Genomic DNA, 106,967 nt, shown 5'->3' with positions numbered 1-106,967 from the left:
CACGATCGTCCTGCAGCGCCGCGCCGCCCTGCGCGGCATCCCGACCGAGACCGTGAACCTCCGCTCGGACGAGCCCGTCCCCGCCGACGGCGACATCTACCTGCTCGGCGGCGGCGAGGACCGCCCGCAGATCCTCGCGGCGCAGCGCCTCGCGGGCGACGGCGGCCTCGCCCGCGCGGTCGAGTCCGGTGCCGTCGTGTTCGGCGTCTGCGCGGGCTACCAGATCCTCGGCCGCGAGTTCGGCGGCGAGGAGGGCCAGCTCCTTCCCGGTCTCGGTCTCCTCGACATCCGCTCGGGCCGCGGCGAGCAACGCGCCGTCGGCGAGATCGTCGGCGACGTCGCGGGTGAGTTGAACGTCCCCCGCATCACCGGCTTCGAGAACCACCAGGGCGTCACCCACCTCGGCCCGAACGCCCAGCCGTTCGCGCAGGTCGTGCACGGCGTCGGCAACGGCGACGGCTTCGAGGGCGCCTACAGCGGCCGCGTCCTCGGGACGTACATGCACGGCCCGGCGCTCGTCCGGAACCCGGGCCTCGCCGACCTCCTGCTCCGCTGGGCGACCGGTACCGAGCTGCAGCCGCTGGACGACTCCTGGGCGGGCCGCCTCCGCGAGGAGCGACTCAAGGCCGTCGTGGGCTGAGCGAGGTCCCCGCGGATTCGTCCCCGGCGACCGTTTTCTTTGGGTCTGGCCGTCCGGCCGTGCCGGTGCCACCGTAACGGCCATGATCTGCTGCCGGCCCAGCCGCCGAGACGTCATGCGCTGGAGCGCCGTCGTCGCGAGCGCCTCCCTCGTGCCCGCCCTCGACGGGACGTCCGCCCGCGCGGCCGACGACGTCCGGCCGGTGAACCTGGAACTGGTCACCGTCACCGAGACGACGGCCGTCCTCACCTGGTACACCGGCATTCCCGGCACGGACGACGGCCTGGGCCGGATGGAACCCGCCCCGTCCGACGCCGAGGTGGTCTACGGGACGCACCCGTCCCGCCTGACGTCCACGGCCCACGGCCCCTCGGGCACCCCGTACCACTACGTGGAACTGACGGACCTGGAACCGGGCCGGACGTACTACTACAAAGCCCTCTCCCGAGGCCGCGCCGCCACCCCCACATTTCTCGCCTTCGGCCAATCGGCAGGAACCCCTCACGGCGACGTCTTCGCCTTCACGGCCCCGCAGCCGCCCCCGGGCCGTCACCTCTTCTCAGTCGCCCTGTGCAACGACCTTCACCTCGGTGAAACGGTCGCCGGACTGGTCGGCCAACTCCCCTGGATCGAAGGCATCGAGCAACTTCCGGGCCACCCGCCCTACCCGGAAGTCATGGCAAAGGCCCTGATCGCCGACGCCCGGGCCCGAGGCGCGCAATACCTCCTGGCCGCAGGTGACATAACGAGCGAAGCGGCCCCCGCCGACCTCCAGAGCGCGAAGAACATCCTCGACACGTTCGGCACCTTGGGCAGCGACTATCTGGTGGCCCGAGGCAACCACGACCGAGCCCACTCCGGCGAGCCCTACGCCTCCTGCACGCCGGGCGAGCACCAGGGGAACGACTGTTTCAAGGACGCCTTCTCCACGTCCGACGAGACGTACTTCACCCGCGACCTCAACGGCCTCCGCGTCATCGGCCTCGACACCTACGACAAGCCCGGAAACGGCGGCGACGCAGGTGGGCTGTCCCCCTCCCAGCAGGCATGGTTCGAGGCCGAACTCAAGAAGGACCCGGACCGTCCCACGCTCATCTTCGGCCACCATCCCCTCTTCGTGGAGAACGACCCGCTCGCCATAACCGGAACCCGCTCCCTGGACGCGGGCCAATCCCTGAGAATCCTCACGGCCTACAACCGGGCGCCCGGAGTCTTCCTTCACCACGCGGGCCATACCCACCGCAACCAACGCTCGGTCTTCCCCTTGGCACCGCGCGTCGTCCAGCAGGAAATAGGCGCCGTCAAGGAGTACCCGGGCGGCTTCACACTCCTGCGCGTTCACACCGGCGGCTATGCGCTGAACTTCTACAAGACGCGCAGTTCCGAAGCCCGAGCGTGGAGCGAACGCAGCCGCCAGGAACTGGCCGGCCAATGGCCCCAACTCTCCCTGGGCAACCGCCACACAGACCGCAACACCGTCGTCCCCCGAGACCTCTCCGGCCTTTCGCCCCTGAGGTAGCCCCGGACATCAGGCACCCCCACGTCGGCGGTCTTTTTTGGAGTACACAGCCGAATGCGGCCATGTCCTGACCGCCTTCGTTCGTAGCGTGCCAGGAAACGTCACAGGCACAGGGGGACACCACAATGACCATCGTCGTCACCACTCCGACCGGACACGTTGGATCCCGCGTGGTCCGGTTGCTGCTGCAGGCCGGCGTCCGGCCAAGGGTCCTGGTCCGCGACCCGGCGCGGCTGGACGCGGCGACCCGCGAGCGCGTCGACGTGCGGCGCGGCGACCTGACCGACGCCGCGTTCGTCCGCGAGGCGACGTCCGGCGCGCGGACGGTCTTCTGGGTCGACCCGACCCCGCACACGGCCGAGGACCCGATCGAGACCTCGGAGCGGACGGCCTCCGGCATCGTCGACGCCGCCCGCGCCGGCGAGGTCGCGCGGGTCGTTCTGCTGAGCAGCATCGGCGCCGAGAAGCGCGGCGGAGCCGGCCACATCGACGGACTGGCCCGGATCGAGGAGCGACTCGACGCCACCGGCGCCGACACGCTCCACCTGCGCTGCGGCTACTTCTTCACCAACCTGCTGCTGGATCTCGACGGCCTGGCCCGCGGCGTGCTGACCACGTCGGCCCGGCCCGGCATGCCCCTGCCGTGGGTCGCCCCGCGCGACATCGGTGAGATCGTGGCCGCACGGCTGCTGAACGACGAGTGGAAGGGCCGTGTGGTGCAGGCCGTCCACGGGCCCGAGGATCTCACCTACGAACGGATCGCGGAGATCCTCACCGGGGCGCTGGACCGGCCGATCCGGCTCGAGACCGTCGGCGACGACGACGTCCGCGCCGCGCTGCACTCGGCCGGCCTGCCTTCCAGCGCCGTGGAGGGCATCGTCGGCATGACCGCCGGAACACGCGACCTGATCCCCGAACAGCCGCGCGACCTGCTGACCACGACCCCCACCACCCTCGCAGCCTGGGCCTACACCCACCTGCGTCCGCTCCTCAGAGCCTGACCGGCTCCACGCTCCGCCACCTTGGCCCCACCGGGGACGTTTGGGAGGACCCCTCAACCCGGTGGGGCGTGAGCATCAGGACTTCGGGGGGACGCACTACTCGAACCAGTGCCCCCGGACGTGCTCTGCGGCGGTGTGAAACGGGTGCCTCTGGTCCGTCATCTGCCGGAACAGGAACTCCGTGGCCGTGCACTCGAACCGGCCGCCCTCGTCGAGGCTGTCCACGGCGTAGACGGGCCACCGGTCGGGGTCGGGCCCCTCGGTGATCCAGAAGTAGTTCTCCTCGTGCTCGTTGTTCGACCAGGGGATCAGCCCGCCCGGGGCCGGGAACGGCGGATGCTCGTCGCCGAACCTCATGTCGTGGCCGGCGTGGTATTCGGTGTGCCAGATGAGCTCCTCTGGGTGGAAGACCACGAAGAACCCGTTGAACATGCCGTCGCAGCCGAACGTCTCGACGAGCCGCTTGTAGTCGCTCGGCAGGGACGTGCCGAGCCGCGACTCGACCGCTGCCCAGTCGGGCGCGGGGACGGGCGACGACGGCCCGCCCGTGACCGCGACGAGCCGCTCCACCCACGACATCTCCGCGGGCGGATCGACCGGTTCCGGGATGGTCCGCTCCGCGACGGCGACGACCAGGCGCCCGGCCTCGTCCTCCCCGACCGCGACCGCCCGCATGCCGTGTGCCCAGGCGTGGTCCCAGACGTGCTTTTCCGGGACGGCCATCGGCGGCTCGCCCCTCCAGTACACACCGGGGTATCGACGCTTGAACGCCTTCGTTGGAGCGGTGCCGTCGTCGGAGACCAGCACGCATGTGTGCCCGTCCGGATGCCCGGGCTGTTCGCACGTCAGTGGACCGGCCTCCACCTCCATGAGGCGGGACACGGTCGCCATCAGTTCCTCGCGGTCCATAGGAAGACACCCAAACACCCGCCACCGACACCACGCCACGTAGGACACGTTTCGCCATCCAGCAGCTGTCACTTCATCACCGACCCGCTCTACGAGTGGACGGCGACCTGCGAAGAGCGGCTCGGTACGCATTCTTCGCGCACTGCGACGATGAGGTCGCCCGCATCCTGGCCGACGCATGACCCGCACCTACGCCACCGACGGGCAGTACGAACGCTGGTACATGGCCGAGTACTGGCCACTGGGGCCGCTGCCCGCACGAGGCCCCAGTACTTGGCCGGACGGACTCGTCTGCCGGACCTGCTCAGACCGCGCCGTCCGCACACGGGGCGCCTGCGCGGGATGCGGCCAGGACCGTGCCCTTCCCCGGCTCCGTCCCGGTGGCGCGGCGAAGGCACCGGCCACATCCGCCCCGCGCTGGTTCCGCTGTTCGACCTGCCGGTTGCGATGGACAAGCTCAGGAGCGGGCTGGCCTCGCTGAAAATGCGCCGCAATCAGCCGGGACACGCCTCACAGATCGAAGGCCCATTAGCAAGAACGTGCTGGTGAGCAGACGGATAGGCTCTCAGCGGGCCTGCGGATAACCAATTTCGGAGATGTCTTGGGCCAGGTCCGCCAGGGTTACCTCTGCGTTCAACGACGACACGAGTTCCGGGTCCAGCGGCCTCAAGGCATACACGTCACTCACCGCTTTCAGATCCACAGAGACCTCGTAATAGTCCTCGGCGAACCGCTGAAACGCTTTTGGTGAGCGGTCGACCAGTAGCTGGAACAGACCCGTCGTCCCATCAGGGTCGGCATCCCCCGAGGGGAAGTCGATCGTGCCATGGTGCCACTGATCGTCCTCCGCCTCCCGCCACAGGCAGGCCGTCACGGCGGGCACGCCGTCCTCGTCGGTGAACGCCGGCTCTTCGACGAAGGGCTTGAAGACATCGGGAACCTCGTCGATCACTCCCGGCCAAGGCTCCCAGTCATGGCCATATGGGCTCATCGGCGATTCGTGGCAGAAGCCGCGGACATAGACCCCGGCCGCCGAGAACACGATGGAGTACTCGTCTCCCGACCCGTTGCGCATCGAGGCCATCTCCTCGCCTTCAGCCCAAGCGACGTCGAAGGAGTAGTACCGGCTTTCCCAGTCCGGGCTCAGGATCGCGTCGAGCATCGCAAGTGAGCGGCACAGGTCCCGCAGGTCACCGATGGTGGGAAGCTTTCGGGCTACGTCATAGACGGTCACGGGCTCATCCAATCGGATTCCTCTGACATCAACCTCGCCCTGCCAGACGTCACGATCAGTAGCGCTCCAGAGTCGGACAGGCCCGCACGCGATAGTTGAATACGCGAGCCCACCAGTACGGTACGCCGTCTACGGTGGGGCGGATGAAAATGGGGATCGGTGAGGTCGAGGGGTGGCTGCGGGAGCGGCTGCCCGGGCTGGCGGAGGAGCACGGGGTGCCGGGGGTCGCGGTCGCCGTCGGCGCCGGGGAGCGGGTGGTCGAGGCGGCGGCGGGGGTGCTGAGCACGGCGACGGGGGTGGAGGCGACGGTCGACTCGGTGTTCCAGATCGGGTCGGTCACCAAGGTGCTGACGGCGACGCTGGTGATGGGGCTCGTCGCGGAGGGGCTGGTGGAGCTCGACGCCCCGGTGGACAGCTACCTTCCCGGGTTCCGGAAGGCGACCGTCCGGCAACTGCTGTGCCACACAGCCGGGTTCGAGGGGGACGTCTTCACCGACACGGGCAAGGGGGACGACTGCCTGGAAAGGTACGTGGAACTGCTGGCCGACGTGCCGCAGATCTTCGAGCCCGGGGAGATGTTCTCCTACAACAACGCGGGCTACAGCGTGCTCGGTCGGATCGTCGAGGTCGTGCGGGGCGAGCCGTTCGACCGCTGCATGCGGGACCACCTGTTCACGCCCCTGGGCATGACGCACGCGGCGAACGATCCGTACGAGGCGATCCTCCATCGCGCGGCGGTGGGGCACCTCAACGGGAGGCCCGTTCCGGTCTGGGCGATGGCGCGTTCGAACGCACCCGCCGGGTCGATGCTCGCCATGACCCCGCGCGACCTGCTCGCCTTCGCCCGGGCGCATCTCGCCGACGAGGGGCTGCGGGCCATGCGGGAGCCGCAGGTCGTCCTGCCGGACATCGGCTGGGGGACGGCCTGGGGCCTCGGCTGGGAGCTCTACGACCTGCCGGGCGGCCCGGTGTTCGGCCACAACGGCAACACCATCGGGCAGTCGGCCGTCCTGCGCGTCGACCCCGGCCGCGACGTGTCCGTGGCGGTCTTCACCAACGGCGGCGACCGCAAGCCGCTGATGAAGGAGATCCTCGGCAAGGTCGTCGAGTCGCCCGCTGAGCCCGTCCCGGATCCCGCGGTGCGCCCGGACGCCGGGCGCTGCGCGGGCGTCTACCTGTCGAGCACGAGCGAGACCACGGTGAGCGGGGACGAACGGGGACGGCTGTGGCTTGAGCATGTCCCCCTGGGCCTCGCCGCGGACGCCGGCGACGAGTCGTACCGGACGGAGCTGCTCGGCTGGCGGGGGAACTCCCTGCTGCCCGCGGAGCCCGGCCACGGCCCAGTCGCGTTTCTGGGAGACGACGGCGAGGGCCGCGCGCGCTACCTGCACACGGGCCGGGCCGACATGCGCACGGCCGGACGAGTCGAAGCCTGAACTCGCCGTGCCAGATGCACAGGCCGGGGAAGGCGCGGCGCAGTTCGTCGAGGGCGCGATCGATGTCGAGGTCCCGTTCCAGGCGGTCGGCAGGAAGAGACGCCGGCGGCGTGCGGGTGGAGTCGTGCGGGGTGCCGGGGTGGTGGATGTTCACGGCGGCTACCAGGTGGCGGGGTACATGCGGTGCTTGAGCAGCCCGTCGACCTGGTCGGCGGCGTACTTGGTGTCGCCGCACGGCGCGAGGTAGCCGTGCCTGCCGCGTCCGGCCCGGTGGTAGGCCCAGTCGCCGCCGGTGATGGCGCGGGCGGTGATGGCGACGCGGACGTGGTCGGCCGGGCTGAACGCGAACACCCACAGGACCGGCGAACGGGTGGGCAGGTCGTCGGCCTGGTAGAGCTTGACGCACTTGTAGCCCTTGGCCTGGACGGCGACGGCGAGCAGGTCCAGGTAGCGGATCGCGGTGGCGCGTCCGTGCCGGGTGCGCCACCGCAGCGTGCAGCGCCGGGTCCAGGCGGTCAGCGGACGCAGCGAGCCCATGTGATCTTTCCTTCCTCGTTGAGCGGGCGGACGCCCCAGTCGTGGACGAGCTGAGCCATGAGAAGAAGGCCGCGCCCGCCGATGGCGTCGTGGTCCTCGGACCCGACGACGGGCAGCCCCGGGCCCTGATCCCAGACCTCGATGAGGGTGAGGGACTCGGCCGGGTCGGGCAGGATCCGGACCACGATGTGCCCGAACCCCACGTGCCGGTAGCTGTTGGTGACCAGCTCGGTGACCACGAGACGGCCGATGTAGTCATCGGCGTGCCCGAGCTCGGCGAACCGCTCGGTCAGGTACCGACGCGCCCGCGCGGGCGCCCGCTCGGTCGGCTCCAGAACAAGCGCCGGCGCCTCGGGCACGAGCAGTACTGCTGGCATCGGTGAACCCCCTGTCTGAATGGCGGCTGACCTCAAGCGGGCCCTTCACGCAAAACGGAAGATCCCGCCCGATATCACGCTGTGTTGTCGAACGAACACCATCCAGCCATGAGGCCGATTACGATATCTGGGAACTACATATGTACTAACAGAAGACTAACGATCACTGCCCTAGTCATACCGTCAGCCGGGAGACGTCATGTCGATGCGCAATAGGGTGAAGCCCGAGTTCCTGAGCTTCGGCGCGGAGGTCAGGCGTCTCCGCAAGGCCGCAGGACTCAACCAACAAGAACTCGCTGACCTGGTTAACGTGACGCGCAGTTACATCACACAGATCGAGTCCGGTCGGACGCGCTGTCGCCGGGACTTCGCCCTGCGGCTGGACCGGGCGCTCAAGTCCGGCACCACCATCGTCGAGGCGTGGGACGAGCTACTAGAATCCATCAAGTCCGACAAGTACCCCGAGTTCTTCGCCAACTTCCCGAAGGCCGAGCAGTCCGCGAGCATGCTCCGTGCTTTTGAGGAGCGAATAGTTTACGGATTGTTTCAAACGGAGGCGTACGCTCGCGTACTTTTGGGTGACGACGACGCTCTAAAGAACCGAATGAGGCGACAGGAGATCCTACGTCACAACCCTTGCCCCACCGTCTCGGTCGTCATGGACGAGACCGTCCTCTATCGCGAAGTGGGAGGCAAGGAGACGATGAAGGAGCAGCTAGAGCATCTCATCGAGCTTTCCCAGAGAGACAAGATCAACTTGCAAATAGCGCCGATTTGCTACATACGCAACGTATGGACTCCCTTTGTTATCGCCACGCTCCCCGACCAGCGTCAGGTCGTGTACACCGACAATGCATACGGTGGCGAGACTACGACCAGCCCGAGGCACGTGGCGCTGGTGAGCGAGACATTTGTTATGTTGCAGGGAGAGGCGTTGAACGTGCGGGATACACGGGCGCTCATCAGGAAGGTTGTTGAGGAAAGATGGACGTAAGCAGAGCGGTGTGGCACAAGTCGTCTCGAAGCAAAGAAGACGGCTCCAACTGCGTAGAGTTGGCCTTCGCTTCAAATTTTGTCGCAGTGCGTGACAGTAAGGATCCGGGTGGCCCGAAACTCATCATGAGTCGTGACGACTTTCGGCGCTTCGCTGAGACCCTCAAGGATCTCTGAGTAGAAACTTTCTCTGCGGACACACACAGGAGGAGTTGCCTCGATGGGCCGGCCGCAAGGGCGTCAGGGCGAAGGTCGGCGGTGGCTGCGGGGAGCCGGGCCGCAAGCGGGCGCCTGCGGCACCTCCGAGCTCGCTCGGATTGGCGTTTGAGGGCGGTGCCGGATCAATAGACGAAGGGGTGATCGGCGAGAGTGCGCCACAGCAGGCTCCAGCTGAACGTGACGATAACGAGGCCGGTGTAGATCGGGTGCCGGACGAGAGCGAGGATGCCGTCTTGCCCAGCATGCTGCCCTCCACGGGCTTGGGGAACGGAGACAGATTGATGCCAAGCCGTTCGGATCCGCGGATGATGAATGCCGCCCCGGTCGCGCCCAGCAGTTCGGCCTGGCGCAAGGCGTCCAAGAGCCATGAAGACGGAGACCAGTGTGTCGAGATCGCGCATGCTCATAATGCCATTTTCGTCCGCGATAGCAAGGACCCGGAAGGTTCCAAACTCATCATGAGTCGTGACGACTTTCGGTGCTTCGCGGAGATCCTCAAGGATTTTTAAGTAGGGACTTTCTCTGCAGGGCTGATGCGTTTTCATATCGCGAGCCCGAGTAGTTGAAGGGCGTGGTTGGTCCAGCCGATGGCTGTGGTGCAGGGCTTCCAGCCGCCAATGGCCGCGGATGTGCACGGCGAGTGGGGCGGGCTGGGCGTGTTCGGCGGTCAGGCTGGTGACGGTGTACACGGTGGTGATCGTGGGACTCCCCCGCTCAGCCGCCTGGCGCTGTCGAGGGTGAACACGCCGTCACGGTCCAGCGGGTCCAGGGATAGTCGGCTGATTATGGCTCGGCCGTCAAGGGATGCTGCCGCGATGTCCTTCTTGGTGGCATCGCCGGAAATGTAATTGTGTCACGCTGTTGAAATGTGCCGACATCTCACATTATTGATTTTCTGGATACGGCGGGTGAGTTATCCTGGCCATGGAAATGCGTGGTGGTGGGCCCCGCCGTCAATCGTGACGTCGACTCCGTCGAAGGTCCCTGCCCTTCGACAGCGGGAGAACAGTGTGCGAACCACCGAGTACGACTTGGCCGTCCGATTGACGATCTTTGTTCTGCAGACCGACCAATACCGTCGCCGGCCGGTGTACTGCGAGATCGTGCGCCGGGCGCACCGGAGGGGACTGGCCGGGGCGAGCGTGTTCCGTGGCCTGGAGGGCTTCGGCGCCTCCGCGCGGATCCGCACCCCCCGGCTTTTCTCGCTCAGCAGCGATCTGCCGGTCGCGATCGTCATAGTCGATACCGAGGAGAAAATCCACGAATTCCTTCCAGAGGTCGACGAACTAGTCAGCGAGGGACTGGTCACCCTGGATCAGGTCCAGGTCTACCGGTGCACCCGCGGACGAACACCAGAACTCGGCCGGTCGCGTTCTCTGATCGAGTGAAACATCAAGCACCTCGACACGGAGTCTCGTCAAAGTTCTGTTCAAGCTCCCCTTCACGCACTGTTAGATCATAATTACATAGCGTAGTTTCTCAGGGTGCACTAGTCGAGTCTCACCCGTAGCGGTGGACAACGCCTGCCCTCCACCGGAGGTAAGCCATGTCCCTGGAAGTCGGCGAAGTAGCCCGGATCCTGACCGTGCTGGCGATCTTCCTGTCGGCCGCTCACCTCGGCGCGGCCCTGTTCGTCAAGCTGCGCCAGCCCCCGGTGATCGGCGAGATCGCCGGCGGACTGCTCCTCGGCCCCAGCGTCCTTGCCCTGGTCGCCCCGTCGGTCAGCGGATGGCTCGCCCCGACAGGCACCCCGACTGGGCACATGCTGGGCGTGGTCTACCAGCTCGGCACGATCCTGATGGTGTTCCTGGCGGGGTTGGAGATGCGACCGGGCGACGAGGGCGCCGCGCGCCGGACCGTCGCCTACACGAGCGTGCTGGGACTGGTGATCCCCTTCGCCGGCGGCCTGGCCATCGCTCAGGTAATAGACCCCGGCGCGCTGGCCGGGCCGCACGGCTCGGCCGCCACGATCTCTCTGGTGCTGGGGTTGGCGATCGCGGTGACCAGCATCCCGGTCATCTCCCGGATCATGATGGACCTGGGCATCATGGACACCCTGTTCGCCCGCACGGTCCTCACCGTCGCCGTGATCGAGGACATCCTGCTGTACGTGGTCCTAGCGGTGATCCTCGGCCTCGCCAATGTTCAGGCCGACTCGACCCACGGCCTGCCCGCACTGATCGGAGCCGAGGGAATCGGGTGGTACGTGGCCTATTACGTGGCCGCGTCGGTGCTGTTCTTCGCGGTCTTCCTCGCTGCGGGACGGGCGCTGTTCCGGTGGCTGTCGCACCATCTGCTGGGCGTGCTGGAGCGGCGCAGCCCGGTGGCGCTGCGGCTGCTGTTCCTGTTCGCGCTGTGCCTGTGCTGCATGGGGCTGGGCATCGACCCGATCTTCGGTGCCCTGCTGGCCGGCATCGCCATGGCCGAGGCGAGGACGGAGAGCATGGACGTGCCGACGGGGGTGGCGGCAGGGCCCTCTGCGGCGTCGCCGGGGCTCGGCCCACTGCGGGGATTCTCCTTGGCCTTCTTCGTCCCGATCTACTTCGCGCTCGTCGGATTCCGCCTCGACGTGGTGCACAACCTGGATTTGGTGTTCTTCGCCTGGCTGTTCGTCGTGGCCTGCCTGGTCAAGTTCGGCGGCGTGTGGGCGGGAGCTCGGCTGGCCGGCAACAGCCCGGCGTGGTCGACCGATTTCGCGGTGGCCATGAACGCCCGCGGCGGCCCCGGCATCGTGCTGGCCTCGGTGACCTTCGCCGCAGGCGTCATCAACGCCACGTTCTTCGTCGCGATGGTGCTGCTGTCCATCTTCACATCGCAGCTCGCCGGTGTGTGGCTGCGGCGGACACAGGCCCGGGACAACACGTTCACCTCACCCGAACCGGGCGTGCCGCAGGTGTCAGAAGGCGTCGTCCAGGGAGAGGCGGTGCCGGAGACGGTGCGGTGAGCGCCGCCGGTCAGCCGGCGAGAGTTGGCCAGTGGACTGGACTCGTGGACGGGGTCCGTGGCTCTTGCCGACAGGGCTGTCAGGGCGGGATGGTCACGATGTCTCGAAGGCCTGGGCGAGGGCCATGCCGCAGTAGGCGGCGCCCAATCCGGCCACCACCGAGGCGACTGCGTTGAGCAGGGCGTAGGTGCGGGCGCCGTCCTCGGCCAGGCGCAACGTCTCGTACCCGAAAGTGGAGTAGGTCGTCAGCGCACCGCAGAACCCGGTGCCGGCCAGCGCCATGACGCCGTGACCGGCGGGCAGAGCGGCCAGCAAGCCCAGCAGTCCCGACCCGGTGACGTTGACGGTGAACGTGCCCCAGGGGAACACGCTGTCGTGGCGTGCCTGCACCATCCGGTCGGCCAGGTACCGCAGCGGCGCGCCCACCGCCGCCCCGAGCGCGACCAGTAGCACGGTCGGCACGCTCACCGCGTGTCCTGCCCGGGGCCGTGGCGGCCGGCGTGGCGGATCACCTCGACGGGGTCGATCATGACCAGGCCTTTGGTGACCAGCTCGTCCAGTTGCGGCAGGAACGCGCGGATCTTGTCCTCGGCGTCGATGATGACGATGGCCAAGGGAAGATCCTCCGACAGCGACAAGATCCGGGTGGTGTGGATGCGGCTGGAGGCGCCGTAGCCTTCGATGCCGCGGATCACGCTGGCGCCGGCCAGCCCGGCGCGGTGGGCGCGGTGCACGATCTCGTGGTACAGCGGTTTGTGGTGCCAGGTGTCGCTCTCCCCGACGAAGATCGTCAACCGCAGCGCGGAGCCTTCCAGTTTCATCGGTGTCCTCCGTCGTCGCCGTGATGGGTCCGTGCACGGGCCAGGAGCCTCGTCAACTCGGCCCCCGCGTACACCGCCGCCAAGGCCCCCACCAGGGTGGCCGCCAGATACGCCAGCGCGGTACGCGGCGCGCCCGCCTCCACGGCCTGCTGGGCATCGACGATGTAGGTGGAGAAGGTGGTGAAGCCGCCGAGCACTCCGACTCCCAGGAAGGGGCGCACGAGGAGGTGCGGCTGCCACAGCTCGATGATCGCTGCCATCAGCATCCCGATCAGCAGGCATCCGGACACGTTGATGGTCAAGGTCGCCCACCCGAACGCGCTGGGCGGGCGGGGGTACGCCACGCCGATGCCATAGCGGGCCAAGGCCCCGAGCACACCACCGGCCGAGATGGCTGCCAAGGTCGCCCACGGGGCACGCCGCAATTGCTCGCGCAATCTGAACCGCTGTTGGGGGACACGCGGATCAACATTGGAATCAACCGCGTGGGATGCGCCATGGGCGTTGCTGTCGGGCATGGGTGCCTCCTACCGAGATGACGATGTCATCGGCAGGGACCGTTGTCGGCTAGCTGACCCGCCTTAAAGGCGAGCGCCGCGGTTACTCCGCTCGCGAGCGGAGGCGGTGGGCCCCACCACCGCAGTCCCAGGAGACAGGAACCTGCCCAAGTGTACCGGTGCCGCGTATCCTTCTCCGGCGCGCCGGGAGCCCGTTCTGGGCCGAAGGGACGGGATCTGCGCGATGATCATAGGTCCTTTGGCCTGGGGGAGGTCGCGTCGCCTTGGACGTAGCGGATCTGCGCCATGGTGACCGGCAAGTGGCCGGCGGGAACGAGAACTCTTGGGTGGTGAGTGTGGTGCTGGCACGGCTTCCATCCCAATTCTGGGGTGTCAAGTATGTCGGAGCCCGGTATCCGGGGTCACGGGCCGTGGCTGAAGAACCCGGTATCGCCGGTGGCGCCAACTGCCAGTTGTTCGCGTATGAGGTGCTCAGGTACTTCGGGCTCGATGCGCCTCCGCTGCGTTCAAGTGAGTTGTGGGCCGACGCGGAGAAGACGACATGCGTGTCGGTCGCCCGGCCGCTGGACCTGATCCTCTTCAACGCCGCCAACGATGCCTGGGGTGCTCATGTCGGCGTCTGGGGTGGCGATGACCAGGTTCTTCATCTCAGTTCTGAAGTCGGGTATCCGGCTGTGTGGTCAATGGACGAATTTGCGGCACGGGACCGGTACCGAACCGTCATCGGCGTCAAGCGCGTCATCGCCAGGCTCCCCGCACAGGCGACCGACTGACCGACTCGGGCCTGAGAAGGACCTTGTTGCGGGTACTGGAGTGTGCGCCTTGGCGGGGAGCCGGCCGTTCGCGTGGTTTAGAAGCCGATGGCTTCTCGGAGTAGTAGGACGGTGCCGCGGCCCGGGTGGGGTTCCGCGTTGAGGATGAGAAGGCGGTTGATGGCGCTGGGCCATCCGTGGACCGCCTGGGTTCGGGCGCTTTCCAGCGGGAGGCAGTGCTCTTCGACGCGGCGCAGCGCGGTGCTCAGGTCGGGTACCACCTTCTGCGCCCCGACGATCCAGATGGCGCGGGCGGCGCCGCCGGAGTAGCCGGGTATTTGGGTTCCGCTGCCCGAGGCGGCCACGATGGAGCCGGTTTCGGTGACCGCGGCGACGCTTCCCACGACGACGTCGGGGCCGGCGAGCAGCCGCCGGATCTCGTCCATTTGGGTGGCGCGGTCCATGGCCAGGACGCGTGGCTTGATGGCCTGGTACCGCCCGCTGGCGTTGATGTCCTCATCGATGCCGGACAGGCGGAGGGTTTCGCTGGCCCCGGTGAATACGCCGGCGCCTTCAGGTATCAGCTCTTTGACGCGGGTGCGCGCGGCGGCGGCGTCGTCGAGGATTTCCACGGTGAAACCGTGTGCGGTCAGGGCGGTGGCCGCCCGCTCCAGGGGCTGCGCGGGCGCCGGGTCGGTGAACGGTGTCGTCGGCATTGGGGTAGTCATGACGTCTCTGAGCTTCCTGTTCGCTGGATGATGTGTCCGTCTCAGCGGTTCGACAACACAGCCCCCCGGAATGTGAGGCGACGCATCGGCCGCACGTTTCAGTGCGCTGTCTTGTCGAACTGGTGAGGGCACATGCGACCGAGGGAGCCGCCGCACCATGACCAGCCAATCCGGGCCAGGGCAGGGCCGGGCCGATCCGGGCCTGGACGCGATCATGAGCGAGCGGAGTCAGCTGATCAATCTCGCGTACCGGCTTCTGGGCTCCCTGGCCGAGGCCGAGGACGCCGTCCAGGAGACGTACACCCGCTGGTACGCCATGTCCCGGCAGCAGCGGGACGCCATCGAGGTCCCCGGCGCCTGGCTGACGACGGTCGCCAGCCGCATTTGCCTCAACGTGCTCAGCTCGGCACGGGTCCGACGAGAGACCTACGTGGGCGAATGGATCCCCGAGCCGCTGCCCGCACGTACGGAGTGGATCAGCGGGCGGACGGGCGGTGCGGCCGCCGACCCGGCCGACCGGGTCACCCTGGACGAGTCGGTCAACCTGGCCTTCCTGGTCGTGCTCGAATCGATGACCCCGGCCGAGCGCGTCGCGTTCATCCTGCACGACGTCTTCCGGTACTCCTTTGCCGAAGTTGCCGAGATCGTCGGCCGTACTCCGGCGGCGTGCCGCCGGCTGGCCTCCTCGGCCCGCCGCCGCGTCCGGGCCTCGCAGCCTTCCGCGACTCCGGTGGCCCAGCGCGCCGGCATCGTCAGGGACTTCAAGCAGGCGTGGGAGGCCAAGGACATCGACGCCCTCATCGGCCTGCTCGACCCCGACGCCACGGCGACCGCCGACGGCGGCGGCCTCGCCACCACCTTCCTGGACCCCATCGAAGGCGGTGAGCAGATCGCGCGCGCCTGGGTCGAACTCGCCCGCCGGAGGCCCGGCAACATGACGCTCCTGGAAACCACGGTCAACGGTCAGCCCGGTCTGAAGGCTCGGCAGGACGGCGTCACCGTGACGGTGTTCGCGTTCGAGGTCGCGGGCGACCGGATCAAACACATCTGGGTGGTGCTCAACCCCGAGAAACTGCGCCGCTGGACGACGGATTGAAGCGTTTGCTCCGCTGCCGCAGGACGAAGATCAGCATCGTCACGACCATCGAGACCGCGAGTCCGGCAAGGAGCGCGACGTATTGGAGCATGTCGAAGAGCATTCCCTGGCCGCGCTCCCGGCTGGGTGCCACGGCCACCTCGACGTCGTTGCCGTCGGCGTCGCACAACACGGTGTACCGGCCAGGTGGCTGCGGGTCCGAGTCTCGTAGGCGGGATACCACTCCGTCCCCTGGAAAGTGACTTCCTGCGTGGTGTTGCCGTAGGTCAGCGGGACCCGTTCGCCGTCCGCGTCGTGCACCGAGCAGCGAACGCTGACGCCCGCTTTCCATCCCTTGCCGAAAAGGACCGTCAAGCCCTCTTCGGCCAGGTCGACGTCAACGCGCTCGCCTGTGCGAAAGGTCTCCACCGGCTCGGGGGCGACACCGGCCATCATGCCGATCGCGACGGACGCGGCGATGCCGATGGCCAGCGGCAGCAATCCGGCCAAGTACCACAGGGCCGATGGCCGAAGTTTGTTCGGGCGAGCGGGCTTTGTCGGGATCTGATCCCATCGATGAACCATCAGGGCGGCCGGGGGTCAGGGCGACAGTTGCTGCTCGGCGGTGCCCTGCCGCCGGACGACCCGGACGTCGGCGGGGCCGAACCGCCGCACCGCGGTCACCAGGTCGGCGGGGACGACTTTCCGGGCCGGTATCTCCACCGGGACCGGTTCATGGTCTTGTGCCGGCGCGTCAGCGCGGCGGCGTACCTCGATCGTGACGGCGGCTGCGCCCTTGCTGAGCACGAGGCGGTCGACCGACCGCCACAGCGTCGGGACGCCGCCTAGCTTGACGCCTCGGGCATTGACCTGAAGGGCCGTGCGCATCTCCAGGTAGTACCGCAGGACCAGCAGTCCGCCGGGCACGATCAGCGCGACCGCGGGCACGCGCACCCCCAGGACCTCGTCCAGGACGATGACGAACAGGTACGCCCCGGCGACGATCGCGGCGGTCACGCCGATGGCCGCGAGCAGCAGGCCCGGCGACCGGCGTCGCGTCACGCGGTACACCGTCCGGTTCCAGGCCCGGCGCACCAGCAGGTAGCTGGGCACGGTGAGCGCGGCGCCGATCCCGAGGATGACGAGTCCGGGCGTCCGGCCGTTGGTGGAGAACGTCGCGATCAGCGTGCCGATCAGCAGCGCGGCGATGCCGAGCGTCAGGACCAGGCCGCTGAACGGCATGGTCGGCTGGGCGGGAGGGGGGTGTGACATGGCCACCTTCCTTTGATCCTGTCTCGCGTCGCCTGGCATCGGCGCGAATTTTCACGTTAGTGTGATTAACATGAATTCGCCAAGGCCCTACACGATGCGGGTGCGCGCGGAGCGCGCCGAGCGCAATCGGCGGGCGATCCTGGCGGCGGCGGTGACGCACCTGAAAGGGCGGTTGCGGTCGGACATCCGGCTGGACGACATCGCTGCACAGGCCGGGGTGACGGTGCAGACGGTGCTGCGGGTGTTCGGGTCCAAGTCCCGGCTGTTCCAGGTCGCGATGGACGAAGTGATCACCGAGATGCGGCGGAACTTCGAACAGGCCGAGCCCGGCGACGTCGCCGAGGCGGTGCGGACGTGGTTCGACCACTACGAGGAGTTCGGCGATGTGGTGATCGCCAACCTGGCCGACGAACACGATCCCGCGGTCGCCCCGGTCGTGCGGATCGGCCGCGAGAAGCACCGTGAGCGGGTCGAGACGGCGCTGGCGCCGCAGTTGGCGCGGTTCGACGGCGCCCGCCGGGACCAGGTGATCGACGCTCTGGTCTGCATCTGCGACGTCTACACGTGGAAACTGCTCCGCCGGGACATGCGGCGGCCCCGCGAGGAGGCCGAGGCGACCATGCACATGATGATCAGCTCAGTACTGGGGGTGGAGTGACCTATGGCTCGTTTCCTGTTCGTCTCCTGGGGCGGAGCGGGCAACCAGACGCCGGTGTTCGGTCTCGCGGCCGCGCTGGCGGCCCGCGGCCACGACATCACCGTCGCCGGATACCCCGAGCAGCGCGACCGGTTCGAACTGCTCGGGTTCGAGTTCCTTGCCTTGCCGCGTGCCCAGCACGCCTGGCCGTCGACACCGCCGGACGACTGGATGCCGGCGCTGGTCGACGCGGTCTGGGCATGCCCGGCGCACCTGGAGGACATCCCCGGCCTCATGGCCGGTGAGCGCTACGACCTGCTGGTGATCGACTGCTTGATGTTCGCCGCGCTGGCCGCGGCGGAAACCGCCGGGATCCCGGCCGTGGCACTGGTGCACAGCGCCCCCGGCGCCATGGCGCCACCAGGCGGAGGTCTCGATCATCTCGCTCTGCCGCAGGTCAACGCGGTGCGGGCCCGCGCCGGCCTCACGCCGTTGCCCACGCTGTGGGACGCCTGGCGGCCCTTCACCGCGCTCGTCACCAGCGTCCCGGACCTCGACCCGTACGACGGCGGCCTCCCGGACGGATTCGCGTTCGTGGGACCGGTGTTCGAGCCGCCCCGAAAGCCGCAGTGGACGTCGCCGTGGGCCACCGGCGACCACCGCCCGCTCGTGGTCGCGAGCTTCTCCACAGGGCAGGCATGGGACCAGACCAGCCGCATCCGACGTACCCGGGACGCCCTGTCGGACGGCCGGTACCGCGTGCTGATCACCACCGGCGTGTTCACCGTCGACCCCATGCCCGGCTCGCCTGATGTGTCGCTGGCGCCGTATGTGCCGCACCATGCCGTCCTGCCCGAAGCGTCCGTCATGATCAGCCACGCGGGCCACGGGACCGTCGCCGCGGCCTTGTCCCACGGCGTCCCCATGGTCTGCCTGCCCAACTTGGCGGCCGACCAGCCCGCGCTGGCCCACCGGCTCGCCGAACTCGGCGCCGGGATCGTCCTCGACGGCGACGCCGCGACACCGTCCGACATCGCGGGAGCCGTCAGCACCGTGCTCGGCGACGCCGCTTACCGCGACAACGCCCGCCGCCTCGCCGAGGTGATCAAGGCCGCCCCCGGGACGGAGGGAATCGCGTCGCGGCTCACCGGCCTCCTGGCCGTGAGGTGACGCACCGCGAGAATGGGCCGGGCGAGGCTCAGCCGTCGTAGGGGACGTGCGGCGTCCACGTGGCGTCGGGCCTGCTGACGGCCTGCCACATGGCGTCCGCGATGGGAGCCGGTGAGAACGGCCCGTCCTTGCCGAGCAGGCCGTTGACCTGGACCGCGACCGCGCGGATCCCGTCCGGCGCCAGCGTCGCGTCCAGGCTCGTGACGAGGTTCCGCACGGCCGCCTTCTGGACGCCCAGCGACGCGGCGCCATGCCACGGTGCGTCCGCCGCGGCGGACCCGGTGACCAGCAGACGGGCACCGGACGGCAGGAACGGCCGCGCCGCCTGGACGGCGGGGAGCAGGGCGCCGGCCCCCAGGGCGACGTCCTCGAGCAGTTCGGGGACGCTGAGGTGCAGCGGATCCTTCTCGCGCCACGCGCTGGGATTGAAGTGCAGGACGTCGATCCGGCCGTGGCGTTCTCCGATTCCGCGGATCACGCCGGAGACGTCCTCCGGATCGTTTAGGTCCACGCCCACGCCTTCTGCGCCGTGCCCCTCGTCCAGGAGGGGCGCGGCCAAGGACTCGGCCTGCTCGGCCTTTCGCGCGGCCAGCACCGCGAAATACCCCTCGACGGCGAAGCGGCGGGCGACGGCGAGTCCCAGACCGGGACCGGCGCCGAGGACGACGCAGACGGGCGTGGTCATACCGTGAACTCTCCTCAACCATCGATCCGGCCCGTGAACCGGTACCTGAGAGTCTGCCCTGGTGAGGGGCCCAGGGGGTGGACGCCTGGCCGGTCTCGTCCGCATCGACCCAGGCCGCAGAGGCTTTAAACGGCGCAGCGCACAAGGCTTACCCTGGCTCGATCCAAAATTTGCCCCGATTTGAACGCATTCTCCGCTAAAGGCATGTTCTGTCCCACTGGTTTCCGCGTAGCGTGACGGAATGCCGAACGTCATCGCACATCAGCGCGTCATCGACTGCGCCACCAGGTTGTTCGGGGAGCTCGGCTACGACGGTACGTCTCTCCAGCTCATCTCCGACTCCCTCGGCGTGGACACCTCGGCGATCATCGAGGTCGCCGGGGACAAGTGCGCCCTCTACAGGGAGGTCATGGAGCAGGCTTTCGAAGCGGAACGGGCGATGTTGGAGGCGTCCGTGGCGCGGGCCGGCCCCGGGCGGTCGGCCGTCCACGACATCGTGGACGGCTACCTGGATTTCCACGTGGCGAACCCGCAGAACCGCGCGCTCTGGGCACAGCGCTCGGTCGCCGACGCCGCCGACATCTCCGAGCTCGAGGACCGCTACGTGCGGCCCCTCTTCAGACTCGTCGCCCGCAGGATCAGGGACGTGGTGCCCCCGGACGTCGACACCTACTACCTGCTCGGCACCATGGTCTGGTGCGTGCACGGCTTCCTGGGGTCGGGACTCTTCAACCGCTCCCGGGGGATGAGGAAGGCCGACGACCCGGCGGCCGTCGAATCCTTCCGGGCGCACCTGCACGTCCTGATGGAGCGCCTCCTCGTCCCCCAGGCCCCGCCCCCGCTCGACGCGACCATGATCAACGCCTCGGTATGACCCCGGCGAAGGTCGTGCGGGCGAGCCGAGTCCGGTTCGGCCTAGCGCAGGGCGGCGAGGCCCTTCCGCATGTCCTCTACATTCATCACCGGTTGGATTTCGATTTTCGCGCCCAGTTCCTGGAACAGGGGCTCGGCGATGCTCGGCAGCGTTGAACTGTCCTGCATGTCGAAGACGATGGTGCAGGACCGTCCACCCTCGGTGGGGCCGAAGTAGGCCGCCTCGGGACTGAGCTGTTGCAGCAGAGACTCCATGACCTCCGCCAGCCTGCCGTTCTTGAGCACCTCATTGGCAGCCTGGGTGTCCATTTTTGCCCTCAGCATGACTCTCATAATGCTTCCCCCGTCCATCCGGGCCGGCGCGGCCCCGTCCGCGCCTGCTGGAACCCGGCGTTCTGCCGAGCACCCTTCCCCCGGTGCTCTGCGTAAACAGCCGATCACCCGTTCGTGTCCGCGGCTACGACGGTGAATAGACGGACCGTCGTTCCGCTTCGTCCGGAACAGCATCGCTCGGGGGGCCACCAGCGGGAGAGGAATTCGCGTCCGGCCTGGTCAGGTCCACTGGTTGCGCTGTCGAAGGGCCGGAGGGCATGGCATTGGCGGGGAACAGCCAGGTCGCCTTCGGCTCGATGAGGCGGCGGGTGACCTTGGTGACCGGCGGGGTGCACAGCAGGGTGGCCACCACAGCGGCCCCGGTGACGCTGATCAGCATCCCGGGAGTGGTCTGCATGAAGGCGGTCTGGTGCAGGCCGGTGTAGACGATCGTCATCGTGCCGAAGCCGTGCAGCAGGTAGGCGTACATGGTCTTGGTGCCGAATGCGGTGAACCAGGTCTGCCGGCGGGGTACGAGGGTCAGCACTGCGGCGGCGAGGGCCGTGGCGAGCAGCAGTACGCCCACGTGGATGAACACACCCGGGAACAGCCCGACGTCCAGCCATGCGTAGCCCCGGTCCCAGTAGGTCCAGTACTCGGGGACGTACCGACCGCCGGTGTAGTAGAAAGTGGCGCCACCGGCCAATACCACGACACCTGCGGCGGCCATTGAAGGTTTCTTCAGGATTTGGAAGTGCTTTCGCTCCAAACACACTCCCAGGACGAAGAAGGGAAGGAGGGAGAACAGGCGGCGGAGCGTGAGTTCGTGCGGCATCGCGTGGGTGTAGGAGATGACGGTGAGCGCCACGGCGATCGCCAGAGGCCACCGGACGTTCCGCCAGAACGGCACGGTCAGGCGCCAAATGAACACCGACATCAGAAACCACATCAGATAGGTCGGCATGAGGAACTGCAAATTGAATGCCGCGACACCCGTGTGCCAGGCGTAGAGCGAGTAGAACGTTTCGAAGATCACGTACGGCAGTGCGATCCGGGTGATCAGACCGCGCACCTTCTCGTCGCTGAAGACGAAGTTGCGGGCCAGGTGGCCGGTGACGATGATCAGCAATGGCATCCGGAAGGTCTGGAGCAGCAGCACCGCCGGGTGTGTCGCATTGGTCGGCGGAAGCAGGGTCACCGTGTGCCCGATGACGACCAGGACCACCGCGAGGAACCGCGCGTTATCAAAGAAGGGATCCCGGGTCTTCTGGTTTTCCGCGATCTCGACCGACCTCACGAACATAAACATAGTGTGCCATGGGACGGCAAATGGATGGTCCCGGGCGGCGACGCTCGCATCCGAAGTTATCCCGCACCCGCATTTATTGTGGCGGCCGTCACACCTCCCGGCGGTCGGCCGGCTCGGCGCCGGGCCGGTACCGGTGGGTGTGCAGAAGTGATGGCGGCCGCACCTCGGCGTTGCCGCTGTTCGTCATGTATCCGATTCCGTGGCAATTCAGGCCGGGAAGTGGCCGGGCACCGGCATTTTCCTGCGTTTCACCACCCCCGACCTCGGCGACGAGCAGGCCGGGCTGCGGCCGGCGGCCGGCGAGCTGTGCCGGGGCGGCCGAAGCGCGCGGCGTTCGCGCGGTCAGAGCCGGACGGCGGCGCGGATCAGGCCGGCCAGGGCGCGGGAGCGGCTGTGCGGCGGCCACGCGATCACCGTCGTCACCGTCGGCGCGTCCAGCAGCGGCACGGTGGCGATGCCGGGGTCCCGGTGAGACCGGCACGACTCGGGCAGGACCGCCGAGGCGCGGCCGAGCGCGATCAGCTGGTACAGCTGCGCATGGTCGCGGACCGGGGGACCGGGGCCGTCCGGGTACGTGCCGTCGGGGCCGGGCCAGCGCGGCAGCGGCAGGCCGGGCAGCGCGGTGACGTCGGCCATCCGCAGGTGGGCCCGGCCGGTCAGGGGGTGCGCGGCAGGCAGGACCGCGACCTGCCCCTCCGTGGACAGCTCCTCGGTGTCGAACCCGGCCGTCGAGTCGTAGGGCCGGTGCAGCAGTGCCACGTCGGCCCGCCCGTCGCGCAGCAGGCGCTCCTGTTCGCCGGGCCCGCACAGGAGCACGTCGACGGTGGCCGCGCCGGGTTCGGCGGCGTAGGCGTCGAGCAGTTTCGCCAGCAGTTCGCTGGACGCTCCGGCCTTCGTGACCAGGACCAGCCCCGGGTTGCCGGTCGCGGCGAGGGCGGCGCGGCGGGTGCGGCGGTCGGCGGCGTCGACCGCGTCGAGGGCCGCCCGGCCCTCGCGCAGCAGCACCGACCCGGCCTCGGTCAGCGTGACCGTGCGACTGTTGCGTTCCAGGAGCGTCGCCCCAAGCCGCCGTTCGAGCTGCCGGATCGCCCGCGACAGCGGCGGCTGCGCGATCCCGAGCCGCTGCGCGGCCCGCCCGAAGTGCAGTTCCTCCGCGACGGCGACGAAGTACCGCAGCTCCCGCGTCTCCATGCCGCCACGGTACCGGCGGGCCGCCCGATTCTGAATCGATACCCGGGAGGTATCGCTGCCCACCCAGACGGTGTTGGAGGTCCCGTCCGGACTCGGGACAGGATTGACCGCATGAGCGAACAGACGATCGCGCTGATCACCGGCGCGAACAAGGGGATCGGGTACGAGATCGCGGCCGGTCTGGGCACGCTCGGCTGGAGCGTCGGCGTCGGCGCCCGGGACGAGCGGCGCCGGGAAGCCGCCGTGGACAAGCTGCGCGCGGCCGGCGTCGACGCGTTCGGCGTGCCGCTCGACGTGACCGACGACGCGAGCGCGGCCGCCGCCGCGGGGCTGGTCGAGGAGCGCGCCGGCCGCCTCGACGTGCTGGTCAATAACGCCGGCGTGACCGGCGGCGGGGCGCAGGAGCCCACCCGGGCCGACCTCGCGGCCGTGCGGACGGCGGTCGAGATCAACGTCGTCGGCGTCATCCGCGTCACCAACGCGATGCTGCCGCTGCTGCGCCGCTCGGCGTCGCCGCGGATCGTGAACATGTCCAGCACCGTCGGCTCCCTCACCCGGCAGTCCACTCCCGGCGCCGAGACGGGGCCGATCGGCGTCGCGTACGCGCCGTCGAAGACGTTCCTCAACGCCGTCACCGTCCAGTACGCCAAGGAACTGGCCGACACGAGCATCCTGATCAACGCCGGATGCCCCGGCTTCTGCGCGACCGACCTCAACGGATTCCGCGGCGTCCGGACCCCGGAACAGGGCGCGGCGATCGCGATCCGGCTCGCGACCCTGCCCGACGACGGACCGACCGGCGGGTTCTTCGACGACGACGGGGTGGTGCCCTGGTGACGGACGGACGAGGCCCGGCCGATCACCGCTTCGGACCACATGTTCGTGATGCCTCGTCGATTCAGGTCAGGAACTGGCCGCTACCGCCCCTAGCGTGATGGTCGTCCGACGGAGAACGAACCGACCGAAGGTGGGGACCATGACCGCTGACGACCCGATCACCGAAGTGCCCGTCACCGGCGAGCGCGCCGACCTGCTGGCGATGCTGGCCAAGCACCGGCATTTCCTGCGCTTCACCACCCGCGACCTCAGCGACGAGCAGGCCGGGCTGCGGCCGACGGCCAGCGAGCTGTGCCTGGGCGGCCTCATCAAGCACGTCGCCACGGTCGAGCGGAACTGGGCGAACTTCATCGTGGACGGCCCGTCCGCGATGGGGAACTTCGACGAGATGACCGAGGACGACTTCGCGCAGCGGGCCGCCGAGTTCCGCATGCTGCCCGGCGAGACGCTGGCCGGTGTGCTGGACGCCTACGCCCAGGTCGCCCGCCGCACCGACGAACTGGTCGCCACCCTGCCCGATCTGGACGCGGCCCAGCCGCTGCCGAAGGCGCCGTGGTTCGAGGACACGCAGTGGTCGGCCCGCCGGGCGCTCATGCACATCATCGCCGAGACGGCCCAGCACGCCGGGCACGCCGACATCATCCGCGAGTCCCTGGACGGCGCCAAGAGCATGGGCTGACCGGGGGAGACGAGCCGCGGCCGGGCGATCGCGCCGCGCCGCACGCCGGCGGCGACGCGTCCCGGCGGCGTCCTCGCCCGAGGTTGCCGGGGCGGCGGACCGCTCTCGACGACCTCACGATCATGGTGGAGTGTGGTCGATGCCGGACGTGGGCGTGAGAGGTGCGGTTTGACGCAGGTGCATTCGGTGCTGGTGCGGGTCGGGGACGAGCGGTGCGCGACCGTCGCCCGGCGGGCGGCGCCGGGGCTGCGGCCGTACGTCGCCGGATACGGGGCCTTTCGCGCCGGGACGCCCGGTGACGCGCAGCGCAGGGTGCTGCCGCTGAACCTCATCACCTTGATCGTCGACCTGGACGGGCCGGAACCGCTGCTCTTCGGGGCGCGGGCCGCGCCGATGGTGTACGGGGAGGCGCGGTGGCGGCGGGGCGTCACGGTCGGGCTGACGGTCGCCGGGGCGCGGGCCCTGCTGGGGGCGCCGATGCACGCGATGACCGGTGCGGCCGTCCCGTTGAGCGACATCCTCGGCCGCCGTGCCGGGGAACTGGCGGAGCGGCTCGCCGCCGTACCGGGCCCGGCGGCGCGGTTCGCCGTGCTGGACGATCTGTTCACCGCGTGGCTGCGTCCGGACGTGCGGCCGGACGGCCCCGCGACCCGCGGGTGGTGGCGGCTTCAGGAGACCGCCGGCCGGATCGCGGTGGGGAGCCTGGCCGCGGAACTCGGCGTCAGCCGGCGCAGGCTGGAGACCGGGTTCCGGCGGGAGATCGGGCTGAGCCCCAAGACGGTGGGGCGGGTCGCGCGGTTCCAGCGGGCCGCGCAGGTGCTCAGCGCGCCGGCGGGCACCTTCCAGGACGCCGTCGCCTGCGGGTACGCCGACCAGCCGCACTTCAACCGCGAGGTCCGTGCGATGGCGGGGATCACGCCGACCGAGCTGTGCGCATTCCTTCAATACGCCGAGCGGCTCACCGGCTAGCGTTCGGAGCCATGACGCTCAACGGTAAGACGGCCCTGGTGACGGGCGGTTCACGGGGCATCGGCCAGGCCATCGTCCGGCGTCTCGCCCGGGACGGCGCGCGGGTGGTGTTCAGCTACCGGGACGACGAGGCCGCCGCCGACGCGCTCGTCCGGGACGTCGCGGGCACGGTCGCGGTCCGTGCCGACCAGGAGGACCCCGCCAATGTGGAGACGCTGTTCGAGCCGGTCGCCGACGGGCTCGACATCCTCGTCAACAACGCCGCCGTCAACCCGCCCACCCCGATCCGCGACATCACCGCCGAGCTGTTCGACCGGGTGATGACGGTGAACGCGAAGTTCCCGCTGCTGGCCATCCGCCGGGCCGAGCCGCTGCTGCGCGACGGCGGCCGCATCGTCAACGTCTCGACGCTCAACACGGCGCTGCCCGTCCCGGGCCTGGCGCTGTACTCCGCGAGCAAGGCGGCGCTGGAACAGGTCACCGCCGTCGCCGCACGCGAGTTCGGGGCGCGGGGCATAACGGTCAACACCGTCTCGCCGGGTCCGACCGACACGGACCTGCTGCGCGCCACCAACCCGCCGGAGGCGCTGGAGCAGACCACGGCGTTCACCGCCCTCGGCCGGCTGGGACGGCCCGCCGACGTCGCCGACGTGGTCGCGTTCCTCGCCGGCCCCGACGCCCGCTGGATCACCGGCCAGAACATCCGCGCCACCGGCGGCCTCCTCCTCTAGCCGGCTTCGGCCCGGCCGGCGGGTCAGCGGGAGGCGCGCTCCTCTTCCTCACGCTTCTTGCGTTTGCGGAGGGAACCGGGCTTGGCCTTCTCCTCCGGGTGGGCGCGGACGCGGACCAGGCTGGCGACGGTGGTGACCACCAGGATCAGCAGGATCACGACCAGGGAGAGCGGCGTCGGGATCTCGGGGATCGACTCCGAGACGTCCTCGTGCAGGAACAGCATGATCAGCTTGACGCCGATGAAGATGAGGATCGCCGAGAGGCCGATCGTCAGGTAGACCAGGCGCTCCAGCAGCCCCTCGATGAGGAAGTAGAGGGCGCGCAGGCCGAGCAGGGCGAACGCGTTGGCGGCGAAGACGAGGAACGCGCTCTGGGTGATGCCGTACACCGCGGGGATGGAGTCCAGGGCGAACAGGACGTCGGTGCTGCCGATGGCGACGAACACCAGCAGCAGCGGCGTCGCGACGCGCTGGCCGTTCTCGTGGGCGAGCATCCGGCCGCCGTGGTAGTCGTCGCTCAGCGGGAAGAGCTTGCGGGCCCGGCGGACCAGGAAGGTGTCCTCGACGTCGGGTTCCTCGTCGCGGTGCCGGATGAGCTGGACCGCCGTCCAGATCAGCACCAGGCCGAAGATCAGGAACGTGAAGGAGAACAGGCTGATCGCCGCGCCGCCGATCGCGATGAGGATGGCGCGGAGGATCAGCGCGGCCGCGATGCCGAACAGCAGCGTCTTCTGCTGGTACTCGGCGGGGACCTCGAACCGCGCCATGATGATCACGAAGACGAAGAGGTTGTCGACCGACAGGCTCTTCTCGACGATGTAGCCGGAGTAGTACTCCGTGCCGGCCGTCGACCCGATGAACGCCCACACACCGAGGCCGAACAGCAGCGCGACGGCGATGTAGAAGATCGACCAGAAGGTCGCCTCCTTGATCCCGACCGCGTGCGGGCGCCGGACGGCGACGACGAGATCGAGGACGAAGAGCGCGACGACCAGAGCGATCGTCGCGACCCAGGCCCCCGCGGATATTTCGACCATCCAGCGGCTCCAGTCGGTGCGAGGCGTCGGCTCTCCTATATCCGTTCTGGGCCTCTTCTACCGTAGATCCGGTCGTCCGCGCGGCGGTGACACTCAGGTGAACCTGAGTACCTGCGCCGATGTGCGGCACCCTTCGGGCGGCGAGGCTGCGGGCATGGATACTTCGCGCTGGCGTCCCCTCGCGCTCTTCGCCAAGGCCGCCCTGGCCGTCCTCCTCGCGCTCGCCGTGGTGTTCCCCGAGTGGGACCGGTTCGCGGACAAGGCGATGGGCGCCCGCGTGGCCGCCTATCCGGCCGCCGTCATGCTCGTCACCCTGATCTGGGCGCTGCGCGGCCGGGGCAGGGCGTTCCCGTGGGACATCGACCTTCTCGTGACGGCGCCGTTCCTCATCGACGTCGCGGGCAACGCCGCCGACCTGTACGACACCGTGACGTGGTTCGACGACGCCTGCCACTTCGGGAACTGGGCGCTGCTCTGCGCCGCGGGCGGCCTGGCCCTGCGGCGCTGGGGCGGCGTCAGGTCGTGGACGCTGGCGTTGTGCTGCGCCGGCATGGGCGCCGCGGCAGCGATTCTCTGGGAGTTCTTCGAGTACGGCGTCTTCATCCTCGACACCCCGGAGAGCGTGTCCATCTACCGCGACACGATCGGGGACCTCATGCTCGGCCTGGCCGGCGCCGCCACGGCGGGCCTGGCCCTCGGTGCCGCGTCCGCCCGCAGGACGCTGGCGACGTCCGGGAACGAGCGCCCATCGGCAGACCCGCGCCCTTCAGTGGACGGGCGGCCTTCGGCAGGCGGGCGGCCTTCAGTAGACGAGCGCCTGGACGTCGTCCATGGTGATCTCCTCGACGAAGGTGGGCGCCCCCGCGATGCGGATGCCGGGCAGGACGTCGTCCGGTCCGATGTCGCGGCGGGCCGCGCACTGGGTGCAGAGCGTGACGCGCCCGGCGGTGAGGATCACGGTCAGGAGATCGTCCAGGGGAGTGGCGTGGGGTAGCGAGAACCCGGCGGCCCGCCCCGGCAGGGAGAACCACGCGGCCTCGCCGGTCAGCCAGAGGGAGACGGGAACGCCGCTCGCCGCGGCGGCGGCGGCCACCGTGAACGCCTGGTTGCAGCGCTCGGGAGCGTCCGCGCCCGCCGTCACCTTGATCACCAGTGGTCTCGCCATAGTCGCACTCTAACCCCGGCGTCCCGCGTAGCATCTCGCGGTATGGGTGGGATGGTGAACGCGGGGATCCTCGTCCTCGTCCTCGGGCTCATGGCGGTCGCCGCCGTCCTCCTGGCGATCCGCCTCGGGCGGCTGAGGTAGGGCCCGCGGGGCGCCTCAGTCGTCTTCCATGGCGTCGAGGACGACCGCCACGGCGCTGAAGACCAGCATGAGCGCGCCACCGCCGTAGCCGATGGCCGTGAACAGCAGGGCGCGCCGGGCGAACTGGCGGCGGGTCCGCGTGCTGATGCTGTACTGGCCGGTCTCCTTGTCCTTGCCGATCGACGTGCCCGTCGCGGTGCCGAGGACGTACAGAGGCTCACCGGGCGGCAGGATCCATTCCTCGTAGTGGTAGTGCTTGACCTGGTCGGTTTTGCCCGGGAGGCCCGGCAGGTCCCCGTTCGTGGGTCTGCGTTCGTCCATCGTCTGGACGGCGGCGTCGACGGCCGCGTCCTCTGGATCGACGGTGAAGTATCCCGTCTCGTCTTGCAGGTAGAAGGGCGCCTTGGACTTCTCGTCCATGAAGACGCTCTTGCCCGTCGTGGTCTTGGCGGTGGCGCGGACCCGGTACCAGACGCAGGGCGTGCCGGAGAACGGTGCGGAATGGACGGCCTGGGCCGTCCCGGTGACCTGGCACGGCACGCCGTTCAGGGCGGCCACACCGGCGCAGCTCGTCGTGATCGCGCGGCGCAGGTTCCTGAAGCGGATGCGCCAGACCCAGCCGACGACGAAGAAGCCGGCGGCGATGATCCCGAAGAAGAGAAAGAACACGAATCCAATGATTGGACCGGGACAAGCCCCCGGACAGGGACATCCGTCCCGCTTCGGGTGGGATCACCCGCGGGACGCGGAGGCGCGCGCGCCGCTACGCTCGGTGTCCATGGATCCTGAGCTGCACCCGGACCTCGAGCCGCTGAAGTTCCTCCTCGGCACCTGGGAGGGCGCCGGCGTCGGCGGCTATCCCACGATCGAGTCGTTCAACTTCGGGCAGGAGCTGTCCTTCACCCATATCGGGAAGCCCTTCCTCATCTACGCGAGCCGGACCTGGCTGATCGAGGAGGACGGCACGCTCGGGCGGCGGCTGGCCACGGAGACCGGTTACTGGAGGCCCGGTCCCGGCAACGGGGTGGAGGTCACGCTGGCGCACCCGACGGGCATCGTCGAGATCTACGTCGGAACCGTCGCGTTCAGCCGGGTGGAGCTGGAGACGGACGTCGTCGCCCGCACGGAGACGGCCAAGGAGGTGACGGCCGGGCACCGCCTGTACGGCATGATCGGCGAGGACCTCGGCTGGGCCTACGACATGGCGGCCATGGGCCAGAAGCTCCAGTCCCACCTGTCGGCCCAGCTCAAGCGGGTCGCCTGACGCTCCCGCCGCGATGGCGGCCCGCCGTGTCCCCGGGCCGGCCACGCCTCCGGGCCGGCCGCGTCACCCCGGACATGAACGATCCCCGGACCTTCCCGCTTACGGCGGGCGATGGACAGGACGGGTCCATCGGTCCGGGGACCGGGTAACTGCCTGGAATTCGCCGGTCACCGTCGCGACCGGTTGCCACCGCCCGGAGGCGGCGGCGCCGAGGCGGAACGGCGACTAGCGGACAGCCACCTCGCGAGCCCTAGAATCAATCATTTCCTGGACCACCTCCTTTCGCGCGTACTCGCACGCTATGCGAGCGCCGCGCGGAGAGGCAAGCCGGTTTCCCGCGACGGGAGCCCGGCCCGGGATCGGAACGCCGGTACGGGTTCTAGACTCGGGTACATGGTCGAGTCGTGGCAGGAGGAGCTGCGGGCGAAGGGGTACCGCGTCACCCCCCAGCGCCAGCTGGTCCTCGAGGCGGTCACCAACCTGGAGCACGGGACCCCCGAGGAGATCTGCACCGAGGTGCAGCGCACCGCCCGCGGCGTCAACATCTCCACCGTGTACCGGACGCTTGAGCTGCTCGAAGAGCTCGGGCTGGTCAAGCACGCACATCTCGGGCACGGGCCGCCGAACTACCACATCGCCGCCGAGGCCGAGCACATCCACCTGGTGTGCCGCGGCTGCCACAACGTGGAGGACGTCGACCCCCGCGCGGCGTCCGGGCTGGCGGACGTCCTGGAGCGCGACTTCGGCTTCGCGACCGACGTGCACCACCTCACGGTCTACGGGCGGTGCAAGGACTGCCGCGCGACGTAGCCTGGTCACCATGAAGAGCCCGCTGTTGCAGACGCACGGAGCCGTCGCCGCCGACGCGCCCGACCAGGAGGTCGCCGCCCACTACGGGGAGCCCTCCCAGGAACAACGCGCCCTGGTCGACGGGACGGCGTTCGTCGACCGGAGCAACCGGGGCGTCGTCAAGGTCTCCGGACCGGACCGGCTGAGCTGGCTGCACAGCCTGCTGAGCCAGCACCTGGACGGGCTGAAGCCGTTCGAGCCGACCGAGGCGCTGCTGCTCGGCCCCAACGGGCACATCGAACATCATCTTTTCCTGATCGACGACGGCGAGGCCGTCTGGGCCCATGTGGAGCCGGGCGCCGCGGCGCCGCTGGCGGAGTTCCTCGACCGGATGCGGTTCATGCTCCGCGTCGAGGTCGAGGACGTGTCCGACGCCTACGCCGTGATCACCGGGCCCGGCACGCCGGACGAGCCGGACGGGCTCGCCTGGCCGGACGTCGCCGGCACCGTCACCCGCGTCGTCCCCCGGGGCGAGTTCCCGGAGGGGCTCCGCCCGGCGGGGATGTGGGCGTACGAGGCGCTCCGCATCGCCGAGCACCGCCCGCGTTCGGGTGTGGACACCGACCACCGGACGATCCCGCACGAAGCGGGGTACGTGGAGACCGCCGTCCACCTGAACAAGGGCTGCTACCGGGGGCAGGAGACGGTCGCCCGCGTCCACAACCTCGGGCGGCCGCCGCGCCGCCTGGTGTTCCTGCACCTGGACGGGAGCGTCGACCGGCTGCCCGCGCCGGGCGACCCGGTGGAGATCCCGGGTGGCAGGCAGGTCGGGTTCGTCGGGTCGGCGGCACGGCATCACGAGCTGGGGCCGGTCGCGCTCGCGCTGGTCAAGCGGAACGTCCCGGTGGACGCCGAGCTGCTGGCGGGCGGCGTCGCGGCGGCGCAGGAGGTCGTCGTGTCACCGGACACCGGAGCGAACGCGCAGATCCAGCTTCGCCGCCGGCCCGCGAAACACGGGTAGATCGCCGACCCCGGGGGCAATATCGTCTGATAGGACGATTTCTAACTGGCCGCCGCCCGGGGAAGGTGAATTCCTACCGATGGTCCCGAACCTGGGGAATGAGGAGCCGCCGGCGGCCAGGAAGGGCGCCCGGCGGCTCCCTCGCCGGGAGTCCGCGCTGCTGTGGTGGGCCCTGTTCGCCGCGTTCGCCGGGACGGCTTGGTGGCTCCAGTCGTGGCGGGTCGCGCTGCTCGGACTGCTGACCTGGTGCCTGTACGAGTTCCTGCTCGTCCCGACGCTGTGCCGGGTCCTGAAACGCCAGGGGCATCCCTGCACCAAACGCGTCCGCGGCCGGCTGTTCGCCTGCGGGTCCGGCCACCAGCGGCTGAAGAACGACGCGCTGTGGCGGCTCGCCGGGCTGCGCAACCCGTTCCAGAAGAACGACGAGGAAGCGGACCCCGAGACCGGCGTCGTCGTGCACTCGCCGGACGTGCGAGGCCGCCTCACCCCCGTCGACCGCTCCCTCATCCTGCTCGCCGCCCTCGGCACGATCGCCGCCCTCATCGGCACCATCTACGGCTTCGGCTGACCCGTCCGGGGGCCGGGCCGAGGGGGCGTCAGATGTCGACGATCAGGGTGATGGGGCCGTCGTTGACGAGGGCTACCTTCATGTCGGCGCCGAACTCGCCCGTCTCGACCTTGGCGCCGAGGGCCTTCAGTTCGTGGACGACCGCCTCTACGAGGGGTTCGGCCACCGCGCCTGGCGCGGCGGCCGTCCAGGTGGGGCGGCGGCCCTTCCGGGCGTCCCCGTAGAGAGTGAATTGGCTCACCACGAGGAGCGGCGCGTTCACGTCGGAGCACGACTTCTCGTCCTGCAGGATCCGCAGCCCCCATAGCTTCGAGGCCAGCCTGCGGGCCTTTCCGGGGTCGTCGTCGTGGGTCACGCCGACGAGGACCATCAGTCCCGGCCCGTCGATCGCGCCCACGACGCGTCCGTCCACCGACACGCTGGCCTGGCTCACCCTCTGGACTACGGCACGCATGACCATGCATTCTGCCGCGTATGGGAGCAACGACGCTCATCACGGTGGCGCCCACGGGCGCGGAGTCCGCCAAGGCGGACGTTCCGGCCCTGCCCGTCACCCTTGAGGAACTGGTTCAGACGGCCAAGGAGTGCGAGGCCGCGGGCGCGGCCGTGATCCACGTGCACATCCGCGACGACGACGCGCGGCCGACGCTCGACCCGTCCCGGCTGCGGGACACGGTGCGGGCGCTGCGGGAGAGCACGGGACTGATCGTGCAGCTGTCCACGGGCGGCGCCGTCACCGACCCGTACGAGGACCGGCTGCGGGTCCTGGACGCCGAGCCCGACATGTGCTCGCTGACCTGCGGGACGGTCAACTTCGGCGACGACGTGTTCATGAACCCGTGGCCGTTCATGGCGGAGCTCTACCAGCGCACCCAGGCCATGGAGGTCGTCCCCGAGTTCGAGCTGTTCGACCTCGGCCAGGTCGCGGCGCTGCGCCGGCTGCTGGACAAGCACGGGCTCCCTTACGGCGGGCACGTCCACTGCGACCTGGTGATGGGCGTGCCGGGCGGCATGCCGGGGGACGCGCGGACGCTCGTCGCGGCCGTCGAGGCGCTCCCGGACGGGGCGACGTGGTCGGCGACCGGCATCGGCCGGACGTCCCTGCCGGTGCTGTTCGCCGCGCTGTCGGCGGGCGGGCACCTGCGGGTCGGCATGGAGGACACGGTCACGTTCGCGAAGGGGCGGCCGGTGACGGCGAACGTCCAGCTCGTGGAACGCGCCGCGCAGGCCGCCGAGCTGGCGCAGCGCCCCCCGATGGCCTCCGCGGACGCCCGCGCGCTGCTAGGCATCAAGCCCCGTTGACCGGGGAAGACGCAGGCATGATCAATCCTGTGCTGGTCGAGGTGGAACGGTCGGGGTTCGTGGAGTCGCGGCATCGCGGCGCGGCGGTCGGGCTCGCCGCCGACGGGACGGTCGCCGTCCGGGCCGGGGACCCCGGCGTGGCGATCTTCCCGCGTTCGGCGAACAAGCCGATGCAGGCGGTCGCGATGCTGCGGTCCGGGCTCGACCTGGACGGCGAGCTCCTCGCGGTCGCCGCGGGCAGCCACTCGGGCGAGGACTTCCACCTCGAAGGGGTGGAGAAGATCCTCGCCGGGGCCGGGCTCGGAGCCGCCGACCTGCGCTGCCCCGAGAGCTGGCCGCTCGACCCGGCGACGCAGCAGGACGTCGCGCGGTCCGGCGGCGGGGCGTCGCGGCTGCGCATGAACTGCTCCGGCAAGCACGCCGCGATGCTCGCGACGTGCGTCACCGCCGGGTGGCCCACGGCGTCGTACCTGGACGCCGATCATCCGCTGCAGCTCGCCGTCCGGGAGACGGTCGGGGAGATGGCGGGGGAACCGGTCGCGGCGGTCGGCGTCGACGGCTGCGGCGCGCCGCTGTTCGCCGTCTCCACGGTGGGGGTGGCGCGGGCGTTCCGCGCGCTCGTCGTGGCCGGGCCGGGCACGCCCGAACGGCGCGTCGCGGACGCGATGCGGACGCACCCGCAGTGGACGTCCGGCACGCGGCGCGAGGAACGGCAGCTCATGGACGCCGTCCCCGGGCTGCTGGTCAAGTGCGGCGCGGAGGGCGTGGACGCGTTCGCGTCCGCCGACGGGCGCGCCGGCGCCGTCAAGATCGACGACGGTGCGATGCGGGCCCGGACGCCGGTCACGGTCGCGCTGTTGCGCGCCCTCGGCGTCCATCAGGGGGGCGGCGTGGACGGGGAGGACGGCGTGGACCATGCGATGCTGGACGAGCTGGCGGTGGTCGAGGTGCGCGGCGGTGACGGCGTCGTGGGCGCCGTCCGCCCGACTCCGGGGGCCTTCACGCCCGGCTAGCGCCCCGCTTGGGCTTGAGTTCCTCGAACTCCTCCTTGAAGACGGTCTGCTCGTACAGGACGCCGTCCGGCCACGGGCTCTTCGGCTCCCGTCCGGGCTGCGGGTTGTCGTGCCGGAACTCCTCGGCCTGCGACTCCTTGGCCGGCGGGTAGCTGTGGGAGAACATGCCGGGCCGGTAGGTGTACAGGCCGCCCTGCTCCATGCCGCGGTGGTTGTCCTGGTCGTTCCTGCGGTCGGGGTGGATCGTCCGGGACGACGCCGAGACCGTCATGAAGAGCCGGGCGGACAGCGCGACCACGGCCACCACGGGAATGATCCACGCCCAGAACCAGTTGCCGGTCGGCGCCGTTTCGGCCAGGGTCGGTTCAGCCAGGATCGTGGCGAGCATTTCGGTCCACCTCCCGGTGGGGGTAACGGCCTCGCACGGGGTCAATTAGGGGTGTGTCCGCTAATTTCCGTCCTAATCGTCCCGGGAGGTGGTTCGGCGGGCGCCCCCACCGAGCGGTTGCGTCCCGCCGCCAGGCCGGGCACCGTCATGACGGCGCAGACGACCAGCACACCGGCCATCGGAACGCTCCATCCACCGGTGGCGTCGTTCAGCGCGCCGACGGCGAGCGGGCCGACCGCGGCGATGAGGTAGCCGATGCCCTGCGCCATCCCCGACAGCTGCGTCGCGACGTGCGCGTTGTGGGCGCGCAGGCCGATGAACGACAGCGCGGTCGCGAACCCCACGCCCTGGCCGAGGCCGAGCACGACCGCCCACAACCACACCGACTCGATCGGCGCCCAGGTGACCCCGATGAACCCCACGCTGCTCAGCGTCGCCGTGGTGAGCACCAGAGGACGCTGGTCACGCGTCCGCCTCGCGAGCACCGGGACGGTCAGCGACCCCACCGCCTGGATCGCCGCCGACAGGGCCAGCACGTATCCGGCGGGCGCCTCGTCCATCCCGCGGTCCTGGCAGATCGTGGGGAGCCAGCCGAGCACGACGTAGGCCAGCAGCGACTGCAGGCCCATGAACACCGTGACGTGCCAGGCCAGCCGGGACCGCCACACCTGCGCCGCCAACCCGCGCGGGGCGGCGGCGGGCGGCGCCGACCGCGCCGCGTGCGCCGCCCGGCGCGCCCTCGGCACCCACAGCAGCCCCGCGAGCGCCGCCGGGATCACCAGCAGGCCCAGCGGCAGCCGCCACGTGGAGTCGAAGACGTGCTCCACCGGCACGACCAGCCCGGACGAGATCGACGCGCCGGCCGTCACGGCGACCGTGTAGACGGCCGTCACCGTGGTGATCCTGGTCGGATGGTCCCGCTTGATGATCCCGGGCATCGCGATGTTGCCGATGCTGATCGCGATCCCGGCGACCAGCGACCCGGCGAACAGCGGGAACGGCGCGTCCAGCAGCCGCAGAGCCATCCCCGCGACGAGCAGCGCCATCGCGCTGACCAGGAGCGTCTCGCCGCGCGGGGCGCGGCGCAGGAACGCCGCCATCAGCCCGTAGGCGCCGAAGAACACCAGCGGCACCGTCGTCAGCGCGCCCGCCGCCGCCCCCGACAGCCGGAACTCGTCGCTGATCTCGGTCAGCACCGGCCCGATCGCCGCGATCGCCGGCCGCAGGTTGACCGCAACCAGGACGATCATCAGCAGCGATCCGGCGAGCCCGGCCCGCCGCCCCGTCACCGCTGCACCCCGTCACGCGAGGCGAGGGTCTCCAGGACGGCGAGGGTCGGCTCGACGACCGCGGCGGCCGCCGACGCCGCCGCCCCCGGGTCGCCCGCCGCGATCGCGTCCAGCACGGCGCGGTGGGCGGCGGGACCGGCCTCGGGGACCTCGCGGTCGAGCCTGATGTCGCGCATCGACTCGCGCAGCCGGTCGATGAAGAAGCGCATCGCCTCGATCAGCACGGGGTTGCGGGATGCCTCCGCGACGCCCAGGTGGAAGGCGGCGTCCGCGGCACCGAACTCGTCCGCCTCGGTGGCCTCGTCGCGGGCGCGGAGCAGCTCCTCCAGCCGCGCGAGGTCGGCCCCGGTGCGGCGCCGCGCGGCGAGGCGCGCCGCCTGGACGTCGTAGGCGAGCTGCACCTCGAAGAAGTCCCTGATGGACGCGCGGGCCACCCGGCGCAGCAGCGGGCGCGGGTCGGCGGAGCTGCGGACGTACGTCCCGTCCCCACGCCGCACCTCCAGTACCCCGACGTGCGTCAGCGCCCGGATCGCCTCCCGGACGGCGGGACGGCTCACGCCGAGCTGCGCGGCCAGGTCGTGCTCGGCCGGGATGCGTTCGCCGACCGGCCACGAGCCGCCGCTGACCTGCGCCTGAAGCTGGTCGAGCACGGCGTCCACGGTCGACCCGCCGGCCACGGGACTCAAACCCACGAAACCCCCCTTGAGTAAGACGTCAGACATCTTACGGCGCTTTGTGACGGTTAAGCCCCTGACGTCGGGTAGAGGCGTCGGCGAGGAGGTGTCTCCATGCTCGCCAACGCCGACAACCTGGGCGACACCGCCTTCTTCGTCATCGGTCCGATCGCCATCTTCTTCGCGCTCGCCGCCTGGATCACGATCACGCTGATGACCTCCCGCAAGCCGCGGCGTCCCCGGGGCGGGAACACCGGCCTTCCGCACCGCGGGCCCGTCCAGGGCGGCGTCATCCAGGGCAGCCCGTCCCAGCGGACGCGCCGCGACCCGGCCCCGTCGGTCACCCACCGGCAGGTCGTCCAGCACATCGAGGAAGCCCGTGAACGCGAGGGCGCCCGTGAACGCGAGGACGCCCGTGAACGCGAGGGCGCCCGTGAGCGCGAGGTTGCACGTGCAGCGCGGGAAGCCGGGGAGGGCGGGCCGCGCCCCCGCGGCCTCGGCGGCAGGCGGCGCAAGCGCGGCAGGCGCGGCAAGCCACGCGAACGGGGGAAGGGACGCTTACACGGACATCAGTGCACGCCGCCGCGAAACACCGGAACGCGACGCCCGCCGGAGCCGGCCCCCATGCCCCGCACCCCACCCGGCGGGCGTCGTCCGAGCCCGCGGTGACCGCCGAGACCCCTCCCGGCGGTCACCGCGGGTCCGCCGCGCGCCGCCGGACGCGGCCCGTCACATGCCGCGCGACTGCGAGATCGAACCCGAGGTGGCGAGGGTGAACGTCCGCATCGACTCGGCGAACTTCGACAGGTCCCATTCGGCCGGGCCCTCGTACCAGTAGAGGTTGTCCGCGCCCTCGGCCCGCTCGCCCGCGTCCTTCACCGTCTCGGCCCACTTCGCGACGGTGTCGAACACGACCGCGTACGGCAGGAAACGCGAGAACAACGCGATCCGCTGCCGGGACGCCGTCTCGTCGCCGTCCGGGACGGCGCCGCGTTCCAGGAACGCGCGGAAACCGATGGTGTGCGCGAGGACGGTCGCGCCGCGCGCGGTTTTGGCGGGCATGTACTGGCCGCCGTACGCCAGCGCCGCACCCGCGATGATCAGCGCAAGCCCGGCGAGGGCCCATTCGGTCGTGAGCGCCAGCGCGACGGTTCCGGCGATGCCGAGGACCGTGACGAGGATCCCCGCGACCGTCCACCGGGACCGGACCGTGTCGGGACGGCGCGCGAACCAGCCCTGCTTCACCACGTCGTCGTACATCGCGGATCGCACCTGGGAGAGCTTCGTGGCGAACGTCCCGCCGAGCTCCGACAGCTTGACCGCGTCGCGTCCGGTGCCGTCCGGGGCGGTCAGCAGCGCGTCCAGCAGGATCCGCTCGTAGGGCAGCAGGTCGGCGACGGGACGGTCCAGCCGGCGCAGCGTCCAGTCGAGGCGTCCGGTCCGGGCCCGGTCCTCCTCCTCGATCAGCAGGTACCCGCGGACCGCGAGGTCGACGATCGTCGCCGTCACGTCGATCACGTCGGCCTGCTCGTCGATCAGCGTGCCGATCTGCCCGGGACGCACGCCGTCCGGCGGCTCGAACTCCGTCCCGGAGACGGGCGGGTGGTCGCCCTCGGCGGCCTTCTTGCCCACGACCCGCGCGTCGCGTCCGCGCAGCAGGTAGAGGCCCGCGAGGCCGGCGCCGAGCAGCACCAGCAGCCCCACCAGCGCGGCGCCGGTGACGGCGTTGACGGAGAACGCCGTCGCGACCGTGTGGCGCCGCTCGTAGATGGCCTGCCCGCCGGTCGTGCCCACGGGGAGGCCCGCGACGACCGTGAGGTACTCGCCCGGCAGCATCCCCTGCTGCGCGTAGACGCCCTGCGTGTGCGTGTGGTTCATGTAGTACTGCGTGCAGCCGACGGTGCTGCCGATCGGCCCGAAGAAGCAGTTGACGTTGCGGATCGCCGCGCCGGCGTCCACGGTCGCGCGCGCGTGGTCCACGGGGACCTTCCAGCCGCCGATGACCGGCCAGCGCAGCTCCTCCGCCTGCCCCATCCGCGTGATCGCGCCGCGCACGTCGTACTCCAGGACGACCGTGCGGTCGCCGGTCAGCTTCTCCCCGCCGGTCACCTTGACGGTCGTCCGGGTGTCCTCGACGGACGTGGTGACCGCCGTGGGCCCGCCGTCGGGGCTGCTCGCCCGCAGGTTCGACAGCCGGTGGACGCGGTCCTCGCTGAGACTTTCGTGGCTCCGAGTCGGGAACGTCCGCTCGAAGCCCTTGTGCCCGGCGAACCGGTAGACGATCGTCTCCTTGACCCGGATCACACCGCCCTGCTCCGCGGTGAGGACGGCCTGGTCCTTCAGCACCCGCTCCGCCGCGGCCCGCTCCGGCGCGGCGGCCCGTTCCGGCCCGGCCTCCGGCGCCCGCGCGACCTCCGCCGCGGCCGCGGAAGTGCAGGTCAACACCGGCAGAAGCGACATGGCCGACAACGCCAAAACGACCGACCGCATCCGGAACAACCCCGCAAGAGCAGACATGGCCGCAAATGCTATCGGCAATGCATGCGATGATTCCCTGCTATGGCTGGTCAGTACCCCCCGCCGCCTCCGCAGCGGCCGCCGGCGCCGCCGTACGGCCGTCCCGGATACGGTCCTCCCGGCGTGCCCGGATACGGTCCGCCCGGGTACGGCCCGCCTCCCTATGGCCCGCCCGGCCGGCCGCCCGGTCCGCCGCATCAGTACAGGTACGCGCCGATGCGTCCGCCGCCGCGGCGCAGCGCCGGCGGGACGATCGCGGGCATCTTCGGCGCGCTCACGTCCCTGGCCGTCCTGGCGATCCTCGGGCTGGCGGTGCTCGCCGGGCCGGACGGCGCCGCCGGCACCCGGCCGCCCGCCTCGTCCGGCGGCGGTGGGGGGACCGCGCGTGAGAAGGCCGAGGCCAGCGAGCTCTACAAGACGGGTGCGCTGACGCCGGTGAGCTGCCGGGTGCCGCAGATCCAGCCGAGCGACGCGTCCATGCGCCGCTTCATGAACGTGCTGAGCGACTGCCTGGACACCTCGTGGTCCCAGCAGTTCGGCAAGGCCGGGATTCCGTTCGACGAGCCCGACCGCGTGTTCTGGTCGGAGCCGGGACGCAGCCCGTGCGGCACCTACCCGGCGCCGGGGGCGTCCGCGTTCTACTGCCCGGCCAACAACACGATGTACGTGGGGGTCCGGCACGTCGTGGAGACCTCGGGCGGCGAGCCGCTGTCGCACTACTCGGTGTTCGCGCGGGTGATCGCGCACGAGTACGGCCACCACGTCCAGGACCGCGCGGGAATCCTGCTCTACGGGGACCGGCTGATGGACACCGGCGACATCGGCGAGCGCAACGAGGCGAGCCGCCGCATCGAGTTGCAGGCGCAGTGCTTCGCCGGCGCGTTCCTCGGCACCGAGCGCATCACGCTCCCGATGACGCAGGAGCAGTTCAACGCGATGATCCGGGACGTCCGGGGCCGCGGCGACGAGCGGCTTCCGCCGGAGAAGCGCGACCACGGCTCGGGACGGCACTACGCGGGCTGGGTCATCACGGGCTTCGAGGGACGCCGCCTGGCCGTCTGCAACACCTGGACGGTCCCGTCCTCCAAGGTCAGCTGATCGCCGCCTCCGGCAGCCCCGCCGGAGGCGGCGGGGGCGCGTCAGGCGACGGCCGTTCCTTCGAGTTCGACCATCAGGGTGGGGATCGCCAGCCGTGTCACCCCGAGCATCGTGGTGGACGGTGCCACCCCCGCGGCGCCCAGCCGCGACGCCAGCACGCCGTAGTGCTCGAAGAGCCGGTCGACGTCGGTGGTGTAGACGTTGAGCCGGACGAGGTTCGCAAGGGACATGCCGCCCTCGCCGAGCACGGCCTCCAGGTTGTCGAGGCTCAGCGCCAGCTGCGCCGCCATGTCATCGTCATGCCGGGGCTTGCCGTCGCCGCTCATCGCGGTCTGCCCGGCGCAGTACAGGGTCCGGGTGTGCCCGGAGACGATCTCGCCCTGGTTGTAGCCCATCTCCACCGACCACGCCCACGGGTTGACCGCCGTTCGCTCCATCGCCACATCAGCTCCATTCGATTCGTCGGGCACTGCTTCGTCGGGCACTGCGCACGTCCATCGGCTCGGTGGCCGCCGTGACGTGTTGATGAGCCTCCCAACAAATCACGACATCTTCTGTCGTGTATTTCGGTAACGTTCGCTTATGCGCGCCGACCGGCTGGTCTCCCTGGTGCTGCTTCTGCGGCAGCACGGCCGGCTGCCGGCGGCGGCGCTGGCCCGGGAGCTGGAGGTGTCCACCCGCACCGTGCTGCGCGACATCGAGGCGCTGTCGGCGGCCGGCGTCCCGGTTTATGCCGAACGCGGCCGGCACGGCGGTTTCGCGTTGCTGCCCGGTTTCCGGACCGAGCTCACCGGACTGAACCACGACGAGGCGCTCGCCCTGCTGGTCGCCGGATCGCGGCGCGGCGCGCAGGCGTTCGGCCTCGGCTCGGCGCTCGCCTCGGCGATGCTCAAGGTGGTCGACGCGCTGCCCGAGAGCTACCGGGACACCGCGGCCGGCGCGGCCCAGCGACTGCTCATCGACCCGGAGACCGACCTCCTCTCGCGCCGGCTGGTCGCTGACGAGGTGCCCGACGCCGTAGTGGCCGAGGTCCGGCGCGCGGTGTTCGCCGGACACAGGCTGCGCATCCACTACGCGGCCGTGGGCCAGGACCCGAAGTGGCGCACGGTGGACCCGATCGGCCTGGTCACCGTCCGTGATCAGGGCTACTTGCTGGCCACGAGGTCCGGTGCGGACCGCACCTACCGGCTGTCCCGCGTCCTGGCCGCCGAGGAACTCGCCGAACCCGCGCAGCGACCGGACCGGGTCGATCTGGACCGGGCCTGGCAGGAGCGCAGCACGCGGTTCCGGACCGGCGGCGACCAGGTGAGCGTGCTGGTGCGGGTGAACCCGGCGCGGCGGGAGGACCTGGCGGGCACCGCGCTGGCCGTCCGCGCCGAAGAAGCCGACGCGGACGGCTGGCTGCGGCTGGAGGTGACCTTCCAAGATCCGAGACACGCCGAGTGGGCGCTGTGGCAGCTCGCCACGCACGCGGAGGCCCTGGCCCCGCAGTGGCTGCGCGACTCCCTGCGCGACCGCGCCACCGCGATCGCCGCCCGCTACGGAGTGTCACCTTGAGCGTTGTCGCCTTCTGTGGGCGGTGAGTCACGGTTCGTGTGAGCGGACTCACGGGTGAGTGCTAGCTACCATGCTTGCAATTGCAAGCACTATGACGCAAGGTGGAGACATGGCAAGTTCGAAGGTCGGCTCCATCGGGGAGTACATCCGTGAGCAGCGGACGCGGGCGAAGATCTCGCTGCGTCAGCTCGCGGACGTGTCCGGGATATCCAACCCGTACCTGAGCCAGATCGAGCGTGGGCTGCGCAAGCCGAGCGCGGAGATACTGCAGCAGATCGCCAAGGGGCTGCGGATCTCCGCCGAGGTGCTGTACGTGCAGGCCGGAATCCTCGAAGACCGCGAGGCCGACACGGACGTGCAGGCCGCGGTCCGGGACGACCTGCTCCTCACAGAGCGGCAGAAGCAGGTCCTGCTCGACATCTACGCCTCGTTCCTCAAGGAGAACGAGGCGACCGGAGTGTTCCCGGCGGGGCACACCGGGGAAGAGGACGCGGTGCCCGAGGACGCGGCGCCCGAGCAAGCCATGCCGGTGAACGACATGCCGGTAAGAGACATGCCGCTGAAAGACAAGCCAGTACGAGCCATGCCAGAGCAAGACGGAAGGGAAGAGGTCGGATGACGCTGGCCAGCAATCTCCGAGAGAACAAGGCCGTGTACGCCGTGGCCGGCGCCGGCGACTTCGCGGTGGAGAAGATCCGTGAGGTCCCCGAGCAGGTGACCAGGTACCAGGGCCGGGCCCGCGAGACCGCGACGAAGTACCAGGGCGAGGTCCGCGAGCAGGTCGGCCGCTACCGCGGGCAGGTCCGCGAGACCGTGGACCGCTACCGCGGCGAGGTCACCAGGTACCAGGAGCGCGTCGACGCCAAGGACCTGCCCGGTGCCGCCGTCGCCTACGCGACGCACTTCGGCACCCGGGCGTTCGAGTTCATCGACGAGCTCGCCGAGCGCGGCAAGAAGGTCGTGCACCGCGAGGCCGACGACGCCGCCGAGATCACCGAGGCCGAGGCGAAGCCGGCCGTGCGGGCACGCACCGCGCAGCCGAGGAAGCCCGCGCAGCCGAGGACCGGAGCGCAGACGCGGTCCACCACGAAGAAGAACGGCGCCTGAGCGCTGGTTGGGAGCCCGGCCGGGGAACACCCGGCCGGGCTCTTTCGTCTTCCCAGAGGCGGCTTCGTCTTCGCCGGTGAGGGCGGGCTACCGGTTTGCGCTGGACGGCGCGCATAGGGTTGGGGTAGTCAGACACCCCGTGTGCGCGACGTGGAGTCGCCGTCCGAGACGAGCAGGAGCGCTGATCGCCGATGTCGGGCTTCAATGTGCTGGACTATTTCTTCTGGCTGCTGCTGATCATCGCGTTCGTGATGGAGGCGTGGGCGCTGGTCGACTCGCTGACCGTCCCCGAGGGCGCGTTCTCCGCGGCGGGCAAGTGGCGCAAGAAGATGTGGATGATCGTCCTGATCGTCGCCGCGGTCGTGGGCTTCGCCTACGCGGTGGCGCCGGCCGCGCTCGGGGCGAGCCCGATCGCCCTGCTGATCGGCATCCTCCCGGTCGCGGCGTTCATCGCCGCCGCCGTCTACCTGGCCGACGTCCGCCCGGCGGTCGCCCCGTACAAGAAGAAGAACGGCCGCGGCGACTCCCGATCGGGCCCGTACGGTCCCTGGTGATCCTAGAGTGAGCGCATGAGCAGCGAGGTTCACGGACGCACGACCCGGCTGGAACTGGACGACCAGGCGCTCCGCGAGTGGGAGGCCGTCGTCCTCGACGCGGGCCCGGACGGGATCGTCCTGGACCGGTCGGCGTTCTATCCGGGCGGCGGCGGGCAGCCGCCGGACCACGGGGTCCTGCTCTGGCAGGGCGTGCAGACGCGGATCGCCGGGGTGCGCAAGGGCGATGACCTGGTGCTGATCCCGGTCGAGGACGACCCGCTCCCGCCCGTCGGCACAGTCGTGCGGGGCGCCGTCGAGGACGATCGCCGCAGCGCGCTGATGCGCACCCATTCCGGGCTGCACCTGCTCTGCGGGGTGGTCTTCCGCGACTACGGCTGCCTCGTGACGGGCGGCAACATGGAACCGCTGTCCGCCCGCATGGATTTCGACCTGCGCGAGGTCCCGGCCGGGTTCAAGCAGGCGGTCGAGGACGCCTGCAACACCGAAGTCCAGGCCGACCGCCGCATCGACGTCAGGACGCTGCCGCGCACCGAGGCGTTCGAGATCCCCGACATCATCCGGACCGCCACCAACCTCGTCCCGCCCGAGGTGCAGGACGTCCGCATCGTCGACATCGTCGGCCTCGACACCCAGGCCGACGGCGGCACCCACGTCGGCTCGACCAAGCAGATCGGCCGCATCACGGTCGCGAAGGTCGAGAACAAGGGCCGCGGCTTCCGCCGCATCCGCATCAAGATCGAGGACTAGCCCCGGGCCGGGCACCGGCCGCCGGGCGCCTCCGCCGGCCGGTGCCCGGGGTCAGGGGGACGGGCGGGTCAGCGCCTCGACCGACACCAGGCCGTGCTCGACGATGTCGACCGCGCGGTCAAGGGCGGTGCGCATCGAGAGCGGGTCGTAGCCCTCGCGGCGGCAGTGCGCGACGACCGCCTGCATGCCGCCGATCGCCACGCCCGACGCGGCGACGGCGTCGATCTCCGCGATGCCGGGGCACAGGTCGCGCAGCAGCGCCTCGATCTTCTCCTGCGTGTCCGTCATCCGCTGGAGCGCCCGCGCCTGCAGGCCGGGGCGCTGCAGGATCAGGGAGATCTGGACGGCCCCGTACTCGCCGTGTTCGGAGACGATCGCCTCCAGGACATCCATGACGCTGCGCCGGATCGTCTGCATGGGCGTCTCGCCGGGGGTGCGGCGCAGCTGTTCGGACACTTCGGCGAGACGGTCGTCGATCTCGGCGAAGACCACGTCCTCCTTGGACGGGAAGTAGCTGAAGAACGTGCGGGGGGCGACGTCGGCCGCGGCGGCGATGTCGGCGATCGTCGTCTCCTCGTAGCCGCGTTCGGCGAACAGGCGCAGCGCGGCGTTCGCGATGGCCTGGCGGGTGCGGCGCTTCTTGCGCTCCCGCAGGCTCGTCCGCGCGGTGTCCTGACCGCCGTTCACGCCGGTCCTGCCGTCCATGTGACGGACGTTACCATGACTGCAAAGTTGCATCTATTGCAAAACTGCACGCAATGGGTGTTCTCTGCGAACATGGCGCGGTTTTCTGCGGGCGGTGCGGGCCCCTCCGGCGAGGCGGCGGGACGGTCGGGCGACCCCGGGAGAATCGCGCGGTTCCTGGAGGCGCTCGGGCGGCTCTGCGTGCGGCGGCGGCGCGCCGTCTTCGAGCTGTGGTTCGTCGTGATGCTCGGCGCGGGCGTCCTCGGCATCCTGCACGGCGGCATGTTCGTCCAGCAGAGCACGCTGCCCGGCACCGAGACCCAGCGCGCCATCGACACGCTCGCCCAGGACTTCCCGGCGATGACCGGGCCGACCGCGACCGTCGTCTTCCACGAGACCCGCCAGGCCAGTCCGGTGGACTGGCGCGTCGCGCTCACCATCGGCGAGTCGATCGAGAACATCTCCAAGCTCGACCGGGTCGCGTTCACCGAGAACCCCTACGTGCAGGGCATGGGCGGGTTGAAGTCCGACGACGCGGTCGTCGTCCGGCTCAACTTCACCGGGACGATGAGCGACGTCAGCGCCGCCGACCTCGACGAGCTGAACCGGGCCGTCGCGCCCGCGCGGCTGGCCGGGGTGGACGTGAAGTTCGGCGGCATCGTCGCGATGATCCTCAACCAGCCGAAGGGCGGCCCGCAGGAGGGCGTCGGGATCTTCCTGGCCATGGGCGTGCTGCTGCTGGCGTTCGGGTCGTACTTCGCGGCGGGCATCCCGATCCTGGTGTCGCTCTGCGCCCTGGCCGTCTCGTACTCGCTGATCCATTTCCTGGCGTCGCTGTTCCAGATCGCGCCGACGGCGCCGATGGTGGCGGCGATGCTCGGCATCGGCGCCGGAATCGACTACGCGCTGTTCATCGTCACCCGCTACCGGCAGCAGCTCGCCGAGGGCGACGACGTCGAGACCGCGGTCGGACGCGCCATGGCCCATTCGGGGCACGCCGTCGTCTTCGCGGGCGGCACCGTCGTGTTCGCGATCTGCGGGCTGTTCCTGTCCGGGATCGAGTTCATCGGCCGGATCGGGATCACCACCGCTCTCGCGGTCGCCATCATGGTCGCCGCCGCGCTGACCCTGCTGCCCGCCATCCTCGGGGCGCTCGGGGAGCGCATCGACCGCTACAAGCTGCCGCGCGTCCGCCCGGACCGGAGTTCGCACCGCTGGATGAGGTGGGGACGGCACGTGGACCGGCATGCCTGGCCCTACGCGATCGTGGCGACGCTCGTCCTGCTGGCGCTCTCCGTCCCGACGCTGAGCCTGCGGTTCGGTGTGATGGCGGACAGCATGTCCTCGTCGGAAATGGAGAGCCGCCAAGCCTACGACATCGTCGCCGAGGAGTTCGGCGCCGGGCATTACAGCCCGTTCGTGGTCGTCGCGAAGGTGCCCGGGGAGGGCGAGCGCGACAAACCCGAACGGACGGTGCCCACGGTCGACGGGATGCAAGGCCTGACCGGTCTCACCGGGCCCGCGGTCCCGGAACCGAGCCCGTCGCCCACCGGGCAGTCCCGTCCCAAGGGCGCACCCGACACGAGCAAGAAGCCCGACAAGCGCGCGGTCCTGCTCGCTCAGGAGTTGAGGCGGGCCCTGTCCGAGGCGCCCGGCGTCGTCTTCGCAGGCGAGCCCATCGTGACCGGGACGACCGCGATCGTGCGGGTCACACCGCGGGACGCGCCCCATGCCGAGACGACCACCGACCTCGTCCACCGGCTCCGGACCGTGGAGATCCCCGCGGTGCGGGACGAGCATCCGGGGGCGGAGATCTACCTCGGCGGCGAGAACCCCGCGATCATCGACCTGGCCGAGACGGTCGGGGACCGCATGCTCACCGTCGTCATCGCGGTCGTGGGCGTCGCGCTGCTGCTCCTCGTCATCGCGTTCCGGTCGATCGTCGTCCCGGTGAAGGCGGCGCTGATGAACCTGCTGTCGATCGGCGCCTCCTTCGGCGTCGTCACTGCCGTCTTCCAGTGGGGCTGGGGCATCGGCCTGCTCGGCCTCGACCAGGCCATCCCGATCATGTCGTTCATCCCGCTGTTCATGTTCGCGCTGATCTTCGGGCTGTCCATGGACTACGAGGTGTTCCTGCTGTCGCGGATCAAGGAGGAGTACGAGCGGACGGGCGACCCGCACGAGTCCGTCGTGATCGGGATCGGCGCCACCGCCCGGCTCATCACCTCGGCCGCGCTCATCATGATCTTCGTGTTCGCCAGCTTCGTCCCGCAGCCCGACCCGATGGTCAAGATGATGGCCCTCGGCCTCGCGGTCGCCGTCGCGGTCGACGCCACGATCGTCCGGCTCGTCCTCGTCCCGGCGCTGATGAGCCTGCTCGGCCACGCCAACTGGTGGTGGCCGGGCCGGGGCCGTCCCGCCGTCCCGTCCTCCCCGCCGCCGTCGCCGGAACCGGCCGGCGAGCAACTGGAGCTGGAGCTAACGCGCTGACGCGCCGTCCGGGGCGGGGTCGTCGAGCAGCTGGGTGCGGAGTGTGTCGTACGCCCACCGCTCCCACCGGTCCGGCGGCCACGCGCGGTCGCGGGTCAGGACGAGGAAGAGTTCCGGGCTGAGCAGGGCGTAGAGGACGTCCGCCGCCTCGCCCGCGGAGACGGCCGGCCGGACGCCGGGCTTCTCGACGAGGGATTTCGCCGCCGTCGAGATCACCGTGTACCGGGGGTCGTCCTGGTCCGGCCACAGTTCCTTGATCTCCGGGTTCGTCGCCGCGGCGGCCTTGGCCATCTCGTTGATGGCCGCGACCCGTTCCAGCGTCCCGCGGGTGCCGGCGATCAGCGCGGCCAGTGCGGCCTCGGCGGTCGGGGCCCCCGTGACCTCCGCGAACCACGGCCGGCCCATCGTCGGGACGGGGTCGTCGTCGCCCGCGATCGCGACGTCGACCAGCGCCTTGAGCAGCGCGGGCTTGTTCCGGAAGACGAAGTAGATCGTCTGCACCGCCACGCCCGCCCGGTCGGCGATCTCCTGCAGCTTCGTCGCCCCGTACCCCTGCTCGACGAAGAGCGCCCCGGCCGCGTCGATGATCCGCCGCCGTGTCTCCCGCGACTTCTCGTCCCGGCTCCGCTTGACCTCAGCCATGGTTGGAGCTTATATCTAGAGTTGAACTCTAGAGCTGGACTCTAGTCAGATGAGGGAGAAGTCATGGACGTCGCCAACCGTCAGCAGGCAGAGGCATGGAACGGCTGGGAGGGCATGATCTGGGCCGGGAACCCCGAGCCCTACAACGCGATGATGGGAGAGTTCAACGCGCCGCTGTTCGCCGCCGCCGGCATCACGTCCCGCGACCGGATCCTTGACGTCGGCTGCGGAACCGGCCAGACGACGCTCCTCGCCGCGCGGCGAGCCCACGGCGGAAACGCCGTCGGAATCGACATCTCGGCGCCCATGCTGGAGCGCGCCCGCCGTGACGCCGACGCGGAAGGCATCGGCAACGTCACCTTCGAACAGGGCGACGCGCAGGTGCACCCGTTCCCCGCCAGGGGGTTCGACGTCGTCCTCAGCCGCGGCGGCGTCATGTTCTTCGCCGACCACGTCGCGGCCTTCGCCAATCTCCGTCGGGCGCTCGCGCCGGGCGGCCGGCTCGCGTTCCTCGGCCCGCAGCCCGGCGGCCCGGACAGCGCCTACGCCCGTGCGACCGCCGCGCTCTCACCGTTCCTGCGCGAGGCGTCCCCCGCCGCGACGGGCATGGGATCCCTGCTCGACCCCGCCCGCATCCGGGAGGTCCTCGCCGCCGCAGGATTCACCGACATCGACGTGGCCCCCGTCGAGGCCTCCATGACGTTCGGCGCCGACGCAGAAAGCGCCACCGACTTCCTCTTCTCCATGGGCCCGACGCGCCACAACCTGCGCAATGTGGACGACGCGACCATCGCCCGCATTCGCGCCGAAGTCCGAGCCGCGCTCACGGAATTCGAGACCGCCGAGGGCGTCCGCATTCCGGGCTCCGTCTGGGTCGTCACCGCGTCCCCGGCCGGTCCACTCCGACGCTGATGGGACTCAGCGGCGACCCGTGATACCTCGCGCTGCCCTACGGCGTGCCGGCTCCCCGAAACGGGTCTGGAGGGATGCTGGCGAACTTTGCCCTGAACGCCGCCTTTGACCTGAAATGATGCTCGCCATGGATCTTCAGGCCATCGAGATGGTGACCGGTCGCCTCGCCGCGCAGTTCTCCATCCGGCCTCCCAAAGTCACCTCCGGCTGGGTGCCGCGGTCGATGCGGCTCGGCGTCCGAGCGAAAATGTGGAGGAGAAGACTCGTGCTCGTGATCGGTCCGGCGTCGGAGCGGCTCGAGCCGGACGAACTGGAGGGGGAACTGGCGTCCGGGATGGCCGGTTTCACACTCCGCCGCGGTTTCCTCGCACGGGCTTTCCTGAGCGTGGTAGCAGTAAATATCTGCGGATTCGTCATCCAGGGGTTCAGCGTGGGCGCCCCCGCCTGGTGGCGAGAACTCATTGTGTACGGATTCCCGGCCATCACGGTGGCAGTGATCATCGTGCACTACCGGGGCTGGCTCTACCGGGCGGATCGCAAGGTCGCGGAAGTGCTCGGCGCCCGCACCCTCTTCGCCGTCCTTGAAGCCGAGCGCCGGCTCGGAGCGAACGGCCTGGCTTACCTCTGGGCCGCGCCCACCGCGGACCGTCGCGCCGAACGCGTCGCGCCCACGATCGAACGCGTAAGGGCAGATGACGCACCCCACGGTTGATGGCTGATCTTTCGGCGACCTGAGCCGACGTGAGTCCGCGTCGGCGCCCCGCCTAGGCTCGGCGGCGGGCCAGGGCCCTCCTGACGGCGTACGCCCACCCGGCCACTCCGGCGGCCCCGAGGAGCAGGAACAGGACACCGAGGCCATAGGACTGCCAGCCGGCGTCCATCTGGTTCTTGGGGCCGTCCAGGCGGGACGCGTAGTCCGGGTCGACGAGCAGGACGACCCCGGCGAAGAGGATGGTGGCGGGCAGCGTCCACGCCAGGGCCCCGCACAGGTCGGCGAACCACCCGTTGAAGAGCAGCCCGCCGAGCAGCAGCGGAACGCCCATGCCGGCCCACAGCACGGCCGACCGCCAGTCGCCGAAGCCGCTCACCGCCCGTCCGACGGCCAGGACACCGCAGCCGAGGAGGATGAACCCGAGCACGCGCATCCCCGTGTCCGGCCGCTCCGCGTCCGTCACCTGATCCTCCGGTGGATGCTTCGGCCTTCAGGCCGGAGAGGAATCCGGACTCGGTCAGGAGCGGCCCGACGCAGCCGGGACGGTCCGGAAACCGAGCCCTCTGACAACCGAGAGTCCCCACTCGCACACAATCGGTGGGTAAAGTGGCGGTCATGCGGACCGCGTACAAGTGCCGGGCCTACCCCGACCCCGAGCAGGCGGCCCTCTTCGGCCGCACGTTCGGCTGCGTCCGCCTGGTGTGGAACAAGACCCTCGCCGAACGCCGCCGCGCCTGGCACACCGACCGCAAGCGGACCTCCTACAAGCAGACCGACGCCGCGCTGACCGCCTGGAAGAAGACCCCGGAACTGGCGTTCCTGAACGAGGTCTCCTCGGTCCCGCTGCAGCAGGCGCTGCGGCACCAGCACGCCGCGTTCGCCCACTTCTTCGCCGGACGCGCCCGCTACCCACGCTTCAAAACCCGCACATCCCGGCAGTCCGCGCACTGCACCCGCTCGGCGTTCCGCATGCGCGACGGTGAGCTGCGGATGGCCAAGACCACCGCGCCGCTGGTATTCGTGTGGTCGTTCGAGGACGTGGATCTGGCCGCGCTGAACCCGACGATGGTGGTGATCTCGCGGGACCCCGACGGCCGCTGGTACGTCACCTTCGCCGTCGACACCGGCACCGGCACCGGCACCGGCGAGCCCGAGCCGCTGCCGGCCGCCGGGCACGCCATCGGCATCGACCTGGGCGTCAAGGACTTCGCGGTGACCTCCGATGGGAACCGCATCGCCAACCCCCGCCACCTGGACCAGAAGCAGCGCAACCTGGCCCGGTACCAGCGGCGCATGGCCCGCAAACGGCCCGGCTCGGCCAACCGCCGCAAGGCCAAGACCAAGGTCGCCGCCGCCTGCCGCAAAGTCCGCAACGCCCGTGCCGATTTCCTGCACCGCACCAGCACCACCCTCGTCCGCCAAGCGGACGTGATCGTGATCGAAGACCTCGCGGTCGCCAACATGGTCAAGAATCGCAGCCTGGCCCGCGCCATCTCCGACTGCGGGTGGGCGAGTTCCGGCGCATGCTGGAGTACAAGGCCGAACGCGCCGCACGGACCCTGGTGGTCATCGACCGCTGGTATCCCTCGTCCAAGACCTGCTCGCACTGCGGGCATCTGCTCGCGCAGTTGAGCTTGTCGACCCGGCACTGGACGTGTCCGGGCTGCCGCACCCGGCACGACCGGGACATCAACGCGGCCAAGAACATCCTTGCGGCTGGTCGAGCCGTAGCCCGGGGCGACCCGGGCGAGGTCTGTGGAGCTGATGTCAGACGGCAAGGGCCCTCCCTTCCGCAGTCGGCCGCGAAGCAGAAACACCCACGGCGCGAGCCGTAGGAATCCCCTCCCTTCACTTCTGGGAGAGGAGGAAGTCAAGGTATCTGCTCGACTCGGACGCCCGGCACGCCTTCGTACACGTCGGGTTCCGCGGTGATCAGCGGCCAGCGCCGCCAGCGCGCGGACCAGGCGGCCTGCGCCGCGTCCATCCCGAGGCTGGGGATCGTGGTGACGAGCAGCCCCGTCTGCTGGGCGATCACGTCGTCGAGGTCGTCCACGTGCACCACCTGCATGCCGGGCAGCCGTTCGAGGACGGCGCGGCCGTGGTCGGGGACGAGCTGCCAGGCACGCGCCAGCGACGTGGCGGGGATGACGATCGTGGCGTGCTGGGCGATGGAGGCGCGCAGCCGGGCACGGACATAGATCGTCTTGCCGGTGGCCAGGTCGAGTAGAGCGGTCGCGTCGAAGACGTGACCGGTGATCACGCGACGTCCCGGCGGTCCGGGACGCCACGTTCGACGAGCCGGTCCACCATGGCCTGCTCGTCCGGGCTCGGCGGGCCGAACAGGTCGTCGATGGTGGACGCGTCCCGCAGGAAGGCCAGTTTGAGCCGCGCCCCGTCAGCGAGGAACCCGGACACCGAGGCGATCTTCTTCTCCTCGGCGAGCCCCTGCAACGTGGCGGCAAGCTCATCAGGGAGCGTGATGTTGAGTCTCGCCATGGGCCACACAATACACACTCAAGGCCCCCGCAGTGTGTATCCGCTGTGGTTCAGGTCACGAAATCATCACGCCGCCCTTCCGTCGTCGACACCCACTTGTGCTTCCTCTTTCTGAAGTTAAGACTTCATATAGAAGTAGCTACGAGGGGAGTTCGGGATGACCGCAGCGCTCTACACGGCGGAGGCGCACGTCACCGGGGGCAGGAACGGCCACGGGCGCACGCTCGACGGACGGCTCGACCTCGACCTGCGCCTGCCGAAGGAACTCGGCGGCGACGGCGAGGGCGCCAACCCCGAACAACTCTTCGCTGTCGGCTACGCCGCCTGCTTCGGCACCACCCTGGCCCTCGTCGGCCAACGTGAGAACCTCAAGGCGGACGACGCAGAGATCGACGCCTCCGTCTCACTCGTCCCCGCCGACGGCGGCCGTTTCCAGCTATCGGTCGAGCTGCGGATCTCCCTACCCTCCCTCACCCCCGAGCAGGCGGCCGAACTGGTCAAGACCGCACACCAGACGTGCCCCTACTCCAACGCCACTCGCGACAACATCGACGTAGCCCTGGTGCTCGCCGGCACCCGCCTGTGACGCCGCCGCCATCACCAGACGTCCCGCCGAGACGAGTGCGGCGCTGAGCGAGGCGCTCCTCTAGCCGCCCGTGTGTGCCTGCTTCTCCTCCATCCCTGTGGACATGCAGTGGCTATGCTTGGATGCGGGTTTCCTGCAAACTTGAGGCTGTAACCCCGCTGGACCGGAGGTCACCGAGCCGATGCTGCTGAGTTTCCGTGCGGCGAATCACCGCTCGTTGCGTTCTGAGCAACAGTTGCTGCTCACGCCCGTCTACGCGTCCGACCAGCCTGACGACGCCCCGTGGGAGGCGTTGACGGTCACGGGAATCTTCGGTGCGAACGCCTCGGGCAAGTCCAACGTGCTCGACGCGTTCCAGTACATGGCCAACCTGGTGCGCTGGTCCTTCAGGGAGAACGAACCGGGCGGCGGGATCGAGCGCCATCCATTTGCGTTGGACGAAGGAATGCTCGCGGAACCGTCCACCTTCGTGGTAGATGTGGAAATCGATGGGGTGCGCCACACCTATGGGTTCGCCCTCGACGACGTACGAATCATCGAAGAGTGGATGTACAGCTATCCGCTCAAGAAGAGACGAACCGTCTTCCATCGACGCGGCGACGTCTACGAGTATGGCGAGCATTCACCCAAGGGGCTACGGCAGGCTGAACAGCTTACCGAACCTAATGTCCTCTTCCTCTCTGTGGCCGCGCGATCCAAACAGCAAATTCTCCGTCCGATTTATGAGTGGTTCCAAAGGATTGCATGGCGAACGTCGAGCAGAGAGTACGGTCCGCTGACCTCGGGGCCCGTCGTTCAGGCCACCGAACGCATAACTGATCTGCTGCGTGCAGCGGACACGGGAATCGTCGACGCCGTGATGCTCGACGAAAGCGATGATGAATACGCGGCTCGCATAAACGCGACATGGGCCGGTGAGGGAAAGCCGCCGCCGCGCCGGAAGCGCCTGCACTTTCAGCATCAAGGCGCGGACGGCGAGGCGACCTTGAGCTTGTCGGAGCAGTCGACGGGAACCAAGTTCCTGTACCGGCTGGGCCGCTCGGCATTCAGGGCCCTGGATCTGGGGACCCCGTTCGTGGTCGACGAGCTGGATTCAAGCCTGCATCCGTTTCTGGCGGCACAGGTGATCAAGTTGTTCCGTGACCCGCAGATCAACACTCGGGGAGCGCAACTGATCTTCACCAGCCATGACGCAACGCTTCTCGGGCGCATACGGGGCGAGGACGTCCTGCTGCGTGACCACATCTGGTTCACGGAGAAGGACGAGTGCGGAGCGACCGAACTCTTCCCCGTATCCGAGTTCAAGCCACGAAGTGAGGAGAACCGCGAGCGCCGGTACCTCGCGGGCCGCTACGGGGCAGTGCCTCAGATCAATGACGAGCTGTTCGCTGCGGCCCTGGCCGCAAGGGAGGACTCCGGCGATGTCTCCGAGGAGTCGTAAGCCGGCCGGGCGTCCTGCTCGAGCGTTCAGCACACAAACCGACCTGCGCCGCCGGCCTGGCGGGACACGGGCAGAGCGGCGGAGCCTGCTCATCCTGTGCGAGGCAAGACCGAGAAGCAATACTTCGCCGGTATGCGGACACGCCTGGGGCCACAGCTCTCCATCGATGCGCCCGGCTGCGATCATGTCGCCCTGGTGTGGGAGGCCAGGCGCCGCAGTGGGGACGAGTACGACGAGATCTGGTGTGTCCTCGACACCGAGTTGGACGACGGGCTCGTCAACGAGGTGATCAAGGAAGCGCAGGGCTCCGACATCAGCCTGGCGTTCTCGTCTCCGTCCTTTGAACTGTGGCTGATCTTGCACTCTAAAGATCACACCGGTCCCTTCCAGTCGGCGAGGGAGGCGGAGAAGATGTTGAAGGCACTGCGTCCCGGGTGGTCGAAGGCGGCAACGAGATTCGAGGATTTCGAGGGTGGCGTCGGGGACGCATGTGAAAGGGCACGCAGGTTGCATGACGGCGACGGATTGCCGCCCAACCCTTCGAGCGCCGTATGGCGGCTGGTGGAGAAGATCCGCGAAACCTCCGGAAAGTGACCGCCGTGGACTCCGAGCGTCCGCCGTGCCGTCGCGCCCGCCCGGTCCACCTACCTGGACGGCGCCCAAGATCCGCGGGGGTTACGGGGATGTCAGGGCTGAGGTGGGGGGTAGTCGGGACGCGCGTGCGGCGGGGTAGAGGCCGGCGAGCGCGCCGACGAGGAGGGTGGCGGCCGGTGCGGCGGCGAGGGTCCACTCGGGGATCACGGGCGGCCAGTTCCTGAGCATCGCGTAGCCGGTGGTGACCAGGGAACCGGCGGCCAGGCCCGCGGCGCCGCCGAGCCCCGACAGCAGCAGTGACTCGGCGAGGAACTGCGTGCGGATCTGCCCGCGGGTGGCGCCGAGGGCACGGCGCAGCCCGATCTCGCGGCGCCGCTCCAGCACCGAGATGATCATCGTGTTGGCGATGCCGACCGCGCCGACCAGGAGGGCGACCGCGCCCAGGCCGAGCAGGAGGCCGGTGAAGGCGCCCGCGGTGGCGGCGCGGGCGGCCAGCGCGTCCGAAGGGTTGGAGACTGCGACGTTCTCCGGGGTCTCCGGGTCGATCGTGCGGGGCAGGACCTCGCGGACGGCCGCCACGGATTCCTCGGTGGACCGCTCGTAGAGCGTGGTCGGGTGCCCGTCGAAGCCGAGATGCCGCTGGGCGGCGGGGAAGCCGATCAGTGCCGACCGGTCGATCTCCGGGGCCAGGGGAAGGGGGTGCAGGATGCCGGTCACGGTGAACCACCGGCCGCCGATGAACACCTGGACGCCGGTGCGGTCGATGCCGAGCCGCTGCGCGGCGACCGAGCCGAGGACGACGGCCGGGTACCGGGCGGTCCCCTCGTTGAGCCAGACACCCGCACGCGTCCCGCCGTCCAGCGTGCGCAGCAGGTCGAGGTCGGCCGCCTGCACGAGGATCCCGCCGGTCTCCACCGGGGGGACGCGATCGGTGCGGCGGACGGTGGCGTCGAGTTCGCCGGTCGCGCTCGCCGTGCCGACCGGCCCGATCCTGCGCACCCGGGCCGCGGCGTCGGACGGCAGCCGGGCCGGCTCCCCGGTGATCGAGTCGGCGGGCCGGACCCGCAGCAGGTTCGTGCCCAGCGCGTCCAGCGTGCGCAGCAGCCCCGCCTGGCTGGACGCGGAGATCCCGATCACCGAGACCATCGTGGCGATCCCGAGGGCGATGCCGAGCGCCGACAGCACGGTGCGGGCGCGGCGGGCGCGCAGCCCGGCGAGGCCGACCCGGACGATGTCCCGTGGGCGCAGCCGGGCGGGGCGCAGCGGCCGGGCGGCCCCGGCGGACGCGGCCGTTTCGTGTTTCCGGGTCATCGGGCGTCTCCTCGCAGGTCGGTGAGCACGGCGCCGTCGCGTATGCGGACCCGCCGCGGGCATCTGCCGGCGATCTCGGCGTCATGGGTGACCACGACGACGGTGGTGCCGGCGGTGTGCAGGTCGCGGAGCAGGCCGAGCACCTCGGCGCCGGCGGCCGAGTCGAGGTTGCCGGTCGGCTCGTCGGCCAGCAGGAGCGGCGGGTCGCCCACCACCGCGCGGGCGATGGCCACCCGCTGCCGCTCGCCCCCGGAGAGCTGATCCGGACGGTGGTCGAGCCGGTGGCCGAGACCGACCCGGTGAAGAGCGGCCCTGGCGCGGTCGCGTCGCTCGGCCGGTGGGGGACCGGTGTAGAGGAGCCCGTCGGCCACGTTGTCAAGCGCGGTGGCGCCGGGGTCGAGGTGGAACTGCTGGAAGACGGACCCGATGTGCGCGGCGCGCAGTGCCGACAGCCCGCGGTCGGACAGGCCGCCGGTGTCGTGGCCGGCGATCCGGACCCGGCCCGACGACGGCCGGTCGAGGGTGCCGATCAGGTGCAGCAGCGTCGACTTGCCCGAGCCGGACGGACCGGCGATGGACACCAGCTCGCCTGTCTCGATGGCCAGGTCCACCCCGCGGAGGGCGTGGACGCGCGCGCTGTGGCGTTTGGTGACGCCGGAGACCTCGACGATCATTCGCGCGGCACCCCGACCAGCATCCCCTCGGCCAGCCCCGGGCCGGAGATCTCCACGCGCCCGCCGCCGTAGGCGCCGGTGCGCACGGCGACGAACCGCCGTCCGCCGCCGGGGCCGAGCACCTCCACGCCGAGGCCGCCCTCGCGCAGCGCGAGCAGCGCCTCGACCGGCACGGTCAGGACCCGCTCGCGGCGCTCGCTCTCCAACCTGACGTTCACCGGCGCCTGGTCCAGCCCGCCGGTGTCCTTGTCACCGGTCAGCTCGATCTCGACGTCGATCGTCGGTTCCCCGGCCTGCCCGGTGCCGGTGGGGCCCTGCTGCGCGGGGTCCTTCTCGGCGACCGTGCCGATCTTGGCGATCCGCCCCGGTACGGTGCCGCCGCCCGGTAGTTCGACGGTGACGCGGGTGCCCTTCCGCGCCAGGCGACGGTCGCTCACCTTGAGATCGACGTGGACGAGACGCTGGGTGCCGGTGACCGTGAGGACGTGCGTCCCGGCGCCGACCGTGTCGCCCAGGGCCGCCTTCGCCTCGGCGACCCGTACCGCCGTGGGGAGGAAGACGACCTGCGCGGCGTCCACTTCGCCGGTCTCGTCCAGGCCGGAGTCGTCCTGCCAGTCCCGCACGGCCCGCGCGGTGGCGGCGGAGAAGTGCCGGTCCACGGTCATCCCGTCACCGTGTCCGAGTGCGCGCAGCGCCCGTTCGAGCTGCCGGACGTCGGGTCCGTCGCCGATGCCGGGACGCAGCGTCCGGTAGAGGGGCAGCTTTCCGTACATCAGCGTGAGCGGGCGGCGGTCCACCCGGTAGAGGGCCTCGCCCTGCTCGATCACCTGGCCGGGCGCGGGGATCGAGGTCACCGTCCCCTCTGCGGCGCCCATCACTTTGCGCTCACCGGTGTAGATGAGTGCGCCGCCGACCGTCTCCGTGTCGACCAGGTCGCCACGGGTGATGGGTGCGGAGTCCAGGGCGGGCGGCGGTGCGGCGGCCGGGCCGTCGCCTGCGTCCCCGGCGGAGAGCGCGGTGCCGCCGATCGCCAGGACCGCTGTGGCCGCGGTTCCCGCGACCAGGCTCCGCTTGAACCTCATCGGCTCTGCTCCCGCAGGATGTGGTCGCAGTACTTCGAGGCGGACGCCCACTTCCGCGGGTCCTTCTCGTGAATGTTCGGGGGAGCGTTGTCGGGCATGTCGAAGCCGTGCTTCCGCATGCACGCGGCGAACCGGGCGAACCGGTCACGGACCTCGGGGTCGTCCATGTCGATGGTCCTGCCCTGCGGCCGGTGCCGCCTGCACGCCTGCTCCGCCTTCTCCGGGATCGCCAGGCCGCCCTCCGGCAGATCCTTGGGGTCGTCGGGCATGCCGACGCCCTGTTCGCGCAGGCACCGCGCCCACCGGAGCCGCGCGGTGCCCGGATCGACGGACGGCGACGCGGACGCGCCCGGCGCGGTCGACTTCGCCCCGCCCGCACCGGCGATCCCCTGGTCCCCTGGCGGGGTGCCGCACGCCACCATCGGCAGCAGCAGAGGGACCGCCAGCAGCTTCGAGACGTGCTTGGACTTCATGGCTCTCCTCCGAGAAATCGGCATGCCGGTATCCGCCCCTGGCGTCTCCGGCGCATGGCGGGGCGAAGTGATGGTGCGGGGCGGGACGGGAGCCGGCGTCAGCCGCCGGGGCACTGTCCGGTCAGCAGCGACGACCGTCCGCTGCTCACCCGCTTTCCGCGGAACGGTTTCTCATCGGTGACGAGCACCGCCTTACCGGGCTCGCTGAGCCAGCCGGTCGCGACGTACCAGGAACCGGGCGCCCAGGACCGGCTTCCGCGCCCGGGGACGGCGAACGTACCGACCGTCACGCCGCGCTCCAGCAGCATGGCGCGCACCTGATCGACCGTCTTGTTGATGAGCTGCCGGCACTCAAGCGGCTCCCCGGGATTGTTGAGCGGACCGAAGCCCTTGTAGCGCTCCCCTGGACGGGCCTTGCGCCCAAGGGAGATGGTGGGCATGGACTGCCAGTCCGGGTTGGGGCGGAAGTCCACCGGGATCCGCAGGCCGATCGTGCAGCGGGTGGCTCTGGCGCAGTCCCCGGGCCGCTCGATCGGATGGATGAGCCCGTCGGCCGGGTGCACCTGCTCCGGCGGCGCCAGCCTGTTGGTCCGCGGGTCGTACGGGGTGAAGATCGTCCCTTCCAGCCCGGGGGACACCGGCTGGACCTCCAGCGAGATGTCCAGGCCGAGGTCCCCGAGCTGCCGCTGGTAGCGCTCGGGATCGGCGAAGGCGTCCTTCACCGTGATGATGTAGTAGCCGCCCTCCTTCCTGATGTCCAGAGCCGCGGCGGGCTCCGGGCCGAGGCCGGTCGAGCCCGGCAGGAACCAGCTCGTCAGGACGGCGACCGCCGCCAGCCCGGCGACCAGCGGTACCGTGAGCCGAAGCCGAAGCCGAAGCCGAAGCCGGGCGACGGCCCGGGGCAGGATCGTCGGCGCCGACGTCCAAGGGCTCCTCCGCGCGGTCTCTCGCGGGGTCGCGGTGATCTCGTGCAGCAGCTCGGACGAGCCCGCGCCCATCGGCGGGACGACGTGCGCCGGCTCCAGGTCCTTGATGATCTGTTCGAGGCTCATCCGAGTGCCCCCTCCGCCATCGCCACCGCCCGAGCTCCGTACCGCTCCACGTCCACGCCCTCCCGGGCAAGCGCACGGGCGAACCGCTTGCGCGCCCGGTGTAACCGGGCCCGGACGGCGCCCGCGCGGCAGCCCAGCACCTCGGCGATCTCGCCGGGCGACAACCCTTCCCAGCCGGTCAGCGACAGCAGTTCCCGGTCGTCGTCCGACAGCCGCCCGAAGGCGGCCCGCACCGCGACGGTCTCCGCCGGCCGCGCCGGGGCGGCCTCGGCGAACTCCCCGCGCAGCCGGGTGGCCAGCAGCTCCCGCCGGGCCGCCCCGCGGCGGTGGTTGGCCAGCACGCGCCGGGCCACACCGTAGAGCCACAGCCTGGCGCCGTCGCCGTCCGGCAGGTCGTCCAGCCGGCGCCAGGCCGTCAGGAACGTCTCGCCGATGACGTCGACGGCGTCGTCGGGCGACCGGGCCCGGCGCAGCGCATAACGGGCCACCGCGTCGTAGTGCGCCCGGTAGATCTCCTCGAAGATCTCCTCGCGGCGCCGCTCATCGTTCGAGGAGTGAGCCACACCGTCCCCCTTCGCGACTTTCATTTGAGCAGATGTCCGGATCCGCCCCAGCGTTACGGCGACGGCGCGAGAAATGGCGAGTCGTCTCAGGGGGTGATGGGGTTCTGCCGACCGGCGGGCCAGGTTCCGGGCTCGGCGAGCTCGATGATGTTGCCGAGGTTGTCGGTGATGAACGCGATGCGCTGACCGATTTCCGCGATCGCCATGGGCCCGCCGATCAGCTCCACGCCGAGGTCGCGCAGTCGGGAGACGGCCGCGTCGAGATCGTCGACGGCGATGCAGAAGTGGTGTAGCCGCGCCGGGTCCATGCTCGTCAGGACGTCGCCGGTCGGTGCCTGGCGGTGCGACGCGCCTGCGAGGAGTTCGATCTTGACGTCGCCGCTGACGATGTAGATGAACGTCGTGCCGTGCGAGTCGAACCGCTGGTCAACGGTGAAGCCGAGCTTGCCCGAGTACCACTCGATGGTGGCGTCGAGATCCTCGGGAGTCACGCTGAGTCCGACATGGTCGTGGGAGAAGGAAATGCTCATGCCACCGACATTCGCCGACGGTCGAGCCCGTGACCAGAGACGGGACGACGGTAGGAACAGCGGTACCACCCTCAACAGGTGGTCACGGGTGAGAATCGATACATGACCGCTGACGAGACGGCGCTGGGTGCGACGTTGCGCGCTTGGAGAGACCGCATCTCTCCGGCGGCGGCCGGGCTGCCGACTGGGCGAGCGCGCCGGGCGAAGGGGCTGCGCCGGGAGGAGCTCGCCGAACTCGCCGGGATCTCGGTCGACTACGTCGTGCGGCTGGAGCAGGGGCGCGCCACGACCCCCTCGGCGCAGGTCGCCGCCGCGCTCGCTCGCGCCCTGCGGCTCACCGACGCCGAGCGGGATCATCTCTATCGGCTCGCAGGACTCGTCCCCCCGGCCGGCGGGGAGATCTCCGACCACATCCCGCCCGGTCTCCGCCGCCTCCTCAACCGGCTGGACGACACCGCCGCCGCGGTCTTCGCCGCGGACTGGCACCTGATCTGGTGGAACCGCGGCTGGGCGGGGCTCCTGGGCGACCCGTCCTCGACGCCGCCGCAGCTCCGCAACTTCGCCCGCGACACCTTCTCGACGGATGGCGAAGGTCCACGCCTGTCGCACTGGCCCGTGACCTCGCTCGCCCAGGACACGGTCGAGTCCGCAGTCGTGTCCGACCTGCGCCGCGCCACGGGACGCTTCCCCGGCAGCACCCGCCTGACAGACCTGATCCACGGACTCGCCACGAGCAGCGAACGCTTCGCCGAACTGTGGGCCTCCGGCGCGGTCGGCGCACATCGCGAAGACCACAAGATCGTCGAACATCCCGCCGTCGGGCCGATCGCGGTGGACTGCGACGTCATGACCGACGGCGACGCGGAACGAAAGATCGTCATCCTGACGGCGGCCCCGGACACCGAGGACGAGACCAAGTTCCGGCTGGCCGTCCTGTCAGGCGTCCCCGACGTCGCTCGTGGCTGAGACGAACGACTCGCCTGGATCCACCGATCGGCAGGGCCCGGCGACCGGCGCTGTGCCGGGGTGGGGCTAGTGCGCTGTCCATCAAGCTTCACCGGGTGCGTTCACTTGCGGCGTGTTGCCCTTTCGGGCGCGCTCATAGGGGCAACACGCCGCAAGTGAACGAGTGCCGACCCGGTCCGTTCGTGGACACCGCACTAGGCGGTGGCGAGCATCGCGTAGGCGTCCCGCACGGTTGGCCTCTTGGCGTCCTTGGGCGATGTGAGGTTGAGGGACGTGAAGGCGGTGCGGCGGATCATGGCGTCGGCGCGGTGCGTGGACGGAAGGCCCTCCAACACCCGGATGGCGTGCCGGGCACCGGTGTCGGCGTCGCCGGTTCTGATGAGGCCGCCTGCACGATGCAACTCGATCTGGGCGCGGGCCAGGAAGCTCTTGGCCGGGTAGAGCGCGATGGCGTCGTCCTGAGCCTGCTGGGCACGCTCGATGTCGCCCGAGTGCGTGTGCACGTAACTTGCGACGTGATGAAGCCGTTGCTCGGACCAGCCCCACATCGTGGTCTTGTCTTTTGTCGCCTTGGCGGGCAGGTGCTCGAACACTCGCTTGAGCTCAGTGAGGGCCTGCTCGGCTTCGTCATGGCGACCGAGTTGGGCGTACGCCTGTGCTTTGGCCGAGTACGCGTTGGCGATACCGACGGAGTGCCGACCATGGCTGACCGCAATGGTCTCTTCGGCGGCGTCCAGGGTGGACAGCTCTGAGCGGCCCGTGTACAGGGAGAGCACGGCCTCCTTGCCACGGATGTGCGAGGCGGTGACGTTGTCGCCCGATTCGTCCGCTGCGTGTGCCGCAGTGCGCCACCAGCGCCGAGCGCCGCGGGGATCGCCAAGGTTGGTCAGTTCGTACGCCGTGAGAGCGGCCAGGTACGCCGCCGTGTTAACGAGACGGGCCTTGATTGGGGAGTTCGCGCGGGAGAGGAGCAGATCGAGTTCGGTGATGTCCGAAAGCAGGTCCGGCAGGATCACGGTGGGAGGCAGTTGGTCGATCTCGTTGGCGTAGTCGTGGGCGACCCGCTCCCAGGCGTCGGCGTCGTGCTCGGTGGCTTCGGTGGTGAGGGTGCCGGTGAGGGCGGCGCGGAGGCGTTCGGCGTCGCGGCCGAGCGGGGCGGCGACGGCCGTCGTGGCGAGTAGGCCGAGGAGGGCGCGGCGCTTCACGTCGTCGTCCTCGGGATCGTGGTCGGACTCATATGTAGAGGATGCCTCCTTGACCTCCCCCGTTGAGAAGAGTTCGGAGGGGTCCAATTTGAACGCTTTTGCGTACGCGTGTGCCCAGTCTCGGGGAAAGTTGCGTCCCCTCTCCCAGTCGTAGATCTGGCGGGAGAGGTTGGCCACATTGCCTCGCTTCAGGCCGTCCGCTCGCAGGAGTTGCCTGGCCATCTCGTGTTTACCCCAGCCTCGTGCGTCCCGCTCGGCACGCAGGCGGGCTGCCCATATTGGGGGGTTTTGGGCAGTCATTCGTGTGTGCCCCCTTTTGTGGACCCGGAGACTTTCGAGTCTCCGGGTGTCTCCGGGTCTGTCTCCGCATTCTCATCTTTTCTCGCGCTCTGTGATGTCGATTTACTCACAGTCGCGGGACGAGTTGAGACGCGTTCTGCCTCCGAAGACAAGGCGGCCCCGACCCGGTGCGCGAACACCGTGTGGGTCGGGGCCTGACCAGGAAACGAGGTCCTGGCTATGGACGAGCGTATGGCCACCGAGGTGCGGCTCGCGGCACTTGCCGCGCATCTGGCCGCACGCAAGCTCGACGTCGAGCTCGGGGCTTCCGGGCTCCGGGTGACGAACCCGCAGGTCGAGGGCTGCTGCGCGCAGAACGCCGCCGACACGATCTCGTGTCGGCAACGGGAGGACGACGCCCACAGGTTCTGGTACTACACGTCGTGGGGTGAGCCCATCGCGCCCGCCGACCGGGTCACGGACGCCGCCGTGTTCGTCCTCGGCTATCTGGCCGCGAGGGAGGAGCGGTGACTCCGTGGGCGGTGGCCGACCTGGAGCCCGAGCGGGTCGCGGCCGAACTGGCGCGCCGGTTCCCAGGCTGCTGCGTCTGGCTGGGGGAGTTCACGGGGCGGTGGTGGGCTTTCACGCGTGATCGGACGGGTCGTGACCGGCTGGTCGAAGCGGCTGACCCCGTGACGCTCGGGCGCCTGCTGGAGGAGTTGACCGGACGCGACCGCTACGGCCGGTACTCGCGGGCGTCCCTCCCGAACCGCACGGCCGGACGGGCCGCGCCCTCGGCCCCCAGGGTGCCCCGTCCGGCTGTGCACTCCAGGCCCCCGTCCCGCCGGGCTGTGCGGGCGAGGCGCATCGAACGGCGGCCTCGGGGCGGCTGGCTGCGGCGCATGCTCGGCTCGTTCGTGATCGTGGACGCGTCCTGACGGAGGCGGAAGGTCATGTGTGCCAGGAAGAACAGGCCGGCCAGCAGGTAGCAGTTGGCGATGGGCAGCAGGAGTAGGTGCGGGCTGAAGCGGAGTGGATCGGGGTCGTACGGCGTCCACCACATGGGGGCCGAAGCGAACAGGACGTAGCCGCAGACCGCGATGGTTCGGTTGTTGTTGCGGATTAGCACCGCCAGGGCCGGGACGATCCACACCCAGTGGTGCGCCCATGAGATGGGGGAGACCAGGAGGCCGGTCATGCCGGTCACGGCTATCGCTGCCAGCCAGTCGCCGCGCCTGGCCCATGCGGCCGCCAGGAGGAGCCCGGTGATTCCGATGGCCTGTGGGATGGCCGTGTACCAAGCGCCGACCTCGGCCGTTCCCTTCAAGATGCGGGTGAGGACGCCCAGCGGGGACTGGTTGCTGATGTACGGGACGCCCACGCGGGACGTGTCGTAGAAGGTCTGCAGCCAGTAGAGACGGGACGCGTCCGGTGCGATGGCGTACGCGAGGACGGTGCAGACGGCGAAGGCTCCGGCGGCCGTGAAGGCGTCTTTCGTTCGTCTCGTCACCAGGAGAAGGACGATGAAGATGCCCGGTGTCAGCTTGATTGCGGTTGCTATGCCGATGCCTATTCCTGCGGGACGACCGCGGGCGACCCGGTGCATGTCGGCGAGGACGAGGGCGAGCAGGAACAGGTTGACCTGGCCCTGGAAGAACGTGTGCCACACGGGTGCCAGAAGCAGGCCCCCGGCCACCACGACTTTCAGGGGGACGCTGCGGCCGGTCAGTTTCAAAGTGGTCGCGCAAGCCCATATGAATGCGGCCAGCGAAGCGAGTTGCCACAGCAGGCGGGCGACGGTGATGGGCAGGGCGGCCAGGGGAGTGAACAGCGTGGCCATGAACGGCGTGTTCGTGTACCAGTGGGCGGCGAGCTGCTCGTCGTAAAGGCGCGTGCCGTCCGTCACGGCGTTCCCGCCCAGCCAGTAGATACGGAAGTCCAGTGAATCGTAGGTGAGAGAAGAGACCACGATTCCGAGGACTTCGATTGCCAGGACGAACGTCAGCCAGCGCTTCATGCGGATAACGTTGGCTTCGATCACGCTCGGCGGGCATCGGGCCACCGGACACATTCACAAAGGGCGCTTGTAGCCCACGGGATTAAGCCCGTGGGCCAATGTGCCGGTAAGGAGGCGGCGGTTACGATCGGCGCATGTCCGCCCTGCCGCAGAGCCGAGTGCGCCGCGTCACCTGGACGGCCCTGCTGTGGTTCGCGGTCGTCGTCTACCCGTTCGTCCTCTTCGCGACCGTGATGAAGGGTGCAGGCCACTTCGTCGCTTACGAAGTCCTCGCGTCGGCGGTGCTCACGGTGATGGCCGGGGCTTTCCTCCTGCGGCACCCGCTGCCGGCCCACGGGATACTGCTCTTCGCCTGGATCGCCGCCCTCGTGCAGATGCAGAACGGGGTCGTCGCCGGCCTGCTGGTCCTGATCACCGATCTTGGTGTCGGCTACATCGCGGCGAGCCGTCGCCGCCGCATCTCGGTTCCCGTCGCGGTCGTGACGCTCGCCCTGCAGTCGCTTTCCGTCCTCGCGTTCCTGTCCTCGAACATCTCGGCGACGATCGACACCCTGATCTTGACCTTGGTCCTGGCGATGGCCGTCACCTGGATGGCGGGGAACTCGGTCCGGGTGCGGCGGGCGCATGCCGAGTCGCTGCGCGAGCAGGCGACGGCGCAGGCCGTCAGCGCCGAGCGGCTCCGGATCGCTCGTGAGCTGCACGACATGGTGGCGCACAGCATCGGCATCATCGCGATCCAGGCGGGCGTGGGCGGACGGGTGATCGACACGCAGCCGGCGGAGGCGCGGAACGCGCTGGACGCCATCGAGGCCACCAGCCGCGAAACGCTGTCCGGGTTGAGAAGGATGCTCACCGCGCTCCGCAGGGACGACCCGGGCTCCGCGCCGCTCGGCCCCGCCCCCGGGCTGGACGATCTCGACAGGCTGGCCGAGGCGGCGAAGGACGCCGGGGTGAAGGTCGGCATCAGCAGGCGGGGTGAGCGGAGGCCGCTGCCGCCGGACGTCGACCTGTCCGCGTACCGGATCGTCCAGGAGGCGGTGACGAACGTCGTCCGCCACGCGGGCACCGACGAATGCCGGGTCGCCATCGACTACCGGGACGAGGAGCTGTCCATCGAGATCGACGACGACGGGCGCGGCGGCGTCGTCGGCGCCGGGTACGGCCTCGTCGGCATGCGGGAGCGGGTCGGCCTGCTGCGCGGCGACTTCGCCGCCGGGCCGCGTCCGGGAGGCGGGTTCCGTGTGGCGGCGCGGATTCCCCTGCCGGCGGCGGTCCGATGACGATCCGGATCGTCCTGGCGGACGACCAGCCGCTGATTCGTGCCGGTCTGCGCGTGCTCGTCGCCGACACACCCGACCTGGAGATCGTCGGGGAGGCCGGGACGGGAGCGGAGGCCGTCCGGCTGGTCGAGGACGTCCGCCCGGATGTGGTCGTCATGGACATCCGCATGCCCGACATGGACGGAATCGAAGCCACCCGCCGGATCACGACGGCGCGCGTGCTGATGCTGACGACGTTCGACGATGACGACTACGTGTACGGGTCGCTGCGGGCGGGTGCCAGCGGCTTCCTGGTCAAGGACATGGCGCTGGAGGAGATCCTGTCGGCGATCCGCGTCGTCGCGGGCGGGGACGCGCTGATCGCGCCGAGCGTCACGCGCCGGCTGATCGAGGAGTTCGCCGCCCGCCCGGAACGCCGCCCCGGCCCGGAGCCCGCGAGCGGCCGCCGCCCGTCCGACGGCGTCACCGACAGGGAACGCGAAGTGCTGACCCTGGTCGGACGCGGCATGTCCAACCATGAGATCGCCGGGGAGCTGTTCATCAGCGTGGCGACGGCGAAGGCGCACGTGGCGCGGCTGCTCGCCAAGCTGGACGCGCGCGACCGCGTCCAGCTGGTGATCATGGCCTATGAGATGGGTCTGGTGGCGCCTCCTACGGGCGGTAGTACTACCTGACGTGGTGACCTTCGCCATGGTCGGATAATCTGGCTGGTGTGAAGGGTCTGGGAGAGCTTGAACGCACGGTCATGGAGGTCCTGTGGGCGCGGGAGGACGCCGGTCGCCAGGCGGCGACCGCCCGTGACGTGAGCCGCGCGCTCGCCGGTGACCGCGACCTTGCGCACACCACCGTCATGACGGTGCTGGACAGGCTCGCCAAGAAAGGCTTTCTCGAACGCGAGCGCGACGGCCGCGCATGGCGTTACCACCCGGTGGCGAGCCGCGAGGTGTACGTGACCGAGCTGATGCTGGGCGCACTGAACGAGACGGGCGACCGCGACGCGGCCCTCGCCCACTTCGTCCGGTCGGTGTCGCGGGACGAGATCGACGTGATCCGGGAGACCCTCGCGGGTCTCACGAGCAAGGAACCACCGGCATGACCGGCGCCGCCCTGCTCGCTTTGATCTCCCTGGGGACCGTCGGCGGGGCGCATCTGCTGTCCCGGGCCCGGTGGACGTGGCGGACGCCGCGCACCGGCATCGCCCTCTGGCAGGCCCTCGGCCTGTGCTGGGGCGTCGCCACGATCGGGGCGCTGCTCGGCCTCGCACTGCTGCCCTACGGCAAGGGCGTCCTCGGCGGGCTGCCCGGCCTTTACGACGACCAGGCCGCCGCGCTCAACCCCGTGCAGGTGGCGGCGCTGCTGTCGGCCATCAGCCTCACCGGCGTCCTGCTGGTCATGCTCGTGTACGCGCTGGTCCGGGTCGTGCGGGCCCGGCGGCGGCACCGGGCGCTGCTCGCGCTGGTGTCGCGCCGTGACTCGGCCGTGCCCGGAACCCTCGTCCTGGACCATCCGGGCGCCGCGGCGTACTGCGTGCCGGGCGTCCGATCGTCCAAGGTCGTCGTCAGCGCGGGGACGCTGGCGCTGCTCGACCGCGGCGAGCTGGCCGCGGTGCTCGCGCACGAGCGCGCCCACGCCCGTGAACGCCACGACCTGGTGCTGCTGCCGTTCGCGTCGCTGCGGCAGGTGTTCCCGCAGTTCGGGCTGGTCGCACGGTGCCTGGACGCGGTGGAGCTGCTGATCGAGATGGCCGCCGACGACCGGGCCCGCACGGGCCGGCCGCCCCGCGACCTGGCGACCGCGCTGCTGCGGTTCGCCGCCGCGAGCCCGGCCGCCGCGCCGTCCGGCGCGCTCGGTGTCGCGACGCACGGCAAGATCCCGGTGATGGCGCGGGTGAACCGGCTGCTGGAGCCGGAGCCGCTGCCCCGCACGACCCGTGCCGCCGCCATCGTCGCCGTCCCGATCATCGCCGGCCTCCCGCTGCTGCTCCTTCTTCTGCCGCACTAACCGGCCAGGACGGTCCCGTAGAGGCGGGTGACGTGCAGGCGGATCACGAGCCGCCGGTCCTTCACCATCTGCTCGAGGAACGCCCGCTCGTCCGCCGGGTCGTCGAAGCCCGGGGTCATGGCGAGCAGTTCCCGCCCGGCCGCGTCGCCGGGCTTCTCGGTGACGTCGGACAGTTCGGCGGTGCCTTCGGCCACGGCGAACGACATGTGGTCGGCGCTGGACGCGTGGAGCGCGGCGCGCGGGTCGTCGCGGAGTTGTTTCACCTTCGCGCGTCCGGCCGTCGTGGAGATCCGGACGATGCGTTCAGCGGGATCCCAGGCGTAGAGGACGGTCGAGACGTGCGGGTGGCCGTTCTTCTTGTTCGTGGCCAGGACGGCGAACTGCTGCTCGCCGAGCAGCCGTGCCAGCTCGTCCTCGGTGACGGGCTTGGGGCCGGGTCCCTGTCCGGGGCCGTACTCGGTCATCGTGATCTCCTTCAGGCTTTCGTGGCGGTGACGGCGGTGTCGGCGGGCGCCGCGGCGTCCACCGGTGGCCTCGGGCGGCGCAGGACGAGGAGCGCGACGGCGAACGCGGTGGCGAGCAGGCCGGCCGAGACGCCGAACGCCAGGTGGTATCCGCCGGTGAGGGCGGCGGCGTCGCCGTGCCCGTCCGCCCGCAGGTTCTCGATCCGGGACGCCGCCAGGGTGGTCATGACCGCGACGCCGAGCGCCATCCCGACCTGCTGGACGGTGTTGAACAGCCCGGACGCGAGGCCCGCGTCGTCGGGGCGGGCGCTGGACATGCCGAGCGCGGTCAGCGACGGCAGGACCAGGCCCGCGCCCGCGACCAGGACGAACACGGGGAGCAGGTCGGTGACGTAGTCGGCGTCCGCCGGCACGGTCGTGAGCAGGAGCATCGCGCCGGTCAGGAGCACGAGCCCGGCCATCAGCACGAGCCGTTCGCCGACGCGGTTCGCCAGCCGCGCCGAAACGAACAGCGACACCGCGCCGATCGCCACGGCCGCGGGGAGCATCGCGAGACCGGTGTCGAGCGCGCCGTACCCGAGGACCTTCTGCATGTAGAGGGCGACGATCACCTGGAACGAGAACATCGCCGACAGCGTGAGCAGCTGGACGACGTACGCGCCGGACACGTTGCGGGAGCGCAGGATCCGCAGCGGCATCAGCGGGGTCGCGGCGGTGGCCTGGCGGGCGGCGAACCCGGCGAGCAGGGCGAGCGCCACCGCGCCGAGCCCGAGTGTGTGCGCCGCCAGCCAGCCGTGCAGCTCGACCTTGACGACCGTGTAGATCCCGAGCATCAGCCCGGACGTGACGAGGAACGCCCCGGCGAGGTCGGCGCCGGCGGACAGGCCGAGCCCGCGGTCGCGCGGCAGCGCCGGGAGGGCCAGCGCGATCGTGGCGAGCCCGATCGGCAGGTTGATGAAGAAGATCCAGTGCCAGCTCAGCGCGTCGGTGAGGACCCCGCCGAGGACCTGGCCGATGGACGCGCCGGCGGCGCCGGTGAAGCTGAAGATCCCGATGGCCTTGGCGCGTTCGCGGGCGTCGGTGAACAGCGTCACGAGGATGCCGAGGACCACCGCGGAGGCGAGCGCGCCGCCGACGCCCTGCAGGAACCGGGCGGCGATCAGCAGGCCGGACGAAGTGGCGGCGCCCGCGAGCAGGGACGCGGTGGTGAACAGGGCGTTCCCCGTGAGGAACAGCGTCTTGCGGCCGACGAGGTCGCCGAGCCGTCCGGCGAGCAGCAGCAGCCCGCCGAGGGGGATCAGGTAGGCGTTCATGATCCAGCTGAGCCCGGCGGGGGAGAAGCCGAGGTCGTCCTGGATGGCGGGCGTCGCGACGGTCACGATGCTGCCGTCCAGGATGGCCATCAGCATCGTGGTGGACAGGACGCCGAGCGCCGCCCAGCGGGATCGGAGCAGGGAATGCGCGGTCTTCTTCTGGTTCTGAGACACAGAAGAGACCGTAGCAGATGGTTTTGTTAGAGACGATCCTTATCGGATCTATTTTGTCCGCTCGCGTGCCCGCCGCACCGGCTGCGTGCTCTCGGACAGGGTCGCCAGATGCCCGGTGACCAGGGTGTTCAAGGCGCGCAGGAACACCTTCCGCTCGTCCGGCGGAAGGGAGCCGAGGGCCGCCTCGTGGACGCCGTCCGCGATCTCCTGGCTGCGCGCGGCGACCCGGGCACCCTCCTCGGTGACCGCGATGATCCTCGCCCGCCGGTCCCTGGACGACGGGCGGCGTTCGGCGAGGCCGCCCTTCTCCAGCGCGTCCACCGTCACGACCATCGTCGTCTTGTCCATGTCGCCGATCTCCGCGAGCTGGATCTGGGTGCGCTCCTCCTCCAGGGCGTGCACCAGGACGCAGTGCATGCGCGGCGTCAGCCCGATCTCGGCGAGCGCGGCCGTCATGCGGCTCCTCAGCACGTGGCTGGTGTGGTCCAGGAGGAACGACAGGTCGGGGCTCGTGCGGTCGGGCGACGTGCGCGGGGTCATGGAGGTCATGCGTCCCAGGCTACCCGTTTGGTTCCGTACTAGATTATCCGGGAGCAGCTACATTTCTTGGTCTATCCTGGAGCCGTGAACCACACCGTGTGTCTGCGCTGGTGGCCGTCCTAGGACGGCCGTGACCCACGCATGCCCATCGGGCCGTCCGCCGGACGGCCCTTTCTCTTCGGTGACGCGGCCTGTTCGGCGGGACGGCCGCACCGACCCGATCCGAGGAGACAACCGTGGAGACCATCCCCGAAGCCCCGCCCGCGGCCGCCGAGGCCGACGCCGCCGAGCGCCGAACCCGTGAGCTGGAAGAACGCATCGCCGCCGAACCCGGCGCGTTCCGCATCCTGACCGGCGACCGCCCCACCGGCCCGCTCCACCTCGGCCACTACTTCGGCACCCTCGCCAACCGGGTCCGGCTCCAGCGCGCCGGCGTCGAGCTGTTCGTGCTGGTCGCCGACTACCAGGTCCTCACCGACCGGGACGTCGCCGACCACCTGTCCGAGCACGTCGAAGGGCTGGTCGCCGACTACCTGGCCGCCGGCATCGACCCGTCCACCGCGACGATCTTCCGGCACAGCGCCGTCCCCGCCCTCAACCAGCTCATGCTGCCGTTCCTGTCGCTGGTGTCGGTCGCCGAACTCCAGCGCAACCCCACCGTGAAGGACGAGATCGCGGCCTCGCGGCAGACGTCGGTCAGCGGGCTGATGTTCACCTACCCCGTCCACCAGGCTGCCGACATCCTGTTCTGCAAGGCGAAACTCGTCCCGGTCGGCAAGGACCAGCTCCCGCACCAGGAGATCACCCGGACGATCGCGCGCCGCTTCAATGAACGCTACGGGCCCGTCTTCCCCGTACCGGACGCGCTGCTGTCGCCCGCGCCGAACCTCCTCGGGACCGACGGCCGGAAGATGAGCAAGAGCCGCGGCAACGCCATCGCGCTGTCCGCCGGGCCGGACGAGACCGCCCGGCTGATCAGGCGCGCGGTGACCGACGGCGACCGGCACATCGCCTACGCGCCCGAGACCCGTCCGCAGGTCTCCAACCTGGTGCTGCTCGCCGCGCTCTGCCAGGACCGCGACCCGCACGACGTCGCGGCCGAGATCGGCGACGGCGGCGCCGCCGCGCTCAAGAAGGCCGTGACCGACTCCGTCAACGAGTTCCTGCGCCCGATCCGCGCCCGCCGCGCCGAACTCGCCGCCGACCGGACGTACCTGCGCCGCGTCCTCGCCGAGGGCGACGAACGCGCCAACGCCGTGGCGGACCGCACCCTGGACGAGGTCAGGACCGCGATGGCCTCCTAACGCGGGGCGATGCCGTCCAGGACGGCGGTCACCAGGTCGTCCACGACGTCCACGGAGACGCGGTGCGCGATGTCCTCGCCCTGGAACAGCACCGACAGGACCGACTCGTGGCACGCGCCGACGATCATGGACGTGGCCGCGTCCACCCGGGCGCCGGGCGCGAGGCGGCCGAGGTCGCGCTCGGCCCGCAGGTAGCCGGCGAGCCGCTCGCGCCAGTCCTCGCCTCCGCCGCTCAGCGCCGAGAACCGGGCGAGGACCTCGGGGTGCGCGAGCAGGCCCGTCAGCGCCGGCAGCATCCCGTTGTGCAGGATCAGCCCGTGCTCGACGTAGACGCGCAGGTTGGCCTTGACCGTCGCCTCGCCGGGCGCGGGCAGCGGCGGCAGCGTGCGCTCCACGGCCGCCACGCGCGCCCGCATCGCGTGGGCGAGCAGCTCCTCCTTGTCGGCGAAATGGTTGTAGAGGACGCCGTCGGCGACGCCCGCCGCGCGCGCGATCGCCCGGACGGTCAGGCCCGCCGTCCCGCGCTCGGAGATCATCTGCTCGGCCGTGGCGATCAGATGCTCGCGCAGCGTCCGGTCGCCGGCGCGCAGCGCGGCCGCTTTTCGAGGTGACATCACGCCGCATCGTATTGAGCGAGCGCGAACCCGTGCTCGGCGAGTTCGGGCAGGAATCCGGGGCCGACGGCGTCCTCGATGTGCCGGACGCCGGGGTCCATCCCGTCCAGCCGCCGGACGACCATCGCGGTGACCAGGCCCGTCGCCCGGCTCTGCCGCCGCCCGGTGAACGAGCGCACCGACCCGCCGGACGCGGCCGCCACCGCGAACCCGTCACCGCCGAAGTGCGCCCGGCGGAGCACGGCCCGCAGCGCGGGCCGGTCGCGGAACCGCGCGAGACGCGGCAGCAGGGCCGTGAGGGTGCGCACGTCCAGGCAGAGGCCCGTCCGGACGCGTCCGGGGAGGGTGTACTGGTCGGAGAACGGGAAGCGGTGCACGGTCCGGGTGCCGTAGGGCTCCGGGAACCGCATCCGCCACGATTCGCCGATGGCGCCGAGCGAGTCGAGCGTCCACTCCACGGCGGAGGGACCGTGCCGGTCGCCCGACCCGAGGAGGACGCCGATGTCGGTGTCCCCTCCGCCGAGGTCGCGGGCCAGCAGGTTCGTGACGCCCGGGGCGAGGCCGACGCTCAGCACCGCCGTGGCCTCCCGCTCTCTCGCGAGCCCGTCGAGCTTCTCGATCCCGGCGAGGACCTCATGCGACGCGGACACGTCGACGTAGTCGATGCCCCGCCCGAGGGCCGCCTCCGCGACGCGCGCGTTCTCCTGGTCCGCGCACATGACCACGGCATCGGCGTCGATCCGGTTCAGGTCGTCGCCGCGCAGGTCGATCCGCATCGGGATCGCCCCGTCGACCGTGCGGGCCTTCGCCAGGTCACGTCCGGCGGCGACCACCTCCGGGACGTGCCCGAGCAGCCCGGCGACGACCTCGCGGCCGACCGCCCCGTACCCGCCGAGCACCACGACCCGTCTCATGCCCGCGCCGTGACCAGCCAGGCCGTCCCGCGCAGGCGGACGGCCCCGTCGCGCTCGAACGGCCGCATCGCCTCCGTGATGGTGTCGACCAGCTCTTCGCTTTCGCCGTAGTTGTAGCGGATCGGCCCCCATCCGGCGAAGAACTCGCCCGCGTCCCGCGCGTCCAGTCCCTCGATCTGCTCGCCCTCCACCTTGCGGCAGTTCACGCCATCGAAACCGGCCCCCTCCAGGACCTCGTGGACGCGATCGGGATCGGACAGCGACAGCGGCCCGTGATGCCCGATCGGGGCCTCCTCCCGCGGCGGGAGCGCCGCGAGGACCGTCCCGAGATCACCTTCGCCGAGCGGCGCCATCGACAGGAACGCCAGGCGGCCGCCCGCGCGCAGCGCCCGCCGGATGTTGCCGAACGCGGCGGCCGGGTCGGCGAAGAACATGACCCCGAAGCGGCTGACCGCGACGTCGAAGCCGCCATCGGGGAACGGGTACACCTGCGCGTCGCCCTGCTCGAACGTCACGTTCCGGACGCCCTCCTCCTCGGCGAGGGAGCGGGCGCGGGCGAGCATCGGCTCGGACAGGTCCACTCCCGTCGCCCCGCCGAGGCGTGCCCGTCCCGCCACGAGCCGGGTGATCTGCCCGTTTCCGCAGCCGATGTCGAGGACGCGGTCGTGCGGCCCGATCGCGGCGCCGTCCAGCAGGAACTCGTTGAAGCCGCCGTTCACGGCGTCGTACCGGTCGGAGTGATCGGCCCAGTGCCGCCCCTCGTAGCCGTTCCACGCCTCGTACTGCCCGACGTTGACGATCTCGGCCTTGCCGTCTCCCATGCTTCCTCCAGTATGAACGCATGTTCATGAACGTATGTTCATAGTGAACGCCCGAGGGTTCGGTGTCAAGGCCGGGCGGGTCGCGCTATAGAACGGAATTATTTGTTCCCCTAGTATGGGTTTCATGGAGACCACGGCACGGGCGCCCATGAGCGGGCGCAAGGCGCAGGCGGCGCGCAACGACGAACTCATCCGGCAGGCGGCGCGGGCGGTGTTCACCGCCGACCCTGGGGCGCCCATCTCGGCGGTCGCCGAGCACGCCGGGGTGGGGATCAGCGCGCTGTACCGCCGCTACAAGAGCAAGGAGGACCTGCTCCAGAAGCTCGCCGACGACGGCATGGACCGCTACCTCACCCAGGTGGAGGCCGCGCTGGAGGACGACGGCGACGCATGGGACGCGTTCGCCGGGTTCATGCGCCGCTGCCTGGACATTGGCGCCGGCTCCCTGACGATGCGGCTCGCCGGCAGCTTCGACGTCACCGAGGAGATGAGCCGCAAGGGACAGCAGATCCACCTCGCGACGAAGCGGCTGCTGGAACGCACCCAGGAGGCCGGTGCGCTGCGGCCCGAGATCGAGGTCGGGGACATCTCGGTGATGCTGGAGTACCTGCACGGCATCCGCATCGGCGACGATGAGCGCATGAACCGGTTGCAGCACCGCTACCTGGCCCTGATGCTGGACGCGCTGCACCTGACGGACAAGCAGGAGCTGCCGGGCCCTGCTCCCACCTGGCAGGAGCTTCGGGGACGCTATGACGACTGACGTGCCGGTGCTGGGGCACCGGGAGCTGAACCGGGCGCTGCTGGCGCGGCAGATGCTGCTGGAACGGCGGGCGATGCCGGCGCTGGAGGCGATCGAGCATCTGGTCGGCCTGCAGTCGCAGGCGCCGAACCCGCCGTACATCGGGCTGTGGAGCCGCCTCGCCGGGTTCGCGTTCGACGAGGTCGGGGAGCTGATGACCGATCGCCGGGCGCTGCGGATCGTCCTCATGCGCGGGACGCTCCACCTGGTCAGCGCCCGCGACGCCCGCGCGCTGCGTCCGCTGACCCAGGTGATCCTCGACAACCATCTGAAGACCAGGGCCCGGGACCTCGACGGCATCGACCTCACCGCCGTCGTCGCCTCGGCGCGGGCCCTGCTGGAGGGCGAGCCGCGCACCGACAAGGAGGTGCGGACGCTGCTGGCCGAGCGGTGGCCGGACGCGGACGCCGCGCTGCTCGGCTGGGCGGTTCGCTGCAGCCTGCCGCTCGTCCAGGTCCCGCCGCGCGGCATCTGGGGCGCGTCGGGAATGGCCAGGCACACGACCCTCGACGTGTGGCTCGGCGGGCCGGCGGCGTCCGACCCGTCCGTGGACGAGATGGTGCTGCGCTACCTGGCCGCGTTCGGGCCGGCGAGCGTCCAGGACGTCCAGCACTGGTCGGGCCTGACGCGGCTCGGCGAGGTCGTCGAGCGGCTGATCCCCAAGCTCCTCGTCTTCCAGGACGAGAGGGGCCGGAAGCTGTACGACGTGCCGGAGGCGCCGCGTCCCGGCCCCGATACGGCGGCGCCGGTCAGGTTCGTGCCCGAGTTCGACAATCTGACGCTGTCCCACGCGGACCGGGCCCGGATCATCACCGAGGAGCACCGCAAGCGCGTCTTCACCGTCAACGGGATCATCCGTGCGACGTTCCTCGTGGACGGCTTCGTCCACGGCATGTGGAAGATCGAGAAGAAACGCGGCGAGGCGACGCTGCGCATCGACCCGTTCACCCCGGTCCCGGCCCTCGAGCGCGCCGAGCTGGAGGACGAGGGCATGCGCCTGCTCGCCGCCGCCCACCCGGACGCGAAGTCCCACCAGGTCGAGTTCGGCGCCCCGTCCGCGTGACCGCCGGGTGAGGGGCTGATCAGCCGAGGTCGCGGGCGCAGGGGGCCTCGTGGTCGGGGTCCAGGGCTTCGAGGAGGGCGCGGAGGGTGGCGCGGAACTCCAGCGTCTGGTCGCGGGTGAGGGGGTCGAACAGGCGGCGCCTGACCTCGGCGACATGGCCGGGGGCGGCTTTGACGAGGACGGCGTAGCCCTCGTCGGTCAGTTCGGCGATCGTGGTGCGGCGGTCCGTGTCGTGCTTGGTCCGGCGTACCCAGCCCGCCTCCTCCAGCCGGTTGACGGCGTGGGAGAGGCGGCTCGGGGACGAGTGGACGATCTCCGCCAGTTCGGTCATGGTCAGGGCGCGTTCGGGCGCCTCCGACAGCATCGCCAAGATCATGTAATAGGTGTGCGGCATCCCCGAGTCGCGCTGCAACTGGCGGTCGAGGGCCTCGTTGAGCAGTCGCGACGTCCACAGGAAGGCGCGCCAGGTCTCCTGCTCGTCGGCGTCGAGCCATCGTGTGTCCGTCATGCCTCCCAGCGTACACAAAACAGTTGAGCACTCAAGACTTGAACGCTCAACTGTTTTGGAGTACTGTTGAACCATCAAGTAAAGGGAGAGTGACATGACCCGGATGCCCGTTCTCTATCTCAGCCACGGAGCTCCGCCGCTGGCCGACGACGCCCTGTGGACCGACGAGCTGGCCCGCTGGTCCGCCGAACTGCCGAATCCGAAGGCGGTCCTGATGGTGTCCGCGCACTGGGAGGAGGCGCCGCTGAGCATCGGCGCGACCCGCCAGGTGCCGCTCGTGTACGACTTCTGGGGCTTTCCCGAGCGCTACTTCAACGTCCGCTACGAGGCGCCCGGTGCCCCCGAACTGGCCGATGAGGTGCGCAAACTCATTCCCGACGTCCACCAGGAGGAGACGCGGGGCCTGGACCACGGCGCCTATGTGCCGCTCGTGGAGATGTATCCGGACGCCGACGTCCCCGTGTTGCAGATGTCGATGCCCACGCTGGAGCCGGAGCGGCTCTTCGAGGTCGGACGGTCCCTCGCGCCGCTTCGCGACCAGGGCGTTCTCATCATCGGGAGCGGTTTCACCACGCACAACCTGCGAGAGATCAACATGGGGCTTCCGTCGGACATCGCGCCGCCCGCATGGTCGTCGGAGTTCGACGAGTGGGCGGAGAAGGCCGTGGCGGGCGGCGACGTCGACGCCCTGCTCGACTTCCGCGCCAAGGCTCCGGCGGCTCGCATCGCCCACCCGAGGACGGAGCACTTCGCGCCGCTGTTCATGTCGCTCGGCGCCGACGCTGACGCGCCGTCGGGACGCCGGTCCGTCATCGACGGCTACTGGTTCGGGCTGGCGAAGCGCTCGTTCCAGTTCGGCTGACCGGCCGGCGGGTTACTTGTCACGTTCCGCCCGGAAACGTCCGATATCGGGGCGTCAGTCGACCCGGGCGGCGCCGTTCATCGCCGCGGAGCCGTCCATCTGGGAGAAGCCCGTGCGCCAGGACGCGACCTGCGGCTTCCAGCCGAGGCTCAGCGCCCTGGAGTTCGACACCGGGCGGCCCGTCGTGGCGGCGTGCTTGCCGGCGCTGCCCGGCGTCGGCGCGCCGAGCGCCGCGCTGTAGACCGGCAGCCAGTCGGCCGTCGTCGCCGGCTCGTCGTCGACGACGTTGACCGCGCCGGCGGGCCAGTCGAGCGCCGCCATCGCCGCCGACGCCGCGTCGTCGGCGTGCACGAACGACGTCCACCCGGGCGCCTGGCGCAGGCTCCCGGCCCGCACCCGCTCGGCGATCGCGCCGTCCGGCGCGTACCACGTCCCGGGCCCGTAGAGCGCGCCGTACCGCAGCACGACGCCGCGCGGCATCTGCGCGACGGCGTTCTCGAGCGCCGCGACGCCCTCGTACGGCGGCAGCGACGTGTCGAGCGGGTCGGTCTCGACGGCGGGCGCGTCCCCCGGCAGGTACAGCCAGGCGATGCTCTGCGCGATCATCGTCTCGACGTTCGCGGTGAGGGCGGCCTCGACCAGGTTGCGGGTGCCCTCGATCCGCAGATGCGAGTTGGCCGCGAAGTCCTCGTCGCTGAGATCGGTGAGCTGGTGGATCACCGCGTCCGGGCGCTCGGCCGCGACGGCCTTGCGCACGGCGGAGGCGTCGAGGACGTCCACCACGACCGGCGTAGCGCCGAGGTCGCGCAGCATCCCGGCGCGGCCGGGCCGGCGCGTCGTCCCTGCGACCTCGTGGCCCGCCTGGACGAGCAGCGGGATCAGCCGGCGACCGACGACTCCGGTCGCTCCGGCGAGGAGAATCTTCAAGGGGGTACCTCCACGACTTTCACGCCTTTGTGGTCGTCTCGACGGCAGGATAGGCAGTCACTCTTTCAATGGTCACGTCCGGGCCTTCCGCATCGAACCCCCGCATACCGGCCGGACGACGTCGGACGAGTCGCACCGCCCCCGGAGCCCCGTCCGCCATGAGCGTACCGCCGGGAACCGCCCGCATGCGTTTCGCGACCGGCCCGGGAGAGAATTCTTCTCCTCTGACGGGGTTCGGCCACAGCGGAGGAACGGCGACATGAAGATCACTCTCGTCCAGGGCGACATCACCGAGCAGGAGGTCGACGCGGTCGTGAACGCGGCCAACTCGTCCCTCCTGGGCGGCGGCGGGGTGGACGGCGCGATCCACCGCAGGGGCGGCCCGGAGATTCTGGACGAATGCCGCAAACTGCGAGCGTCCCATTACGGCGGCGGCCTCCCGACCGGCCAGGCGGTCGCCACGACCGCCGGCCGGCTGCCCGCCGAATGGGTCATCCACACCGTCGGTCCCGTCTACTCCTCCTCCGACGACCGCACGGCCCAGCTCGCGTCCTGCTATCGCGAATCCCTGCGGGTCGCCGACGAACTCGGCGTCGAGTCCATCGCCTTTCCGGCCGTGTCGGCGGGCATCTACGGCTGGCCCATGGACGACGCCGCCCGCATCGCCGTCGGCACGGTCCGCTCCACCCCGACGAAGGTCAGCGACGTTCGCTTCGTCCTGTTCACCGGCGATGCCTACGACGCCTTCGAACGCGCCATCGCCTGACATGGCCCACATGGTCCGGCGCCCCGGTCAGTACTCCTCCTTCGGTGGCGGCACGACCAGCGTCGGACGCCGGACGTGATGAAGAACACGGGTCGAGACGCTGCCCAGGATCACTGACCGGGCGCCCGCAAGGCCGCGCGACCCGGTGACGACCAGCGAGGCGTTCAGCTCGTCCGCCACGTCGACGATGGCGGCCCAGACCGGCCCGCCCCCGCGTTCGGCCCGCGTCGCCACCTCGGTCAGCCCGGCGGCGAGCGCGAGGTCGGCGCCGTGCCGCGCGAGCCGCTCGGCCTGCTTCTCCTCCTCGTACCGGTCGCCGTCCTCCCAGGCGGCCACCGCCGTCGCGGACGCGAGCGGCATCCAGCTGATCTGCGCCAGCAGCGGCTCCCACACGGTCATGACCACGGCCGGCTCGGGCCTGACATGCCGCGCCGCGTACTCGACCGCGGCCTGCGCGTCGCCGGACCCGTCATAGGCGATGAGAATCGTCATGCCCGGAGACATGTCCGAACCCGGCCCGGCTGAACACGAACGCCCCGCATAGTGCCCAAACTCACCCGGGCGACGCCGGACGGTGCGGGCTCAGGCCGTCGCGGGGGAGCGGCCGGGGCCGGGCGGGCCGGCGAACGCCTGGGCGACGTCCAGCCAGCGGTCGGCGTCCGCGCCGACGGCGGTGAGGGCGAGGTCGCCGCGGTGGCGGCGCTGGGTGGCCAGGTGGCAGAAGTCGAGCGCCGGCCCGGTGACCGACTGCGCCGCCTCCGGCGGGCCCCACGTCCACTCCTCGCCGGCCGGGCCCTTCAGGACGACGCGGAACTCCTCGGCGGGCGGCTCCAGGCCGCGGTTCCTGAAGGCGAAGTCGCGGGTCCTGACGCCGATGTGGGCGACGTGCCGGAGCCGGTGCGTGGGCTCGCGCCGTTCGCCGAGCGCGTCGGCGACGTCCTCGCCGTGCGCCCAGGTCTCCATGAGCCGCGCGGTCGCCATGGACGCCGGGCTCATCGGCGGGCCGAACCAGGGGAGCTGCGTCCCCGCCGGGACGGCGGCCAGGGCGTCGACCATGCGGCGCCGCCCGTCCCGCCAGCGGGCGAGGAGGCGGGCGGGGTCCTCGGCGGCGCCCTCCGCGGCCCCGGCCTCCACGTAGCCGCCCGGGTCGGCCAGGGCCTCCTCGATGAGCTTCGCGAACGCGCCGGCGTCGGTGGCCGCGACGATGGCCTGGGCGTCCGTCCAGGCGAGGTGGGCGATCTGGTGCGCGATCGTCCAGCCCTCGGCCGGCGTCGGGACGGCCCAGCGGGCGGCGGGCAGCGGCGCGACGAGGGCGTCGGCGGAGTCGCCCTCGGCGGCCAGGTCGGCGAGGAGGCTGTGCAGGTCCGGCATGCCGCCAGGATCTCGCGGGACGGTGGCGTCCGTCCAGAACGGAATTTCGTTCAGTCGAGGAGGGCGCGGGCGGCGGCGTAGTCGGCCTTGCCGTTGGGCAGGCGCAGGCCGCCATCGGTCCGGACGAACGCCTTCGGGATCTTGTAGCGGGCCAGGTGGGCGGCGCACCCCTCGCGCAGCTCCTCGTCGCCCGGGGCCCCGGCGGGACGGATCACCGCGACGATCTCCGTCCCCCAGCGTTCGCTCGGACGCCCGACCACCAGCGCGTCCGCGACGCCGGGCAGCCCCCGCACGACGTTCTCGACCTCCTCGGCGAACACCTTCTCCCCGCCGGTGTTGATCGTCGTGGCCTCCCGCCCGTGGAGCTCGACGGTCCCGTCCGCGAGGAGCCGCGCCCGGTCGCCCGGCACGACGAGCCGCTCGCCGTCCAGCGTGCGGAACGTGGACGCGGTCTTCTCCGGATCGCCGAGGTAACCGAGGGGGATCGAGTCACCGCCCTTGGCCAGCCAGCCCATCTCGTCCTCGCCCGGCGCGAGGCGGCGCGACCGGTCGGCGCTGAGGACGGCCGTCCCCGGAGTCGGCATGAACGTCCGCGCGGACGAGCCGCTGCGGGCGAGCTGGAAACCGGACTCCGACGATCCGAGGATGTCCACGATCCGGGAGTGCGGGAGCAGTTCGAGGAGACGCCGCTTGACGGCCGGGCTGATGGCCGCCGCCGAGTTGACGAACGTCCGCAGGGAGCCGAGGTCGTGGTCGCGCGCCTCCAGCGCCTCGACGATCGGGCGGGCGAACGCGTCCCCGACCAGCGGCATCCGGGTGACGCGCTCGCGTTCCGCGGTGGCCATCAGGTTGGCGGCGTCCAGGCCGTCCACCCGGTCGGGGAAGACGACGCACGCGCCGCCGCACCAGCCGCCCAGCGACGACCACGTGCCCGCGCCGTGCATGAGCGGCGGTCCGACGAGCACGCGGTGATCGCTCCGGACGGCCGTCGCGACGGCGTCGCCGAGATCGGTGACCGGGGTGCCGTCGCGGCGCCGCATCCCCAGCGGGCCGAGCATCAGGTCGCCGATCCGCCACAGCACGCCCTTCGGCATCCCGGTCGTCCCGCCGGTGTAGAGGATGTGCAGATCACCGGCCTCGGGGCGCACGCCGTGGAGGGGCGTGGCGGACGCCTGCGCGAGCGCCTCCTCGTAGTCCAGCGCGCCGGGCAGGAGGTCCTCGCCGGACTCGTCCGCCACCTGGAGGAGCAGCGGGGCGCGGTCGAGCCGCTTGACCACCCGTCCGATGGCCTGCGCGAACCGGGCGTGGTAGATCACGGCCGCCGGCCGGGCGTCACCGAAGAGGTGGGCCAGCTCGTCGTCCACGTACCGGTAGTTGACGTTGAACGGCGCGAGCCGGGCCTTGTGCGCGCCGATCAGGCCCTCCAGGTACTCCGGCCCGTTGTGCAGGTAGAGGGCGAGGTGATCGTGCGGCGACTCCCACGGGTCGGACGTCCGTCCGCCGGACCCGTTGTCGTGCAGGCCCAGTCCGTTCCCGTGCAGGACGTTCGCCAGCCGCCGTGTCCGCTCCGACATCTCGCGCCAGGTCATCCGGCGGTCGCGCCAGACCAGGCATTCACGGTCGGGGACGGCGGCGGCGATGGCCTCGTGCAGCGTCGCCAGGTCGAGCATCGGCACTCCTCGGTGGACGGCGTCGACAGCACCGTAACCGCTGGCTTACCGAATCTCATTCGGCGGGGTCGGCATCGGCGGACGCACCGGGCGCAAACGTACGAGGCATAAGGGATGAGGCGGAAGAATTACCCGGTGCCCCCAGTCAAGAAGCCGCGGGGCGAGGTGACCCGCGGCACCACCGCCCCCAACCGGCTGCGCCGCGTGGACCGCTGGATAACCGCCACCCAGACCGGCCCCCTGCGCTCGGCCCCGGCGCGCAGAGCCCCGCCGGACCGGGCCGCCGCGCCGCTGGCCGTCGACCTCGGGTACGGCGCCTCCCCGGTCACGACGTTCGAGCTCTTCACCCGGCTCCGCGCCGTCTCGCCGCGCCTGGAGGTCGCCGGCATCGAGATAGACCCGGGCCGGGTCGCCGCCGGACTCCGCTTCCTCGCCGCCCTCAAAGGGTCCGGTTCCGGGCCCGGCGCCGAGTCCCCGGGCGACCGCGGCCCCTACGACGGCCTGACGTTCCTGCGCGGCGGCTTCGAACTGCCGGTCGAGCGCCCACCCGTCCTGATCAGGGCGTTCAACGTCCTGCGGCAGTACGACGAGCCCGCGGCCCGGCGCGCCTGGGACGAGCTGCGCGCCCGCCTCCACCCGTCCGGCGTCCTCGTCGAGGGAACGTGCGACGAGATCGGGCGCCGCGCGGTCTGGGTGACGCTCACCCCGGACGGCCCGCGGACGATAACGTTCGCCGCCCATCTGGCGACGCTCGACCGTCCGTCCGCGCTGGCGGAGCGGCTCCCGAAGACGCTGATCCACCGCAATGTCCCCGGCGAGCCCGTGCACGACCTCCTCGTGGCGTTCGACCGCTGCTGGGCGGCCGCCGCCCCGCACTCGGCGTTCGGCCCGCGCGCCCGCTGGATCGAGGCGGTGACGCTGCTCGCCCGGACCCACCCCGTCCTCGCCCGCCCGCCCTACGGCGGCAGGCACCGCTGGCGCCTCGGCGAGCTGACGCTCCCCTGGACGGCGGTCGCGCCCCGCTCCGGCTGAACGGCTACCGCTCGCGGTGCAGCTTGTGGGGGGCCGCCTGGACGCGCGGCTGGACGTCGATGCGGTCGATGTTGACGTGCGGGGGACGGGTGACGGCCCACGCCACGCAGTCGGCGACGTCCTCGGCGACCAGCGGCTCGGGGACGCCCTCGTACGGCTTGGCGGCCTTCTCCTCGTCCCCGTGGAACCGGACCAGCGAGAACTCCTCCGTCTTCACCAGGCCGGGGGCGATCTCGGTGATGCGGACGGGCTCGGCGACCAGTTCGAGCCGCATCACGTCGTTGACGGCGTAGGCGGCGTGCTTGGCCGCGTTGTAGCCGCCGCCGCCCTCGTACGGGACGTGCGCGGCGAGCGAGGTGACGTTGACGATGTGCCCGGCGCCGCTCTCGATCAGCTTGGGCAGCAGCGCCTTGGTGACGCGCACCAGCCCGAGGACGTTGGTGTCGTACATCGCCTGCCACTCGCCCAGGTCCGAGGCGGCGACGGGGTCGAGGCCGATGGCGCCGCCGGCGTTGTTGACCAGCACGTGGCAGCCGTCGACCGCGGCCGCGAGGGCGTCCACCGACTCCTGGGAGGTCACGTCCAGCTTGAACGGGACGACCTTGCCGGCGCCCGGCACGCTCTCGGTGATCTCCTCGGCGAGGGCGTCCAGGCGGTCCCGGCGCCGCGCGGCGAGCACGACGTTGAAGCCCTCCGCCGCGAGGCGCCTGCCCGTGGCGGCCCCGATTCCACTGCTTGCTCCGGTCACTACTGCGGTCTTGCGCATGGACCAAGCCTCCCAGGCCCGGAGGCGTGAATTCCCGGTGAGGTCGGTCACTGTGGCGACAAGTGACGGTTGGCCCCCTAACCGAGGGAACACCAAACGCGGTCGATAGGTTGCACTACCGGAGGTGGTGTCCGGTGTCGCGTCGTATCAACCGGGTTGCGACGGTCAGTGTTCATACTTCCCCCCTCGATCAACCGGGTACCGGCGACGCCGGCGGCATGAACGTCTACATCGTCGAGGTGGCCAAGCGCCTCGCCGCCCGCGGCGTCGAAGTCGACATCTTCACCCGTGCGACCTGCCGCGCCATGCCCCCCGTCGTCGAGCTGGCCCCGGGCGTCCTCGTCCGCAACGTCATCGCCGGGCCGTTCGAGGAACTGGACAAGACCGAACTACCCCGGCACCTGTGCGGCTTCACCTCCGGCGTCCTGCGCGTCGAGGCGGCACACGACCCCGGCCACTACGACCTCCTCCACACCCACTACTGGCTGTCCGGCCAGGCGGGCTGGGCCGCGAAGCAGCGCTGGGGCGTCCCGCTCGTCCACTCCATGCACACCATGGCCAAAGTGAAGAACGCGGCGCTCGCGGACGGCGACAAGGCCGAACCCGCCGAGCGCGTCCTCGGCGAGGAGCAGGTCGTCGCATCGTCCGACCAGCTCATCGCCAACACCGGCAAAGAAGCCGATGAGCTCGTCGACCTGTACGGCGCCGACCCCTCCCGCGTCGCGACCGTCAGCCCCGGCGTCGACCTGTCCCTGTTCCGCCCCGAATCGCCCCTCCTGGCCCGCGGCGCCGGACTGCTCCCGCACCGGACGGGGCCCGCCCGCCGCCGCCTCGGCCTGCCCCGCGACGCGTACGTGCTGCTGTTCGTCGGCCGCATCCAGCCGCTCAAAGCACCGGACGTCCTGCTCCGCGCGGTCGCCCGCATGCTCGCGGACGACCCGTCCCTGCGCGCCCAGCTCGTCGTCGCCGTCGTCGGGGGCCCGAGCGGCTCCGGACGATGCCGCCCCGAGGGCCTGCAGAACCTCGCGGCCGAACTCGGCATCAGCGACGTCATGCGCTTCGAACCCCCGAGCCCGCAGGCCGAGCTGGCCGACTGGTACCGGGCCGCGGACGTCACCGTCGTCCCGTCGCACAGCGAGTCGTTCGGCCTCGTCGCCGTCGAGTCCCAGGCCTGCGGGACGCCCGTCGTCGCGTCCCGCGTCGGCGGCCTGTGCACCGCCGTCGCCGACGGCGACTCCGGCGTCCTGATACGCGGCCACGATCCCGCCGACTACGCCGCCGTCCTGCGCCGCCTGCACGCCGAACCCGGACTGCACGCCCGGCTCTCCCGCGGCGCCGTCCGGCACGGGCACAGCTTCGGATGGGACGCCACGGTCGACAACCTCCTCGATGTGTACAGCGGCGCCGTGTATACCGGAGCCATGTCGATTCCGGCCGTCCGGGCCGCACCCGTCACCGCGGAGGTCACGGCATGAGCGACGTGAACCGGGGGCGTTCCCCGCGAGGAGCCAGGTGTGAACCAGGTTGAGACCATCAGGCAGACCCTGGAGGCCGCCGAGCTGGAGTTCGACGAACCCCGCGAGAACGCGTTCTTCGTCAAGCTCCCCGGGCAGCACAAGCTCGCCACCATGACCTGGCTGATCGTCGGCGAGCACAGCCTGCACGTCGAGGCGTTCTTCTGCCGCCGCCCGGACGAGAACCACGCCGAGTTCTACCGCTTCCTCCTGGAGAAGAACGGCCGCATGTACGGGGTCGCCTTCGCCCTGGACGACGTCGGCGACGTCCACCTCGTCGGGAGGGTCCCCCTGGAGTCGGTGTCCCCGGACGAGATCGACCGTCTCCTCGGCTGCGTCCTCACCTACTCCGACGAGAACTTCGACAAGGCCCTCGAACGCGGGTTCAAGACGTCCATCCAGCGCGAATGGGACTGGCGCGTCAAGCGCGGCGAAAGCCTCGCCAACCTCCAGGCCTTCGCCTCCTTCGCCGACCCCGCCAACCGCGACCCCGCCGACGGCCGGCGACCCTGACCGGGCCGATAGGCTCTGATGCCATGGCGACCCTGGTATTGCTCCGGCATGGCGAAAGCGTCTGGAACGCGGAAGGGCTGTTCACCGGCTGGGTGGACGTCGACCTGTCCGCGAAGGGCGAGGGTGAGGCGACCAAGGGCGGCGATCTGCTGCTCGACGCCGACATCACCCCCGACGTGGTGCACACCTCCCTGCTGAAGCGGGCCATCCGCACCGCCAACATCGCCTTGGACGTGGCCGACCTCCTCTGGATCCCCGTCAAGCGCTCCTGGCGGCTCAACGAGCGCCACTACGGCGCCCTCCAGGGCAAGAACAAGGCTCAGACGCGCGAGGAGTTCGGCGAAGAGCAGTTCATGACCTGGCGCCGCTCCTACGACACCCCGCCGCCGCCCATCAAGGACGACGACCCGCTGTCCCAGGTGAACGACCTCCGCTACGCCGAACTCCCCTCCGAGCTGATCCCGCGCACGGAGTGCCTCGCCGACGTCGTCGACCGCTTCCTCCCGTACTGGTACGACGCGATCGTCCCCGACCTGGCGGCCGGCAAGACCGTCCTGGTCGCCGCCCACGGCAACTCCCTGCGCGGCATGGTCAAGCACCTGGACGACCTCTCCGACGAGCAGGTCGTCGGCCTCAACATCCCCACCGGCATCCCGCTGGTCTACGAACTCGACGACGACTTCGCCCCCCTCAAGCGCGGCGGCGAGTACCTCGACCCGGCCGCCGCCAAGGCCGCCATCGAAGCCGTCAAGAACCAGGGCGCCGCGAAGAAGGACGGCCCCAAGCCGCCCACCCCGCCGCTCCCGAAGGACGCCAAGGACGCCAAGTCCAAGGCCAAGCCCAGGCGCGGCAGGAGGAAGTAGCCGGGTGAGGGGCCGCCCGGAGCGGTGGCCCCTCCGCACGCGGGCGGCGCCTCAGAGCTCGGTGATCTCTTCGGGGCGCTGTCCCGTGACCAGGTAGACGACGTTCTCCGCCACGTGGACGGCGTGGTCGGCGAAGCGTTCGAAATAGCGGCCGGCGAGGGTGATGTCGACCGCCGGTTCGACGCCGTGCTTCCACTTGGGCGACAGGAGAAGGTCGAAGAGGCGGCGGTGCAGGCGGTCCATCTGGTCGTCGTCGCTGTCCAGTTCCAGCCCCATCTCGACGTCCTGCGACGCGATGACGCTGCCCGCCTTGGCGATCATGCGCTCGGCGATCTGCCCCATTTCCAGGACGGTGGCCTGCAGTTCGGGCGGGACGGCGGACTCGGGGTGCCGGCGGCGGGCGGTCTTGGCGATGTGGACGGCGAGGTCGCCCATCCGTTCGAGGTCGCCGCTCATCCGCAGCGTGGTGATGAGGGTGCGCAGGTCGCCGGCCACGGGCTGCTGCCGGGCCATGAGGTCGAAGACGATCTCCTCGATCTCCGCGTCGATCTTGTTGACGTGCTCGTCCCCGCTGATGACCTCCTCGGACAGGCGCAGGTCGGCGTCCAGGAGCGCGGTCACCGCGCGGGCCATCGCGGAGCGGACGAGGCGGGTCATCTCCACCAGCCGGTCGGCGAGGGAGTCGAGCTCCTCGTGATAAGCGTCGCGCAATTCAGAATCCTTCGGAGCGAATGGGGCGAAACGGGCGGGGTTCGGGGCGTTTCCGGGGGCCGCCCGGGGCGTCGGGACGGACTCGCCCACGCCACAGCCTGCCTTGCGGGCATGAACGGGCCTGGATGAGAAGGTGAACTTTCGGGGAACGAGATCGCCGTGACCAGCGCCTCCGGGTGGGAGGGGTCCGGATGCCGCTTACGATCCGTGGTGTGGAGGTCGAGATTATCGCGATCCTGACGGGCCTCGCCGGGCTCGCGATCGGGCTCGCGACCGGATTGGCGGTGCGAGTGAGCGAGCGGGCCGGGAAGACGGCGGTTCCGGCGGCGCCGGTGGGCGGTCTGCCGCCCGGCGTCGCCTCGGTGCTCAGCGTCCTGCGGTCGTCCGCCGTCGTGGTGGACGGCGAGGACCGCGTCCTGCGCGCCAGTTCGGCCGCGCGGGCGTTCGGCATGGTCAGCGGCGACCGGCTCATGGTGGACGAGGTGCTGGCGATGGCCCGGCTCGTCCGGCGGGACGGGGAGATCCGCGAGACCGAGATCCAGGTCGGGCCGACGGGCGCGCGGAGCCGCGCCGACGGACGCTGGTTCGCGGTGCGGGTGGCCCCGCTCGGTTCGCACGGGCTCGTCCTGGTGCTGGCCGAGGACCTCACCGACATGCACCGCACCGAGGCGATCCGGCGCGACTTCGTGGCGAACGTCAGCCACGAGCTCAAGACCCCCGTCGGCGCACTGTCGCTGCTCGCGGAGACGGTCGAGAACGCCGCCGACGACCCCGAGGCGATCCGGCGGTTCGCCGGCCGGATGCAGTACGAGTCGGTGCGGCTGACCAACCTCGTCCAGGATCTGATGACGCTGTCGCGCGTCCAGGGCGACGAGCCGCTCCCGGACCTGCGCCCCGTCACGCTGGACGAGGTGGCCGCCGAGGCGCTGGAGCGCTGCCAGTTCAAGGCGTCCGCCAAGGACATCGAGCTGACCGTCGGCGGCGAGGACGGCCTGCGGGTGCGCGGGGACCAGGAACTCCTCGTCACCGCCCTCCGCAACCTGGTCGACAACGCCGTCGCGTACAGCCCGGAGAACACCCGGGTCGTCGTCGCGACCCGGATGTGCGACGACCGGCATGTCGAGGTCAACGTGACCGACCAGGGCATCGGCATCCCCGACGGCGAGGTGGAGCGGATCTTCGAGCGCTTCTACCGGGTCGATCCCGCCCGGTCCCGGCAGACCGGAGGCACCGGCCTCGGGCTCGCCATCGTCAAGCACGTCACCAGCAAGCACGGCGGGGACGTGACCGTGTGGAGCAAGGAGGGGCACGGGTCGACGTTCACGATCCGGCTGCCGCTGCTCGACGTCACCGTCCAGCCCGGCCCCGCCGGCGCGGACGCGGGAAGAGACCCCGCAGAGCACCGGGACCCCGCGGCCGGAGGAGACGCGGCCGCGGGAAACGCGGCGCCCGGTGACGCGGCGGACACGAGAAGACAGGCGGACGCGGCGGAAGACGCGGACGTAGAGGAAGACACCCAGAACACCGTCCGGGAGGCAACACCGTGACCCGCGTGCTCGTCGTGGAAGACGAAGAGTCGTTCAGCGACGCACTGTCGTACAACCTGCGCAAGGAGGGCTTCGAGGTGGCCGTCGCCGCCACCGGCCCCGACGCGCTGGACATCTTCGAGCGCAACGGCGCCGACCTCGTGCTCCTCGACCTGATGCTCCCCGGACTGCCCGGCACGGAGGTGTGCCGGGAGCTGCGCGCCAAGTCCAGCGTCCCCGTCATCATGCTGACCGCCAAGGACAGCGAGGTCGACAAGGTCGTCGGCCTGGAACTCGGCGCCGACGACTACGTCACCAAGCCGTTCTCGACGCGCGAGCTGATCGCCCGGATGCGGGCCGTCCTGCGCCGCCAGGGCGAGGTCGAGGAGGTGTCGCCCGCGACGCTGGAGGCCGGTCCCGTCCGGATGGACGTCGAACGGCACGTGGTCAGCGTCGCCGGCGAACCCGTCCAGCTTCCGCTCAAGGAGTTCGAGCTGCTGGAGGTGCTGCTGCGCAATGCCGGCCGCGTTCTGACCCGGATGCAGCTGATCGACCGCGTGTGGGGCGCCGACTACGTCGGGGACACCAAGACGCTGGACGTGCACATCAAGCGCCTCCGCGCCAAGATCGAGGAAGTCCCGTCCTCGCCGCGCTACATCGTCACCGTCCGCGGCCTGGGCTACAAGTTCGAGCCCTGATCAGCACGGAGAACGGCCCGTAAGGCGAGAGTGCCTTGCGGGCCGTTCTTCTTGTTCTGTCCGACGGGTGCCGTCCTCGCGGTGCGGGGCCGGGATCAGTGGCCGGCCGCGCCCGGGGACTGCTCGCCGCCGGGGGACTGCGAGGCGCCCGGAGACTGCGAAGCGCCCGGAGACTGGGAGGCGCCCGGAGACTGGGAGGCGCCCGGAGACGCGGACGCCTCCGGCTGGGCCGGCTCGGTGCCCGGGGACGGCTGCGGGCCGCCCGTGGCGCCCGGCGACGCCTGCGTCCCGCCTGCGGGTGTGGGCAGGGGGTAGGTGCTGTAGTCGCCCTGCTGCGGGATCAGCGGCACCTGGAACTCCACGGCACCGGCCTTCTCGAACTGCATCCGCACCGTGATCGGGGCCCCGGCGAGCAGGTCCTTGCTGAGGCCGGTCAGCACCACCCGCGGCTGCCCCTTACCCGAGATGACCGGGGGAGGGCTCTCCGGGCCGCCGGTGTTGCCGGACGTCGGGCTGGAGGTCGCCTCCGATGTGGCGCCGGGGCCGGTGGGCTCCGGCGTCGCCGTCGGCTGCCCGGTCTGGGCCGGAGGCGTGGGACTGGGCGTCGCCGCCGCATCGCCGATCAGCTTGGTCAGGCTGCCCGTGCCGTCCGGTGAGGCGGGCGGCAGCACGATCCCGCCGCCGTCGATCCTCGCCGAGCCGAAGAGCGGCGAGGAGACGGAGACGAGCCGGTCCTGCCTGCCCTCGATCTCGTTGATCATCACGCCGTACAGTGCCAGCGACGAGCCCGCCGGGACGGGGTCGCCGGGCTTCGGTCCCAGCACGAACATGTTGCGCAGGGCGATCTGCACCGCCGGGTCGCCCTTCGGCACCGACACGTTGACGCCTTCGGTCAGCCGGGTGGGGGCGGCCGACTGAGCATCCGTGCCGGCGCCGCAACCGGTGATCACCGGCGCGATGGCGACGGCGGCCGCGACGGCGAGCGTGACCATTCGGCGGCTGTTTCGGATCACGGCGTCGGTCTCCTTGCGAAGTGTCGTTCAGCAAAGGCTGGCGTCTGAAAGTTGTGAGAGTGGCGTGAGATACGCCAGAGGAAGCCTAGCGAGGCCCGGCCGCAAGTCCCGCCCGGGGGTCGCCGACACGCTCATTTTCCGGGCGGACACACCCGAACCGTCAGCCGGACCCCAGTGCCCGGACCTTGTCGGTGAGTTCCGGCCCGGCCTTGGGCCTCTGGACGACCTCGTTGACCACGCCGTCCGGCTGCACGAACACGGCGGTGAGGCCGGGAGCGGCCGCACCCGGCGAGCCGGGCGCCGGCGCGTACGCCTTCGCGAGGACGCCCTCGCGGTCTTCGAGGATCAGCGGTGTTCCGTAATGGGCGCTGCCCGCGCACGCCCTCAGTTCCTTCAGGGACGTCCCCTTCTTCTCGCCGGCCGGACGCGGGTCGGCGACCAGCCAGAAGTTCAGCACGTTCTCCTGCGTCCTGCCCGCGAGTTCCGCGACGACACGTTCGCACTCGTACGCGGGAGGGACGATGCCGATGACGCCCGGACGCAGGTCGCGCAGCGGCGTGACCGTCCGCTCGCCGGTCACCAGGTCGACGTCGCGGTCCGGCAGGAGCCCGCCGACGTCGCCGGGGCTCGCGGAAGGGCGCGGCGCCAGTTGGGCGCCCGTGGGACGCGGCGTCGGCTTCGGCCCGAACGCGGTCATCAGCGCGCCGCTGAGCAGCGCGATCAGCAGCGCCCCCGCGATGATCGGGATGGCGACGCCGAACCGGGTCACCGGACGGGTGAGGCGGCGGGCCCGCGCCCTGCGCCGCCGGCGGCGTTCCTCACGGCGGTAGGCGAGCATGTCGCGCTCGAGTTCGCGGGCGTCATCGGGCACGACGACGTCAATGCGGGGAAGCCCGTAGTCGTCGGGCTCCGGGTCGCCGCCGTCCGGTCTCACGCCGCACCTCCCATCCCGGTTCCGCCGACGTCCGCCGCCGCCCGTCCTCCCGGGCCGCGGTCCGCACGGATCACCGTCCCACCGTCCCACCGGATCGGCGTTCCGTCCCGCCGGGACGCCGATTCGATCGACCGCCGTTCCGCACCGGCCCCCCGAGGGCCGCCGTCCCGGCCGGGCGTCGACCGGCCGGAGCGCCGTCTCCGCGGGCCGGCGTCCGCGGGGCGCCGTTCCGCTGGGCCGGCGTCCGCCGGGACGCCGTCCCGTTAAGGGGTGGTTCCCGTGGGTTGCCGTCCCATTCGGGGCTTCCGGCCGCTTCGTACCCGCAGCGCCCGGCTTGCTCACCTCCAGTATGGGCCGCATCCGCGAGGCCGGCAGGGGGGAGGCTTGTCACCGGGGCCGCTTACCGGTAAGGGTCGCGCGGTGGGATCAGGGTGCTCCTTCGGCTACCCTGAGTACGGGGAACTGGTTGGCGATGCACCATTAAAGGGCTTTGTCAATACCCCAATATGCAGCTTGACCTGCGCAAATGTCTAGAACGTCGGTTCGGCCACGCTGGTTTCCGTGGTACCCTGGTTCTAGCGGAAGGGGTACTTGTCACATGACTTTCCAGGTCGGCGACACCGTCGTCTACCCCCACCATGGGGCTGCTCGGATCGAGGCCATCGAGACTCGCACCATCAAAGGTGAGGAAAAGACCTATCTGGTCTTGAAGGTCGACAAGGGCGACCTGACAGTGCAGGTCCCGGTCGAAAACGTTGAGGACGTGGGTGTCCGCGACGTCGTCGGCCAGGAGGGTCTGGAGAAGGTGTTCGAGGTGCTTCGCGCCCCTTACACCGAGGAACCCACCAACTGGTCCCGCCGGTACAAGGCGAACCTTGAGAAGCTCGCCTCCGGCGATGTGAACAAGGTCGCCGAGGTCGTCCGCGACCTGTGGCGGCGCGACAAGGAGCGCGGCCTCTCGGCGGGTGAGAAGCGCATGCTCGCCAAGGCGCGCCAGATTCTGGTCAGCGAGCTCGCGCTCGCGGAGAAGACCAACGAGGACAAGGCGGAGGCCCTGCTCGACGAGGTGCTGGCCAGCTGATCGGCCGGACGAGTTGAGCGCGAAGCTTCCACGGGTGGGCGTCGGTACCGACGTCCACCCGTTCTCGTCGCAGCCGCGCCCGCTGTGGGTGGCCGGGCTCGAATGGCCCGGCGAAGGGCACGGGCTCGCCGGGCACTCCGACGGCGACGTCGCCGCCCATGCCGCCTGCGACGCACTGCTGTCGGCCTGCGGCCTCGGGGATCTCGGTGCCGTCTTCGGCACCGACGACCCGCGCTGGTCGGGCGCCTCCGGCGTCACCCTCCTCAGAGAGGTCGCCCGCCTCGTGCACGAGGCCGGCTTCACCATCGGCAACGTCGCCGTCCAGGTCATCGGCAACCGGCCCAAGATCGGCAAACGCCGGGCGGAGGCCGAGAAGGTCCTGGCCGAGGCCCTCGGCGGCGCCCCGGTCGCGATCTCGGCCACGACGACCGACGGCCTGGGGCTCACGGGCCGGGGCGAGGGCCTGGCCGCCATGGCAAACGCCCTAGTCGTCCCGACCTGACCTCCACCCGGTCTTCGCCGCGACCCCACGGGATCATGGGCGGGCGGGGTGGACGGTGCCGGTCACCTCGCCCAGCGTGATGCGGGAGCCGGACGATCCCGGGGCCTGGGCGCGGATGGTGACGGTGTCGCCGTCCTCCAGGAACGTGCGCTTGGTCCCGTCGTCCAGCTCCAGGGGCTCCTGCCCGTTCCAGCTGAGCTCCAGCATGCAGCCGCGCTGGTCGCGTTCAGGGCCCGAGACCGTTCCCGAGGCGAACAGGTCCCCGGTGCGCAGCGGAGCGCCGTTGACCGTGGCGTGCGCGAGCTGCTGCGGCGGCGTCCAGTACATCGACGCGAACCGCGGCCGCGCGGCCACCTGGCCGTTGATCAGGACCTCCAGGTGCAGGTCCAGCCCCCACGGCTCCTCGGAACGCAGATAGGGAAGCGGAACCGGGTCCTGGACGGGCGGCGGCACGCGCGCCGGCTCCAGCGCCGCGACCGGCACCACCCACGTCGAGACCGACGTCGCGAACGACTTGCCGAGGAACGGCCCGAGCGGCTGCGACTCCCACGCCTGCAGATCGCGGGCGCTCCAGTCGTTCACCAGCACGAACCCGAACACGTGGTCGCGGAAGGCCTCGGCCGGGACGCGGTGCCCGGCCACGGACGGGACGCCCGCGACGAACCCGACCTCCGCCTCGAAGTCGAGCCGCATCGACGGCCCGTACGACGGCTCGGGGTCGCCCGGGGTCCTGCGCTGCCCGGACGGCCGGATGATCGGCGTCCCGGACGGGTAGACCGTGCCGGAGCGCCCGTGGTAGGCGACCGGCAGCCGCTTCCAGTTGGGCGTCAGCGGCTCGCCGTGCGGGCGGAAGATCCGTCCCGTGTTCGTCGCGTGGTGCTCGGAGGAGAAGAAGTCGACGAAGTCGGCGACCTCGAAGGGCCGCAGCAGTTCCACGTCCGAGACGGGGATCAGATGCGGCTCCACCCGCTCCCGGTACGCCTCGTCGGTGAGCAGTTCGACGAGGCGGGCGCGGTTGCTCTCCCAGACGGCGCGTCCGGCCACCATGAAGGCGTTCAGCGACCCGGACGCGAAGTAGCGGCGATCGTCCACCAGGCCCGCGGCGGACATCTCCGCCAGGTCGAGGACATGATCGCCGATGGCCACGCCGACGCGGGGAAGCTCTCCCGGCCGCGCGAAGACACCGTACGGCAGGTTCTCGACGCCGAAGCCGCCGTTCTCATCCACCTCAACCCACGAAACGGACGTCATGGAGACATATCTTCCCCAGTGTCCGGCGTTCTGATCAGGCCCGCGGTCACCAGATCCGCCCGGGCCCCGCGGACGTCGGAGGTACCGAACGCGGTCAGCAGCCGGCGGGCCGCCCGCGCCTCGTCCTCGGTCAGCGCCAGCAGATCGTGTGCGAGGCCGGCGGCGTCGGTGCGTTCGAGCGTTCGCCGGACGTCGCGCTCGTGCTCGCCCGCCGCCGCGCAGGCCGTGGCCAGCAGCACGTTCAGGAAGCCGTGGCGGGACGCCTCCCGGAAGGCGTGATCGGGCCCGGCCGCGCACGTGAACGCCAGATCGCGTTCCGCGCAGGCCGCGATGAAGGCCGCGAGCTCGTCCGAACCGGGAGCCTCATCGGTCACCGGTCCGCCCACGCGGTACTTCGCCCCGAGCGCGGCACCGCGGTCAGGCACGCTCTGTGCGGAGTCGCGGGCCGCGGTGATGCGGTCGAGCGCGTGCAGCCACCCCGGTGCGCGCCGCACCTCGATGCGCGCCGGTATGTCGGAGGGGAGCCTGGCGATCGTCACGGCGGCGGCCCGCGCCTGGTCCGCGTCCCGGGGCAGCGCGATCTCCACGGACGACGGCCGGACGCGGGGCTCGGCGCGGACCGCGTCCAGGGTCTTCGGAAGCTCCTCGACACCCGTGTCGGCGATGACGCCGAGGTCGAGAAGGTCCTCGGGGACGAGATGGGTCCGCAGTTCGGCGAACCGCGACGCGGGGCACAGGAACCGTCCGACGAGCGGATCACCGCCGGCCCGGCGTGCGCCCGCGCCGACGGCGGCGCGATGTCCGGACAGAGCCTCGTCCATCGGAGCGCGTTCCGGCGGGAAGAGCGCGGCGTCGTCGATGAGCCGAGCGAGTAGGCCGCTCATGCCCGGTCAGTACCCCCGGAACGCCCCACCTCACGTCGTTTGTGGGTGACGTCGCGCTTTGTGGTGGCTTTGCGGGTGTGTGGTTACTTGGTCTGGTTCAGTCGGCGGGTGGGGTGGGGCCGCTGCGGAAGCTGCCTGACGGCGGTGGGTTCCAGTCCTTGGCCGGCTCGTGGTCTTCGCCGCCCGGGTGCTCACCGGCGTCGGGGTCCTCGGCGCGATCGGAGGGCGCCGTGTCGTGATCGTCCTCCTCCGCGCCGTACGCCGCGGGCATCACGATGTCGGGACGCGTCGTCGAAGCGACCGGACGGTCCTCCGCCTCGTCACGGTCACGGCTCCTGACCAGCTCGACGTCCGTGGGGAGCAGCGGGGGCGGGGTGACCGCAGGCTCCGGCAGTGCGTCCAGCGGCGGCCTCGGCTCCGGCAGTGCGTCCAGCGGCGGCGCCGGCTCCGACGACAGGCTCCGCTCGACCACGAACCCCTCGTATCCCGCGGGCTCTCGCGGCGCGCCGTCACCCGTGGTGCTCTCCGTTGCGCTCTCGTCAGCGTCGGCGGTCTCGAACGCGGCCGCCTGTTCGCGGGCGGCCAACTCGTCCGCGGCAGTGGGCTCGGCTGAGGCCGTTTCCTGCGCGGCCGGGTCGGGGGCGAAGGGAATGAGCGGCTCCGGCTCCGGCTCGGGGTCGTCCAGGAAGGCCAGGGGCGACCGCGGTTCGGGCTCCTCGGGCTCGGACGGGGCGGCCAGGGCCAGCGGCTCCGGCGCCGCCGGTTCCAGGACCTTGACGTGGCCGCGCTGCATCTCGGCGGGCGCGATCTCCTCGGCGGCGGGGCGGGCGACGCGGATCTGCTTGAACATCGTCAGCCACAGCCAGACGGCGATCACCAGCATGACGTGCGGCGCGACGGCGACGCCCGCCCGGACCGCGTCGTCGGGAAGCGAGGAGAAGCCCCAGACCGAGTGCTGGACCGACAGCGCCGCGCCCCCGGCCACCAGGAGCAGCAGCAGCGCCCAGCGCAGCAGCCGCGTCCACCAGCGGGCGTTCCGGGTGATCACGAGGGACAGGATCGCCATCGCGGTGAGCGTGTCCGCCATCGCCGGGTACAGCGGCGCCCAGCGGCGGCCGGCGCCGCCGGCGAGGGCCATCTCGCGGAGCACGTCGTAGGTCAGCGCGTAGGCGCCGCCCGCCAGCGCGGCGACGATGAGGCCGGCGAGGGCGGTGAGCAGCCGCCGCTGGACGGGGGTGTACCGGAGGCCGCCGGGCCGCGTGGGATCAGATGGCATGTCTCTCGTTCCGGGGGAGGGCGCCTGAGGGTCCTCAGGCGAGATTAACCAGCCCGGGACGGCGGTGGCTCCCCACTTCCCAATGATCACTTCTCGCTGCGCGTGCTATGGGAGGAGACGTACGGTATGGGCAGCGCGGGTTTGGGCGACGCGCGCCGGACGTCGAGTGCCCGGGGGAGGCGATGATGCCGGACGGCAGGGCCGGAGGCGAGATGCGGTCCCCCGCGGCCGGATAGCACGACGGTGGCGGCTTCCCGGGATCGGCTCGGCGAACCGGTCCGGACGTTCGACGGCCGGACCGGCAACCGCCGCACGTGGCTCTGGCTGTCGCTGCTCGGCCTGGCGTCGCTGGCGCTCATCCCGGTGGCCATCGTCTACCTGTACGAACGCGTGTGGTGGGCGGGCGTCCCGGCGCTGCTGCTCTCCATGGGGTACGCGGGTGCCGCCGGCTGGATCGTGGGGCGTGAGCCTCCGCGCCTCCGCGACCGGGTCGCGCGCCTCCACACGGGCGGCGTCTCGGTCACCGGGGCCGGCGGCGACGCCGGCTACACGTGGGACGAGCTGGTCTCCGTCACCGTGTCCGCCGTGCGGACCGGTCCGGGCGGACGCACCCGCTGGCGTTTCACGATCGTCGGGGCCGACGGCGGCGTGCTCCGGCTCGGCGATGACCTCCCGGACGTGCGGACGCTCGGGGTGGCCGTCGCCGAGGAGGTGACCGCCCGGGCCGTCCCGCGGCACCTGGCCGCGGTGAAGGCGGGTGAGACCGTCCGGATCGGGCCTTTCACCGTAAATCTGTACGGCGTCGAGAAGGACGGTGAGCGGCTCCCCTGGCAGGCCGTCGACGACGTCACGATCGACAACGGCCTGGTGACCGTGCACGCGGCCGCCGGACGGGCGGACCTGGTGACCGTCGTCGCGCAGACGCCGGACGCACTGGCGTTCACCGTGCTGTGCCATCGGGTCATGGACCTGACAGAACTTTCCTGAAGATTTCTTCGCGGAGGATGTCGAGAACGCGTCCGCCGCTCCGATCCTGCTGTGACGAGCGGTCCGTCCGGGCCGCCGCCCGAGTCCGAGGGAAGTGACCACGTGAAGTACATGCTGCTGATCTACAACCGCCCCGGCTTCGTGGAGGAGCTGACCGAGCAGGAGCGCGACGAGCTGTTCGGCGAGGTCGGCGCGATCATGAAGGAGCTGACCGAGTCGGGCGAGCTGGTCGGCGGGGACGCGCTGGCCGATCCGTCCAAGACCAAGACCGTCCGGCGGAAGGACGGGCAGCCGGCCGTGACCGACGGGCCGTTCCTGGAGGCCAAGGAGCACTTCGCCGGGCACATCACCGTCGACTGCGAGTCGGTCGAGCGGGCCGTGGAGATCGCGGCGCGCTGGCCGGACGTGCGGTTCGGCGGGTACATGGAGGTCAGGGCGATCATGAACGAGTCCGGGACGGAGATGTGACGGCGGCCGTGCCCGTGCCCCCGGAGATCGAGGACCTGCTGCGCACTCTCGCGCCGCAGGTGCTCGGCACGCTCGTCCGGCGGCATGGGCACGGGGCGTTCGACGCCTGCGAGGACGCCGTCCAGGAGGCCCTGCTCGCCGCCGCCGTCCAATGGACGGAGACCGAGCGGACGGAGGCGGGGCAGGACGACGCGGCCGGGGGCGGCGTTCCGGAGAATCCGCGCGGGTGGCTGCTGACGGTCGCGACGCGGCGGCTCACCGACCAGTGGCGCAGCGAGCGGGCCCGCCGCGACCGGGAGGCCGCCGTGTTCGCCCGGGAGCCGTCCGGACGGGAGGCGCCCGGTCCGGCCGACGACCGGCCGGGTGACCACGACGACACGCTGACGCTGCTGTTCCTGTGCTGCCATCCGGCGCTGTCGGCGCCCTCCCAGGTCGCGCTGACGCTGCGCGCGGTCGGCGGGCTCACCACGGCGCAGATCGCCCGCGCGTTCCTCGTCCCGGAGGCGACGATGGCGCAGCGGGTCAGCCGCGCCAAACAGCGGATCAAGGCGGCGGGGGCGCGGTTCGGCATGCCGCCGCCGGACGAGCGGGAGGAGCGGCTGCGGGCTGTCCTGCACGTCCTGTACCTGATCTTCAACGAGGGGTACACCGCGTCCAGCGGCCCTGACCTGCAGCGCGCCGACCTCACCGCCGAGGCGATCAGGCTCACCCGGGCGCTGCACCGGCTGCTGCCGGACGACGGCGAGGTCACCGGGCTGCTCGCGCTGATGCTGCTCACCGATGCCCGCCGTCCGGCCCGGAGCGGTCCGGACGGCCTGCTGATCCCGCTCACCGAGCAGGACAGGGCGCTGTGGAACCGGGACGCGATCCGGGAGGGGACGGGGCTGGTCACCGAGGCCCTCACCTGGTCGCCTCCCGGCCCGTACCAGCTCCAGGCCGCGATCGCCGCCGTCCACGCGGAGGCGCCGCGGCCGGAGGACACCGACTGGCCGCAGGTCCTCGCGCTCTACCGGCTGCTGGCGCACGTGTCCCCGAACCCGATGGTCACGCTGAACGAGGCCGTCGCCCTGGCGATGGTGGACGGCCCGTCGGCGGGCCTCGACCTCCTGCGGTCCCTGGACGGCGACGACCGCATGTCCGGGCATCACCGGCTCGCCGCCGTCCGGGCCCACCTTCTGGAAATGGCGGGCGAGGCGGGCGCCGCGCGGGAGATGTACCGGCAGGCCGCCCGCAGCACGACCAGCATTCCTGAGCGGCGCTACCTCGAATCACGCGCCGCGCGACTCAACGACACACGACCTGACGACGGAGGAAGCCACGATGGAAACGACCGTGCGAACACTTGACGTCCCCGGCGCGACACTGCACTACGAGGTGCGCGGCTCCGGGCCCGTCCTGCTGCTGATCTGCGGCGGGATCTACGACGCGGCCGGCTATGCCGGGCTCGCCGGCCTGCTCGCCGACCGGTACACCGTCGTGACGTACGACCGGCGCGGCAATTCGCGCAGCCCCCTCGACGGGCCGCCGGAGCCGCAGCGCGTCGACGTCCACGCCGACGACGCGTCCCGCCTGCTGGCCGAGGTGGCGGACGGGCCGGCGTTCGTGTTCGGCAACAGCTCCGGGGGGCAGATCGCGCTGGAGCTGGTGGCGCGTCATCCCGGGCAGGTGCGGGCGCTGGTCGCCCACGAGCCGTCGCTGCTCGGGCTGCTGCCGGACACCGCGCACTGGGAGTCCGTCTTCTCGGACGTCGAACGGGCCTACCGGGACGGCGGCGTCGGCCCGGCGATGGCCGCGTTCGGGGCGGCGCTGGGCATGGACGGCGGCGGGGACGGCGGCGAAGACGGCGAAGGCGACGGGCACGGCGCCGCGGGCGCACCCGATCCCGAGATGCTGGAGATGTTCGCGCGTTTCGAGAAGAACACCGACTTCTTTGTGGGATACGAGGTTCCGACGTTCGGACGCTCGCTGCCCGACCTCGACGCCCTGCGTGCGTCGTCCACCCGGATCGTCCTGGCCGCGGGGCGGGAGTCCGCAGGTGAGCCGCCGTACGAGGCCACCCATATCCTGGCCGGGCGCCTCGGGATCAAGGCCGAGACCTACCCCGGCGACCACGGCGGCTTCGGGGCGGAGGCGGAGGCGTTCGCGGCCAGACTCGACGGGACGTTCACGGCGTCCTGACCGGACACGCGGCCCTCCCCGCCGAGAGCACACGCGGTCGTGCGCCGATCCAATAACCTGGCCCTGTGAGTCTGCGCCTTTACGACACCGGTACCCGTAGCGTCCGCACGTTCGAGCCCTTGGAAGAGGGCCGCGTGGGGATGTACGTGTGCGGTGCGACGCCGCAGGCCTCACCCCACATCGGCCACCTGCGCTCCGGCGTCATCTACGACGTGCTGATGCGCTGGCTTCGCGCGTCCGGCTACGAGGTGACGTTCGCGCGCAACGTCACCGACATCGACGACAAGATCATCGCGGTGTCGGCGGAGCGGGGCGTGCCGTGGTTCGCGGTCGCCGAGGGCAACCAGCGGGTCTTCACGCAGGGCTACGACCTGCTCGGCTGCCTGCCCCCGACGGTCGAGCCGCGCGCGACCGGGCACGTCCCGGAGATGATCGTGCTGATGCGCCGGCTGATCGAGAAGGGGCACGCGTACGCGGCGGGCGGCGACGTGTACTTCGACGTCAAGTCGTGGGCCGACGAGTACGGCGCGCTGTCGAACCAGCGGCTGGAGAACATGCGCTCCGCCGGCGACACCCCCAACGAGGACGTCAAGCGCGACCCGCGCGACTTCGCGCTCTGGAAGGGCGCCAAGCCGGGCGAGCCGACATGGGAGACGCCGTGGGGCCCCGGACGGCCCGGCTGGCACCTGGAATGCTCCGCCATGGCGACCAAGTACCTCGGCGCCACGTTCGACATCCACGGCGGCGGCGTCGACCTGATCTTCCCGCACCACGAGAACGAGATCGCCCAGTCCCGCGCCGCCGGCGACGGCTTCGCCCGCTACTGGCTGCACAACGGGCTGCTCACCGTGGACGGCGAGAAGATGAGCAAGTCCGTCGGCAACGTCGTGCTGCTGCCCGATCTGCTCGGCGCGGCCCGTCCCGTCGAGGTGCGGTACTACCTGCTCTCGGCGCAGTACCGGTCGCTGATGGACTACACCGACGCCTCCCTGGCCGAGGCCGTCTCCGCCTACCAGCGCATCGAAGGCTTCGTCACGCGGGCGTCGGAAGTCGTGGGCGCCGCCGGGCCCTCCGCCGCCGTCCCCGCCGAATTCGCGGCCGCGATGGACGACGACCTGGGCGTCCCGCAGGCCCTGGCCGTGCTGCACGAGACCGTCCGGGAGGGGAACAGCGCCCTCGCGTCCGGCGACCATGACACGGTTCGCGGCCACCTGGCGGACGTCCGGGCGATGGCGGACGTGCTCGGCATCGACCCGCTGTCCCCCGAATGGCGCCAGGCCGGTGAGGAGGACCTGCGTCCCGTCGTGGACGCCCTCGTCGCCGTCGCGCTGGAGCAGCGGCAGGCGGCCCGCGCCCGCAAGGACTACGCCGCCGCCGACGCCATCCGCGACGGCCTGTCCGACGCGGGCATCCTCGTCGAGGACACCCCGCAGGGCCCCCGCTGGGAACTCAAGCACGACTGACAGGGCCGCGGCACGCGCGGATTGCATTGCGCACCGTGCGCGGCGGATAAAATCGGATGTTCGCGGGGGTTCGCTGCCGTCGCGCAGAGACCTGACCCGCCCGACGAGGGCGAACCGCAACCGTCGCGAGGGGCGTACCGAGAAAATGGCCAAGCGCAAGGGCAAGGGACCCACTCCCAAGGCCGAAGACCGGCACTGGCACGGCAAACGCCAGAAGGCGCGCGCCGTCAAGAGCGCCAGGCGCACCGGCACCCAGACGCTGGGGCCGGGCGGGCGCCCGAAGGCCGGCGACTCCAAGGACCGTGCCGCGGGACGCCCCGCGGGTGCGCGGCGCGCGAACGGCGAAGTCCCCGAGCTCGTCACCGGCCGCAACCCGGTCGTGGAGGCGCTGCGGGCGGGGGTCCCCGGCACCGCGCTCTACGTGATGTCCAGCACCGACGAACGCGTCCGCGAGTCGATCCAGCTCGCCGCCGACCGGCGCGTCCCCCTCCTGGAGACCGGCAAGAACGAACTCGACCGGCTCACGGACGGCGCCGTCCACCAGGGCATCGCGCTCCAGGTCAAGCCGTACCGGTACGCGCACCCCGATGACCTGCTCGTCGGGACCGCGCCGCTGATCGTCGCGGTGGACGGGATCACCGACCCGCGCAACCTCGGCGCGATCGTCCGGTCCGCCGCCGCGTTCGGCGCCGCCGGCGTCGTCGTGCCGGAGCGCCGCGCCGCCGGGGTCAACGCGGGCGCCTGGAAGACGTCCGCCGGCACCCTCGCCACCGTCCCCGTCGCGCAGGCCACGAACCTCACCCGGCAGCTCAAGGCGTACCAGAAGGCGGGCTGCTTCGTCGCCGGCCTGGACGCCGCCGGCGGCGTCGCCGTCGCCGACCTGGAGCTAGCGTCCGGTCCGTTCGTCCTGGTCGTGGGCTCGGAAGGCAAGGGCCTCGGACGCCTGGTCGCCGACACGTGCGACATGCTCGTCACGATCCCGATGCCGGGGAAGGCCGAGTCTCTCAACGCTGGGGTCGCCGCCGGAATCGCCCTCTACGAGGTCAGCCGCCTCCGCTCCTGACCCTTCGCCCCTTGAGAAAGGCAAGCTCGGCCTCGTTCTCCGTCCGCTCAATGGCCATGTCATAGGCCGCCGCGGCCTCACGCCGCCTGCCGAGCCTCCGCAGCAGATCCGCGCGGATCGCATGGAACAGGTAGTACCGGCCGAGGTCGAGCCCGTCCACGATCGCCAAAGCCGCCTCGACGCCCTCGACCTCGGCGACCGCCACAGCCCGGTTGAGGGCCACCACCGGGCTCGGCGCCACCGCCATCAACTGGTCGTACAACTGCAGGATCTCGTCCCACCGCGTGTCCTCGACCCGTGCCGCGTCACCGTGCACCGCATTGATCGCCGCCTGAATCTGGTACGGCCCCGGCCGGTTCCTCCGCAGACAACCCCGGACGAGCGCCAGCCCCTCGTCCACAAGCGCGCGGTCCCACAACCCGCGATCCTGATCGGCGAGAAGCACCAGTTCCCCGTCGACCATCCGCGCGGGCTTACGCGACTCGATCAGCAGCATCAAGGCGAGCAGCCCCTGAACCTCGGGCTCGTCCGGCATCAACTCCGCCAGAACCCGCCCGAGCCTCACCGCCTCCGCCGCCAGATCGTCCCGGCCGCCGTACCCCTGGTTGAACACCAGGTAGATGACCGCGAGCACCCCGGAGAGGCGCCCCGGAAGATCCGCCTCCTCCGGCACCCGGTACGGAATCCCCGCGTCCCGGATCTTCCCCTTCGCCCGCACCAGCCGCTGCGCCATCGTCTTCTCCGGCACCAGGAAGGCCCGCGCGATCTCCGCCGTCGTCAGCCCGCCCAGCAGCCGCAACGTCAACGCCACCCGCGCCTGCAACGCCAGCGCCGGATGGCAGCACGTGAAAATGAGCCGGAGCCGTTCGTCCGGCACGGCCCCCTCCTCAACCGGCTCGACCTCGCCGACCAGCACCGCCTGCGCCTGCTTGCCCGCCCGCGCCGCCTCCCGGCGCAGCCGGTCGATCGCCTTGTTCCGCGCCGTCGTGATGATCCACCCCGGCGGACTGGGCGGCGGCCCGTCCACCGGCCACCTCCGCACCGCCTCCGCGAACGCGTCCTGAACGGCCTCCTCGGCGACATCGACATCACCGAACACCCGGACCAGGACGGCCACGGCCCGCCCATGCTCCTCGCGGAAAACGCTCTCGATCAGCTCTGGAACGGCCGCACCTCCATCGGCAGCCCCGTCACCCGCGCATACCTGGCCGCCACCTCCAGCGCCGCGTCCAGATCCTCCACCTCGATGATCATGAGCCCGCCGATGAACTCCTTGCCCTCCGTCCACGGCCCGTCCGTCGCGACGACCTCGTCGCCCCTCAACCGCACCACCGTGCTCGCCTCGGGCCCGTGCAGCCCCTTCCCGAACACCCACGCCTCCTGCGACTCCAGGTCACGCCGGATCTCCCCGAGCTCCGCCATCACCTTCTCCAGCACCTCCGGCGGCGGCTTCTCGCCCACCGGCTGGATCATGTTCAGCGCGTACAGCCTCATGCTTCCTCCCTGCCCCGATACGTCGCGATCACGACCCCCGTCGTCGTGGTCACCGAGTCCACGAGCCGCAGCCCCACCTCGACCCCGTCGAACAGCCGCCGCCCCGCCCCCAGCACCAGCGGATGGATCATCAGCAGCCACTCGTCGACGAGCCCCCGCCGCATCAGCTCCCGCGCGAGCACCCCGCTCCCGAACACCATGAGCCCCTCGTCCTTGATCCCCTCGACGTCCCCCACGTCCCTCACCAGAACCGAGTTCTCCCACGGCAACGGCTCCGGCAACGTCCTCGACACCACGTACTTCCGCGCCCGGTTCAACACGTCCGTGAACGGACTGCCGGCCTGATGGGGCCAGAACCCGTAGAAGTCCTCGTACGTCCGCCGCCCGAACAGCAGCGCCCCGCCCCGCCCCATGCCCTTCCCCAACACGGACCCCATGACCTCGTCGTTCCCCGGAACGGCCCACCCACCGCGCGCGAACCCGTCCCGCACATCCTCATCGGCCCGCCCGGGCGCCTGCATCACACCGTCAAGCGTCAGATGATCGACAAGAACGAGCTTCCCCATGAGCTTCCCCTCCACCACAGCCGACCCACCGCCGGCCTCTCACCCACTACACGAACGCCCACCCCCCACATCGACACCCGCACCCGAAAAACCCCCGCCAAGCCCCACACCCCCGCGCGAGCCCCCCACCAAGTCGACTACCATGCGGGACGAGCCCGCGCCGGCGTAGCTCAATTGGCAGAGCATCTGTCTTGTAAACAGAAGGTTAGGGGTTCAAGTCCCCTCGCCGGCTCCCACGTCAAAGGCCCCCTCCAGCTTCGGAGAGGGCCTTTTTGCTAACGGGTACAGCAGCGAAGTACAGCTACGCAGACGTCTCGCCGCTGTCGTCGCCAGCCTGCCGCAGATGATCCCCGAGCCGCTTGAGCGCCGCTCTGGTCTGCTCGGTGGGAACCTCGGTGTAGATCTCCATGGTCAGGCTGATCTTGCTATGCCGGAGAATCTGCATCGCCACGCGCGGATGGACGTCCAGCGCGGCCAGGAGCTTCCCGCACGTGTGCCGCGTGTCGTGAACCCGGATGACCTTGACCCCGGCAGCGGCACACCGCGACTCAAAGGCCCGGTTGACGTTACGCGGCTCGATCGGGCGGCCCCACCTGGTCGTGAAGACGAGATCGCTACCGTGCCACTCCTCGCAACCGTCCCGCTCGGCCTGCTGCTGCGTCTCCCGGAGGCGCAACGCGGCAGAGCAGAGGGACGGCAGCGGCAGGAAATCCGTGGAGCTAGCCGGCCTCTCCGGTCACGTCGTCGAACTGGGCAAGTCGATCAACCTTGAGATCGCCGAAGACGGCGCCGCACTGCTCGAATACCGCTTCGACCTGCTCAACCTCGGTGACAAGCCATTAGCCCGCGTATCCCGCGAAGTGTGGTACGAGCACACCACCGGCCCACTGGTTATCAAGCCCGTCCCCGACACTGACCGGCGTCCCGCCATCCAGCGCATCCACGACACGACCAACCTCGCCAAGTTCGCGTTTCAGATCTCGCCGCCGCTGCGGCCGGGGGAGTGGGCACGCGTCGGATACGTCTGCGCGGGCGGGAAATTCGACCTCAACCACTACTGGCGCGAATCGATGCACCGCTACTGCCGCCACTACGAGATCAGCGTCCGGCAACGCCACATCGACCTCGGCGGATGCACCGCCACCGAGGAACACCCGGACGGTTCGGAGAACTCCGCCACGGATAGCCTCGTTTGGGACATCGACGGCCGGGACGCCGTCATGGCGTTGACCCGTGACCACCTACGCCCCAACCAGGCCGTGACGCTGCGCTGGGAAGTGATCCGTGAACCTGCGTGACGAAATCGAAGCCGCTATCCGCGCATGGCACGCCTACGAGACCAGCCGCGGATCCGTCGCCGTCATCGACTTCGACTGCGCCCCCACGGTAGGTGTCAAGTCAAATGGGACAGGGGCCAGTGATCGTTAGGCGGCTTGTTTCTCCTGGTCAGAGCTGATCGGGTCGGTGGTTTCTTCGTCG

At 70.7% G+C, this 106,967-nt stretch carries 124 protein-coding genes and 1 tRNA gene (1 of these 125 running past the window's edge); 66 read left to right on the top strand and 59 right to left on the bottom strand.

Features of this window, described 5'->3' with window-relative positions; translation table 11 throughout:
• From AB0C35_RS15425 to AB0C35_RS15415, 3 genes are all read left to right on the top strand, one after another.
• A protein-coding gene (locus AB0C35_RS15425) for a glutamine amidotransferase (RefSeq protein WP_358455401.1) crosses the window boundary here: on the top strand, positions 1-640 show its 3' portion. The gene continues 71 nt to the left of window position 1, outside the view; only the last 640 of its 711 coding nucleotides appear in the window; its start codon lies off the left edge, out of view; the stop codon is at positions 638-640.
• A gap of 115 nt (positions 641-755) precedes the next feature.
• Positions 756-2,159, top strand: coding sequence for a metallophosphoesterase family protein (locus tag AB0C35_RS15420; RefSeq protein ID WP_358455398.1), 1,404 nt, complete (start codon positions 756-758; stop codon positions 2,157-2,159).
• Positions 2,160-2,284: 125 nt separating this feature from the next.
• Positions 2,285-3,160 (top strand): NAD(P)H-binding protein, encoded by an 876-nt coding sequence (locus AB0C35_RS15415; RefSeq protein ID WP_358455396.1) that lies wholly within the window; start codon positions 2,285-2,287, stop codon positions 3,158-3,160.
• 96 nt (positions 3,161-3,256) lie between these two features.
• On the opposite strand, the gene AB0C35_RS15410 is transcribed toward AB0C35_RS15415, so the two are convergent.
• On the bottom strand, positions 3,257-4,069 hold the full coding sequence (locus tag AB0C35_RS15410) for an SMI1/KNR4 family protein (RefSeq protein WP_358455393.1): 813 nt from the start codon (positions 4,067-4,069) through the stop codon (positions 3,257-3,259).
• Between the two features lie 565 nt (positions 4,070-4,634).
• Positions 4,635-5,303, bottom strand: coding sequence for a hypothetical protein (locus AB0C35_RS15405; protein WP_358455391.1), 669 nt, complete (start codon positions 5,301-5,303; stop codon positions 4,635-4,637).
• 143 nt (positions 5,304-5,446) lie between these two features.
• Here AB0C35_RS15405 and AB0C35_RS15400 point away from each other — a divergent pair, with 143 nt between their 5' ends.
• Complete coding sequence (locus AB0C35_RS15400; RefSeq protein ID WP_358455388.1) at positions 5,447-6,739, top strand: serine hydrolase domain-containing protein; 1,293 nt, start codon at positions 5,447-5,449, stop codon at positions 6,737-6,739.
• Positions 6,740-6,898: 159 nt separating this feature from the next.
• Here the strand turns inward: AB0C35_RS15400 and AB0C35_RS15395 are convergent, their stop codons facing one another.
• The gene (locus AB0C35_RS15395) at positions 6,899-7,276 is read right to left on the bottom strand and encodes a hypothetical protein (protein WP_358455386.1); all 378 of its coding nucleotides are present in this window, start codon (positions 7,274-7,276) and stop codon (positions 6,899-6,901) included.
• Positions 7,255-7,653, bottom strand: a complete 399-nt coding sequence (locus tag AB0C35_RS15390) for an ATP-binding protein (protein WP_358455384.1) — start codon at positions 7,651-7,653, stop codon at positions 7,255-7,257. Before AB0C35_RS15390 ends, AB0C35_RS15395 begins: the two co-directional genes overlap by 22 nt.
• A gap of 199 nt (positions 7,654-7,852) precedes the next feature.
• Here AB0C35_RS15390 and AB0C35_RS15385 point away from each other — a divergent pair, with 199 nt between their 5' ends.
• The 5 genes from AB0C35_RS15385 to AB0C35_RS15365 all read left to right on the top strand — a co-directional run bounded on the left by AB0C35_RS15385 (position 7,853) and on the right by AB0C35_RS15365 (position 11,809).
• Positions 7,853-8,647, top strand: a complete 795-nt coding sequence (locus tag AB0C35_RS15385) for a helix-turn-helix transcriptional regulator (RefSeq protein WP_358455381.1) — start codon at positions 7,853-7,855, stop codon at positions 8,645-8,647.
• The gene (locus AB0C35_RS15380; RefSeq protein ID WP_358455378.1) at positions 8,638-8,823 is read left to right on the top strand and encodes a DUF397 domain-containing protein; all 186 of its coding nucleotides are present in this window, start codon (positions 8,638-8,640) and stop codon (positions 8,821-8,823) included. Before AB0C35_RS15385 ends, AB0C35_RS15380 begins: the two co-directional genes overlap by 10 nt.
• Before the next feature lie 284 nt (positions 8,824-9,107).
• The gene (locus tag AB0C35_RS15375; protein ID WP_358455698.1) at positions 9,108-9,374 is read left to right on the top strand and encodes a DUF397 domain-containing protein; all 267 of its coding nucleotides are present in this window, start codon (positions 9,108-9,110) and stop codon (positions 9,372-9,374) included.
• A 501-nt stretch (positions 9,375-9,875) separates the two neighbouring features.
• Complete coding sequence (locus tag AB0C35_RS15370; RefSeq protein ID WP_358455375.1) at positions 9,876-10,253, top strand: DUF190 domain-containing protein; 378 nt, start codon at positions 9,876-9,878, stop codon at positions 10,251-10,253.
• A gap of 158 nt (positions 10,254-10,411) precedes the next feature.
• Positions 10,412-11,809 carry a cation:proton antiporter gene (locus AB0C35_RS15365; RefSeq protein ID WP_358455372.1) on the top strand — a complete coding sequence of 466 codons (1,398 nt, stop codon included), beginning with the start codon at positions 10,412-10,414 and terminating at the stop codon, positions 11,807-11,809.
• Positions 11,810-11,902: 93 nt separating this feature from the next.
• Here AB0C35_RS15365 and crcB read toward each other — a convergent pair whose 3' ends face one another.
• The 3 genes from crcB to AB0C35_RS15350 are packed head-to-tail and all read right to left on the bottom strand — an operon-like array spanning position 11,903 to position 13,148.
• Positions 11,903-12,271 (bottom strand): fluoride efflux transporter CrcB, encoded by a 369-nt coding sequence (gene crcB, locus AB0C35_RS15360; protein WP_358455696.1) that lies wholly within the window; start codon positions 12,269-12,271, stop codon positions 11,903-11,905.
• A 2-nt stretch (positions 12,272-12,273) separates the two neighbouring features.
• A complete protein-coding gene (locus AB0C35_RS15355; RefSeq protein ID WP_358455369.1) occupies positions 12,274-12,630 on the bottom strand; it encodes a DUF190 domain-containing protein in 357 nt (118 codons plus the stop codon).
• The gene (locus AB0C35_RS15350; protein ID WP_358455366.1) at positions 12,627-13,148 is read right to left on the bottom strand and encodes a CrcB family protein; all 522 of its coding nucleotides are present in this window, start codon (positions 13,146-13,148) and stop codon (positions 12,627-12,629) included. Before AB0C35_RS15350 ends, AB0C35_RS15355 begins: the two co-directional genes overlap by 4 nt.
• A gap of 410 nt (positions 13,149-13,558) precedes the next feature.
• Here AB0C35_RS15350 and AB0C35_RS15345 point away from each other — a divergent pair, with 410 nt between their 5' ends.
• Complete coding sequence (locus AB0C35_RS15345; RefSeq protein ID WP_358455363.1) at positions 13,559-13,921, top strand: hypothetical protein; 363 nt, start codon at positions 13,559-13,561, stop codon at positions 13,919-13,921.
• 77 nt (positions 13,922-13,998) lie between these two features.
• On the opposite strand, the gene AB0C35_RS15340 is transcribed toward AB0C35_RS15345, so the two are convergent.
• Positions 13,999-14,616, bottom strand: coding sequence for an LUD domain-containing protein (locus AB0C35_RS15340; protein WP_358455360.1), 618 nt, complete (start codon positions 14,614-14,616; stop codon positions 13,999-14,001).
• Between the two features lie 169 nt (positions 14,617-14,785).
• On the opposite strand from AB0C35_RS15340, the gene sigJ reads away from it, so the two are divergent.
• Positions 14,786-15,724, top strand: a complete 939-nt coding sequence (sigJ, locus tag AB0C35_RS15335; RefSeq protein ID WP_358455358.1) for an RNA polymerase sigma factor SigJ — start codon at positions 14,786-14,788, stop codon at positions 15,722-15,724.
• A 39-nt stretch (positions 15,725-15,763) separates the two neighbouring features.
• Here the strand turns inward: sigJ and AB0C35_RS15330 are convergent, their stop codons facing one another.
• Together AB0C35_RS15330 and AB0C35_RS15325 are read right to left on the bottom strand one after the other, a co-directional pair.
• The gene (locus AB0C35_RS15330) at positions 15,764-16,213 is read right to left on the bottom strand and encodes a hypothetical protein (RefSeq protein WP_358455355.1); all 450 of its coding nucleotides are present in this window, start codon (positions 16,211-16,213) and stop codon (positions 15,764-15,766) included.
• A gap of 90 nt (positions 16,214-16,303) precedes the next feature.
• Positions 16,304-16,975 carry a hypothetical protein gene (locus tag AB0C35_RS15325; protein WP_358455353.1) on the bottom strand — a complete coding sequence of 224 codons (672 nt, stop codon included), beginning with the start codon at positions 16,973-16,975 and terminating at the stop codon, positions 16,304-16,306.
• 70 nt (positions 16,976-17,045) lie between these two features.
• Between AB0C35_RS15325 and AB0C35_RS15320 the strand changes: the two genes are divergently transcribed.
• Both AB0C35_RS15320 and AB0C35_RS15315 read left to right on the top strand, forming a co-directional pair.
• Positions 17,046-17,633, top strand: a complete 588-nt coding sequence (locus AB0C35_RS15320) for a TetR/AcrR family transcriptional regulator (protein WP_358455350.1) — start codon at positions 17,046-17,048, stop codon at positions 17,631-17,633.
• A 3-nt stretch (positions 17,634-17,636) separates the two neighbouring features.
• Positions 17,637-18,782: a nucleotide disphospho-sugar-binding domain-containing protein gene (locus tag AB0C35_RS15315; protein ID WP_358455348.1), complete on the top strand. Its 1,146-nt coding sequence runs from the start codon at positions 17,637-17,639 to the stop codon at positions 18,780-18,782.
• A gap of 28 nt (positions 18,783-18,810) precedes the next feature.
• On the opposite strand, the gene AB0C35_RS15310 is transcribed toward AB0C35_RS15315, so the two are convergent.
• On the bottom strand, positions 18,811-19,467 hold the full coding sequence (locus AB0C35_RS15310; protein ID WP_358455346.1) for an SDR family NAD(P)-dependent oxidoreductase: 657 nt from the start codon (positions 19,465-19,467) through the stop codon (positions 18,811-18,813).
• Between the two features lie 241 nt (positions 19,468-19,708).
• Here AB0C35_RS15310 and AB0C35_RS15305 point away from each other — a divergent pair, with 241 nt between their 5' ends.
• On the top strand, positions 19,709-20,341 hold the full coding sequence (locus tag AB0C35_RS15305) for a TetR/AcrR family transcriptional regulator (protein WP_358455343.1): 633 nt from the start codon (positions 19,709-19,711) through the stop codon (positions 20,339-20,341).
• Positions 20,342-20,382: 41 nt separating this feature from the next.
• Here the strand turns inward: AB0C35_RS15305 and AB0C35_RS15300 are convergent, their stop codons facing one another.
• The 3 genes from AB0C35_RS15300 to AB0C35_RS15290 all read right to left on the bottom strand — a co-directional run bounded on the left by AB0C35_RS15300 (position 20,383) and on the right by AB0C35_RS15290 (position 23,152).
• Entirely contained in the window at positions 20,383-20,664 is a 282-nt protein-coding gene (locus AB0C35_RS15300; RefSeq protein WP_358455340.1) for a DUF3303 family protein, read from the bottom strand.
• 133 nt (positions 20,665-20,797) lie between these two features.
• The gene (locus AB0C35_RS15295; protein WP_358455337.1) at positions 20,798-21,949 is read right to left on the bottom strand and encodes an acyltransferase family protein; all 1,152 of its coding nucleotides are present in this window, start codon (positions 21,947-21,949) and stop codon (positions 20,798-20,800) included.
• 354 nt (positions 21,950-22,303) lie between these two features.
• The gene (locus tag AB0C35_RS15290) at positions 22,304-23,152 is read right to left on the bottom strand and encodes a LysR family transcriptional regulator (RefSeq protein ID WP_358455334.1); all 849 of its coding nucleotides are present in this window, start codon (positions 23,150-23,152) and stop codon (positions 22,304-22,306) included.
• A gap of 111 nt (positions 23,153-23,263) precedes the next feature.
• On the opposite strand from AB0C35_RS15290, the gene AB0C35_RS15285 reads away from it, so the two are divergent.
• From AB0C35_RS15285 to AB0C35_RS15270, 4 genes are all read left to right on the top strand, one after another.
• Positions 23,264-23,989 carry an SDR family oxidoreductase gene (locus AB0C35_RS15285; RefSeq protein ID WP_358455332.1) on the top strand — a complete coding sequence of 242 codons (726 nt, stop codon included), beginning with the start codon at positions 23,264-23,266 and terminating at the stop codon, positions 23,987-23,989.
• A gap of 139 nt (positions 23,990-24,128) precedes the next feature.
• The gene (locus tag AB0C35_RS15280) at positions 24,129-24,668 is read left to right on the top strand and encodes a DinB family protein (RefSeq protein ID WP_358455329.1); all 540 of its coding nucleotides are present in this window, start codon (positions 24,129-24,131) and stop codon (positions 24,666-24,668) included.
• A gap of 177 nt (positions 24,669-24,845) precedes the next feature.
• Positions 24,846-25,637 carry a helix-turn-helix transcriptional regulator gene (locus tag AB0C35_RS15275; protein ID WP_358455694.1) on the top strand — a complete coding sequence of 264 codons (792 nt, stop codon included), beginning with the start codon at positions 24,846-24,848 and terminating at the stop codon, positions 25,635-25,637.
• 11 nt (positions 25,638-25,648) lie between these two features.
• Positions 25,649-26,368 carry an SDR family oxidoreductase gene (locus tag AB0C35_RS15270; RefSeq protein WP_358455327.1) on the top strand — a complete coding sequence of 240 codons (720 nt, stop codon included), beginning with the start codon at positions 25,649-25,651 and terminating at the stop codon, positions 26,366-26,368.
• Between the two features lie 23 nt (positions 26,369-26,391).
• On the opposite strand, the gene AB0C35_RS15265 is transcribed toward AB0C35_RS15270, so the two are convergent.
• The 3 genes from AB0C35_RS15265 to AB0C35_RS15255 form a co-directional block, all read right to left on the bottom strand.
• Positions 26,392-27,405, bottom strand: coding sequence for a TerC/Alx family metal homeostasis membrane protein (locus AB0C35_RS15265; protein ID WP_358455325.1), 1,014 nt, complete (start codon positions 27,403-27,405; stop codon positions 26,392-26,394).
• 802 nt (positions 27,406-28,207) lie between these two features.
• Entirely contained in the window at positions 28,208-28,570 is a 363-nt protein-coding gene (locus AB0C35_RS15260) for a DsrE family protein (protein WP_358455322.1), read from the bottom strand.
• Between the two features lie 156 nt (positions 28,571-28,726).
• The gene (locus tag AB0C35_RS15255; RefSeq protein WP_358455319.1) at positions 28,727-29,380 is read right to left on the bottom strand and encodes a GIDE domain-containing protein; all 654 of its coding nucleotides are present in this window, start codon (positions 29,378-29,380) and stop codon (positions 28,727-28,729) included.
• Between the two features lie 109 nt (positions 29,381-29,489).
• Here AB0C35_RS15255 and AB0C35_RS15250 point away from each other — a divergent pair, with 109 nt between their 5' ends.
• The 4 genes from AB0C35_RS15250 to AB0C35_RS15235 all read left to right on the top strand — a co-directional run bounded on the left by AB0C35_RS15250 (position 29,490) and on the right by AB0C35_RS15235 (position 32,353).
• A complete protein-coding gene (locus tag AB0C35_RS15250; protein ID WP_358455316.1) occupies positions 29,490-29,975 on the top strand; it encodes an FABP family protein in 486 nt (161 codons plus the stop codon).
• A gap of 393 nt (positions 29,976-30,368) precedes the next feature.
• Positions 30,369-30,785 carry a transcriptional repressor gene (locus AB0C35_RS15245; RefSeq protein WP_358455313.1) on the top strand — a complete coding sequence of 139 codons (417 nt, stop codon included), beginning with the start codon at positions 30,369-30,371 and terminating at the stop codon, positions 30,783-30,785.
• Positions 30,786-30,795: 10 nt separating this feature from the next.
• A complete protein-coding gene (locus AB0C35_RS15240) occupies positions 30,796-31,785 on the top strand; it encodes a folate-binding protein (protein ID WP_358455310.1) in 990 nt (329 codons plus the stop codon).
• Between the two features lie 79 nt (positions 31,786-31,864).
• On the top strand, positions 31,865-32,353 hold the full coding sequence (locus AB0C35_RS15235) for a hypothetical protein (protein WP_358455308.1): 489 nt from the start codon (positions 31,865-31,867) through the stop codon (positions 32,351-32,353).
• 28 nt (positions 32,354-32,381) lie between these two features.
• Here AB0C35_RS15235 and dtd read toward each other — a convergent pair whose 3' ends face one another.
• On the bottom strand, positions 32,382-32,807 hold the full coding sequence (dtd, locus tag AB0C35_RS15230) for a D-aminoacyl-tRNA deacylase (RefSeq protein WP_358455305.1): 426 nt from the start codon (positions 32,805-32,807) through the stop codon (positions 32,382-32,384).
• Between the two features lie 20 nt (positions 32,808-32,827).
• On the opposite strand from dtd, the gene AB0C35_RS15225 reads away from it, so the two are divergent.
• Both AB0C35_RS15225 and AB0C35_RS15220 read left to right on the top strand, forming a co-directional pair.
• Positions 32,828-33,655: a 3-keto-5-aminohexanoate cleavage protein gene (locus AB0C35_RS15225; protein WP_358455302.1), complete on the top strand. Its 828-nt coding sequence runs from the start codon at positions 32,828-32,830 to the stop codon at positions 33,653-33,655.
• Between the two features lie 17 nt (positions 33,656-33,672).
• Positions 33,673-34,668: an asparaginase gene (locus AB0C35_RS15220; RefSeq protein ID WP_358455299.1), complete on the top strand. Its 996-nt coding sequence runs from the start codon at positions 33,673-33,675 to the stop codon at positions 34,666-34,668.
• Here AB0C35_RS15220 and AB0C35_RS15215 read toward each other — a convergent pair.
• The 3 genes from AB0C35_RS15215 to AB0C35_RS15205 are packed head-to-tail and all read right to left on the bottom strand — an operon-like array spanning position 34,655 to position 37,037.
• Complete coding sequence (locus AB0C35_RS15215; protein WP_358455296.1) at positions 34,655-35,056, bottom strand: hypothetical protein; 402 nt, start codon at positions 35,054-35,056, stop codon at positions 34,655-34,657. The genes AB0C35_RS15220 and AB0C35_RS15215 overlap by 14 nt on opposite strands.
• A 41-nt stretch (positions 35,057-35,097) precedes the next feature.
• A complete protein-coding gene (locus tag AB0C35_RS15210) occupies positions 35,098-36,345 on the bottom strand; it encodes an MFS transporter (protein WP_358455293.1) in 1,248 nt (415 codons plus the stop codon).
• Positions 36,342-37,037, bottom strand: a complete 696-nt coding sequence (locus AB0C35_RS15205) for an FCD domain-containing protein (RefSeq protein ID WP_358455290.1) — start codon at positions 37,035-37,037, stop codon at positions 36,342-36,344. The genes AB0C35_RS15210 and AB0C35_RS15205 overlap by 4 nt, the downstream gene beginning before the upstream one ends.
• Before the next feature lie 96 nt (positions 37,038-37,133).
• Here AB0C35_RS15205 and AB0C35_RS15200 point away from each other — a divergent pair, with 96 nt between their 5' ends.
• Complete coding sequence (locus tag AB0C35_RS15200) at positions 37,134-37,688, top strand: hypothetical protein (RefSeq protein ID WP_358455287.1); 555 nt, start codon at positions 37,134-37,136, stop codon at positions 37,686-37,688.
• Between the two features lie 60 nt (positions 37,689-37,748).
• On the opposite strand, the gene AB0C35_RS15195 is transcribed toward AB0C35_RS15200, so the two are convergent.
• Positions 37,749-39,536, bottom strand: coding sequence for a DUF2207 domain-containing protein (locus AB0C35_RS15195; protein ID WP_358455284.1), 1,788 nt, complete (start codon positions 39,534-39,536; stop codon positions 37,749-37,751).
• 216 nt (positions 39,537-39,752) lie between these two features.
• On the opposite strand from AB0C35_RS15195, the gene AB0C35_RS15190 reads away from it, so the two are divergent.
• Entirely contained in the window at positions 39,753-40,634 is an 882-nt protein-coding gene (locus AB0C35_RS15190) for a neutral zinc metallopeptidase (RefSeq protein ID WP_358455282.1), read from the top strand.
• 41 nt (positions 40,635-40,675) lie between these two features.
• Here the strand turns inward: AB0C35_RS15190 and AB0C35_RS15185 are convergent, their stop codons facing one another.
• A complete protein-coding gene (locus tag AB0C35_RS15185; RefSeq protein WP_358455279.1) occupies positions 40,676-41,071 on the bottom strand; it encodes a RidA family protein in 396 nt (131 codons plus the stop codon).
• A 145-nt stretch (positions 41,072-41,216) separates the two neighbouring features.
• On the opposite strand from AB0C35_RS15185, the gene AB0C35_RS15180 reads away from it, so the two are divergent.
• From AB0C35_RS15180 to AB0C35_RS15160, 5 genes are all read left to right on the top strand, one after another.
• Positions 41,217-42,191, top strand: coding sequence for a WYL domain-containing protein (locus AB0C35_RS15180; RefSeq protein ID WP_358455277.1), 975 nt, complete (start codon positions 41,217-41,219; stop codon positions 42,189-42,191).
• A gap of 109 nt (positions 42,192-42,300) precedes the next feature.
• Positions 42,301-42,810, top strand: coding sequence for a helix-turn-helix transcriptional regulator (locus AB0C35_RS15175; protein WP_358455274.1), 510 nt, complete (start codon positions 42,301-42,303; stop codon positions 42,808-42,810).
• A complete protein-coding gene (locus tag AB0C35_RS15170; protein WP_358455271.1) occupies positions 42,807-43,298 on the top strand; it encodes a hypothetical protein in 492 nt (163 codons plus the stop codon). The genes AB0C35_RS15175 and AB0C35_RS15170 overlap by 4 nt, the downstream gene beginning before the upstream one ends.
• Positions 43,299-43,489: 191 nt before the next feature.
• Positions 43,490-43,852: a DUF2516 family protein gene (locus AB0C35_RS15165; protein WP_358455269.1), complete on the top strand. Its 363-nt coding sequence runs from the start codon at positions 43,490-43,492 to the stop codon at positions 43,850-43,852.
• Positions 43,853-43,867: 15 nt separating this feature from the next.
• Entirely contained in the window at positions 43,868-44,602 is a 735-nt protein-coding gene (locus tag AB0C35_RS15160) for an alanyl-tRNA editing protein (RefSeq protein ID WP_358455267.1), read from the top strand.
• Positions 44,603-44,653: 51 nt separating this feature from the next.
• Here the strand turns inward: AB0C35_RS15160 and AB0C35_RS15155 are convergent, their stop codons facing one another.
• On the bottom strand, positions 44,654-45,307 hold the full coding sequence (locus AB0C35_RS15155; protein WP_358455266.1) for a TetR family transcriptional regulator: 654 nt from the start codon (positions 45,305-45,307) through the stop codon (positions 44,654-44,656).
• A 72-nt stretch (positions 45,308-45,379) separates the two neighbouring features.
• On the opposite strand from AB0C35_RS15155, the gene AB0C35_RS15150 reads away from it, so the two are divergent.
• Positions 45,380-47,776 carry an MMPL family transporter gene (locus AB0C35_RS15150; protein ID WP_358455264.1) on the top strand — a complete coding sequence of 799 codons (2,397 nt, stop codon included), beginning with the start codon at positions 45,380-45,382 and terminating at the stop codon, positions 47,774-47,776.
• On the opposite strand, the gene AB0C35_RS15145 is transcribed toward AB0C35_RS15150, so the two are convergent.
• Complete coding sequence (locus AB0C35_RS15145; protein WP_358455262.1) at positions 47,765-48,418, bottom strand: helix-turn-helix domain-containing protein; 654 nt, start codon at positions 48,416-48,418, stop codon at positions 47,765-47,767. The genes AB0C35_RS15150 and AB0C35_RS15145 overlap by 12 nt on opposite strands.
• Before the next feature lie 63 nt (positions 48,419-48,481).
• Between AB0C35_RS15145 and AB0C35_RS15140 the strand changes: the two genes are divergently transcribed.
• Entirely contained in the window at positions 48,482-49,330 is an 849-nt protein-coding gene (locus AB0C35_RS15140; RefSeq protein WP_358455260.1) for a methyltransferase domain-containing protein, read from the top strand.
• 127 nt (positions 49,331-49,457) lie between these two features.
• Positions 49,458-50,042: a hypothetical protein gene (locus tag AB0C35_RS15135; protein WP_358455257.1), complete on the top strand. Its 585-nt coding sequence runs from the start codon at positions 49,458-49,460 to the stop codon at positions 50,040-50,042.
• 52 nt (positions 50,043-50,094) lie between these two features.
• Here AB0C35_RS15135 and AB0C35_RS15130 read toward each other — a convergent pair whose 3' ends face one another.
• Positions 50,095-50,505, bottom strand: coding sequence for a hypothetical protein (locus tag AB0C35_RS15130; protein WP_358455254.1), 411 nt, complete (start codon positions 50,503-50,505; stop codon positions 50,095-50,097).
• Between the two features lie 152 nt (positions 50,506-50,657).
• Here AB0C35_RS15130 and AB0C35_RS15125 point away from each other — a divergent pair, with 152 nt between their 5' ends.
• On the top strand, positions 50,658-51,674 hold the full coding sequence (locus AB0C35_RS15125; protein WP_358455251.1) for a transposase: 1,017 nt from the start codon (positions 50,658-50,660) through the stop codon (positions 51,672-51,674).
• A complete protein-coding gene (locus AB0C35_RS15120; protein ID WP_358455248.1) occupies positions 51,566-51,877 on the top strand; it encodes a zinc ribbon domain-containing protein in 312 nt (103 codons plus the stop codon). Before AB0C35_RS15125 ends, AB0C35_RS15120 begins: the two co-directional genes overlap by 109 nt.
• Before the next feature lie 35 nt (positions 51,878-51,912).
• Here AB0C35_RS15120 and AB0C35_RS15115 read toward each other — a convergent pair whose 3' ends face one another.
• Together AB0C35_RS15115 and AB0C35_RS15110 are read right to left on the bottom strand one after the other, a co-directional pair.
• Positions 51,913-52,302, bottom strand: coding sequence for a hypothetical protein (locus tag AB0C35_RS15115; RefSeq protein WP_358455247.1), 390 nt, complete (start codon positions 52,300-52,302; stop codon positions 51,913-51,915).
• Positions 52,299-52,538 carry a hypothetical protein gene (locus AB0C35_RS15110; protein WP_358455244.1) on the bottom strand — a complete coding sequence of 80 codons (240 nt, stop codon included), beginning with the start codon at positions 52,536-52,538 and terminating at the stop codon, positions 52,299-52,301. The genes AB0C35_RS15115 and AB0C35_RS15110 overlap by 4 nt, the downstream gene beginning before the upstream one ends.
• A gap of 157 nt (positions 52,539-52,695) precedes the next feature.
• On the opposite strand from AB0C35_RS15110, the gene AB0C35_RS15105 reads away from it, so the two are divergent.
• The 3 genes from AB0C35_RS15105 (at position 52,696) to AB0C35_RS15095 (ending at position 55,159) form a co-directional block, all read left to right on the top strand.
• Positions 52,696-53,124 carry an organic hydroperoxide resistance protein gene (locus tag AB0C35_RS15105; protein ID WP_358455241.1) on the top strand — a complete coding sequence of 143 codons (429 nt, stop codon included), beginning with the start codon at positions 52,696-52,698 and terminating at the stop codon, positions 53,122-53,124.
• A gap of 181 nt (positions 53,125-53,305) precedes the next feature.
• Complete coding sequence (locus AB0C35_RS15100; RefSeq protein WP_358455239.1) at positions 53,306-54,565, top strand: ATP-binding protein; 1,260 nt, start codon at positions 53,306-53,308, stop codon at positions 54,563-54,565.
• A gap of 96 nt (positions 54,566-54,661) precedes the next feature.
• Complete coding sequence (locus AB0C35_RS15095; RefSeq protein ID WP_358455236.1) at positions 54,662-55,159, top strand: RloB family protein; 498 nt, start codon at positions 54,662-54,664, stop codon at positions 55,157-55,159.
• A gap of 81 nt (positions 55,160-55,240) precedes the next feature.
• Here the strand turns inward: AB0C35_RS15095 and AB0C35_RS15090 are convergent, their stop codons facing one another.
• The 7 genes from AB0C35_RS15090 to AB0C35_RS15060 all read right to left on the bottom strand — a co-directional run bounded on the left by AB0C35_RS15090 (position 55,241) and on the right by AB0C35_RS15060 (position 60,844).
• Positions 55,241-56,470 carry an ABC transporter permease gene (locus AB0C35_RS15090; RefSeq protein WP_358455234.1) on the bottom strand — a complete coding sequence of 410 codons (1,230 nt, stop codon included), beginning with the start codon at positions 56,468-56,470 and terminating at the stop codon, positions 55,241-55,243.
• Positions 56,467-57,144: an ABC transporter ATP-binding protein gene (locus AB0C35_RS15085; protein WP_358455231.1), complete on the bottom strand. Its 678-nt coding sequence runs from the start codon at positions 57,142-57,144 to the stop codon at positions 56,467-56,469. The genes AB0C35_RS15090 and AB0C35_RS15085 overlap by 4 nt, the downstream gene beginning before the upstream one ends.
• Positions 57,141-58,226, bottom strand: a complete 1,086-nt coding sequence (locus AB0C35_RS15080) for a peptidoglycan-binding protein (protein WP_358455228.1) — start codon at positions 58,224-58,226, stop codon at positions 57,141-57,143. The genes AB0C35_RS15085 and AB0C35_RS15080 overlap by 4 nt, the downstream gene beginning before the upstream one ends.
• Entirely contained in the window at positions 58,223-58,699 is a 477-nt protein-coding gene (locus tag AB0C35_RS15075) for a hypothetical protein (RefSeq protein ID WP_358455225.1), read from the bottom strand. The genes AB0C35_RS15080 and AB0C35_RS15075 overlap by 4 nt, the downstream gene beginning before the upstream one ends.
• A 98-nt stretch (positions 58,700-58,797) precedes the next feature.
• A complete protein-coding gene (locus AB0C35_RS15070) occupies positions 58,798-59,751 on the bottom strand; it encodes a hypothetical protein (protein ID WP_358455223.1) in 954 nt (317 codons plus the stop codon).
• Positions 59,748-60,314, bottom strand: a complete 567-nt coding sequence (locus AB0C35_RS15065; protein WP_358455220.1) for an RNA polymerase sigma factor — start codon at positions 60,312-60,314, stop codon at positions 59,748-59,750. The genes AB0C35_RS15070 and AB0C35_RS15065 overlap by 4 nt, the downstream gene beginning before the upstream one ends.
• Positions 60,315-60,400: 86 nt before the next feature.
• Positions 60,401-60,844, bottom strand: a complete 444-nt coding sequence (locus AB0C35_RS15060) for a VOC family protein (protein WP_358455218.1) — start codon at positions 60,842-60,844, stop codon at positions 60,401-60,403.
• A 102-nt stretch (positions 60,845-60,946) separates the two neighbouring features.
• On the opposite strand from AB0C35_RS15060, the gene AB0C35_RS15055 reads away from it, so the two are divergent.
• The gene (locus AB0C35_RS15055; protein WP_358455215.1) at positions 60,947-61,810 is read left to right on the top strand and encodes a helix-turn-helix domain-containing protein; all 864 of its coding nucleotides are present in this window, start codon (positions 60,947-60,949) and stop codon (positions 61,808-61,810) included.
• 194 nt (positions 61,811-62,004) lie between these two features.
• Here AB0C35_RS15055 and AB0C35_RS15050 read toward each other — a convergent pair whose 3' ends face one another.
• Positions 62,005-63,237 (bottom strand): hypothetical protein, encoded by a 1,233-nt coding sequence (locus tag AB0C35_RS15050; protein WP_358455213.1) that lies wholly within the window; start codon positions 63,235-63,237, stop codon positions 62,005-62,007.
• Between the two features lie 297 nt (positions 63,238-63,534).
• Here AB0C35_RS15050 and AB0C35_RS15045 point away from each other — a divergent pair, with 297 nt between their 5' ends.
• Entirely contained in the window at positions 63,535-63,825 is a 291-nt protein-coding gene (locus AB0C35_RS15045; RefSeq protein ID WP_358455211.1) for a hypothetical protein, read from the top strand.
• Positions 63,826-64,030: 205 nt separating this feature from the next.
• Here the strand turns inward: AB0C35_RS15045 and AB0C35_RS15040 are convergent, their stop codons facing one another.
• Positions 64,031-65,311: a glycosyltransferase 87 family protein gene (locus tag AB0C35_RS15040; RefSeq protein ID WP_358455210.1), complete on the bottom strand. Its 1,281-nt coding sequence runs from the start codon at positions 65,309-65,311 to the stop codon at positions 64,031-64,033.
• A gap of 134 nt (positions 65,312-65,445) precedes the next feature.
• Between AB0C35_RS15040 and AB0C35_RS15035 the strand changes: the two genes are divergently transcribed.
• Genes AB0C35_RS15035 through AB0C35_RS15020 form a run of 4 tightly spaced genes read left to right on the top strand, consistent with a single transcriptional unit; the run spans position 65,446 to position 68,592 of the window.
• Positions 65,446-66,591 (top strand): sensor histidine kinase, encoded by a 1,146-nt coding sequence (locus tag AB0C35_RS15035; protein ID WP_358455207.1) that lies wholly within the window; start codon positions 65,446-65,448, stop codon positions 66,589-66,591.
• Positions 66,588-67,265, top strand: coding sequence for a response regulator transcription factor (locus tag AB0C35_RS15030; protein WP_358455204.1), 678 nt, complete (start codon positions 66,588-66,590; stop codon positions 67,263-67,265). The genes AB0C35_RS15035 and AB0C35_RS15030 overlap by 4 nt, the downstream gene beginning before the upstream one ends.
• A 38-nt stretch (positions 67,266-67,303) precedes the next feature.
• Positions 67,304-67,687 (top strand): BlaI/MecI/CopY family transcriptional regulator, encoded by a 384-nt coding sequence (locus tag AB0C35_RS15025; protein WP_358455202.1) that lies wholly within the window; start codon positions 67,304-67,306, stop codon positions 67,685-67,687.
• Entirely contained in the window at positions 67,684-68,592 is a 909-nt protein-coding gene (locus AB0C35_RS15020) for a M56 family metallopeptidase (protein ID WP_358455199.1), read from the top strand. The genes AB0C35_RS15025 and AB0C35_RS15020 overlap by 4 nt, the downstream gene beginning before the upstream one ends.
• On the opposite strand, the gene AB0C35_RS15015 is transcribed toward AB0C35_RS15020, so the two are convergent.
• The 3 genes from AB0C35_RS15015 to AB0C35_RS15005 are packed head-to-tail and all read right to left on the bottom strand — an operon-like array spanning position 68,589 to position 71,092.
• A complete protein-coding gene (locus tag AB0C35_RS15015) occupies positions 68,589-69,056 on the bottom strand; it encodes a TIGR03618 family F420-dependent PPOX class oxidoreductase (RefSeq protein ID WP_358455196.1) in 468 nt (155 codons plus the stop codon). The genes AB0C35_RS15020 and AB0C35_RS15015 overlap by 4 nt on opposite strands.
• A gap of 11 nt (positions 69,057-69,067) precedes the next feature.
• Positions 69,068-70,543: an MFS transporter gene (locus AB0C35_RS15010; protein WP_358455193.1), complete on the bottom strand. Its 1,476-nt coding sequence runs from the start codon at positions 70,541-70,543 to the stop codon at positions 69,068-69,070.
• Between the two features lie 48 nt (positions 70,544-70,591).
• Positions 70,592-71,092, bottom strand: coding sequence for a MarR family winged helix-turn-helix transcriptional regulator (locus AB0C35_RS15005; RefSeq protein WP_358455190.1), 501 nt, complete (start codon positions 71,090-71,092; stop codon positions 70,592-70,594).
• A gap of 236 nt (positions 71,093-71,328) precedes the next feature.
• On the opposite strand from AB0C35_RS15005, the gene trpS reads away from it, so the two are divergent.
• Positions 71,329-72,387: a tryptophan--tRNA ligase gene (gene trpS / locus AB0C35_RS15000; protein WP_358455691.1), complete on the top strand. Its 1,059-nt coding sequence runs from the start codon at positions 71,329-71,331 to the stop codon at positions 72,385-72,387.
• Here the strand turns inward: trpS and AB0C35_RS14995 are convergent.
• Genes AB0C35_RS14995 through AB0C35_RS14985 form a run of 3 tightly spaced genes read right to left on the bottom strand, consistent with a single transcriptional unit; the run spans position 72,384 to position 74,736 of the window.
• Positions 72,384-73,001 (bottom strand): helix-turn-helix domain-containing protein, encoded by a 618-nt coding sequence (locus AB0C35_RS14995; protein WP_358455187.1) that lies wholly within the window; start codon positions 72,999-73,001, stop codon positions 72,384-72,386. The two genes, trpS and AB0C35_RS14995, sit on opposite strands and share 4 nt — an antisense overlap.
• The gene (locus AB0C35_RS14990; protein WP_358455184.1) at positions 73,001-73,915 is read right to left on the bottom strand and encodes a saccharopine dehydrogenase; all 915 of its coding nucleotides are present in this window, start codon (positions 73,913-73,915) and stop codon (positions 73,001-73,003) included. Before AB0C35_RS14990 ends, AB0C35_RS14995 begins: the two co-directional genes overlap by 1 nt.
• Positions 73,912-74,736, bottom strand: coding sequence for a methyltransferase domain-containing protein (locus AB0C35_RS14985; RefSeq protein WP_358455181.1), 825 nt, complete (start codon positions 74,734-74,736; stop codon positions 73,912-73,914). Before AB0C35_RS14985 ends, AB0C35_RS14990 begins: the two co-directional genes overlap by 4 nt.
• Before the next feature lie 124 nt (positions 74,737-74,860).
• On the opposite strand from AB0C35_RS14985, the gene AB0C35_RS14980 reads away from it, so the two are divergent.
• Together AB0C35_RS14980 and AB0C35_RS14975 are read left to right on the top strand one after the other, a co-directional pair.
• The gene (locus AB0C35_RS14980; protein WP_358455179.1) at positions 74,861-75,499 is read left to right on the top strand and encodes a TetR/AcrR family transcriptional regulator; all 639 of its coding nucleotides are present in this window, start codon (positions 74,861-74,863) and stop codon (positions 75,497-75,499) included.
• The gene (locus AB0C35_RS14975; protein WP_358455176.1) at positions 75,489-76,601 is read left to right on the top strand and encodes a winged helix DNA-binding domain-containing protein; all 1,113 of its coding nucleotides are present in this window, start codon (positions 75,489-75,491) and stop codon (positions 76,599-76,601) included. Before AB0C35_RS14980 ends, AB0C35_RS14975 begins: the two co-directional genes overlap by 11 nt.
• Positions 76,602-76,620: 19 nt before the next feature.
• On the opposite strand, the gene AB0C35_RS14970 is transcribed toward AB0C35_RS14975, so the two are convergent.
• A complete protein-coding gene (locus AB0C35_RS14970; RefSeq protein WP_358455173.1) occupies positions 76,621-77,109 on the bottom strand; it encodes a MarR family transcriptional regulator in 489 nt (162 codons plus the stop codon).
• Positions 77,110-77,203: 94 nt separating this feature from the next.
• Between AB0C35_RS14970 and AB0C35_RS14965 the strand changes: the two genes are divergently transcribed.
• Entirely contained in the window at positions 77,204-77,971 is a 768-nt protein-coding gene (locus tag AB0C35_RS14965) for a class III extradiol ring-cleavage dioxygenase (protein ID WP_358455171.1), read from the top strand.
• Between the two features lie 54 nt (positions 77,972-78,025).
• Here AB0C35_RS14965 and AB0C35_RS14960 read toward each other — a convergent pair whose 3' ends face one another.
• Positions 78,026-78,898: an NAD(P)-dependent oxidoreductase gene (locus AB0C35_RS14960; RefSeq protein WP_358455168.1), complete on the bottom strand. Its 873-nt coding sequence runs from the start codon at positions 78,896-78,898 to the stop codon at positions 78,026-78,028.
• Between the two features lie 259 nt (positions 78,899-79,157).
• Here AB0C35_RS14960 and AB0C35_RS14955 point away from each other — a divergent pair, with 259 nt between their 5' ends.
• Positions 79,158-79,664, top strand: coding sequence for an O-acetyl-ADP-ribose deacetylase (locus tag AB0C35_RS14955; protein WP_358455165.1), 507 nt, complete (start codon positions 79,158-79,160; stop codon positions 79,662-79,664).
• 27 nt (positions 79,665-79,691) lie between these two features.
• On the opposite strand, the gene AB0C35_RS14950 is transcribed toward AB0C35_RS14955, so the two are convergent.
• The 3 genes from AB0C35_RS14950 to AB0C35_RS14940 all read right to left on the bottom strand — a co-directional run bounded on the left by AB0C35_RS14950 (position 79,692) and on the right by AB0C35_RS14940 (position 82,705).
• Entirely contained in the window at positions 79,692-80,156 is a 465-nt protein-coding gene (locus AB0C35_RS14950; RefSeq protein ID WP_358455163.1) for a universal stress protein, read from the bottom strand.
• A gap of 90 nt (positions 80,157-80,246) precedes the next feature.
• Positions 80,247-81,035 (bottom strand): TIGR03084 family metal-binding protein, encoded by a 789-nt coding sequence (locus AB0C35_RS14945; protein WP_358455161.1) that lies wholly within the window; start codon positions 81,033-81,035, stop codon positions 80,247-80,249.
• A gap of 50 nt (positions 81,036-81,085) precedes the next feature.
• Positions 81,086-82,705 carry an AMP-binding protein gene (locus AB0C35_RS14940; protein ID WP_358455158.1) on the bottom strand — a complete coding sequence of 540 codons (1,620 nt, stop codon included), beginning with the start codon at positions 82,703-82,705 and terminating at the stop codon, positions 81,086-81,088.
• A 135-nt stretch (positions 82,706-82,840) separates the two neighbouring features.
• On the opposite strand from AB0C35_RS14940, the gene AB0C35_RS14935 reads away from it, so the two are divergent.
• Complete coding sequence (locus AB0C35_RS14935) at positions 82,841-83,737, top strand: class I SAM-dependent methyltransferase (RefSeq protein ID WP_358455155.1); 897 nt, start codon at positions 82,841-82,843, stop codon at positions 83,735-83,737.
• Between the two features lie 4 nt (positions 83,738-83,741).
• Here AB0C35_RS14935 and AB0C35_RS14930 read toward each other — a convergent pair whose 3' ends face one another.
• On the bottom strand, positions 83,742-84,503 hold the full coding sequence (locus AB0C35_RS14930; protein ID WP_358455153.1) for an SDR family NAD(P)-dependent oxidoreductase: 762 nt from the start codon (positions 84,501-84,503) through the stop codon (positions 83,742-83,744).
• Positions 84,504-84,637: 134 nt separating this feature from the next.
• On the opposite strand from AB0C35_RS14930, the gene mshA reads away from it, so the two are divergent.
• From mshA to AB0C35_RS14915, 3 genes are read left to right on the top strand one after another with little or no spacing between them, the layout of a single operon-like run.
• Positions 84,638-85,978 carry a D-inositol-3-phosphate glycosyltransferase gene (gene mshA, locus AB0C35_RS14925; RefSeq protein ID WP_358455150.1) on the top strand — a complete coding sequence of 447 codons (1,341 nt, stop codon included), beginning with the start codon at positions 84,638-84,640 and terminating at the stop codon, positions 85,976-85,978.
• A 39-nt stretch (positions 85,979-86,017) separates the two neighbouring features.
• Entirely contained in the window at positions 86,018-86,530 is a 513-nt protein-coding gene (locus AB0C35_RS14920) for a YbjN domain-containing protein (protein ID WP_358455147.1), read from the top strand.
• A gap of 23 nt (positions 86,531-86,553) precedes the next feature.
• Entirely contained in the window at positions 86,554-87,393 is an 840-nt protein-coding gene (locus tag AB0C35_RS14915) for a phosphoglyceromutase (protein WP_358455145.1), read from the top strand.
• 51 nt (positions 87,394-87,444) lie between these two features.
• Here the strand turns inward: AB0C35_RS14915 and phoU are convergent, their stop codons facing one another.
• A complete protein-coding gene (gene phoU, locus AB0C35_RS14910) occupies positions 87,445-88,104 on the bottom strand; it encodes a phosphate signaling complex protein PhoU (protein ID WP_358455142.1) in 660 nt (219 codons plus the stop codon).
• Positions 88,105-88,316: 212 nt separating this feature from the next.
• Here phoU and AB0C35_RS14905 point away from each other — a divergent pair, with 212 nt between their 5' ends.
• Both AB0C35_RS14905 and AB0C35_RS14900 read left to right on the top strand, forming a co-directional pair.
• A complete protein-coding gene (locus tag AB0C35_RS14905) occupies positions 88,317-89,651 on the top strand; it encodes an ATP-binding protein (RefSeq protein ID WP_358455139.1) in 1,335 nt (444 codons plus the stop codon).
• Positions 89,648-90,328 carry a response regulator transcription factor gene (locus AB0C35_RS14900; RefSeq protein WP_358455137.1) on the top strand — a complete coding sequence of 227 codons (681 nt, stop codon included), beginning with the start codon at positions 89,648-89,650 and terminating at the stop codon, positions 90,326-90,328. Before AB0C35_RS14905 ends, AB0C35_RS14900 begins: the two co-directional genes overlap by 4 nt.
• A gap of 95 nt (positions 90,329-90,423) precedes the next feature.
• Here AB0C35_RS14900 and AB0C35_RS14895 read toward each other — a convergent pair whose 3' ends face one another.
• Positions 90,424-91,341 (bottom strand): hypothetical protein, encoded by a 918-nt coding sequence (locus AB0C35_RS14895; RefSeq protein WP_358455135.1) that lies wholly within the window; start codon positions 91,339-91,341, stop codon positions 90,424-90,426.
• A gap of 160 nt (positions 91,342-91,501) precedes the next feature.
• The gene (locus AB0C35_RS14890; protein ID WP_358455133.1) at positions 91,502-92,275 is read right to left on the bottom strand and encodes a hypothetical protein; all 774 of its coding nucleotides are present in this window, start codon (positions 92,273-92,275) and stop codon (positions 91,502-91,504) included.
• 598 nt (positions 92,276-92,873) lie between these two features.
• On the opposite strand from AB0C35_RS14890, the gene AB0C35_RS14885 reads away from it, so the two are divergent.
• Complete coding sequence (locus AB0C35_RS14885) at positions 92,874-93,356, top strand: CarD family transcriptional regulator (RefSeq protein WP_067459337.1); 483 nt, start codon at positions 92,874-92,876, stop codon at positions 93,354-93,356.
• Between the two features lie 34 nt (positions 93,357-93,390).
• On the top strand, positions 93,391-93,858 hold the full coding sequence (gene ispF / locus AB0C35_RS14880) for a 2-C-methyl-D-erythritol 2,4-cyclodiphosphate synthase (protein WP_358455130.1): 468 nt from the start codon (positions 93,391-93,393) through the stop codon (positions 93,856-93,858).
• A 33-nt stretch (positions 93,859-93,891) separates the two neighbouring features.
• Here ispF and fahA read toward each other — a convergent pair whose 3' ends face one another.
• The 3 genes from fahA to AB0C35_RS14865 all read right to left on the bottom strand — a co-directional run bounded on the left by fahA (position 93,892) and on the right by AB0C35_RS14865 (position 97,269).
• On the bottom strand, positions 93,892-95,109 hold the full coding sequence (gene fahA, locus AB0C35_RS14875; RefSeq protein ID WP_358455127.1) for a fumarylacetoacetase: 1,218 nt from the start codon (positions 95,107-95,109) through the stop codon (positions 93,892-93,894).
• On the bottom strand, positions 95,106-95,993 hold the full coding sequence (locus AB0C35_RS14870) for a hypothetical protein (RefSeq protein ID WP_358455124.1): 888 nt from the start codon (positions 95,991-95,993) through the stop codon (positions 95,106-95,108). Before AB0C35_RS14870 ends, fahA begins: the two co-directional genes overlap by 4 nt.
• Before the next feature lie 97 nt (positions 95,994-96,090).
• Entirely contained in the window at positions 96,091-97,269 is a 1,179-nt protein-coding gene (locus tag AB0C35_RS14865) for a hypothetical protein (RefSeq protein ID WP_358455122.1), read from the bottom strand.
• A gap of 243 nt (positions 97,270-97,512) precedes the next feature.
• Between AB0C35_RS14865 and AB0C35_RS14860 the strand changes: the two genes are divergently transcribed.
• From AB0C35_RS14860 to rlmB, 6 genes are all read left to right on the top strand, one after another.
• The gene (locus tag AB0C35_RS14860) at positions 97,513-98,256 is read left to right on the top strand and encodes a DUF6585 family protein (RefSeq protein ID WP_358455119.1); all 744 of its coding nucleotides are present in this window, start codon (positions 97,513-97,515) and stop codon (positions 98,254-98,256) included.
• A gap of 51 nt (positions 98,257-98,307) precedes the next feature.
• Positions 98,308-98,724, top strand: coding sequence for a YciI family protein (locus AB0C35_RS14855; RefSeq protein ID WP_358455116.1), 417 nt, complete (start codon positions 98,308-98,310; stop codon positions 98,722-98,724).
• Entirely contained in the window at positions 98,721-100,070 is a 1,350-nt protein-coding gene (locus AB0C35_RS14850; protein WP_358455114.1) for a DUF6596 domain-containing protein, read from the top strand. The genes AB0C35_RS14855 and AB0C35_RS14850 overlap by 4 nt, the downstream gene beginning before the upstream one ends.
• A complete protein-coding gene (locus AB0C35_RS14845) occupies positions 100,045-100,902 on the top strand; it encodes an alpha/beta hydrolase (RefSeq protein ID WP_358455111.1) in 858 nt (285 codons plus the stop codon). Before AB0C35_RS14850 ends, AB0C35_RS14845 begins: the two co-directional genes overlap by 26 nt.
• Before the next feature lie 65 nt (positions 100,903-100,967).
• Positions 100,968-102,365: a cysteine--tRNA ligase gene (cysS, locus tag AB0C35_RS14840; protein ID WP_358455109.1), complete on the top strand. Its 1,398-nt coding sequence runs from the start codon at positions 100,968-100,970 to the stop codon at positions 102,363-102,365.
• A gap of 145 nt (positions 102,366-102,510) precedes the next feature.
• The gene (rlmB, locus tag AB0C35_RS14835; protein ID WP_358455106.1) at positions 102,511-103,428 is read left to right on the top strand and encodes a 23S rRNA (guanosine(2251)-2'-O)-methyltransferase RlmB; all 918 of its coding nucleotides are present in this window, start codon (positions 102,511-102,513) and stop codon (positions 103,426-103,428) included.
• Here the strand turns inward: rlmB and AB0C35_RS14830 are convergent.
• Genes AB0C35_RS14830 through AB0C35_RS14820 form a run of 3 tightly spaced genes read right to left on the bottom strand, consistent with a single transcriptional unit; the run spans position 103,409 to position 105,488 of the window.
• Entirely contained in the window at positions 103,409-104,581 is a 1,173-nt protein-coding gene (locus AB0C35_RS14830) for a sigma-70 family RNA polymerase sigma factor (RefSeq protein WP_358455688.1), read from the bottom strand. The two genes, rlmB and AB0C35_RS14830, sit on opposite strands and share 20 nt — an antisense overlap.
• Complete coding sequence (locus tag AB0C35_RS14825) at positions 104,581-104,922, bottom strand: YciI family protein (RefSeq protein WP_358455103.1); 342 nt, start codon at positions 104,920-104,922, stop codon at positions 104,581-104,583. Before AB0C35_RS14825 ends, AB0C35_RS14830 begins: the two co-directional genes overlap by 1 nt.
• Positions 104,919-105,488 (bottom strand): dihydrofolate reductase family protein, encoded by a 570-nt coding sequence (locus AB0C35_RS14820; RefSeq protein ID WP_358455100.1) that lies wholly within the window; start codon positions 105,486-105,488, stop codon positions 104,919-104,921. The genes AB0C35_RS14825 and AB0C35_RS14820 overlap by 4 nt, the downstream gene beginning before the upstream one ends.
• 159 nt (positions 105,489-105,647) lie before the next feature.
• Between AB0C35_RS14820 and AB0C35_RS14815 the strand changes: the two genes are divergently transcribed.
• Positions 105,648-105,720, top strand: a tRNA-Thr gene (locus tag AB0C35_RS14815).
• Positions 105,721-105,789: 69 nt separating this feature from the next.
• Here AB0C35_RS14815 and AB0C35_RS14810 read toward each other — a convergent pair.
• The gene (locus AB0C35_RS14810; protein ID WP_358455097.1) at positions 105,790-106,164 is read right to left on the bottom strand and encodes a tyrosine-type recombinase/integrase; all 375 of its coding nucleotides are present in this window, start codon (positions 106,162-106,164) and stop codon (positions 105,790-105,792) included.
• A gap of 37 nt (positions 106,165-106,201) precedes the next feature.
• On the opposite strand from AB0C35_RS14810, the gene AB0C35_RS14805 reads away from it, so the two are divergent.
• Entirely contained in the window at positions 106,202-106,786 is a 585-nt protein-coding gene (locus tag AB0C35_RS14805) for a hypothetical protein (protein ID WP_358455094.1), read from the top strand.
• Positions 106,787-106,967 lie beyond the last annotated feature (181 nt).

Origin of the sequence: Spirillospora sp. NPDC048819 (assembly GCF_040650055.1) — a bacterium.
In the GTDB taxonomy this organism is placed as follows: domain Bacteria; phylum Actinomycetota; class Actinomycetes; order Streptosporangiales; family Streptosporangiaceae; genus Spirillospora.
The sequence above is the reverse complement of the archived record's forward strand: the minus strand, read 5'-3'. Positions and strand labels throughout refer to the sequence as shown.

Bases quoted from the DNA above. Each gene is read 5' to 3' on its own strand.
- AB0C35_RS15365 (WP_358455372.1), top strand. From the start codon at position 10,412: ATGTCCCTGGAAGTCGGCGAAGTAGCCCGGATCCTGACCGTGCTGGCG.
- AB0C35_RS14990 (WP_358455184.1), bottom strand. From the start codon at position 73,915: ATGAGACGGGTCGTGGTGCTCGGCGGGTACGGGGCGGTCGGCCGCGAG.
- AB0C35_RS15165 (WP_358455269.1), top strand. From the start codon at position 43,490: ATGTCGGGCTTCAATGTGCTGGACTATTTCTTCTGGCTGCTGCTGATC.
- AB0C35_RS15085 (WP_358455231.1), bottom strand. From the start codon at position 57,144: ATGATCGTCGAGGTCTCCGGCGTCACCAAACGCCACAGCGCGCGCGTC.
- AB0C35_RS15155 (WP_358455266.1), bottom strand. From the start codon at position 45,307: ATGGACGGCAGGACCGGCGTGAACGGCGGTCAGGACACCGCGCGGACG.
- AB0C35_RS14980 (WP_358455179.1), top strand. From the start codon at position 74,861: ATGGAGACCACGGCACGGGCGCCCATGAGCGGGCGCAAGGCGCAGGCG.
- AB0C35_RS15105 (WP_358455241.1), top strand. From the start codon at position 52,696: ATGACCGCAGCGCTCTACACGGCGGAGGCGCACGTCACCGGGGGCAGG.
- AB0C35_RS15120 (WP_358455248.1), top strand. From the start codon at position 51,566: ATGCTGGAGTACAAGGCCGAACGCGCCGCACGGACCCTGGTGGTCATC.
- AB0C35_RS14995 (WP_358455187.1), bottom strand. From the start codon at position 73,001: ATGTCACCTCGAAAAGCGGCCGCGCTGCGCGCCGGCGACCGGACGCTG.
- AB0C35_RS15220 (WP_358455299.1), top strand. From the start codon at position 33,673: ATGATCAATCCTGTGCTGGTCGAGGTGGAACGGTCGGGGTTCGTGGAG.
- AB0C35_RS15020 (WP_358455199.1), top strand. From the start codon at position 67,684: ATGACCGGCGCCGCCCTGCTCGCTTTGATCTCCCTGGGGACCGTCGGC.
- AB0C35_RS15050 (WP_358455213.1), bottom strand. From the start codon at position 63,237: ATGGCCAGGCAACTCCTGCGAGCGGACGGCCTGAAGCGAGGCAATGTG.
- AB0C35_RS15175 (WP_358455274.1), top strand. From the start codon at position 42,301: ATGGCAAGTTCGAAGGTCGGCTCCATCGGGGAGTACATCCGTGAGCAG.
- AB0C35_RS14950 (WP_358455163.1), bottom strand. From the start codon at position 80,156: ATGACGATTCTCATCGCCTATGACGGGTCCGGCGACGCGCAGGCCGCG.
- AB0C35_RS15060 (WP_358455218.1), bottom strand. From the start codon at position 60,844: ATGAGCATTTCCTTCTCCCACGACCATGTCGGACTCAGCGTGACTCCC.
- AB0C35_RS15180 (WP_358455277.1), top strand. From the start codon at position 41,217: ATGCGCGCCGACCGGCTGGTCTCCCTGGTGCTGCTTCTGCGGCAGCAC.
- AB0C35_RS15045 (WP_358455211.1), top strand. From the start codon at position 63,535: ATGGACGAGCGTATGGCCACCGAGGTGCGGCTCGCGGCACTTGCCGCG.
- AB0C35_RS15170 (WP_358455271.1), top strand. From the start codon at position 42,807: ATGACGCTGGCCAGCAATCTCCGAGAGAACAAGGCCGTGTACGCCGTG.
- AB0C35_RS14985 (WP_358455181.1), bottom strand. From the start codon at position 74,736: ATGGGAGACGGCAAGGCCGAGATCGTCAACGTCGGGCAGTACGAGGCG.
- AB0C35_RS15110 (WP_358455244.1), bottom strand. From the start codon at position 52,538: ATGGCGAGACTCAACATCACGCTCCCTGATGAGCTTGCCGCCACGTTG.
- AB0C35_RS14930 (WP_358455153.1), bottom strand. From the start codon at position 84,503: ATGCGCAAGACCGCAGTAGTGACCGGAGCAAGCAGTGGAATCGGGGCC.
- AB0C35_RS15215 (WP_358455296.1), bottom strand. From the start codon at position 35,056: ATGCTCGCCACGATCCTGGCTGAACCGACCCTGGCCGAAACGGCGCCG.
- AB0C35_RS15135 (WP_358455257.1), top strand. From the start codon at position 49,458: ATGGATCTTCAGGCCATCGAGATGGTGACCGGTCGCCTCGCCGCGCAG.
- AB0C35_RS15285 (WP_358455332.1), top strand. From the start codon at position 23,264: ATGAGCGAACAGACGATCGCGCTGATCACCGGCGCGAACAAGGGGATC.
- AB0C35_RS15395 (WP_358455386.1), bottom strand. From the start codon at position 7,276: ATGGGCTCGCTGCGTCCGCTGACCGCCTGGACCCGGCGCTGCACGCTG.
- AB0C35_RS15260 (WP_358455322.1), bottom strand. From the start codon at position 28,570: ATGGCGAGACCACTGGTGATCAAGGTGACGGCGGGCGCGGACGCTCCC.
- AB0C35_RS15265 (WP_358455325.1), bottom strand. From the start codon at position 27,405: ATGGTCGAAATATCCGCGGGGGCCTGGGTCGCGACGATCGCTCTGGTC.
- AB0C35_RS14870 (WP_358455124.1), bottom strand. From the start codon at position 95,993: ATGAGCGGCCTACTCGCTCGGCTCATCGACGACGCCGCGCTCTTCCCG.
- AB0C35_RS15005 (WP_358455190.1), bottom strand. From the start codon at position 71,092: ATGACCTCCATGACCCCGCGCACGTCGCCCGACCGCACGAGCCCCGAC.
- AB0C35_RS14945 (WP_358455161.1), bottom strand. From the start codon at position 81,035: ATGCCGGACCTGCACAGCCTCCTCGCCGACCTGGCCGCCGAGGGCGAC.
- AB0C35_RS15145 (WP_358455262.1), bottom strand. From the start codon at position 48,418: ATGGCTGAGGTCAAGCGGAGCCGGGACGAGAAGTCGCGGGAGACACGG.
- AB0C35_RS14970 (WP_358455173.1), bottom strand. From the start codon at position 77,109: ATGACGGACACACGATGGCTCGACGCCGACGAGCAGGAGACCTGGCGC.
- AB0C35_RS15245 (WP_358455313.1), top strand. From the start codon at position 30,369: ATGGTCGAGTCGTGGCAGGAGGAGCTGCGGGCGAAGGGGTACCGCGTC.
- AB0C35_RS15385 (WP_358455381.1), top strand. From the start codon at position 7,853: ATGTCGATGCGCAATAGGGTGAAGCCCGAGTTCCTGAGCTTCGGCGCG.
- AB0C35_RS15320 (WP_358455350.1), top strand. From the start codon at position 17,046: ATGAATTCGCCAAGGCCCTACACGATGCGGGTGCGCGCGGAGCGCGCC.
- AB0C35_RS15015 (WP_358455196.1), bottom strand. From the start codon at position 69,056: ATGACCGAGTACGGCCCCGGACAGGGACCCGGCCCCAAGCCCGTCACC.
- AB0C35_RS15240 (WP_358455310.1), top strand. From the start codon at position 30,796: ATGAAGAGCCCGCTGTTGCAGACGCACGGAGCCGTCGCCGCCGACGCG.
- AB0C35_RS15035 (WP_358455207.1), top strand. From the start codon at position 65,446: ATGTCCGCCCTGCCGCAGAGCCGAGTGCGCCGCGTCACCTGGACGGCC.
- AB0C35_RS15040 (WP_358455210.1), bottom strand. From the start codon at position 65,311: ATGAAGCGCTGGCTGACGTTCGTCCTGGCAATCGAAGTCCTCGGAATC.
- AB0C35_RS15355 (WP_358455369.1), bottom strand. From the start codon at position 12,630: ATGAAACTGGAAGGCTCCGCGCTGCGGTTGACGATCTTCGTCGGGGAG.
- AB0C35_RS14955 (WP_358455165.1), top strand. From the start codon at position 79,158: ATGAAGATCACTCTCGTCCAGGGCGACATCACCGAGCAGGAGGTCGAC.
- AB0C35_RS14820 (WP_358455100.1), bottom strand. From the start codon at position 105,488: ATGGGGAAGCTCGTTCTTGTCGATCATCTGACGCTTGACGGTGTGATG.
- AB0C35_RS15250 (WP_358455316.1), top strand. From the start codon at position 29,490: ATGGATCCTGAGCTGCACCCGGACCTCGAGCCGCTGAAGTTCCTCCTC.
- AB0C35_RS15100 (WP_358455239.1), top strand. From the start codon at position 53,306: ATGCTGCTGAGTTTCCGTGCGGCGAATCACCGCTCGTTGCGTTCTGAG.
- AB0C35_RS15185 (WP_358455279.1), bottom strand. From the start codon at position 41,071: ATGGAGCGAACGGCGGTCAACCCGTGGGCGTGGTCGGTGGAGATGGGC.
- AB0C35_RS15030 (WP_358455204.1), top strand. From the start codon at position 66,588: ATGACGATCCGGATCGTCCTGGCGGACGACCAGCCGCTGATTCGTGCC.
- AB0C35_RS14885 (WP_067459337.1), top strand. From the start codon at position 92,874: ATGACTTTCCAGGTCGGCGACACCGTCGTCTACCCCCACCATGGGGCT.
- AB0C35_RS15200 (WP_358455287.1), top strand. From the start codon at position 37,134: ATGCTCGCCAACGCCGACAACCTGGGCGACACCGCCTTCTTCGTCATC.
- AB0C35_RS15420 (WP_358455398.1), top strand. From the start codon at position 756: ATGCGCTGGAGCGCCGTCGTCGCGAGCGCCTCCCTCGTGCCCGCCCTC.
- AB0C35_RS14940 (WP_358455158.1), bottom strand. From the start codon at position 82,705: ATGCTCGACCTGGCGACGCTGCACGAGGCCATCGCCGCCGCCGTCCCC.
- AB0C35_RS15270 (WP_358455327.1), top strand. From the start codon at position 25,649: ATGACGCTCAACGGTAAGACGGCCCTGGTGACGGGCGGTTCACGGGGC.
- AB0C35_RS15190 (WP_358455282.1), top strand. From the start codon at position 39,753: ATGCGTCCGCCGCCGCGGCGCAGCGCCGGCGGGACGATCGCGGGCATC.
- AB0C35_RS15340 (WP_358455360.1), bottom strand. From the start codon at position 14,616: ATGCCGACGACACCGTTCACCGACCCGGCGCCCGCGCAGCCCCTGGAG.
- AB0C35_RS14845 (WP_358455111.1), top strand. From the start codon at position 100,045: ATGGAAACGACCGTGCGAACACTTGACGTCCCCGGCGCGACACTGCAC.
- AB0C35_RS15235 (WP_358455308.1), top strand. From the start codon at position 31,865: ATGGTCCCGAACCTGGGGAATGAGGAGCCGCCGGCGGCCAGGAAGGGC.
- AB0C35_RS15315 (WP_358455348.1), top strand. From the start codon at position 17,637: ATGGCTCGTTTCCTGTTCGTCTCCTGGGGCGGAGCGGGCAACCAGACG.
- AB0C35_RS15150 (WP_358455264.1), top strand. From the start codon at position 45,380: ATGGCGCGGTTTTCTGCGGGCGGTGCGGGCCCCTCCGGCGAGGCGGCG.
- AB0C35_RS15090 (WP_358455234.1), bottom strand. From the start codon at position 56,470: ATGACCCGGAAACACGAAACGGCCGCGTCCGCCGGGGCCGCCCGGCCG.
- AB0C35_RS15055 (WP_358455215.1), top strand. From the start codon at position 60,947: ATGACCGCTGACGAGACGGCGCTGGGTGCGACGTTGCGCGCTTGGAGA.
- AB0C35_RS14865 (WP_358455122.1), bottom strand. From the start codon at position 97,269: ATGCCATCTGATCCCACGCGGCCCGGCGGCCTCCGGTACACCCCCGTC.
- AB0C35_RS15305 (WP_358455343.1), top strand. From the start codon at position 19,709: ATGCCGAACGTCATCGCACATCAGCGCGTCATCGACTGCGCCACCAGG.
- AB0C35_RS15225 (WP_358455302.1), top strand. From the start codon at position 32,828: ATGGGAGCAACGACGCTCATCACGGTGGCGCCCACGGGCGCGGAGTCC.
- dtd (WP_358455305.1), bottom strand. From the start codon at position 32,807: ATGCGTGCCGTAGTCCAGAGGGTGAGCCAGGCCAGCGTGTCGGTGGAC.
- AB0C35_RS15390 (WP_358455384.1), bottom strand. From the start codon at position 7,653: ATGCCAGCAGTACTGCTCGTGCCCGAGGCGCCGGCGCTTGTTCTGGAG.
- AB0C35_RS15300 (WP_358455340.1), bottom strand. From the start codon at position 20,664: ATGCTGAGGGCAAAAATGGACACCCAGGCTGCCAATGAGGTGCTCAAG.
- AB0C35_RS15350 (WP_358455366.1), bottom strand. From the start codon at position 13,148: ATGCCCGACAGCAACGCCCATGGCGCATCCCACGCGGTTGATTCCAAT.
- AB0C35_RS15140 (WP_358455260.1), top strand. From the start codon at position 48,482: ATGGACGTCGCCAACCGTCAGCAGGCAGAGGCATGGAACGGCTGGGAG.
- AB0C35_RS15160 (WP_358455267.1), top strand. From the start codon at position 43,868: ATGAGCAGCGAGGTTCACGGACGCACGACCCGGCTGGAACTGGACGAC.
- AB0C35_RS15410 (WP_358455393.1), bottom strand. From the start codon at position 4,069: ATGGACCGCGAGGAACTGATGGCGACCGTGTCCCGCCTCATGGAGGTG.
- AB0C35_RS15415 (WP_358455396.1), top strand. From the start codon at position 2,285: ATGACCATCGTCGTCACCACTCCGACCGGACACGTTGGATCCCGCGTG.
- AB0C35_RS15070 (WP_358455223.1), bottom strand. From the start codon at position 59,751: ATGAGCCTCGAACAGATCATCAAGGACCTGGAGCCGGCGCACGTCGTC.
- AB0C35_RS14975 (WP_358455176.1), top strand. From the start codon at position 75,489: ATGACGACTGACGTGCCGGTGCTGGGGCACCGGGAGCTGAACCGGGCG.
- AB0C35_RS14915 (WP_358455145.1), top strand. From the start codon at position 86,554: ATGGCGACCCTGGTATTGCTCCGGCATGGCGAAAGCGTCTGGAACGCG.
- AB0C35_RS15380 (WP_358455378.1), top strand. From the start codon at position 8,638: ATGGACGTAAGCAGAGCGGTGTGGCACAAGTCGTCTCGAAGCAAAGAA.
- AB0C35_RS15290 (WP_358455334.1), bottom strand. From the start codon at position 23,152: ATGGAGACGCGGGAGCTGCGGTACTTCGTCGCCGTCGCGGAGGAACTG.
- fahA (WP_358455127.1), bottom strand. From the start codon at position 95,109: ATGACGTCCGTTTCGTGGGTTGAGGTGGATGAGAACGGCGGCTTCGGC.
- AB0C35_RS14825 (WP_358455103.1), bottom strand. From the start codon at position 104,922: ATGAGGCTGTACGCGCTGAACATGATCCAGCCGGTGGGCGAGAAGCCG.
- AB0C35_RS15325 (WP_358455353.1), bottom strand. From the start codon at position 16,975: ATGTCACACCCCCCTCCCGCCCAGCCGACCATGCCGTTCAGCGGCCTG.
- AB0C35_RS14965 (WP_358455171.1), top strand. From the start codon at position 77,204: ATGACCCGGATGCCCGTTCTCTATCTCAGCCACGGAGCTCCGCCGCTG.
- AB0C35_RS15280 (WP_358455329.1), top strand. From the start codon at position 24,129: ATGACCGCTGACGACCCGATCACCGAAGTGCCCGTCACCGGCGAGCGC.
- AB0C35_RS15080 (WP_358455228.1), bottom strand. From the start codon at position 58,226: ATGAGGTTCAAGCGGAGCCTGGTCGCGGGAACCGCGGCCACAGCGGTC.
- rlmB (WP_358455106.1), top strand. From the start codon at position 102,511: ATGGCCAAGCGCAAGGGCAAGGGACCCACTCCCAAGGCCGAAGACCGG.
- AB0C35_RS15375 (WP_358455698.1), top strand. From the start codon at position 9,108: ATGCTGCCCTCCACGGGCTTGGGGAACGGAGACAGATTGATGCCAAGC.
- AB0C35_RS15195 (WP_358455284.1), bottom strand. From the start codon at position 39,536: ATGTCTGCTCTTGCGGGGTTGTTCCGGATGCGGTCGGTCGTTTTGGCG.
- AB0C35_RS15310 (WP_358455346.1), bottom strand. From the start codon at position 19,467: ATGACCACGCCCGTCTGCGTCGTCCTCGGCGCCGGTCCCGGTCTGGGA.
- AB0C35_RS15075 (WP_358455225.1), bottom strand. From the start codon at position 58,699: ATGAAGTCCAAGCACGTCTCGAAGCTGCTGGCGGTCCCTCTGCTGCTG.
- AB0C35_RS15400 (WP_358455388.1), top strand. From the start codon at position 5,447: ATGAAAATGGGGATCGGTGAGGTCGAGGGGTGGCTGCGGGAGCGGCTG.
- sigJ (WP_358455358.1), top strand. From the start codon at position 14,786: ATGACCAGCCAATCCGGGCCAGGGCAGGGCCGGGCCGATCCGGGCCTG.
- AB0C35_RS15125 (WP_358455251.1), top strand. From the start codon at position 50,658: ATGCGGACCGCGTACAAGTGCCGGGCCTACCCCGACCCCGAGCAGGCG.